Raw genomic sequence first — 115,008 nt, 5'->3', positions numbered from 1 at the left:
TCTCGATGCCGACTGTCGAACCGTCATCACCGCAGACGAAGGCGTGCGCGGCGGCAAGCCGGTGGCACTGAAACAGAATGTCGACAAGGCCCTGGCCAGTTGCCCCAACGTCAGCACCGTGCTGGTAGTGGCGCGCACGGGGGCGGACCTGAACTGGGTGAAAGACCGCGACATCCAGTATCAACAAGCCCTGGATGCCGCCAGCGACAACTGCCCGCCCGAGCCGATGGACGCCGAAGACCCGCTGTTCATCCTCTACACCTCCGGCAGCACCGGCAAACCCAAGGGTGTGTTGCACACCACGGGCGGCTACCTGCTGCAAGCGGCGATGACCTTCAAATACGTGCTCGACTACCGTGAGGGCGAAGTGTTCTGGTGCACCGCCGACGTGGGCTGGGTCACCGGCCACAGTTACATCGTGTACGGCCCGCTGGCCAATGGCGCGACTTCGCTGATGTTCGAAGGCGTGCCGAGCTACCCAGACAGTTCGCGTTTCTGGCAGGTGATCGACAAGCATAAGGTCAACATCTTCTACACCGCGCCCACCGCCTTGCGTGCACTGATGCGCGAAGGCCATGGCCCCCTGGAGAACACCTCCCGCGCCAGCCTGCGCCTGCTGGGCAGCGTCGGCGAACCGATCAACCCGGAAGCCTGGGACTGGTACTTCAATGCGGTAGGTGAACAGCGCTGCCCGATTGTGGATACCTGGTGGCAGACCGAGACCGGCGGCATCATGCTCAGCCCCTTGGTCAGCGCGCAGCGGATCAAGCCTGGCTGCGCCACCCAGCCGATGTTTGGCGTACAGCCCGTGTTGCTGGATGAACACGGCAAGGAGTTCAGCGGCGCCGGCAGTGGCGTGCTGGCGATCAAGGCCAGTTGGCCGGGGCAGATCCGCAGTGTGTACGGCGATCCGCAGCGCATGATCGACACCTACTTCAAACCCTACCCCGGCTACTACTTCACCGGTGACGGCGCACGGCGCGATGAAGACGGCGACTACTGGATCACTGGGCGCATCGACGATGTGATCAACGTGTCCGGTCACCGCATCGGCACCGCCGAGGTAGAAAGCGCCCTGGTGCTGCACGACCAGGTCGCCGAGGCCGCCGTGGTGGGTTATCCCCATGACGTCAAGGGCCAGGGCATCTATGCGTTTGTCACCCCCATGAATGGCGTGGAACCCAGCGACGCACTAAAAAAACACCTGTTGGAGCTGGTCAGCAAGGAAATTGGCAGCTTCGCCAAGCCGGAGCTGATTCAATGGGCACCGGCCTTGCCGAAAACCCGCTCTGGCAAGATCATGCGCCGGATTTTGCGCAAGATCGCCTGCAACGAACTCGACAGCCTCGGTGATACCTCCACCCTGGCCGACCCGAGCGTAGTCGAAGGCTTGATCGACAAACGCCTGAACCGATAGGAAACCCCACGTCGCCATGGAATTTATCCGCAGCCGTATCGAAACCCAGTTGATGAGCCTGACCGGCCTGTCGCTGGGCCAACTGGACCTGGAAAACCCCAAGGGCGACCCAGGCCTGTTCGGTCCCGACTCGGTGAGCTGGCAAGTCCATGGCGACTTCAGCAGCATGCTCATCGGCGGCATCAGCGCCTTGATGCTGCAAGCCTTGCACCCACTGGCCCTGGCAGGCGTGTGGGACCATTCTAATTTTCGCCAGGACATGCTCGGACGCTTGCGGCGCACCTCGCAGTTCATCTCCGGCACCACCTTCGGCTCGCGTAAAGATGCCGAATGGCTGATCGAAAAAGTGCGCACCATTCACCTTCAGGTGGTTGGCCATGCGCCGGACGGTCGGGCTTATGCCGCCAGCGACCCGGAACTGCTGACCTGGGTGCATGTGGCGGAAGTCAGTAACTTCCTGGCCGCGCACTTGCGCTATCGCAACCCACACCTGTCCGGTCGAGACCAGGACCGTTACTACAGTGAAATTGCCTTGGTGGCCGAGCAGCTGGGCGCGCGGCACGTGCCGCGTTCTCGGCAGGAAATTTCGGATTATCTGGCACGCATCCGCCCACAATTGCTGTGCGACGACCGCAGTCGCGAAGTGCTGCGTTTACTTCTGAATGCGCCCTCCCCCAGCCTGCTGGCCAAGCCGTTGGGCGCGTTGATGATGCAGGCCGGCATCGACCTGCTGCCGGATTGGGCCAGCGCCATGCTCGAACAGCACCAGAGCCCACTGCAACGCCAGATGATCCGTGCCGGGGTCAAACGCAGTGCACCGATGCTGCGCTGGGCCATGCGCAACGGTTCGGTACAACGTGCCCATCGGCGGATGGGGTTGATGTAGGCGACGGCGCATAGCTGTTAAACTTCGCGCCCTCAATTCCCCAGCAAGGCGCGCTCCATGTCTTCCTTGAATCAGGCGCTGCGCGCCGCCCTCGATCATCGCCAAGACCTGCTCAGCGAACTGCACGCCCAGGGCACCGACTGCTACCGGCTGTTCCATGGCAGCCAGGAAGGCGCGGGCGGCCTGACCATCGACCGCTACGGCCCGCAACTGCTGGTGCAGAGCTTCCATCAATCCCTGGAAACCGAAGACCTGCTGGCCTTGCATCAACAGGTCAACCAGTCCATGGGACTTGAATTGTTGCTGGTGTACAACGACCGCTCCCGTGGCAATTCGCGCATCGACCGTGAAGACACGGTGTATCGCGCCGAACCCGCAGCACTGGAAGACCTGGTTGGCCACGAGTGGGGCCTCAATTACCGCGTGCGCGGACGCCATGCCGGGCAAGATCCCCTGCTGTTCCTGGATCTGCGCAACACGCGGGGCTGGGTCAAGGCGCACAGTACCGGCAAAAGCGTGCTGAACCTGTTCGCCTACACCTGCGGCGTTGGCCTGAGCGCGGCCGCCGGGGGGGCCCGCGAGGTGTGCAACCTGGACTTCGCCGAGGGCAACCTGGCGGTCGGGCGCGAGAACGGCCTGCTGAACCCGCAGTTGCCGACCATGGAATTCGTGCAGTCCGACTATTTCCCGGCCATTCGCCAACTGGCGGGCCTGCCGATCACCCAGCGGCGTGGGCAAAAGCTGCCAAGTTATCCACGCCTGGAAGCGCGTCAATACGACCTGGTATTGCTGGATCCACCGGCCTGGGCCAAGAGTGCATTCGGCACCGTCGACCTGCTGCGCGACTACCAAAGCCTGCTCAAGCCTGCGCTGCTGGCCACTGCCGACAATGGCGTGCTGATCTGCTGCAACAACCTGGCGAAAGTCAGCATGGATGACTGGCGCGAACAGGTCCTGCGTTGCGCGGAAAAAGCCGGCCGCCCTGTGCGTGACTGGACAATCATGACGCCAGGCGCGGACTTTCCCTCGCAGGATCAACAGCCCCCGCTGAAAACCCTGATACTTCAGTTGTAAGAGGTTTCTCAAAGGGCCCCGCTCTTCGGAACCGAAAACCCGTGCCATACTCCAAGGCACTCCTGTTTGACATAGATGGCGTCACCCCATGCCCAAAGGATTGATTCGCGCCGCTGGCGCCTTGTTGACCGCCCTTGCCCTGTACAGCTTGCTGGGCTTTTTGATCCTTCCCGGTATCGCGCTTCGCATTGCCAACCAGCAACTGGCCCATTACGCCACGGTGCCCGCGCGGATCGAGCGGATCGAGCTCAACCCGTTCAGCCTGGAAGTGACGGCATGGGGACTGAAAATCGGTGAGCCCGGCAAGGAACAGGTAGGTTTCGAGCGCCTCTACGCCAACCTGCAGATCGACAGTCTCTGGACCCGCGCCCTGCACCTCGCCGATGTGCAACTGGACAAGCCCAAGACTGAGTTGTTGTTCGACAAGTCCGGCCAGTTGAACCTGGCGCAGTTGTTCAAGCTGCCCCCCAGCGAGCCAACCCCGACGGATCCGGATGCCAAGCCTTTCCCATTGCGTATCGACAGCATCAAGCTGGCGGGCGGCTATGTACACTTTCAGGACCTACGCCCAAGCGAACCTATCGAATTCCTCTACGACACCCTCGACTTCGAGCTGAAAAACCTCAGCACCTTGCCTGAAGACAATGCCGACATGACTCTCGTGGCGGCCGGACCTGAGGGTGGGCAAATCGACTGGAAAGGCAATTTCAGCCTGGTGCCGATCATTTCCGAAGGCACGCTGAAGGTCACCAATGGCAAGATGAAAGCCTGGTGGCCCTATGTGCGTGACGCGCTGCCACTGGTGCTTGAAGACGGCGTGCTCAACTTCAGCACCGAGTACAAGTTCAGCCTGGCCAAAGAGACCGAACTGAATCTGACCAACACCACCGCCAGCATTGCGCCATTTGCCATCAAGGCACCCGACGGTCGCCCACTGGTGCGCCTGGAGCGCCTGGACGTCAGCGAAACCACGGTGGACCTGGCCAAGCAGCAAGTGGTGGTCGGCAAGATCCGCAGCAACAAACTGGAAACCTGGGCGGCCCTTGAAGCCGACGGGCAACTGGACTGGCAAAAACTGTTCGCCAGCCAACCGAGTAAACCGGCCAAGGCGCCGGAGCCCGCAACGGCACCGGCCACCGCCGACTCGCCAAAACCCGAGCCCGTCGCCCCCAGCAAGCCTTGGCAAGTACTGCTCAAGGACGTGCAACTGCGTAACTATCAGGTACACCTGGCTGACCGCCAGGCCAAGCCCGCGGTCGCGTTGGAAGTGGGCCCGCTGAATGTCGATGTGCAGAACTTCGATAGCCTCAACCAGAGCCCGTTTACCCTGAAAGTCGACTCAGGTGTAGGCAAGCAAGGCAAAATCCAGGCGACCGGCGAGGTCAACCTCAACCCGGTCAGCGCCAAGCTCAAAGTGAACACCCAGGATATCGACCTTCGGGTTGCCCAGTCCTATATCAGCCCTTTCATCCGCCTTGAACTGCGCAGCGGCATGCTCGGCAGCAATCTCGATGTGAACCTGAAAAGCACCGCCCCCCTGAAGTTGCAGGTCACAGGCCGCGCGCAGGTCGACCAATTGCACACGCTGGACACCCTCAAGACCCGCGACTTCCTCAAATGGCAGCGCCTGGTGCTCGAAGGCGTGAACTACCAGCACGGCGATAGCCTGTCGATCGACAAGGTCAACCTGCTACAGCCTTACGCACGCTTCATGATTAACGATGACCGTACCACCAACGTTGATGACCTGTTGATTGCGCAACCGGCCGACAAAAGTCCCAAGCCCGCCAGCAAGGACAAGCCACTGGGCATTCGTATCGGGCAGATTGCGATCAACGACGGTTCGGCGAACTTTGCCGACTTCAGCCTCACGCCCAACTTCGCCACGGCGATTCAACAGCTCAACGGGCAGATCGGCACCATCGACAGCCGCCAGGCCAAACCGGCCAGCGTCGACATCAAGGGCAAGGTGGACCGCTACGCGCCGGTCACGATCAAGGGCAGCGTGAACCCGTTTGATCCAATGGCAGCGCTGGACATCGCCACCAGTTTCAAACGCGTGGAGCTGACCACGCTGACGCCCTATTCCGGCAAGTTCGCCGGGTTCCGTATTCGTAAGGGCCGCCTCAACCTCGATTTGCATTACGTGATCACCAAGGGCCAGTTGAAGGCCGAGAACAAGGTGGTGGTCGAGCAATTGCAACTGGGTGAGAAAGTCGACAGCGCCGATGCCGTGGACTTGCCGATTCGCCTGGCGATCGCGCTGCTCAAGGACAGCGATGGCAAGATCTCCATCGAACTGCCGGTGACCGGCGACCTGAATAACCCGCAATTCAGCGTGATGCCGATTGTGTGGCAGACCCTGCGTAACCTGGTAGTGCGCGCAGCGACAGCGCCCTTCAGGTTCATTGGTGGGTTAGTGGCCGGTGGCGGCTCGGAAGACCTTGGGAATGTGTCGTTCGCCGCAGGTTCCAGCGAGTTGAACAAAGACGCCGAGGGCGCCTTGAACACGCTGGCCAAGGCGCTGAAAGAACGCCCCACCCTGCGCCTGGAAATCGAAGGCACCGCCGCTGCCAGCAGCGATGGGCCGCTCCTCGCCGAGCAGCGTCTGGAACGCGAATACCAGTACAACTACTACAAAATGCTCCAACGTCGTGGTGACAAGGTGCCGGCCCAGGCCTCCTTGCTGGTCGTGCCAGAAAGTGAAAAAGCGCCACTGCTTGAAGGTATCTACCGCACCCGCTTGAAACAGCAACCCCCAGCCGAATGGAAAGACCTGAGCCGCGATGAGCGCACTGCGAAGCTCAAGGACGGTGTGATCAAGTTCTGGAGCACGAGCGATGTGTTGCTGCGCCAACTGGGCCAGGACCGCGCCAGCACTATCAAGGACTACTTGGTGGACAAGGGCCAGCTGGAAGACGACCGGGTGTACTTCATTGATGCCAACCTGGGCCAGGCTGAAAAAGACGGCCGGGTCGTCACGCCCATGCACCTGGATGCCGAATAATCCCTGAACGACACCTGTCCCGATCCACACGCTGGTTTGCCGGCGATAGCATCACCCCGAGTCAACTCCATGACTGAGGTGTTTGCATCGCTGGCAAGCCAGAGCCAGTTCCTTTAGTCGTTGGGCCAAGGACTGCGTTTCGACCCGACATAGAAAAGGCCCCGACACGAATGTCGGGGCCTTTAATGACCACATCCTTGTGGCCGGTCGCATGAACCTGTGGGGTACTTCGAGTGGATAACTAGCTCACTCTTTGCCGCCTAGTTCAGACGAAATCCTCTAGCGTTACTCTGCTTTCAGGCCATCGGCCGATACAGCTTTAACGCCTTTGATTTTCTTGGTGATATTCACCGCGGTAGTTTTCTGGGCTTCAGTGACCGCTACGGTCGAAGACAGGGACACTACGCCTTTGTTGGTTTCGACTTTGATGTCGGTGCCTGGGATGCCTTTCTCGGTGACCAGGTCAGCTTTCACTTTAGTGGTGATCCAGGTGTCCGAGGTGGACTCTTTGGCGCCCGCTGCTGCGCTTTTGGTTTTGTCGACGTTGTCAGCCTTGGTCGCGCCGCCAGCCATCAGGCCGTCAGCCGAAACGGCGGTTACGCCTTTGATTTTCTTGGTGATTGCTACAGCAGTAGCCTTCTGAGCGTCAGAGATGGCAACTGTCGACGACAGGGAAACCACACCTTTGTTGGTTTCAACCTTGATGTCCGAACCCGGAATGCCTTTCTCGGTCAGCAGGTCAGCTTTCACTTTGGTGGTGATCCAGGTATCCGAGGTGGACTCTTTAGCCTTGGTCACTTCACCGGCCGCCAAAGTCATTGGGGCTTGGGAAGTCTGAGCAAAGGCAACATTAGCACCCATGGCCAGGGTCAGAGCGGTAGCAGTAGCGAGAGCGAACTTCTTCATACGAGTAACTCCTGTTTTATTAAAAGTCTGCAGTGTGTGAACCTTGATGCTGCAGCGTTAACAGGGTTATTGCAGGCAGTGTGCCAAGTCCGAATCGCAGAATAAATCCTTACAAAACAATAAGTTATGAAATAGCGTGATTTTCGGAATCGTGCAACTTGCATGAAGCCAGCCATCCCTGCATGCAAGTTGCGGCTTTTGGAGCCTGGTAAGCGTCTGATTATTCGGCCTTTTCCCGCAGGCATAAAAAAAGGACTCCGAAGAGTCCTTTTTTCAGCGTGAGCTTTAAGCGTGATTAAACGCCCGAAGCCTTGGCTGCTGCTACGTCCTTGATGGACAGCTTGATACGGCCGCGGTTGTCCACGTCCAGTACCAGCACTTCCACTTCCTGGCCTTCTTTGAGAATGTCAGTCACTTTCTCAACGCGAGCGTCGCTCAGCATGGAGATGTGAACCAGACCGTCTTTGCCCGGCAGGATGTTGACGAATGCGCCGAAGTCGACGATGCGCTCAACCTTACCGACGTAGATCTTGCCGATCTCGGCTTCTGCGGTGATGCCCAGAACGCGCTGACGCGCGGCTTCTGCAGCTTCCTTGGTTTCGCCGAAGATCTTGATCGAGCCGTCGTCTTCGATGTCAATCGACGCCTTGGTCTCTTCACAGATCGCACGGATGGTCGCGCCGCCTTTACCGATGACATCACGGATTTTGTCGGTGTCGATTTTCATCGCGATCATGGTCGGAGCATTTTCCGACAGCTCGGTACGGGACTGACCAATGATCTGGTTCATCTGGCCGAGGATGTTCAGGCGCGCTTCCAGGGCTTGGCCTAGGGCGATTTCCATGATTTCTTCGGTGATGCCCTTGATCTTTATGTCCATCTGCAGCGCGGTCACACCTTTGGCGGTACCGGCTACTTTGAAGTCCATGTCGCCCAGGTGGTCTTCATCGCCCAGGATGTCGGTCAGGATGGCGAACTTCTCGCCTTCTTTAACCAAGCCCATGGCGATACCGGCAACCGGTGCCTTCATCGGCACACCAGCGTCCATCAGCGCCAGGGAAGCACCGCAAACGGAAGCCATGGAGCTGGAACCGTTGGACTCGGTGATTTCCGACACAACACGAATGGTGTAAGGGAACACGTCAGCAGCCGGCAGCATGGCCTGAACCGAACGACGGGCCAGACGGCCGTGACCGATTTCGCGACGACCAGCACCGCCCATGCGACCACACTCGCCCACCGAGAACGGAGGGAAGTTGTAGTGCAGCATGAAGGGGTCTTTTTTCTCGCCTTCCAGGGTGTCCAGCAGCTGTGCGTCACGTGCAGTACCCAGGGTCGCAACGACCAGGGCCTGGGTTTCACCACGGGTGAACAGGGCCGAACCGTGAGTCTTCGGCAGCACGCCGACTTCGATGTTCAGCGGACGTACGGTGCGGGTGTCACGACCGTCGATACGTGGCTTGCCGTTAACGATGTTTTCGCGAACGGTGCGGTATTCGATTTCACCGAATGCAGCTTTGACGTCGCTGGCAGAAGGCTGGCCTTCTTCACCGGACAGCTTGGCCACGACCTGGTCCTTCAACTCGCCCAGGCGAGCGTAACGGTCGGCCTTGACGGTGATGGTGTAGGCATCGGAGATGGCAGCGCCGAACTCGGAGCGGATAGCACCCAGCAGTTCGGTGGCTTCCGGGGCAGCAGCCCAGGTCCAGGTTGGCTTGGCAGCTTCGGCGGCCAGTTCGGTGACAGCCTTGATGACCGCCTGGAATTCGTCGTGGGCGAACAGCACAGCACCCAGCATCTGGTCTTCGGTCAGCTCTTTGGCTTCCGATTCAACCATCAATACGGCTTCCGAGGTACCGGCAACGACCATGTCCAGGCTCGATGCTTTCAGTTGCTCGTAAGTCGGGTTGAGCAGGTAGCCGGTGCTTTCGTGGAAGGCAACGCGGGCAGCGCCGATCGGACCATCGAAAGGAATACCGGAGATGGCCAGGGCAGCCGAGGTACCGATCATCGCAGCGATGTCCGGATCGGTCTTCTTGCTGGTGGAAACGACGGTGCAGACAACCTGCACTTCGTTCATGAAGCCTTCTGGGAACAGCGGACGGATCGGACGGTCGATCAGTCGGGAAGTCAGGGTTTCTTTCTCGGAAGGACGGCCTTCGCGCTTGAAGAAACCGCCAGGGATCTTACCGGCAGCGTAAGTCTTTTCCTGGTAGTGAACAGAAAGAGGGAAGAAGCCTTTGCTCGGGTCAGCGGTCTTGGCGCCAACAACGGTCACCAGTACGGTAACGTCGTCGTCAACGGTAACCAGCACTGCGCCGGAGGCTTGACGGGCGATACGGCCTGTCTCGAGGGTAACGGTCGACTGACCGAACTGGAATTTTTTGATAACCGGGTTCACGGTGTCCTACCTTCTTTGTGGCTCTTGGGGAACTTGTCTTCTTGCGAAATTCTTGGGCAATGCCGGGAATCGGCCCGACGCTAGTCCAGGGTAAAACGTGTATCCAGATAAAACTTGAGGCTGGGAGCCTGCCATGGGCCAGCAGGAATCCCACTGACACACGGCAGACAACCAACCTCTAGCGCAATCGCTTATTAGCGACGCAGACCCAGGCGACCGATCAGAGTCTGATAACGACCCAGATCCTTGCCTTTCAGGTAGTCCAGCAGCTTACGGCGCTGGTTTACCATGCGGATCAGACCACGACGGGAGTGGTGATCTTTACCGTTGGCCTTGAAGTGACCTTGCAGCTTGTTGATGTTGTGGGTCAGCAGTGCAACTTGCACTTCTGGCGAACCAGTGTCACCAACAGCTTGCTGATAGTCAGCAACGATTTGTGCTTTTTCTTGAACGTCGAGAGCCATGAGGCAATCCTTTTTTCAGGAAACCACCCAAAGGGCAGTTTCAACAGGCCAGGGACAAATCCCTGTATCTAAAAATGAGTGTTGACCGTGCCTGTTAACAGCCACACTCGTTCGGTCATTCTGACCGAATCAGTCGACGTGGCGCGATGCGCCCGTCTTCGCTCACTTCACCGATACCGATAAAGCGACCGTTATGATCCTGTACCCGCACCATGCCGAACTTCGGGGCATCCGGGGCACGTACCGGCTGGCCGTTGAGCCAGTAGAACGCGCTGTGCTCCGAAAAGTGCAGCAATGGCCAATCCAGCAAACCGCTGTCCGATGGCATCAGGAAACGATCGACCGCTTCGTTGCCGCCTTCGGCGTGTACGGCTTCCAACTCTTCCAGCGTGACGGTCTGGGCCAGGCTGAAAGGACCTGCCTGGGTGCGTCGCAGTTCTGCAACGTACGCGCCGCAACCGAGCTTTTCACCGATATCTTCCACCAGGGTACGGATATAGGTGCCTTTGCTGCAGTCCACGGCCAACCGGGCGGTGTCGCCTTCACAGGCGAGCAATTCCAAGCGCGCAATAGTAACAGAACGCGGTTCGCGCTCCACTACTTCGCCCGCACGTGCCAGCTTGTAAAGAGGCTGTCCATCACGCTTGAGCGCCGAGTACATCGGCGGTATCTGACTGATTTCTCCACGAAAACCGGGTAAAACGGCTTCGATATCAGCACGACCAACGGTCACGTCGCGAACCTGCAAAACATCACCTTCGGCATCCGCCGTGGTGGTGGTCTTGCCCAGTTGCATCAGGGTTTCGTAACCCTTGTCGGAATCGAGCAGGTACTGCGAAAACTTGGTGGCCTCGCCAAAGCACAACGGCAGTACACCGGTGGCCAAGGGATCGAGGCTGCCAGTGTGCCCGGCCTTTTCGGCGTTGAGCAGCCAGCGGACCTTCTGCAACGCAGCATTGGAGGTAAAGCCAATGGGCTTGTCGAGCAGAATGATGCCGCTGACATTGCGACGGATACGTTTGACCTGAGCCACCGCTTACTCCTTGGCGTCTTCAGGTGTGGACGGATGCTGGCTGTCTTCAGCCACGGCGCGCTCGATCAGTGCCGACAGGTGCGCACCACGCACGACGCTTTCGTCGTAGTGGAAGTGCAACTGAGGAACACTGCGCAGCTTCATTTCACGGGCCAACTGCATGCGCAGGAAACCTGCAGCCGAGTTGAGCACCTTGATGCTTTGCGCGATCTCTTCGCTGCTGTCCTGCCCCATCACGGTGATGAAGATCTTGGCGTGACCCACGTCACGGCTCACTTCTACGGCGGTGATGGTGACCAGGCCAACGCGAGGGTCTTTGACTTCGCGACGGATCAGTTGGGCCAGCTCGCGCTGCATCTGATCGCCGATACGCTGGGTACGGCTGTATTCTTTTGCCATGTCTTGTTACCTGTTACTGCCACACGGTGAAACCCGTGGGGTCTGAAAGCGGCAAACGCCCGGCCTGACAAAAGCCAGACCGGGCGTTGCGTTTAGAGTCCGTACGCAGCGAGGGGCATTTGCATGCCCACACGCCGCGTGGCTCCGGAAGTGCGCGAGTTAGAGGCTGCGAGCAACCTGAACCTTCTCGAAGACTTCGATCTTGTCGCCCACCTTGACGTCGTTGTAGCTCTTGACGCCGATACCGCATTCCATGCCGGCACGTACTTCAGAAGCGTCATCCTTGAAGCGGCGCAGGGATTCCAGCTCGCCTTCGAAGATAACGATGTCTTCACGCAGTACACGGATTGGACGGTTACGGTACACGGTGCCTTCGACAACCATGCAGCCGGCGATCGCGCCGAATTTCGGCGAGCGGAACACGTCACGTACTTCGGCGATACCCAGGATGTTCTCCCGGACGTCGCTGCCAAGCATGCCGGTGAGGGCTTTCTTGACGTCTTCGATGATGTCGTAGATGACGTTGTAGTAACGCATGTCCAGGCCTTCCTGCTCGACGATCTTGCGAGCGCCAGCATCGGCACGCACGTTGAAGCCGAACAGTACAGCGTTGGAAGCCAGTGCCAGGTTGGCGTCGGATTCGGTGATACCACCGACACCGCCACCGACAACGCGCACTTGCACTTCGTCGTTACCCAGGCCATTCAAGGCGCCGTTCAACGCTTCGAGGGAACCACGTACGTCAGATTTGAGGACGATGTTAAGCGTCTTCTTCTCTTCCTGGCCCATGTTCTCGAAGATGTTTTCCAGCTTGCCGGCGTGAGCACGGGCCAGCTTGACCTCACGGAACTTGCCTTGACGGAACAGAGCCACTTCACGGGCTTTCTTCTCGTCGGCAACTACGCTCATCTCGTCACCAGCGTCCGGGGTACCGTCCAGGCCGAGGATCTCGACCGGGATAGCAGGACCTGCTTCCTTGATTGGCTTGCCGTTCTCGTCGAGCATGGCACGCACACGGCCGTAGTTCGAACCGACCAGCACCATGTCGCCTTGGCGCAGGGTACCGTCTTGAACCAGGACGGTCGCAACCGGGCCACGGCCCTTGTCGAGACGGGATTCAACCACAACGCCACGGCCTGGAGCCGATGGAGTAGCGGTGAGTTCCAGAACTTCGGCTTGCAACAGAACAGCTTCGAGCAGCTCGTCAACGCCGGTACCCATCTTCGCGGAGACCGGTACGAATGGAGTGTCGCCACCCCACTCTTCGGACGTCACGCCGTGAACCGACAGTTCGCTACGGATGCGATCGAGATCGGCGCCCGGCTTGTCGATTTTGTTCACAGCGACAACCAACGGAACGCCAGCTGCCTTGGCATGCTGAACGGCTTCGATGGTTTGTGGCATCACGCCATCGTCCGCTGCAACCACCAGGATCACGATGTCGGTCGCCTTGGCACCACGGGCACGCATTGCGGTAAACGCGGCGTGACCAGGAGTATCGAGGAACGTCACCATGCCACGGTCGGTTTCAACGTGGTAAGCGCCGATGTGCTGGGTGATACCGCCGGCTTCGCCCGCAGCAACCTTGGCACGACGGATGTAGTCGAGCAGGGACGTTTTACCGTGGTCAACGTGGCCCATTACGGTCACGACCGGTGCACGGGAAACCGCCTCACCTTCAAACTTCAGGGACTCGGCCAGGGAATCTTCCAGGGCGGTGTCGCTGACCAGGGTCACTTTGTGGCCCAGCTCTTCAGCAACCAGTTGGGCAGTTTCCTGATCCAGTACCTGGTTGATGGTGGCCGGAGTACCCAGCTTGAACATGAACTTGATGATTTCAGCTGCCTTGACCGACATCTGTTGGGCCAGATCGCCCACAGTGATGGTCTCGCCGATCTTCACTTCACGCACGACAGGGCCGGTTGGGCTCTGGAAACCGTGGGCGTTGCGTTTCTTCAGCTTGGCCTTGCCGCGACCACCACGACGGAAGCCATCGCTTTCTTCGTCGGTAGTGCGTGGAGCAACGCGTGGAGCAGGCGCTTTCTCTTTGACCGAAGCACGATGTGGAGCGTTTTTGCGCTCGCCATCGCCACCACCACCGCGACGATTGTTATCGTCAGCACGTGGCTTGTCCGGACGACGAGGTTCGTCGCGTTTACGGGCGTCAGCAGCAGGTGCCGGTGCAGCGGCAACCGGAGCGGCCTCACGCACAGCTTCTACTGGGGCGCTAGGTGCGGCGACCGCTTCAGTGGCAGCAGGTTGCGCAGCAGCAGGCTGGCGACGCGCTTCTTCTTCGGCGCGACGCTTGGCTTCTTCTTCAGCCTTCTGACGAGCAGCATTTTCTACTGCGCGACGTTCTTCCAGTTCGCGTTTGCGCTCGGCTTCGATTTCTTCCGGGCTGCGCTGTACGAAGACTTTCTTCTTGCGTACTTCAACGCTGATGCTCTTGCTACCAGCAACACGCAGGGTGCTGGTGGTTTTGCGCTGCAATGTAATCTTGCGCGGTTCTTCCACTTTCGCCTTGTGGCTGCTCTTCAAGTGAGTCAGCAAAGACTGCTTCTCACTGTCGCTCACACCTTCGTCGGCGGCGGTGTGCGGCAGACCTGCCTCACGCATCTGCTGCAACAGGCGCTCTACCGGTGTTTTGACCTCATCGGCCAGTTGTTTCACCGTGACTTGCGTCATGCACTTCTCTCCTCAGGCCGCGCCTAGTTACTCGAACCAATGGGCTCGGGCGGCCATGATCAACTTGCCGGCACGATCATCGTCAATGCCGTCGATGTCGAGCAGATCGTCAATAGACTGCTCGGCCAGGTCTTCGCGGGTAATTACGCCGCGCACCGCCAGTTCCATCGCCAAATCCTTGTCCATACCCTCAAGCGAGAGCAGGTCTTCGGCCGGATGGGCGTCTGCCAGCTTTTCCTCAGTAGCGATGGCTTTAGTCAACAAACGATCCTTGGCCCGAGCGCGAAGCTCGTTGACGGTGTCTTCGTCAAAGCCGTCGATGTTGAGCATTTCTTCCAACGGTACGTAGGCAATCTCTTCCAGGCTGGTGAAGCCTTCATCTACCAGCACCTGCGCCAGGTCTTCATCGACTTCCAGCTCTTCGATAAAGTTGCGCAGGATGTCACCGGTTTCAGCTTGCTGCTTAGCCTGGATGTCCGATTCGGTCATCACGTTCAGGGTCCAACCGGTCAGTTGGCTGGCCAGACGCACGTTCTGACCACCACGACCAATGGCCTGAGCCAGATTGTCTGCGCCAACGGCGATGTCCATTGCATGGGCATCCTCGTCAACGATAATTGCCGCCACTTCAGCCGGCGACATGGCGTTGATCACGAACTGCGCCGGGTTATCGTCCCACAGCACGATGTCCACACGCTCACCGCCCAATTCGCCCGACACTGCCTGGACGCGCGAACCGCGCATACCGATGCAAGCGCCTTGCGGGTCGATGCGTTTGTCCTTGGAACGGACCGCGATCTTGGCGCGCGAACCCGGGTCGCGGGACGCAGCCATGACTTCGATCAGGCCTTCGGCGATTTCCGGCACTTCGATACGGAACAGCTCGATCAGCATTTCCGGCGCGGTACGCGACAGGATCAGCTGCGGGCCGCGGTTCTCGGTGCGGATTTCCTTGAGCAGCGCACGCAAGCGCACGCCGACACGGAAGGTTTCGCGAGAAATGATGTCTTCACGGGCCAGCAACGCTTCAGCGTTGTTGCCCAAATCGACGATCACGTTGTCGCGGGTCACTTTTTTCACGGTGCCAGAGATGATTTCACCCAGGCGTTCGCGATAGGCGTCAACGACTTGAGCGCGCTCGGCTTCGCGAACCTTCTGCACAATGACCTGCTTGGCAGTCTGTGCAGCAATACGGCCGAACTCGATCGATTCGATCTTTTCTTCGACGACATCACCGACCTTGGCGCCAGGATGCGTTTCAGCAACCTTGCTTGGCCAGGTTTCGATGGCCGGATCATCAAGATCGGCTTCTTCGACGACCGTCCAGCGACGGAAAGTCTCATAGGCACCGGTGTGGCGGTTAATTTCCACACGCAGATCAACTTCGTCTTCAAAACGCTTTTTGGTAGCAGTGGCCAGAGCCAGCTCCAGCGCCTCAAAAATCACGTTTGCCGGTACGCCCTTTTCATTGGATACCGACTCAACAACCAGCAGTACTTCTTTGCTCATCGTACGCCTCGCCTTTCGCAAGCCATTGGATCCGCGGGATCCGCGTCTCAGTCAAAACTGGGAATAATGTTGGCCTTGTCGATCATATCGATCGGCAACAGGAATTCATGGTCTTCTACCTGCACCACGACATCCTGTTCTTCTACACCGCGCAGAAGGCCCTGAAAGTTGCGTCGCCCTTCAAAAGGAGACCGCAGCTTGATCTTCACTTGTTCACCGGCAAATTTTGCAAACTGATCAATAGTGAACAGTGGGCGTTCCATGCCTGGCGAGGAAACTTCGAGGGTGTATTCAACGGAGATTGGATCTTCAACATCCAGCACACCGCTGATTTGACGGCTGACAATGGCACAATCGTCCACCAGCACGCCGCCCTCTTTATCGATATAAACGCGCAACATTGAGTGGCGACCTTGAGCCGAAAACTCAATACCCCAGCATTCATAGCCTAGGGCCACGACCACCGGGGCCAACAAGGCCTGCAACTCTTCTAGCTTGCTCGACACCTGAACCCCCTCGTGCATGTATGTGCATGCTGTGCAAAATAAAAAAATGGGCGAAACGCCCATCCTTGAAACGCCGTCGAACAGCGGCGTTGAAAGTGTCCAGCTAACAAAAAGCCCCTTAAAAGGGGCTCCGCTAAAACTGGTTGCGGGGGCCGGATTTGAACCGACGACCTTCGGGTTATGAGCCCGACGAGCTACCAGACTGCTCCACCCCGCGACAAAGCTGGGGCGGAAGTATACGACCGATCCCTTACAGGGTCAATGTAACCTTCCACCTACAAGAAAGCCCGCAACAGCGGGCTCTCCTGATAATTGGTACCGAGAAGGGGACTCGAACCCCTACACCCTATGGGCACAACCACCTCAAGGTTGCGTGTCTACCAATTCCACCACCTCGGCAATACAGCGTTTACAACCCTTCTTACTTCTGCTCTTGAGCTGGAGGTACGTCAGTCGCTGGAGTAGCCGACTTTTGCTCTTGAAGCACCGGGACATCATCAGAAGCCGGTTTTGCTTTTGGTACTTCCAACACTGCTGGGTTTGGGAGACCTACTTGAGTCAGCACATGAGCTTTCTCTTTAGCAAAGTAACCTAACCCTAAGCTGGTTATGAAGAAACCGGCGGCAAGTATAGCAGTAAACTTACTAAGAAAGGTAGAGGAACCTTGGCTTCCGAACACAGTATTTGAAGCACCTGCACCGAAAGACGCACCAGCATCCGCACCTTTACCCTGTTGCAACAAAACCAGGGCAACTACGCCCAGGGCAGCCAACAGATGAAAAACGACTACGACTGTTTCCAGCATTTTTTCAGTTTCCCGCGGCGCGACAGATCGCACCGAACTCATCTGCATTCAGGGAAGCTCCACCAATGAGCCCCCCATCGATATCCGGCATGCCGAACAGTTCGACCGCATTGGCCGCCTTCACGCTGCCGCCGTATAGAAGACGCACACCTTGTGCGACTTCAGAATTCTCTGCCGCCAACTGCGCGCGAATGGCTGCATGCACATCCTGCGCCTGTTGCGGTGTAGCAGTCAGCCCGGTGCCAATGGCCCAGACCGGCTCGTAAGCAATGACCGCGTTGGCAAACGCACCAACACCCAGCTCCTCGATGATGCTGCCCAACTGACGCGAGACAACCTCAAGAGTCTTGCCCGATTCGCGCTGCTCCAGGGTCTCCCCTATGCACAACACTGGAATCAAGCCACAAGCCTGTGCCGCTGCGAACTTGCGATTGAGTGTTCCATCACGCTCGCCCATCATCTGACGGCGCTCGGAGTGCCCGACAAGCACATAGGAACAACCCGCATCGACCAGCTGACTCGGCGAAATCTCACCGGTCAACGCACCTTGCATCGGTTCCACCGCAGAGTTCTGCGCGCCGACCTGGATCGACTTGCCTTTCAAGCCATCAACCACTTGGTTGATATGCAGGCAAGGCGGAAAAACCGCTACATCAACACCGCTAGGCAAGGCCAAGTGACGAAGGCCATTGATCAGCTCAGCGACACTGGCGCGGGTACCGTGCATCTTCCAGTTACCAGCTACCATAGTGCGACGCATGCTGTACCTCGTCGGTCAAAGTGGGCGCAGATGTTACCCAACCACATCATCACTGGCAAGCCGAATTCAGGCGCAAACTTCAGTTACCAGTTTTGCCAGGTCCTCGGCATGGGCGCGAACCTGTGTTTCGTCATCACCTTCGACCATGACGCGCACCAGAGGCTCTGTGCCAGACTTGCGCAACAGCACTCGACCACGCCCCGCCATTGCCACGGTGACGCGCTCGCACGCTTCCTTGACAGCCGGGTGCTCGATCGGGTTTTCACCGCCGGCAAAACGCACATTGAGCAGCACTTGCGGACACTTGCGCAGCGCCTGGCGCGCCTGGGCCAGACTCTCTTCGCGACGACGCAACGACAGCAGCACCTGCAGCGCAGCGATGATCGCATCGCCCGTAGTGGTGTGCTGGAAGCAGACAACATGCCCGGAGTTCTCGCCACCTACCTGCCAGTTACGCTCGAGCAGCTCGGCAATCACATATCGGTCACCGACGTTCGCGCGCACGAACGGGATACCCAGGTCTGCCAAGGCCAACTCAAGCCCCAGGTTGCTCATCAGCGTACCGACGACACCCCCTTGCAGCTTGTTGCGCTCATGCAGGTCGCGGGCAATGATGAACAGGAGGTCGTCACCATCAACGATGGCACCCGTGTGATCCACCATCAGCACACGGTCGCCGTCACCATCAAAGGCAATACCCAGGTCGGCATGCTCAGCGAGGACGGCTGCCTGCAATTGCTCCATATGCGTGGAGCCGCAGTTGTCATTGATGTTCAGGCCGTTAGGTTGGGCCGACAGCACCGTCACGTCCGCACCCAATTCCTTGAATACGCTTGGCGCCACTTTGTAGGTCGCACCATGGGCGCAATCGACCACAATCTTCAGGCCGGCAAAATTGGTGCTGCTCGGCACGCTGCTCTTGCAGAATTCAATGTATCGGCCAGAGGCGTCGTTGATACGCGATACCTTGCCCAGCTTGCTGGATTCGACCACGGTCATCGGCGCATCCAGCAGCTCTTCGATCATCAACTCGATCTCGTCCGGCAGCTTGGTGCCCTGGCCCGAGAAGAATTTGATGCCGTTGTCATCATGAGGATTGTGCGAGGCACTGATCACAATACCGGCTTCGGCGTGGAAGGTACGCGTCAGGTAAGCGATTGCCGGCGTCGGCATAGGCCCCAGCAGCATGACATCGGCGCCCGCGGCAGATAGCCCCGCTTCCAGTGCCGACTCAAACATGTAGCCGGAGATACGGGTGTCCTTGCCCACCAGGATGCGGCAGGCGCCCATGCTGCGGAACGCCATACCCGCCGCCCAACCCAGCTTGAGCATGAAATCAGGAGTAATCGGGAATTCGCCGACCCGACCACGGATACCGTCGGTGCCAAAGTATTTTTTAGTCATAAGTGCTCCATCATTCTTATTCGGCTGATTCTACCGCGGCAATCATGCGCACCACATCCACCGTCTCGGCGACATCATGCACACGCAAAATACGCGCGCCTTTGCTTATTGCAAGCGCTGCCAGTGCAAGACCACCGTACAGCCGCTCACCCACCGGACGATTCAGCGCAAGCCCTATCATGCTCTTGCGTGAAACACCGACCAGAAGAGGTCGACCAAGGTCATGCAGGGATTCCATATGCTTGAACAGGCTTAGATTGTGTTGCAGGGTCTTGGCGAAGCCGAAGCCGGGATCGAGGATGATTTTTTGCTCGGCAATCCCCGCCGCAGCGCATTGAGCCATCCGATCGGCGAGAAAACCACTCACTTCGCCAACGAGATCGTCGTAGTGAGGGCTGTCTTGCATGTTCCCGGGCTCCCCCAGCATGTGCATCAGGCACACCGGCAACCCGGTAGCAGCAGCGGCATCCAGGGCACCGTCGCGCTGAAGGGAGCGCACATCGTTGATCAACCCCGCGCCCAGACGCGCCGTTTCGCGCATCACGGCAGGCGTCGAGGTGTCGACCGAGATGATCACATCCAGCTCACGCGCAATGCGCTCGACTATCGGTGCAACCCTCTCCAGCTCCTCCAAGGGAGAAACCAGGCGAGCGCCAGGCCGAGTCGACTCACCCCCCACGTCGATCAGGGTCGCCCCCGCAGCCACCATTGCCTCAGCGTGGCGCAATGCAGCATCCAGCTGGCTGAAGCGGCCGCCGTCAGAAAAGGAATCGGGGGTTACATTAAGAATGCCCATGACATGTGTATGGGCCAAATCAAGAACCCGGTTGCCGCAAGGCAACCGGGTAGAGGACAACGCAGAAGTCATTTCAAACCTTAGTGGTCAGCTGCAGGACCGCCGATCGGGGTTTCAGGGCGCTCGTTCTGAACCACTGGCGGCGTGCCAGAGGTGCCCGAACCACCTTCCCAGTCGCGAGGTTCACGCGGCGTGCGACCAGCCATGATGTCGTCAATCTGGTCGGCATCAATGGTCTCGTACTTCATCAGCGCATCCGCCATGGCATCCAGCTTGTCGCGGTTGTCGGTCAGGATCTGCTTGGCCGTGCCGTAGCACTGGTCAATGATGCTGCGCACTTCGGAGTCGATCAGCTTGGCTGTCTCACCGGAGAAGCTGGCGCTCTGACCGCCACCGCCACGACCCAGGAACACCTCGCCTTCTTCCTCGGCATACATCAACGGACCGAGTTTTTCCGACAAGCCCCACTTGGTCACCATGTTCCGTGCGATCTGGCTGGCACGCATGATGTCGTTGGAAGCACCGGTCGTCACGCCGTCGAAGCCCAGGGTCATCTCTTCAGCAATACGTCCACCGTAGAGCGAGCAGATCTGGCTGATAAGTGCGCGCTTGGAGAGGCTGTAGCGATCCTCTTCCGGCAGGAACATCGTGACACCCAGTGCCCGACCACGAGGAATGATCGACACTTTGTAGACCGGGTCGTGCTCAGGCACAACGCGACCGACAATGGCGTGACCCGCTTCGTGATAGGCAGTGTTCTGCTTCTCTTTTTCAGACATGACCATGGATTTGCGCTCGGCGCCCATCATGATCTTGTCTTTGGCCAATTCGAACTCTTTCATCTCCACGATGCGCTTGCCGGTACGGGCAGCGAACAACGAAGCTTCGTTGACCAGGTTGGCCAGGTCGGCACCGGAGAAGCCTGGGGTGCCGCGCGCAATTACGGCCGGAGCCACGTCGTCACCCATTGGGACTTTGCGCATGTGTACTTTGAGGATCTGCTCGCGACCACGGATATCCGGCAAGCCAACCACGACCTGACGGTCGAAACGGCCTGGACGCAGCAAGGCAGGGTCCAAGACGTCAGGACGGTTGGTTGCAGCGATCACGATGATCCCGTCGTTCATTTCAAAGCCGTCCATCTCAACCAGCAATTGGTTGAGAGTCTGCTCACGCTCATCATGACCACCGCCCATGCCGGCACCACGATGGCGACCAACGGCGTCGATTTCATCGATGAAGATGATGCAAGGCGCATGCTTTTTAGCCTGTTCGAACATATCGCGAACACGGCTGGCACCGACGCCGACGAACATCTCGACGAAGTCAGAACCGGAAATGGTGAAGAAAGGCACCTTGGCTTCGCCGGCAATCGCCTTGGCCAGCAAGGTCTTACCGGTACCCGGAGGACCGACCATCAGTACGCCGCGTGGAATGCGGCCACCCAGGCGCTGGAACTTGCCCGGGTCGCGCAGGAACTCGACCAGCTCGCCCACTTCTTCCTTGGCTTCGTCGCAACCGGCAACGTCAGCCAGGGTGGTTTTCACCTGGTCCTCGGAGAGCAGGCGTGCCTTGCTCTTGCCGAAGCTCATCGGCCCGCCCTTGCCTCCCGCACCGCCTTGCATCTGGCGCATGAAGAACATGAACACGGCGATGATCACCAGGATCGGGAAGCTGGCAACCAGCAACTGGGTCCAGATGCTCTGCTGCTCAGGCTGCTTGCCTTCGACAACGACGTGGTTATCCACCAGGTCGCCGATCAGACCGTTGTCCTGAATTGCCGGACGAATGGTCTTGAAGCTGTCGCCATCGTTGCGTTTGCCGGTGATCACGTAGCCATCAACCGCCACGCGCTCGACCTTGCCATCCTTAACTTGCTGGATGAAGTCGGAATAGTTGAGGGTCTGCGGCTCGTTAGGGCTGGAGAAGTTGTTCATCACCGTCACCAGGACAGCCGCGATGATCAACCACAGGATCAGATTCTTTGCCATATCGTTCAATTAACTACCCTCTGAAGCAAGCTCCGCTACTGGCGCGTGCTTCGCATGATATTCACCGGCCTAACTTACTACATTACCTACAACACTGGCAGGCGCCGTCTGTAACCCTTTGTGAAACTTTGACTACACAATATTCGTAAAGCTTCGTGACGAAAGCGATATAAAAAAACCTATCGACTCCCTTCAAACCTTTAAAGACGCTCATCACTGGCGGCGCCTTCGATGCCGCGGAAGCCCCGCGCCAACAGGTATTGCTCGCGAGACCGGTCACGAGAAGAGTCCGGTTTACGCATCTGAACCTTGTCGAACAGCTTGCGGATGTTCTTGTGGTACTCGTCGAAGCCTTCACCCTGGAAGACCTTGACCAGGAAATCACCCCCCGGACGCAATACCCGACCCGCCAGATCCAGTGCCAACTCGCACAGGAACATGGCGCGCGGCATATCAACAGCCGGTAATCCACTCATATTGGGGGCCATGTCGGAAATCACAAGGTCCACCTGCGAATTTCCTACAGCTTCCAGGATCTCGGCCAGCACAGCGTCCTGGGTAAAGTCACCGTGCACAAAGGTCACGTCCGGGATGCTGTCCATCTCCAGGATGTCAGAAGCGATCAAGCGGCCTTGCCCACCAATCAGACGACTGGCCACCTGGGACCAGCCACCCGGGGCGGCGCCCAGGTCGATCACGCTCATGCCTGGGCGAAACAATTTGTCCTTGTCCTGGAGCTCCAGCAGCTTGTAGCTGGCCCGGGAACGGTAGCCGTCCTTTTGCGCCTTTTTGACGTAAGGATCGTTGAAATGTTCTTGTAGCCACTTAAGGCTGGTTTTGGAACGGGCCACGGGCCACCTCGAAAAATAAAACGGGTCGTGATTAACTGGGCGGTCCCGGACTCGCTCGGGTAAACTGGCCGCCGCTTTTTACAAGATCAGACGCAGGGGTCAGATTATGCCGCTCACTCAAGAGCAGAAGAAACAGTACAAATCCATTGGCCACCATCTGAAACCAGTTCTGATTGTGGCAGATAACGGTTTGACTGAAGGTGTGTTAGCCGAATTCGAACGTGCACTGAACGATCATGAACTGATCAAGATCAAGGTCAACATCCTTGATCGCGAAGCGCGCCTGGCCGCCATTGCAGAGCTGTGCAAGGTGGGCAAAGCGGACCTGGTCCAGGTCATCGGCAAGATGGCGCTGCTGTATCGCAAGAACTTCAGCGTCAACAAGCAACTGTCGAACGTACACCGCTTCAAGTAATCGTTGTCAAACGACAACAAGGGTCAAGGGCGTGCTTCGCGCGCCCCGCCACTCCACCCAGGCGCCGGCTGTATAACCAGCACCAGGCCGGAGAACCCTAGCACAAGATAGCTGAATAGCTGCCAGCGCAACGCTTCCGGCAACCAGACATGCACCACGCAAAACATTGCGCATGCATACAGCGCCATCAACAGCAGTTGCCCGCGAATATCCCGCCACAAACTCCCCAGACCCTCGGCCTTGACCAGCACCAACGCCTGGAGCGTCACGCACGCCGCCGCAAAACTCACCAGCAACGCACTGAGTAATCCATCGATCTCGTCGATCAGTAACGGCGCCAAGCCAATCAGGCCCAGCGCCGGCAGTACACCAATATGCAGCAACCACAGGCCACCCACCCAAAGCATCTGGGAGAGCTGCCAAAGCATGGCGCCTGCACGGAGCGGGCGCCGCCTTTCAGACGTGGCGAACTTCAACGATCTCGTACTCGATCACGCCGCCTGGCGTCTTCACAGCCACCACATCACCTTCTTCCTTGGCAATCAAGGCGCGGGCAAGCGGCGAACCGACAGAGATCTTGCCGAGTTTGAAGTCAGCCTCATCTTCGCCAACGATGTGGTAGACCACGCTTTCATCAGTCTCGACGTTGGCGATTTCCACGGTAGTGCCGAAAATCACCTTGCCGGTCTTCGGAATGGTCGTCACGTCGATAACCACCGAGTTCTGCAGGCGGCCTTCGATATCACGGATCCGCGCCTCGACCATCCCTTGCTGCTCGCGAGCAGCGTGGTATTCGGCGTTTTCCTTCAGGTCACCCAGTTCGCGGGCCGTACCGATGTCCTGGCTCAGCTTTGGACGTACGACCTTGGTCAGATGGGCGTGCTCCTCTTCCAGGGCCTTGAAGCCCTGGACGGTCATTGGGTATTTGGTCATGCCTTCAATCCTGCGTGTAGATCCTGCAAGCGACGTACGGTCTTTTCCGGACCGAACTTGAGCGCTTCGCAGATAGCTTCGCCAGCAGCAATGGTGGTGGTGCAGTAGATCTTGTGCTGCAAGGCGTTACGACGAATGGAGTAGGAGTCCGCGATCGACTGGCGACCTTCGGTCGTGTTGATGATCAAGGTGACTTCGTCATTCTTGATCATGTCGACCACGTGCGGACGGCCTTCCGTCACCTTGTTCACGCGACGCACTTTCAGGCCGGCAGCTTCGATCAGCTTGGCGGTCCCGGCAGTGGCCACGACTTCAAAGCCCAAGTTGATCAGATCACGGGCCACGCCTGCAACCAGTGGCTTGTCATCATCACGCACACTGATGAACGCAGTACCACCGGTCGGCAGCACTTCGCTGGCACCCATCTGGGCCTTGGCGAAGGCTTCACCGAAGGTATCGCCAACACCCATCACTTCACCGGTGGACTTCATCTCTGGGCCCAGGATCGGGTCCACACCAGGGAACTTGGCGAATGGGAACACCGCCTCTTTCACGCTGTAGAAGTTAGGAATGATTTCCTTGGTGAAGCCGATTTCCTTCAGGGTCTTACCGGCCATCACGCGAGCAGCGATCATCGCCAGGGACACACCGATGCACTTGGAAACAAATGGCACGGTACGCGAAGCGCGCGGGTTGACCTCGATGACGTAGATGTCCTCGCCTTGCAGCGCCAACTGTACGTTCATCAGGCCGACCACGCCCAGCTCCAGGGCCATTTTCTTGACCTGTTCGCGCATCTCGTCCTGGATGTGTGCCGGCAGCGAGTACGGCGGCAGCGAGCACGCGGAGTCACCGGAGTGAACGCCCGCCTGTTCGATGTGCTGCATGATCGCGCCGATCACCACGTCGGTACCGTCGCACACCGCGTCCACGTCCATTTCAATGGCGCAGTTGAGGAAGTGGTCCAGTAGCACCGGGCTGTCGTTGGACACTTTCACCGCATCACGCAGGTAACGCTTGAGTTCTTCTTCTTCGTAGACGATTTCCATCGCGCGGCCGCCCAGTACGTAGGACGGACGCACCACCAGCGGGTAGCCGATCTTGCTGGCTGCACGGATGGCTTCATCTTCGCTGCGCACGGTGGCGTTTGGCGGCTGACGCAGGTTCAGGCGCTCAACCATTTGCTGGAAGCGCTCGCGGTCTTCTGCACGGTCGATAGCGTCCGGGCTGGTACCGATGATCGGCACGCCGGCCGCTTCGAGGGCACGTGCCAGTTTCAGCGGGGTTTGGCCGCCGTACTGGACGATCACGCCCTTCGGCTTCTCGACGCGCACGATTTCCAGCACGTCTTCCAGGGTCACTGGCTCGAAGTACAGGCGATCGGAGGTGTCGTAGTCAGTAGAAACAGTTTCCGGGTTGCAGTTGACCATGATGGTCTCGTAGCCGTCTTCGCGCAGCGCGAGAGCAGCATGGACGCAGCAGTAGTCGAACTCGATACCCTGGCCGATACGGTTCGGACCGCCGCCCAGGATCATGATCTTGTCGCGACCCGACGGCGCGGCTTCGCACTCTTCCTCGTAGGTGGAGTACAGGTACGCGGTATCGGTGGAGAACTCGGCCGCGCAGGTGTCAACGCGCTTGTAGACCGGGAAGATCTCCAGCTTGTGGCGATGAGTACGCAGGTTCTTCTCGGTCACGCCCAGCAGCTTGGCCAGACGCTGGTCGGAGAAGCCTTTGCGCTTGAGGCGGAACATCATGTCGCGGTCGATGCTGGCCAGGCCCAGGGTCTTGACCTTCTCTTCTTCCTTGATCAGATCTTCGATCTGTACCAGGAACCACGGGTCGATCATGTTCATGCCGAAGATGTCTTCGACGGTCATGCCGGCGCGGAAGGCGTCAGCCACGTACCAGATACGCTCGGCGCCCGGCACAGTCAGCTCGCGCTTGAGCACGCTCATGCTTTCCGGGTTGCTCAGGTCGAGTTTTTCGTCCAGGCCGCAAACGCCCACTTCCAGGCCGCGCAGGGCTTTCTGCAGGGATTCCTGGAACGTACGACCGATGGCCATGACTTCACCCACAGATTTCATCTGGGTGGTCAGGCGCGCGTCAGCCTTGGCGAACTTCTCGAAGGCAAACCGTGGCAGCTTGGTCACAACGTAGTCGATGGACGGTTCGAAGGACGCCGGGGTCTTGCCGCCGGTAATGTCGTTCGACAGCTCGTCCAAGGTATAGCCCACGGCCAGTTTGGCCGCGACCTTGGCGATCGGGAAGCCGGTGGCTTTCGAAGCCAGGGCCGACGAACGCGATACGCGCGGGTTCATCTCGATCACGACCATACGGCCGGTGTTCGGGCAGATGCCGAACTGGACGTTGGAACCGCCGGTTTCCACGCCGATCTCGCGCAGCACCGCCAGGGAGGCGTTACGCAGGATCTGGTATTCCTTGTCGGTCAGGGTCTGTGCCGGCGCAACGGTGATCGAGTCACCGGTGTGCACGCCCATCGGGTCGAAGTTTTCGATCGAGCAGACGATGATGCAGTTGTCCTTCTTATCGCGGACAACCTCCATCTCATATTCTTTCCAGCCGATCAGGGATTCGTCGATCAGCAGCTCTTTGGTCGGCGACAGGTCCAGGCCACGGGCGCAGATTTCTTCGAACTCTTCACGGTTGTAAGCGATACCGCCACCGGTGCCGCCCATGGTGAAGGACGGACGGATGATGCACGGGAAGCCCAGGGTCTCGAGGACCGCATTGGCTTCTTCCATGCTGTGGGCGATACCGGAACGTGGGCACGCCAGGCCGATGGACTTCATGGCCTTGTCGAAACGCGAACGGTCTTCCGCCTTGTCGATGGTGTCGGCATTGGCGCCGATCATCTCTACGCCAAACTTTTCCAGGACGCCTTCGCGCTCCAGGTCCAGGGCGCAGTTCAACGCGGTTTGGCCGCCCATGGTTGGCAGCAGCGCGTCCGGACGCTCTTTTTCGATGATCTTGGCAACGGTCTGCCACTTGATCGGCTCGATGTAGGTGGCGTCGGCCATGGCCGGGTCGGTCATGATGGTGGCCGGGTTGGAGTTCACCAGGATGACGCGATAGCCCTCTTCGCGCAGGGCTTTACAGGCTTGGGCGCCGGAGTAGTCGAATTCGCAGGCCTGGCCGATCACGATCGGGCCAGCGCCGAGAATCAGGATGCTTTTTATGTCTGTACGTTTTGGCATGGGTTTGTCACTCAAATCCGCAGGTCAGTCGGCAAGCCGTCTTGAACAATCTTTGAAAAGCCCGCGAGGGCCGCCGAAATTCGGGGCCGCCCGCAAGCCGCTCAGTCAGCGTCGCTTGGCCATCTCATTGATGAAACGGTCGAACAGCGGCGCTACGTCGTTCGGGCCCGGGCTGGCTTCAGGGTGGCCCTGGAAGCTGAACGCGCTCTTGTCGGTGCGCTCGATACCCTGCAGGGAACCGTCGAACAGCGACTTGTGGATGGCGCGCACGTTGCTCGGCAAGGTGGCTTCATCTACCGCAAAACCGTGGTTCTGGCTGGTGATCATCACGACGCCGGTGTCCAGGTCTTGTACCGGGTGGTTGGCACCGTGGTGGCCGTGGCCCATTTTCAGGGTCTTGGCGCCCGAGGCCAGGGCCAGCAGTTGGTGACCGAGGCAGATACCGAATACCGGGATCTCGGTTTCCAGCACGTCCTTGATCGCCTGGATGGCGTAGTCGCAAGGCTCAGGGTCACCCGGGCCGTTGGACAGGAACACACCGTCCGGTTGCAGGGCGAGCACGTCGCTGGCCGGGGTTTGCGCCGGCACGACGGTCACGCGGCAACCGCGCTCGACCAGCATGCGCAGGATGTTGTACTTCACGCCGTAGTCGTAGGCGACCACGTGGTAAGGCAACTCGGCAGCATCGATGGTCGCATGGCTGTCAGTCTTCAAGTCCCAGACGGTGGAGCGCCACTCGTACTTCTCTTTGACGCTGACGACTTTCGCCAGGTCCATGCCTTTCAGGCCTGGGAAGCCTTGCGCTGCGGCAATCGCCGCCTCTTCGGAAATATTGTCACCGACCATGATGCAGCCGTTCTGCGAGCCTTTTTCACGCAGGATGCGTGTCAGGCGGCGCGTATCGATACCCGCGATTGCCACCACGTTGTTGGCTTTCAGGTAATCGGACAGCGACATCGTATTACGCCAGTTGCTCGCAACCAGTGGCAGGTCACGAATCACCAGGCCGGCCGACCAGACACGATCAGACTCCACATCTTCCGGTGTAGTGCCGGTGTTGCCGATGTGCGGATAGGTCAGGGTGACGATCTGTTGGGCGTAGGAAGGATCGGTAAGGATTTCCTGATAGCCGGTCATGGCAGTGTTAAACACCACCTCTCCAACGGTTTGACCGTCGGCTCCAATGGCTTCGCCGCGAAAAATGCTGCCATCAGCAAGGGCGAGTATGGCTGGCTTAGTCAAGAAGACCTCCCGTAAATAAAGCCTGAAAGGGCGATCGCAGGTTGTAAAAAAGCGGAGTGACGTATGGACACGTCACCCCGCTTCTTCACTGAATTATTCTGCGCGCTTTTAGTGGACACACTAAAGCTGTAGCTTACAGAAAAAGGCTTTTTTGGTCCACCGCTAATGAGCCTAAAAGGCAGGGGAATGCGACAGGACGTCGCTTAGCGGGTAAAAACGGAGCCCAAGCATAAGCTTGAGCCCTCGTTTTAGCTACTGATTAGTGCAGGTCCAGCACATCGCGCATGTCGTAGAGACCCGGCGCACGACCGTCCAGCCAAAGCGCAGCACGTACCGCCCCCTTGGCAAACGTCATGCGACTGGACGCTTTATGCGTGATTTCCAGGCGCTCACCCTCGGTGGCGAACAACACGGTGTGATCACCCACCACATCGCCACCGCGCACGGTTGCAAAACCAATGGTGTCGCGCGCGCGCGCACCGGTGTGGCCTTCGCGGCCGTACACCGCCACTTTCGACAAGTCTCGACCCAGCGCATCGGCAATTGCTTCGCCCATGCGCAGCGCGGTGCCCGACGGCGCGTCGATCTTGTGGCGGTGATGGGTCTCGATGATTTCGATATCCGCCTCATCCCCCAGCACCCGCGCCGCCAGATCAAGCAGCTTGAGCGACAGGTTCACGCCTACGCTGAAGTTGGCCGCGAAGACGATAGGAATATCCTTGCCCGCCTCCACCAGTAACTGCTTCTGCTCAGCCGTCAACCCGGTGGTGCCGATCACCATCGCCTTGCCCGCCTTGCGGCAGAAAGCCAGGTTTTTCAGCATCACATCCGGCAGGGTGAAATCGATCAGCACGTCGAACTCGTCAGCCACCTGCTCCAGGTTGCCAGACAACGAAACGCCGATACGCCCCAACGAGGCCAACTCACCAGCGTCCGCACCGATCAACGTACTGCCAGGGCGAACGATCGCCGCGGTCAGCCCCGAGGCCGGCGAGCGCTGCTGCACCGCCTCGACCAGCGTCTTGCCCATGCGCCCGGCAGCGCCCATTACGGCTATACGTCGCATACTCAATTCCTTACAGGTCGCCGAAGAAGCGCTTCACGCCATCGAAAAAGCCCGTGGTTTTCGGCGAGTGGGAGTCATCACCTTCCAGCGAACTGCGGAATTCCTCAAGCAGTTCACGCTGACGACGGCCCAGGTTGACGGGGGTTTCCACCGCCACGCGACACATCAGGTCGCCCGCACCACCACCGCGCACCGGCGCAACGCCTTTGCCTCGGATACGGAACTGCTTGCCGGTCTGCGTGCCTTCCGGGATCTTGAGCTTGACGCGACCATCAAGGGTCGGGATCTCCAACTCGCCACCCAGCGCCGCATCCACAAAGCTGATCGGCACTTCACAGAACAGATGCTTGCCGTCGCGCTGGAAGATCGAGTGCTCGCGCACATTGATCACCACGTACAGGTCGCCCGTTGGACCACCCTGGGTACCCGCCTCGCCTTCGCCCGAGAGGCGAATACGGTCTCCGGTATCGACGCCAGCTGGCACTTTCACCGACAGTGTCTTGTACTCTTCCACGCGGCCTTCGCCGTGGCAGGAATCGCACGGGTCGGAAATGATCTTGCCCTGGCCATGGCAACGCGGGCAGGTCTGCTGCACCGAGAAGAAGCCCTGCTGCATGCGGACCTGACCAATACCGCCGCACGTCGGGCAGGTGATCGGCGAAGAGCCTTTCTTGGCACCCGAGCCGTCGCACGGCTTGCAGTTGACCAGCGTTGGCACGCGGATATTGACGCTGGTGCCGCGCACGGCTTCTTCCAGGTTCAATTCCAGGGTGTAGCGCAAGTCGCTGCCACGCTGGGCGCCGCCACGCTGACCACCCCGGCCACCGCCGAAGAAGTCGCTGAATACGTCGCCGAAAATATCGGAGAAGTTCTGACCGCCAAAACCGGCACCGCCGCCACCCATGCTCGGGTCGACGCCGGCGTGGCCATACTGGTCGTAGGCCGCACGCTTGTTGGGATCAGACAGGCATTCGTAGGCCTCGTTGGCCTCTTTGAACATTTCTTCGGATTCTTTGCTATCCGGATTACGGTCCGGGTGATGCTTCATCGCCAGGCGACGGTACGCCTTCTTCAGGTCCGCCTCGCTGGAGCCGCGCTCCACACCCAATACTTCGTAATAGTCACGCTTTGCCATAAGTCTTTGCACTCTTAAGGACGTTCGGCCAGACCCTCCTGAGCCCTGCCAAACTCGTTGAGCCCCAATACAGGCCCGGACCCAACTCACGTCAATTCAACGATCCTGGTCATAACTACTTTTAGCCAGGTAGCCGGCCAAAATGCGGTATTTATCGCTCGGAAAGCAGGAGCATTCCCGATCACACCGCCAGCATCCGAACCCTGTCGCATGCTGTAAAAATTCACATACCCCAGACACGCCAACGCGGGAGCAAGCTCCCGCGCGGCGACATCCTACCAGTCACCGCTTGATAGCGGTCAACCGGGCGACCAACTTACTTCTGGTCTTTTACTTCTTCGAACTCGGCATCGACAACGTCGTCGTGCTTGGCTTCAGGCTCTGCCTGTTGCGCCGCACCGTCAGCTGGCTGGCCTTGTTCGGCATACATTTTCTGCGCGACTGGAGCAGAGACTTTCGACAGCTCTTCGATCTTGGCTTCGATAGCGGCCTTGTCGTCGCCTTTTACGGCGGCTTCCAGGGCAACTACTGCCGCTTCGATGGCAGTCTTCTCTTCAGCAGTCACTTTATCGCCAGCATCAGCGACCATCTTGCGTGTCGAGTGAACCAGTGCATCACCCTGGTTACGAGCGCCAGCCAGCTCAGCAAACTTGGCATCCGCATCGGCGTTGGCTTCAGCGTCACGAATCATCTGTTGAATTTCTTCATCAGACAGACCGGAGTTGGCCTTGATGGTGATCTTCTGCTCTTTGCCAGTCGCCTTGTCTTTCGCGCCGACGTGCAGGATGCCGTTGGCGTCGATGTCGAAGGTCACTTCGATCTGTGGCACACCACGTGGTGCTGGTGGAATCTCGGCCAGGTCGAACTTGCCCAGGGACTTGTTCTGAGCCGCCTGCTTACGCTCACCTTGCAGCACGTGAATGGTCACAGCGCCCTGGTTGTCATCGGCAGTCGAGAACACCTGGGATTTCTTGGTAGGAATCGTGGTGTTTTTCTCGATCAGCGCAGTCATCACGCCACCCATGGTTTCGATACCCAGGGTCAGCGGGCTGACGTCCAGCAGCAGAACGTCTTTCACGTCACCGGCCAATACCGCGCCCTGGATGGCAGCACCCATGGCAACTGCTTCGTCCGGGTTCACGTCTTTACGTGCTTCTTTACCGAAGAACTCGGTGACCTTCTGCTGAACCAGTGGCATACGGGTCTGACCGCCCACCAGGATCACGTCATTGATGGAACCGACGTCGATACCGGCGTCTTTCAATGCAATGCGGCAAGGTTCGATGGTGCGCTGGACCAGGTCTTCAACCAGTGCTTCCAACTTGGCGCGAGAGATCTTCACGTTCAAGTGCTTAGGACCGGTGGCGTCTGCAGTGATGTACGGCAGGTTCACGTCGGTCGACATGCTCGAGGACAGCTCGATCTTCGCCTTCTCAGCAGCTTCTTTCAGGCGCTGCATGGCCAGCGGGTCACCCTTGAGGTTCATGCCGCTTTCTTTCTTGAATTCGTCAACGAGGTAGTCGATCAGACGAATGTCAAAGTCTTCACCACCCAGGAAGGTGTCACCGTTGGTGGCCAACACTTCAAACTGGTGCTCGCCATCAACTTCAGCGATCTCGATGACCGAGACGTCGAACGTACCGCCACCCAGGTCATAAACGATCACAGTGTGGTCGCCCTTGGCCTTGTCCATACCGTAGGCCAGAGCAGCTGCGGTTGGTTCGTTGATGATACGTTTTACGTCCAGGCCCGCGATGCGGCCGGCGTCTTTGGTCGCCTGGCGCTGGCTGTCGTTGAAGTAGGCCGGAACGGTGATCACCGCCTCGGTCACTGTTTCACCCAGGTAATCTTCGGCAGTCTTCTTCATCTTTTTCAAGACTTCAGCCGAAATCTGCGGTGCAGACATCTTGTTGCCATTGACTTCAACCCAGGCGTCACCGTTGTCAGCCTTGGCGATTTTGTAAGGCACCATCTTGATGTCTTTCTGTACGACTTCTTCGTCGAACTTACGACCGATCAGACGCTTTACCGCGTACAGAGTGTTGTGCGGGTTGGTGACAGCCTGACGCTTGGCCGACTGGCCAACGAGGATCTCGCCATCATTTGCGTAAGCAATGATCGACGGCGTGGTACGCGCGCCTTCGGCGTTCTCGATGACTTTGGCTTTGCCGTTTTCCATGACGGAGACACAGGAGTTGGTGGTCCCCAGGTCGATACCGATAATTTTGCCCATGATTTACTCTCCCGAAACTTGAATTTGGATGCCGCAGCAGTGGTGGCTAACTGCGGTAGCACTTAAACGCTTGACTTATAAATGGGGGCCTTGCGGCGTATTTCAAGCCTGCTCATCAATAGAAGGCGAAACGGGTGCAGGAGCCTTGCTCACCACGACCATCGCCGGACGCAGCAAACGACCGTTGAGCTGATATCCCTTCTGGAACACTTTCAACACACTGTTGGGCTCCAGGTCATGGCTTTCCTGCATGGCCATGGCTTGGTGATGCTCAGCGTTGAACGGTTCGCCGCCTGTTGGATCAATGGCTTCCAGCTGATAACGCTTCAGGGTGTCCTGGAACATTTTCAGGGTCAGCTCGATCCCTTCGCGCATCGGGCGGATGTTTTCGTCATCTGGATTGGACAACTCGAGGCCACGCTCCAGGCTGTCGATGATCGGCAGCAAATCACTGGCGAACTTTTCCAGTGCGAATTTATGAGCCTTCTCTACATCCTGCTCGGCACGGCGGCGGACGTTCTGCAGATCGGCGGCAACACGCAAAGACTGGTCCTGCGCTGCGGCCAATTGCTCTTCGAGCACTTGCACACGAGTTGCCAGCTCATCGCCGACAGCCGAATTGGCGTCTGGAGTTTGCGTATCCTGCGTCTGTTCGTCAGCCATAGATTTCTCCTTTCAAAATCATGCGCGAACTCAACTCGCGCTTCTGTTCCGGTATATGGGGCCACAATTTCCAGGTTCAAGGGCGCAGGCGTTACCAAAAGTCTTTCCCATGACCAGGATCAATTCCTGCCCCTCCATTCCTCATTGCGCTAAGAAACGCGCCGATTCAAGCAAATCGAGCTAAGCGCCAGGATTGTCACGCCCGAGCAAAACACTGTATAAATAACCAGACCTAAAGCCTGGGAGCGGCCGTCATGCTCGTGCACCTGTCCGTACATAACTACGCCATCGTTGAACATCTGGATCTCGAACTCGATCGCGGGATGAGCGTAATCACAGGCGAAACCGGCGCCGGCAAGTCGATCATGCTCGACGCCCTGGGCCTTACGCTCGGAGACCGCGCCGACAGCGGCGTGGTACGCCCCGGTGCGGACAAGGCCGATATCCTGGCCACCTTCGACCTGGCGGATATTCCCGAGGCAGAAGCCTGGCTGGCCGAGCGCGACCTTAATAATGAAGGCCCGTGCATCCTGCGCCGAGTCATCACGGCTGAAGGCCGCTCGCGCGGCTACATCAATGGCACACCTTGCCCACTCGGCGACCTTAAAGCCCTGGGCGAGCTGCTGATCGACATCCACAGCCAGCATGAACACCAATCCCTGCTGAAAACCGACACCCACCGCCGCCTGCTCGACGAATACGCGGGCGCAACCGACCTTGCCCGCCAGGTGCAACTTGCTGCTCAGCGCTGGCGCCAGACCCGCCACGAACTGGAGCGCCTCTCCAACTCAGGTGACGAGCAACGTGCCCGTCATCAGTTACTCAGCTACCAACTCGAAGAGCTGGAAAGCCTGGGCCTGGGGGAGACCGAACTGGAGCAGCTTGAGCAGGAACACAAGAACCTCACCAACGCCGAAACCCTGCTGGGTATCTGCCGCCAAGTGGTGGAGCAATGCAGCGAGAGCGACTCTGGCAATGTGCTCAACGCACTGACGGCCAGCCTCAATCGCCTGTCCAGCGTGAACAACGCCTCCGGCTCGCTGAGCGAGGCCACGACCTTGCTCACCAGTGCACAGATCCAGGTAGAAGAAGCCGTCGGCGAATTGAACCGCTTCCTGGATCACTTCGATGCCGACCCGGCACGCCTGCAGGAAATCGAAGAGCGCCTGGACACTATCTATACCCTGGCGCGCAAACATCGAATCCAGCCCACTGAAGTGGCGACGATGCAGCAAAAGCTGCTGGATGAAATCGAGACGCTGAACGCCAACGATGAATCCATCGAGCGCCTGGGTGATGAGCTCGCCTCCTTCGCCCGCCACTATCAGGAGAAAGCACGCGAACTCAGCGACCTGCGCCAACAAGCCGCGACGAGCCTGGCCAGCGCAGTGGAGCTGGAGATCCAGCGCCTAGGCATGCCTGGCGGACGCTTCACCATCGAATTACGCGCCAACGCCAGCAATGAACTGCAACCCCATGGCCTGGAACAGGTTGAACTACTGGTCAGCGCCAACCCTGGCCAACCGCTCAAGGCCCTGGCCAAAGTGGCGTCCGGCGGCGAGCTGTCACGGATCAGCCTGGCGATCCAGGTGATTACCGCGCAAACCTCTCGGGTGCCCACATTGGTATTCGACGAGGTCGACGTGGGCATTGGCGGTCCGACGGCGGAAATTGTAGGTCAACTGTTGCGGCGCCTGGGGGACAGAGGCCAGGTACTGACAGTCACCCACTTGCCGCAAGTGGCCGCCCAGGGCCATCAGCACCTGTTTGTGCACAAGGTCCGCGGCAGTGATGCAACGCACACGGCCGTGTCCAAGCTGAACAAGTCGGAACGCGTGGAAGAGGTGGCGCGGATGCTAGGCGGCATTGATCTGACCAAGGAGTCCTTGGCGCACGCAAAGAAAATGGTCGTGGCGACAAAGGCCTGAGCAAACTATTTTCTCTTTATAGAAAGCACGAAGGCGACCCTGAGGTCGCCTTCGATCGTTTTGCAGAGTCAATCCGCAGCGCTTTTTACTTTTTCTTACGGATGTACAGGACCAGATTATGGTCAACCAAATCGAAGCCATGCTCCTCAGCAATCTTGTGCTGCAGCGCTTCGATTTCCGGGCTGGTGAACTCGATAACCTCATTGGTATCCAGGTCCACCATGTGGTCGTGATGACCACCGTCAGCCAATTCGAACACGGCATGACCGCCGTCGAAATTATGACGAACCACCAGCCCTGCGGCTTCAAACTGGGTCAGCACACGGTAAACCGTGGCCAGGCCAACGTCCTCGTTAGACTCCATCAGCGCCTTGTAGACATCCTCGGCACTCATGTGGCGCTGCTCAGCAGAATCGAGCATTTGTAGAATCTTGACTCGTGGCAGAGTCACTTTAAGACCGGCTTTGCGTAGTTCGCTATTTTCAACCATGGTTAGCTTTCTCGCGGATGCTGCTTCGCAGCTTCTCTTAATACGGGTATGATCGGCGTTTACGTTGTCCCAGCCAAGATAGTGGAAGTCGCCCACCGATGCAAAACACCAAGCTCTTGCTAACCAGTTTCACCTTTGTGGGACTGCTCGCACTCGCCGGTTGTTCATTCCCCGGGGTTTACAAAATCGACATCCAGCAGGGCAATGTCGTCACGCAGGACATGATAGACCAGTTACGCCCCGGAATGACCCGACGGCAAGTACGGTTTATCATGGGTAACCCCCTGCTGACCGACACTTTCCATGCCGATCGCTGGGATTATCTCTACAGCCTGCAACCAGGTGGCGGTGAACGCCAGCAGGAGCGCGTCAGTGTCATTTTCAATGGCAATGACCAGCTCGTCAGCCTGTCGGGTGACTTCATGCCCGGCGTGAGCCGTGACGAAGCACTGCTCGGCAAGGATAACGGTACCAACGTGACTGCCCCTGCGCAGGAAGGTGAAAAACCGAAGTCCGATGTTCCGGCCAAGCCTGGCTCACTGCTCGACAAGATCCAGAAAGACGTCGACGGCGTGGAAACTGTTCCCGTCCCGACGCCGCAGCCTCTGGACACCAGCCCGCAGTAAGTTTGCGGCGCCCAGCAAAAAGCCCGGCATGCCGGGCTTTTTGTTGGGCGCCTTTTGGCTGGCTTATGAGTTCTGCTGTCGAGCCAGTGCCGCCTTGGCAGCGCGCAGTCGGCGCACCTCTTTCGGGTCAGCCAGCAATGGCCGGTAGATCTCAATACGGTCCCCCGCCTGCACGGCACGCACGTCTGCGTCTGGAACGACCTTGCCGAATATCCCCAAAGGACAATCAGCCAGGTTCAACTCGGGAAATTGCCCTGCAATCCCTGACGCCTGCACCGCCGCACGCAAGCTGGCGCCCGCAGGCACCGCCACCGTCAGCAATACCTGACGATCCACGGCGGCATGCACCACTTCAATCTCAACCATGCAATTGCTTGGCTCGCTGGCAAAACGCATCCACCAGTGTATTGGCGGCCTGGTTGAATAACGGGCCCAACGTTGCTCGCACGATAGGCCCGGCGTAATCAAAGGAAAGATCCAGGCTGATTTTGCAGGCCTTGTCCGTCAGCGCCTTGAACACCCATACCCCGTGCAACTGGGTAAACGGCCCCTCCTGCAAATTCATTTCGATGGATTTCCCAGGCACCAGTACATTGCGCGTAACAAAGTGCTGGCTAAGACCGCCTTTCGCGACCCCGACACTGGCGACCATGTGCTCATCGCCGCTTTCCAGCACCTCGGCCGTTGAGCACCACGGCAAGAATTCCGGGTAACGCGCCACGTCGTTGACCAGGTCATAGAGCGCCTGTGCCGGATAGGGCAGCAGCGCTGAACGTTGAATATGCGTCGTCATGTGTGCGTTATTTCCACAGCTGAGCGGCAAACATCGCGAAAGAACAGCCCGATCCGCGAAAGAAAAAAACCAGAGAACTGCCCTCATTGTCCGGGATTCGTCCAACACGCTCAAGCACGCAGGTTGACCGTAGCCGACACGCTCGCAACTCCCTATAATGCCGCCCCTATGGCTAAACAAAAGAAACACCCCACAGGGACCATCGCGCAAAATAAAAAGGCGCGACACGATTACTTCATCGAACATCGGTTCGAGGCTGGTCTGGTCCTGGCCGGCTGGGAAGTAAAGAGTCTGCGTGCCAGCAAGCTGCAACTGGTCGACAGTTATGTGCTGCTCAAGGATGGCGAGGCGTGGCTGCTCGGCAGTCACATCACCCCGCTGACCACCGCGAGCACCCACGTGATTGCCGACCCGGTACGCACGCGAAAGCTGCTGCTCAACGCGCGTGAAATCGACAAGCTTGCCGCTGCTGTACAGCAGAAGGGTTATGCCTGCGTGTGCCTGTCTTGGTACTGGAGCAAGCACCTGGTCAAGTGCGAGATCGCCTTGGGCAAGGGCAAGAAGGAATACGACAAGCGTGACACCGAGCGCGAGCGCGACTCCAATCGCGAACTGCATCGTGCCGTGCGCAACAAGGGCAAGGAAGACTGACCCTTGCTGCGATGTAGCCGCGGAGGCTTCCTCGGCTACATCCCCTTACGGCGCTCCGCACGCGCGACGCGCTGAACTTCCTGACGCACTTCCTCCAGCACTTCCTGCACATACAGCAGGTGGCGTGTTGAAACCTCCCGTGCCTGCTCGGCCCGCCCCTCGATAATCGCCAGGTACAAATCCCTGTGCTGACTGATCAGCATGTCGCGGGTTTCCGTGCGCTGCTGATACATGCCACCGATGTTGGTCACCACGTTCCGTTTCAGCAGGTCGAACAGACCGCGAATGGTGTGCAACAACACCGCGTTGTGGCTGGCCTCGGCGATAGCCAAGTGAAACCGCGCATCCGCCGCGCCCTCTTCCGCTCGACTCACTTCATCGGAGCGCGTGTAGCAATCCTGTAGCGCTTCGAACGCCGCCGTGAGCCGTTCGCGGTCGACCTCGGTGGCGCGCAGCGCGGCGTAGTAGGCACAAGACGCTTCAAGGGTCTGCCGAAACTCCAGCAGATCACGCTGCGCCTCGGGATTGTTCTCCAACAGGTGCAGCAGCGGATCACTGAACGTGGAGCCGAGAGATTCCGCCACGTAGTTACCACCCCCCTGGCGGCTGACGAGCAAACCTTTGGCCGCCAACTTCTGGATCGCCTCACGCAAAGAAGGGCGCGACACACCAAACTGCTCAGCCAAAGCGCGCTCGGCCGGCAAGCGTTCGCCCGACTTCAGCGTGCCCTCGAGGATCATGCCCTCAAGCTGCTCGACGATATCGTCAGACAAACGGCGCTGACGCACCTGATCAAACCCCATAACTCACTCTCCACCATCCCGACCACTCGCCGGGCCCTCTATTCTGGCCTATCGCAGCGAATGCAGCACCTATCAGAACGCCCTCGTTTCAGCCGATCAGCACGCGCTGGCAGCCGACCTGAGACTAAAGTTTCTCGAGCGGCAAATTGACACACCCCTGCCAAGGCTTTTACTCTAGCCAACAGCGATTGTAAATTGGTATTACCAATTATCCAAGCTGACCAAACAACAACAATCAGGGGCCACCCCATATGCAAACCTGGCAACAGCTCTACAGCCCGCTCGGCAGCCTCGGCCTGTCCGCACTGGCGGCCGTCATTCCGATCGTATTCTTCTTCCTGGCCCTGGCCGTATTCCGCCTCAAAGGCCATGTGGCGGGCAGCATCACCCTGGGGCTGTCGATCCTGGTGGCGATCTTGGCCTTCCAGATGCCGGTAGACATGGCACTGGCCGCCGCCGGCTATGGCTTTGCCTACGGTTTGTGGCCGATCGCGTGGATCATTGTCGCCGCGGTATTCCTCTACAAACTCACCGTCAAAAGCGGCCAGTTCGAGATCATTCGCAGCTCGGTGCTGTCGATTACCGACGACCAGCGCCTGCAAGTGCTGCTGATCGGCTTCTGCTTCGGCGCCTTCCTGGAAGGTGCGGCCGGTTTCGGCGCCCCGGTAGCGATTACTGCTGCACTGTTGGTCGGCCTGGGCTTCAACCCCCTTTACGCCGCAGGCCTGTGCCTGATTGCCAACACTGCCCCCGTGGCCTTTGGTGCGCTGGGTATCCCGATCATCGTGGCAGGCCAGGTGACCGGCATCGACGCGTTCAAGATCGGTGCCATGACCGGTCGCCAGCTCCCCCTGCTGTCGCTGTTCGTGCCGTTCTGGCTGGTGTTCATGATGGACGGCCTGCGCGGCGTGCGTGAAACCTGGCCGGCTGCGCTGGTGGCAGGCCTGAGCTTTGCTATCACCCAGTACTTCACGTCCAACTTCATCGGCCCGGAACTGCCGGACATCACGTCGGCACTCGCCAGCCTGATCTCCCTGACCCTGTTCCTGAAAGTGTGGCAACCCAAGCGCACCGCAGGTGCACAGATTGCCGGCGCGACTTCCAGCGCGGCAGTCACCGCCAGTGCAGGCGGTTTCGGCCTGCCACGCAACACGATTGTCTCGCCCTACAGCCTGTTGCAGATCTTCAAGGCCTGGTCGCCGTTCCTGATTCTCACCGTGCTGGTCACTATCTGGACCCTCAAGCCATTCAAGGCAATGTTCGCCGCCGGTGGTTCGATGTACAGCTGGGTGTTCAACTTTGCGATCCCACACCTTGACCAACTGGTGATCAAAGTCGCCCCCATCGTGACCAACCCAACGGCGATACCTGCGGTGTTCAAGCTGGACCCAATCTCGGCGACCGGCACGGCCATTTTCTTCTCTGCGCTGATATCGATGCTGGTACTCAAGATCGATGTCAAAACTGGTCTTACCACTTTAAAAGAGACCTTCTACGAACTCCGCTGGCCGATCCTGTCCATCGGCATGGTGCTGGCCTTCGCATTCGTCACCAACTACTCGGGCATGTCTTCGACCATGGCGTTGGTATTGGCCGGGACCGGTGCAGCCTTCCCGTTCTTCTCGCCTTTCCTGGGTTGGCTGGGGGTTTTCCTGACAGGCTCTGATACCTCGTCCAATGCCCTATTCAGTTCGCTGCAAGCCACCACCGCGCATCAGATCGGCGTCAACGACACCTTACTGGTCGCTGCGAATACCAGCGGTGGCGTTACCGGCAAAATGATCTCGCCACAATCGATTGCGGTGGCCTGTGCCGCAACAGGCCTGGTGGGCAAGGAGTCCGACCTGTTCCGCTTTACCCTCAAGCACAGCCTGTTCTTTGCCACCATCGTGGGGCTGATCACCCTCGCCCAGGCCTACTGGTTCACCGGTATGCTGGTGCACTGAGACCTGCACGCACTAGGGTAAGAATCGACGCCGGACACGATTCCGGCGTCAGCTATTTCTGGAGGACCGATGAGCCTGCCTGCTGCCTTTCTAAGCGACGTCGCACACCTGATCCCGAAAGACCGGCGTTTCGACGACCCGCTTTCCACCCTAGCCTTCGGCACCGACGCCAGTTTTTACCGACTGATCCCACAGCTGGTAGTCCGCGTGGAGTCGGAAGACGAAGTCGTTGCATTGCTGCAACTGGCTCAACGTGACCAGGTACCGGTGACCTTCCGCGCCGCCGGCACCAGCCTGTCCGGGCAAGCCATCAGCGACTCGGTGCTGATCGTGCTGGGCGACAACTGGAACGGCCGCGAGATTCGCGGGCAAGGCACGCAGATCCGCCTGCAACCCGGCGTCATCGGTGCCCAGGCCAATGCGTGGCTGGCGCCGTTCGGGCGCAAGATCGGGCCGGACCCGGCATCGATCAACGCCTGCAAGATCGGCGGTATCGTCGCCAACAATGCCAGCGGCATGTGCTGCGGCACGGCGCAGAACACCTACCACACCCTGGCCGGGATTCGCCTGGTGCTGGCTGACGGTAGCCGCCTGGACACCGAAGACGCAGCCAGCGTGATGGCGTTTCGTGAACAGCACGGGGCGCTGCTTGAGCGTCTGGCGACATTGGGTCGCGAGACTCGGGCAAATGCTGAACTGGCGGCAAAAATCCGCCACAAATACCGTCTGAAAAATACCACTGGGCTGTCACTCAATGCCCTGGTGGATTTCGACGACCCGCTGGATATCCTCAGCCACCTGCTGGTGGGCTCCGAGGGCACCCTTGGGTTTATCAGCGCGGTCACCTATGACACCGTGATCGACCACCCGAACAAAGCGTCGGCGCTGATTGTGTTTCCGGATGTAGAGACCTGCTGCAATGCGGTGACCGTCCTCAAGACCCAACCCGTCTCGGCGGTCGAGCTGCTGGACCGTCGCAGCATGCGCTCGGTACAGGACAAGCCGGGCATGCCCGCTTTCGTTCAGCAACTATCGGAAAATGCCTGCGCCCTGTTGATCGAATCCCGTGCGGCGTCGTCGTCCTTGTTGCACGAGCAACTGGCCTTGATCATGGCTTCCCTGGCTCGATTTCCGGTTGAAAAACAAGTCGATTTCACCGAGGACCCCGTGGAAAACGCCCGCCTGTGGGCGATCCGCAAAGACACCTTCCCCGCCGTCGGCGCTGTGCGCAAGACCGGCACGACAGTGATCATCGAGGACGTGACCTTCCCGGTCGAGCAACTGGCCATCGGCGTCAACCGCTTGATCGAACTGTTCGACAAACATCACTACGACGAAGCGATACTGTTCGGGCACGCGCTGGAAGGCAATCTGCACTTCGTGTTCACCCAAGGATTCAATAGCGCGCAAGAAGTCACACGCTACCAGGCGTTCATGGACGACGTGGCGCAATTGGTGGCGGTGGAGTTTGGTGGGTCGTTGAAAGCCGAACACGGCACCGGGCGCAATATGGCGCCGTTCGTGGAGCTGGAATGGGGCACCGACGCCTATCAATTGATGTGGCAAATCAAGCGCCTGCTCGACCCCAACGGCATCCTCAACCCGGACGTGGTGCTCAGCGAAGACCCGCAAATCCACCTCAAGCACCTCAAACCGTTGCCCGCCGCCGACGAGCTTGTGGATAAGTGCATCGAATGCGGCTTCTGCGAGCCCGTGTGCCCGTCGAAAGGCCTGACCTTGAGTCCGCGCCAACGCATCGTGATCTGGCGCGACATCCAGGCCAAGACACGTGCGGGTGTCGACACCACTGAGCTGGAAGCCGCGTATCACTACCAGGGCATCGACACCTGCGCCGCCACCGGACTTTGCGCCCAGCGCTGCCCTGTAGGAATCAATACCGGCGACCTGGTGAAAAAGCTGCGCAGCCGCGACGCCGACCGTACGAAAACAGCCGAATGGCTCGCCACCCATTTCGCCACTGCGCTGCAAGGCGCGCGCTTTACACTGCATGTGGCCAATGGCGCACGCATGCTGCTCGGCGCGCCTCGCCTGGCGAAGCTGTCGGCCAGCGTGACCAGGCTGTCCAAGGGGCAGATTCCGCAGTGGACCAACGCCATGCCGCAGCCGGAAAAAGCCATCCGCTTCAGCCCGGCCGTGACAGACGCGCGGCCACGGGTGGTCTACCTCGCCGCCTGCGTCTCGCGCGCCATGGGCCCGGCAGCGGGGGACAAGGAACAGATGTCGCTGTACGACAAGACTCGCAGCCTGCTGGAAAAGGCCGGTTACCAAGTCGTTTTCCCCGATAACCAGGACAGCCTGTGCTGCGGCCAGCCCTTCGCCTCCAAAGGCTATGCCGAACAGGCCGAGCACAAGCGCCAGGAACTGATCGGCGCGCTGCTCCACGCCAGCCGTGGCGGGCTTGACCCCATCTACTGTGACACCAGCCCCTGTACCCTGCGCCTGGTTCAGGACCTGGGTGACACGCGCCTGGACCTTTACGACCCTGTGCGTTTTATCCGCACGCACCTGATGGACCGCCTGGACTTCACGCCCCAGGACGCGCCGATTGCCGTGCATGTCACCTGCAGCACCCAACACTTGGGCGAAAGTCAGGCGCTGATCGACCTGGCCCGACGCTGTTCCAACACCGTGGTCATCCCGGAAGGCATTCATTGCTGCGGTTTTGCCGGCGACAAAGGCTTCACCACGCCGGAACTCAACGCCCATTCGCTGCGCACCCTCAAGGACGCGGTGCAATATTGCAGCGAAGGCATCTCCACCAGCCGCACCTGCGAGATCGGCCTGAGCCAGCATGGCGGCATTGATTATCACGGGTTGGTTTACCTGGTGGACCGGGTTACGCAGGCCCGCGCCCACTGATCCTGCAAAAATGAACCTGTAAAAAAACAGAACCCTGGCGCACCAGCGTAGTCATCTGCATAGGCCTCGACAAACGAGGCTCAACAGTGATGTCGCTGGCAGCCGTTCAACGCCAGCAGCGTCGAGCCCTTTTGCGCAAGGAGATACCCTATGAAGCGTTCCGCTCTTGCTGGCTTGTTCGTTACCGCTGCGATGCTGGCCTCCCCTGTGTTCGCCGCGGGCGAGCCTGATCTGTGCAAAATCAATCTGGACAAAATCAACAACGGTAAAGCGCTGCTCGCCACTGACACCAGCGGTAAAAGCGGCGAGATAGACACTGCCGTCTCCCAAGCCAAGGCGGCGCACGCCGCGGGCGATGACAAAAAGTGCATCGAGATCACCTCGAAGGCGCTGCAAGACCTGCAGAACAGCGAAAAAGGCGGCCAATAGGCGGCTCAGTCATGGAAGACGAACCTTCGGGTTGGCCTTCCGTGACCGTTTGGCGTACACTGCACAGGCTTCTCACTCACTAAGAAACAACGAGTTACAAGCACGGGGCCGTTTAGGATTCGACGCCGGTCGCGAAACTTTAGGTGCATGCCGAGTTGGTAACAGAACTCGTAAATCCACTGTTGCAACTTCTTATAGTTGCCAATGACGAAAACTACGGCCAGGAATTCGCTCTCGCTGCGTAAGCAGCCTTAGCCCTGAGCTTCTGGTACCTTCGGGTCCAGCAATCACCAGGGGATGTCTGTAAACCCAAAGTGATTGTCATATAGAACAGAATCGCCGTGCAGTACGTTGTGGACGAAGCGGCTAAAACTTACACAACTCGCCCAAAGCACCCTGCCCTTCGGGTCGCTGAGGGTTAACTTAATAGAAACGGCTACGCATGTAGTACCGACAGCGGAGTACTGGCGGACGGGGGTTCAAATCCCCCCGGCTCCACCAAATAAGCTATAAAAATCAGGCACTTAGCGTTTATCGCAAGTGCCTTTTTTGTGTCTAAATGGGTGGTTTTGGCTCGGTTATGCCAGCTTTACGACAGCATGCACGGCCTTGAACAGCTTAGGAGGTTGGATGCCTCCCCAGTCGCCACCTAGAAAATGCATGCAATTGAAGGGATTCCGAGAATTACGAAAGGCACTGCCGCACCATTTACTGCGACCCTTCATCTGTGCGACTTTTGTGAGAAGGAACCACCAAGGCACCAGCTGTTCAAAATTCACAGCGGCGTCCTGAGTGCCGTGCTCTAATCGGCTGCTATGCAGTCAGGATGGCACCGGCCCTGCAGCAGAGAGATAGCTCGGCTTGAAAATGTGACGTGCGACCTTAAATAGCGTCTCAACACCGCCAGACTCCAGCGTAGCGGCCACCATAATTTAGGAAGAATCATGGCAATTTTCTTGGTCTTACCGACAGACCAGTCCGATCCAATATTGCGGGCGCTCAAAGATAATCAATCCCTTGGAACCGTCGACTTTACGGATCTTCCAAAAAACGGATTTGTAGTGAATTTCTCTGGCACCACCCAAGAACTTTCTAACCTGCTGGGAATAACCGACGGCTCGTCCGCATCGGGGGTAGTTGTGGCGATTAGTTCCTACTATGGGCGAGCCCCTACCACGCTCTGGGAATGGATTAAAAGCAGGTGGAACTCATAAATGTCCAGCAAAAACCGCAGGTTTGGCGGCCCTGAGAACACGAACCCTATGGTTCCTGAGACGACACCTACCCCGGGCCCAGCTGAGTGGCAGATGAAGTCACTGAATGATCTTCATGTCGTTGTCGGAAAAATCGAGACTTCTCTTGATCACCTCGCGGAAAAGCTGGGAGAGCTCAAGGAAGACAACAAACAAGTCATGGATCGCGTCAATAAGGTTGAGACAAAATTGGTAGTGGCCAGCGCTGTATTGAGCGTCGTCTTAGGTGTGGCAGCTATCGTAGGCACCATTGCGGCAACTGTTGCAAACAAGGCAATCGACTTCGGTATGGAAATGGCTAAGGAAAAAATGAAAGCGGAGACTCCGTCGCTTCCTGCAAAGTCTTCCAAGTAACCTAGCTACACGCTGCGGCTGCTTCTCATATCCAACCTGCTGTCCAGCCTTACCGATAGCGCCGTACCCTTCACATCCGAGACGTCATTTTTCCGTAGAACAGTAACTGCCCAAGGCGGTGCCAAGGCCTACAGCGCACGACATGGCACTTCACCCCACACAGTACGCATGTCCGGATCCGTGCCCGCGCACCCCGCCGCCGCGTGGCTTTGACATTTGAAAGGAAAATCATGAAAGCATTTTTGCTAATTCCGGCGCTGTTTTCACTTGCGGTATCAGCAGCTGAAATACCTACGCCGCCGGGGCCAAATCCCATGCAGTTTACCGGTCGTTTTTTTACGTTTGCAGCAGACGACCCGCTGGGACAGATTAAATCTCCTGCAAAAATTGGATACACCGCATTAGTTCTTGATAAGCAGATCACCGTTAGAACCGATATCGGGAATTTTGTCAGCGCAGATCGTGTGCAGTTCGCGTTAGATGACGGAGATAGTTTGCCGAATGGAGTCAGGGTGAAGCTCGAGTGTGGCTTCGTTATGGGGGCAGAGACTCGGCACCACTTCGAGCCACTGTTTTGTGGTCAAAGCAAATGGACTGTCTTGCGATAGAAGCAGCTATCCCGGCCTCCCCCTCATTCATACGCTGACTGAAATGATCCGCTCCAGGGGGAGCGCTCGGCGAAAACCCCGGGCATATCAAGTCGGCTTCACTAGGTTGAAGCCCTCGGACTCAGGCTTATGCTCCTCCCGGTCGCGCCTGTAGCTCACTGCTGGGCGGGTTTGTTGTTTCCGGTGTTCCCCTGCTCTGCTACCGTGGCGCCCTCTGATCGCAATGGAAGCAACGACGAATGGACTCATGGAAGATCCTGGCGGCCGCCTTGCTGCTGTCAGTTAGCACTCAGGCCGTATCAGGTGATGGGGCCAACCCTATCGCTGCCGCGATATTTCTCACAATCTCCGCGCCAACCATTTTAATTGGCGCGACCACATCTCTCACGACCGAGCCGCCTAAGATTTTCAAGTCGGCCAAGACTGACGCACTGACGTTCATCGGTTCGGACGGCGAGATTCGCGGCGCGGAGTTTGAGCAGGCGTCCAGGTACTACCACACCAATTACAGCTCTCCACTGATGTCAGATATGCAGCTGGCCCAGGCGATAGCAACTTCCCGGTGAAAGCGACTTCCTAGTCGTGCCCAGCGCCGGGCTTCTTGTATCTATCACCCTACCGGTATGAAGCCGACAATGGAAAAGCTTCCCATCATTTTATAAATAAACCAGCACGCCAACGCATAGAGTCCGTACGAAGAGACAACCAATGTCAGTGATATGTACCTCAAAATGTCTCCGGCACGATCTTCTTTGCAATCATGTGGCTTGCCCAAGCCGTCGTGATAGAGCCCCTGAGACAGGTATGTTGCGCCGCTAGCAAGCACCACCAAAAGCACACCGATACCTAATACAAAAATAGTCAGCCCCAGTAGCTCAAGCCCTTCAGGCTTTAGCGACCTCCAGGCAGAACTGGCGAATGCGAGGAGTGCCGCTGCTGCCCCTCCCCCCACAAGCAGGCTGGCTTTAAGCGCTGCCTGACCAGAGTCAATAACGGTTCTGAACATCGCCTGCCGGTCGTGAAAAGCATGATCGTTAGCCTGCCTCTGGAACTCGTTATTCGCTTCAGTAAGCGGAGAGAGCTTTTCGACGCGCTCACGCAGCGCGACCATGTACATCTCAAGGCTTTCGATGGAGACGTCTTTGAGACCTCGGCTTTTCGCGGATTCGACTTGAATGGCAAGCGCGTCAATAACCTCGTTAGGTTCCATCTCTCATACTCTGGATAAAAAGGCATTCTACCGCCTTGAGGCCCAGCCAATGGTAGCTGTACGCCACGAATGGTAAAGTGCGGGCTCAATTACGGGAGGGGTCGAATGAAGGGCTTTCTGCTTTTGCGACATCCTTTTCACCTGACATTTACACGACAGGGAGCAAGGTGGCCCTACTCCTTTGAAGAATTCCCATTAGGCCCGCACATAAGCGGGCCATTTTTTTGCCCGCGGCTATGCTTTCCATTCCCTCTACCGGAGACCAAGCAATGCCATCCCCCGAATACTCACTCCCTGACATCTTGGAACGGATCTACGAGAACCAGCTCGCCCTGGAGGCCGCCATTATGGAGTTGACTCTCTGGGCAGAAGACAGCGAAACCTCAAACGTAGGTGAGAACGTGCGTGGCGCCCTTGAGGTGATTGGCGAGAACGCTGGGCATATCAAGCAGGGCCTAGCTCGTATTAAACGGTCCGGGCAGGCATAACCCTTACGTAGATGATCAAAAGAGGATGAAGATGTTCCTGACCAAAGACGAAGTGGTTGACCTAACTGGTTACGAGCGGCCAGCAATTCAAGCGCGTTGGCTTAGAACTAATTCCATAGCGTTCATTCATGGTGGTGACGGTCACCCCAAAGTGCCAAAGCAATCGCTGCTAGAAAAAATCTATAGCGGAACCTCACTGGATCGAACGATAGAAACACCGCTCAGTGGCCTAAACGATATAAAAGAAACCTGGGACAAGGTGTCTGAGTCCGTGATGGCCGACATCCTGGGTACAACCAGGCGTGCCTTACAAGGGAAGCGAGCCAGAGGTGTATTGCCGGAAGGCGTATGGGCAAAAGTCGACGGATCAATCCTGTATAGCATAAAAAGATTTGACGAGTTTTTAGACGCTCATTGGCCCGCTTACACACCTGTTGCGGACACGTCAAACCTGAACGCGACCAACCTAAGACGCAAGCGGAACGCAAGGACGACCAATACAAAACCCATCATGTTGCTCGTCTGAACGTCTTTTTAAAAAAACTAATGACATCTGGAAAGAAGCTCAGTCGGAAATGATTGACGAGGTAGATTATGTTTTTGAGCAAAGAGGAAGTGGCAGCACTCACTGGCTATCAAAAGCCGAGCGCTCAAATCAGATGGTTACAGGAGCAACAATTCGGATTTGTCGTGGGAGGTGACGGCATCCCAAAAGTGCTAAGCCAAGTCGTAATCAGTCGCCTGGGAGGCCAGACGGCTCAGAAAAAAAGCCCTGAGCTCCGACTAAAATAACGGCCGACATTAGCCTATGGCAGGTGAAATCATGACCAAATTGACTCTCGCAGAATGGGCTGCTGACCACTTTAAAACGCCGCCCAGCCCGAATACCCTACGCAAATGGGCCCGCGAAGGCCGCATTACACCTAGACCTGTCAAGCACGGGCGTAATTACTACGTAGAAGCGAATTCGCACTACCTAGAACCCGAGAAGCTTGTCAGAAGAACTCCCGGCGGTACTCTCATAGAAAGAGTCGAAGCCGCTCGGAGAGTTGTCGGATTATGAAAATTTTGTCCCAGATAACAGTAAGGCTGCCAAGGCTCATGGAGGTCGGCGAGTATCGAAAGCTGCGCTATGTCGGGAACAAGCCCAGCCTGCAGCAACTGAAGAAATGGATTGAAGAGGGCGAGATCATCGGCGAGATCACAGGAGGGATGTACTTCGTAGACGTTCAGGCAGCGATAATGGGATCGAACGACCCGCTACTCGCAAAGATGCTCAAAATTGACTGACTGCTTTCCAAACCTCTGAGTCATATCGGAGGGAGCTTTCGTTTTCCGAGTGAATGCTACCAGCTGGACTAGAGTCTCTTGTGCGGTCCGCTAATCTTAAACAGGAGAGCGTTATGTCGAAGTCGTCAGGCAGTAAGAGCAGCTCTGGATCATCAAGCAAGGGCAGTGGTAGCGCAGGCGGTGGTTCCAAAACTCCCGCAGTGCCTAATCTTCCAAGTACTACGGGTAATCCTTCTGGTGGCGGCAGAGGGAATGCTCCGCCGAAAGGAAAATAATGTTCAGCGGCCATCCACACTCCATGGCTGGCCTTTTTACTTTGACTGGTCAAAATCCGCACTTGTGTGGACAAAGCCCGTAGCTTGATCAACCCAGCAGTGACTTCCTATGCCAACACCTTTTTAGCCTTGTCCCAAAGCTGAAGGCGATCTTCGAGACCATTGATTCCGCCATTGATTCGACGAGTGATTTTCACGAACTCGCCCTGGTCCGCCAGAGTGTTCAAGCCTTCCGTAGACCAGAACCAGGCGGCCGACATCGCGGCGTGCTGCGGTAGCTCCAGAAGCTCGGGCTTATTGATCAGATCCAAGCCAAGGGCCTCACCGCACGCGGCATTGTTCGCCCTGCCGGTGATCTGGATCAGTCCACGCCCACGGTACTTATAGCCGTCACCCTTGACCGTGTTGCCAAGATCGGCGCGGCCTTCGTAGCCCGCCTGTTGCGCGGTGGGCCCCCAGATCTCCCGCACGTACCGCAGCTGGCCCGACTCATGCCCGACCTGAGCGATGAATGCGGCGACGCGAGGAGTGCCGACGATGCCGTAACGGTTCATTGCGGCGTTCAGCGCTGGAACAAAAACGCCGGCTTGGCGGCCGGCGTTCGGAAGGATCCGCAGCAATTGCTGCTCAGTGATTGACATAGCTTTCTCCAGGCCAGCCCTCATCGACCATACCAGCTGTAAACGATCCATTAGCCAATGCTGCAAGCAAAGCCAACTCTCTATCAAAGCACGCCTGTACATGGGAGCGGATCGCGCTAGCAATGGCTATCAAATCGTTTGCATTTAATGCAACGGCCCCACTGACGGCCTTCCAGGTACATACGTAGTTCGGATCAAGCATTGCCGAGAGGGCGGCGCCTGTGATCAGCGCCTGGCTGTCGCGTCCTGTATCTATAACGATTCCATCAACGCTGATCCCCCCGGTCTCATGCTTGAAGCGAGCATTCGCTATCATCTGAGGTAGGTCTATCGGCACCGCCTGCTTCGATATAACTCCATTAGCGGAGCGGGACCAAATAACGTCAGGCGCCTGGAGCATCGCCTGCCACTGAACTTCATCCAGCTCGACAGCGGATTTAGGAATGTCATGCACACCCTCAATTAGGAGGTGAACAAGCTCGCCGTCAGAAGAAAACTTAGCGTATTTTTTTGACATATTAGCGCCCCAGAGCGAACCAGAAAAAGTTGTATGTGCCGCCCGCCGTCCAGCTAAGAATCATTGATTGTTGATTCAATGACTGGACGTTGGCGGCTACGGTGCTTGGGCTTCCGCCCACAATCGAGTTGGGCAGCGCCCAAACAATAAGCGCTTCATTCGGAAATGGAGTCGTAAATGCCGAAGTGCTGCCAGATGTGAATGCGCGATTGCCCCACTGCCAGACTAAGCCGCCCATCCAGCTCGGGAAATAGATGTATCCATTGACTGAAAGCTGGATCTGAAAACCCGCCCGCAGCTTTTTCGGGGTGACTATGCTGCTGTCATCAACACCTGCGTTGACCTCAGACTGCGTTGCAAATCGGGCAAGCCCTTTAATTACCTCAGTCGCCGAAACAAGTAACCGGTTGAATGCAAGATAAACAAAGTTGGTGTTTGCGAGCCTGCTACTGTTGTCTCCTGCCGGCGGTGTTGAGTTCGTTGCCGGCTCACCAGTAAATACCGGGCTATTTAAATCAGCTTTATCGAGCAACCGAGCTGCAAGCTTTTTCGGTGTTACTGCCACGGAGTCATTGGTACCCGTGGTTACCTGCGCCTGGGTTGCAATCTTGAGCCATCCAAATGCGGTCTCAGTGGCCTGCGTTACCACCTTGGCGATCGCCTGGAATACTCGAAGCGGGCTCATCGCCTTGGTGGTTGACTCGCCGGCCTCGGCCTCGGCCTGGCTCGCAAACGAAACCGAAGAGCCTGCGATCTTCTGATCGATAGCCGCATTCAATTGGGTGTTGTCGTCTTCGTCCGGCTCGAGCCCGGCTTCCTGAATTACGTTCAGGATTTCCTGGGTTACAGCATTGCCCCAGGCGGATGGGATGAGCGAGCCGGGTGTGCCAGCGACTGCATCCTCATCAATAAATTTGCCATCTACCAACCCAACGCTGGGTACACTTTTCGGAAAATCCACGGTTTTACCCCTCAGTCGTAATTGATATGCACAACGGTGTGTGCAGGCGCTGGTCGCCGGATAAGGCATTCCAGTGCGTTGCCCGGGTTGGTGCCGAAACGCTCACCCCAATAGCTGACACCGAAGCGGCGACCCTGCCGCTGCCGGCCTCCGGTGTTAAGCGTCCACATGAATTGGGCGTTCCAGGTACCGAAATGCGCGGACCCAAAACGAGAACGCCCCATACGGGGCGCTCTGTGCTCAGTGATGTTGGCGTTTGGATATCCCTGGCTTACCGCGATTTCTATGAAGTAGCCGCGGCTCTGCCCGCCTACCTCCACCAGTCTCCGGCGAACAGCCAGGCGTCGATCATCAAACGCTGGATTTGGTCCAAGGCAGCTGTCCGGGAGGCCCATGATCGACTCCCAATCGGGAACGAGCTCACTCACCCCTGCCGGATCCATTTCATTCAACAGCGCCACGGCCCGCGCATCCACGCGGGAGAACTCCAGTGCCACGCCGGATAGCACTAGTGCCACCTCCGGGACGAGCTCAGGATCCCAGGCGGGTCCAGGCGGAAGCAGCCCCTGAAGCTGCACTCGATACTCTTCCGCCGTTCTAATCACAGCCATGTGATACCCCCGAAGGTAAGAAGCTGGTTGGCAGCGGGCACAACGTTTGCCGCCGGCGCGATGAGCTGGTGATCAGTCTCGCCGGCAGACCCGCTGATAGCCTCGGCTATATGGGTGAGCAGAAGCGTTTCGCCGAGCCCTGCTTCCCGCTCGTGAAGGTCCACAAGCTGAGCCTGGATAGCGGCGCGTACTGCTGACGTGTCGGGTACGGCGTGGATCTGGTAGACCACCGGCACCTCAACCGGGGCCAGCACATAAAGCTCAGCAGTAACTGGCCGTAATGGCTCGATATAGGCCTTCACCTCAGCCAGTTGCGTGGGATTTGGAACTGGCTCGGCGTCGCCATCACGCATCACGAACAAACCAACAGTGCCTGGCCCAAGGTAATTGCCACGGCACCATGCTCGCGTGACGCCGGGCACCTCAAGCGCCCAGGTTTCGTAGTCATCTTTTGAGCCGCCGTGAGGGATCACTCGGTAGGACCGAACAACGCGCGCGCGTAGGGATTCGACGCTCTCTTGAGCAATCCCCCCGGTGAGCCCTGGAGCGAGCACGGTGAAGGTGTTCACCACACCCTCCACTGGCTGGATCAACTTCAACGTCAGGCCTGCGTCGGCATTACCGAGAACGCCCGCATCAACGGCAGCAATCGTGGTGGTGTTTACCCCGGCCGCAGTCGTTAACCCGGCAGTGACCTTGTAGGTTCGGCCGTCATCGGCCTGGAGCACCACGTCGACATCGAGCACCGCCAGCGCGGCAGCAGTGAATCCGACCGAGCCTTCGGCGGGCTGCGCCGGATTGCGAGGCTGGCTCAATCGAAGGATCGCTATGCGCTCGAGTGTTTCCTCGTCAGCGCGGTCTGGCAGTATCTGGTCAACGATCCAGTCAAGGTAGCCGTACAACCCGTACGCGGTGCCGCTGAGGGTCCTTGCCAGCACCTGGGCGTCCGATCGGCGTAGCACATCACTGGCAAGGTCGCTTTGGGTGCGGCTGATGAGTACCGGCAGAGACGGCGTGTCAAACGGCATAGATCACCTGCCATGAAGAAGAGGGTTTGATTTCGAGCCGAGCGCCGCCAAGAATCGTCAGGATCACAACCAGGTTCAGGCGGTTGATTCCAACTTTCTCACTGCCGATTTCGATACCCACCACGCGCTCATCGGTGAGCAACCAGCGCAGCGCCTCATCGGCGTAAAACTCGGCATCGCGCTGAGTGGCCTCGGTGAGCTTTACCCGGCGCAGCAGCCACAGGCGGGAGCCGATCTTGTCGTCGGCGGTCGCTGGATAGCTGTCACCCCACCAGCCATAGCGCTCCTCGTCATCGACCGGGTCATCCGTCGCAGCGCGGCGCCAGGTGAAAAGGCTGATCATCACCGCGCGCGTGAGACCGGCCTCCACTGTGTTTGAAATAATCATTCCGCCTCCGGCACAGCTGGACCACTCTGTCCGTTGCCGGGCATCACCCCGCTATGGGGGTGGTTGATTTGACTGACACCGCCTGCCACCTGGTCGCCCTCAGAAACGATCCTGCCGGTCTGGGTGATCAGCGGGGTGTCAAAATTCACTGACGTACCGGCCTTGATGTTCAGCGTTTGGGTTTCGATGTCGATGACCCGCCCACGCTTGAAGTGGACCTTGTCCCCCTCGTCCGTAAAAATGACCACCTCGCCAGGCTCGATCTCCCTGACGCGGTAGCGGCGGTCAGAAGCGACCAGAACTACCGCGTGGGAGCGATCACCACCCAGGAACGCTGCCAACAATTCGGCGCCTGGAAGTGGATTGCTAGTGAATCCGTAGGGCTCGAAATGCTCGATGCCGTCTTTCAGTTCCTTTGCCGTCAGGCGAATTTGCAGCGATTGCATCTTCCTCCCGGCGTTTGCGAGCACGACGGTGCCGCGGGCCAACATGCTTTTCAGGCTCATTGTTTTGGCTCGTAGTCTGCTGGGATGAGGTATTCGAAGTTGTCGCCCTTCCCGCCCTTTTTCAGCTTGCGGTTTTTCAGCGAGTCATTCGGTTCCGGCTCATAACTGTCGGGTGGGCCGACTTCCATTTTTGTGACCATGCCGCCCTCGCCCAGGATGTATGTCACCCGAGCTATGAGCATCCAACGGTCGTATCCGATGATCGGGTCGTCGATCATGCTCAGCACACAACGGATGGCGGGCCAGGAACCCCTTGCTCGCCTGCTGCCACTTGTAGCCATAACCTCGCTGACTACTGCTCTCACGCTTCTTGTCAGCCAGCTTGGCAGCTGCTGCCTTCGCAAGATCGGCATGCTCATCGCAATATCGAGGGTTGCGGGTGAGTGCCCTGCAACCCTGGGCAGTACAAGGCTTCTGCGGTCGTAGTGGCATCAGTGGTCACTTGCTCTGGCTGCGTTTGATCTGGGCATCAACCTGGTCGGCGCACGTGTCGAGCAGGTTGATTGCCCTATCCTTCAGTTCCCACACATCGCCATTCAGGCGAAGGTCGGCCGCATCCTCATCCACACGCTCGCAGGGGATCAGTTCAGGGGCTTCCAGCCTTACGGCCTGGGTCTTTGTCGCTACCACCGGCTTTGCCGCGCAGGCCGTCAGGCAGAGGCTGAGCAGCCCAGTCACGAACAGGCTTGCTGTTGCGCTTGAGGTCTTCAAAGTTCTTCTCCGCCTTTTTCGCTTTGTCTTGGCTGGCCTTGAGGCGCTTTGCCAAGTCGGCCTGGTATTCGGCATTGCGCTTTGCTTCAGCGCGCAGCGTGGTGATAGTGGCCTGGCTCTCTTTATTGGCCTCGACGGCATCGTCCTTTGCCTGGGTCTCAACGCGCTTCTCTTCGCGAAGCTCCTCAACCCGAAGCTGTTGAATGCCGACCAACAGAAGGCCCACCAGCGCGATGATGATTGCCGCAGCGATCGCCTTCATGCCGAGTCCACCTTCTTGCCCAGGAAGCGGATGATCATGTCCCTGATCGCAGTAACGCCGATGAAGCCAATTGCACCACCAGCAGCAACGGACAAACTAGGCGGCCAGGTCATCCACTCGATAATGCTGCTGGCGGACAGGCTAAGAGCACCGCAAATCAGCGCCTCCAAGATGATCCGCCACTTGTTTGGCTCTTTCGCTTCGTACAACACCCGAAGAAGAGTAATCGTGACGGCCATGATTGCGCCCTGCCATAGCGGGTTCGAGAGGGCCAGCCAGATCTGGGCCCACGTGTCTGGCTTGTCTGGCATGGGTGGCATCCGGATTTCCTCCCTCTCGGGGAGTGTTAAAGAAAAACCCCGGCATTACCCGGGGCGATTTTGGTCTGTGGCGGAGTACCTACTCAGCCAGCGTGAAATCAACGTAGTAAGCCTTTCCCGGCTCAAGCTTGTCGGCGACGGACTTCACGATCTTGGCCTTGTACTCGGCGACAGGAGTGAACTTGCCGAACACAGCGTTTTCACCAGGCGGATCTTTAGGAAGAGCGCATACCGCGCCAAACCGGACGTCACACAGTGGATCGTCTCGGTCTTGGTTGGCGTGACGAACATGGGCGACTTCGTGGCATACCATTTTGCAGCGCATTACTGGAGACATGAGGTTTCCTCGGGTTGTGAGCAGGAGGGCCTATCAGTCTTTCGCCTGCGGATTTGAATCAGCCCCATCAGCACTCCCGGCCATAGCAACGGGTGTGGTGGAGCCGAAAACGAAAAAGCCCCGGCGAATGCCGAGGCTCAATTTACGTTGAGAAGCCCACCGTCCTAGTAAGGGACTCGGTCTTCAAGGTCTCATTTACAGTGTGGGAATGAGGTCATGGCCTTTCCATGTCAGCTGGTAAAAGCCCGATACCTCTGACTTAACTTTGGTCAAATAACCACCGCTCACAAGGATTTCCATGTGGTAACTGAATACAGGCAAATCAGCGTTCGCTCCGAGCGCTCCCTCTCGGATCACTATCTCTTGTGACCCGAAAGCTGGAGTATTTGCCTCCATCCATAAAAGAATCTGTTTTGCGATTGCTTTGTCACGATACATAAAATCAATCCTTGATAATCAAACAAAGAAAAGCCCGACTCATGAGATCGGGCTTTGCTCGCGGAAAAACCGCGAAGTAACAAGAAACCTATATGCGGAGGCCGGGGCTGTCAAGCAGCCTAGCCATCCGCATGACAGAAAACAACAAGCCCCATACTGGGCAGGGCTATGAAGCGCCAAACCTAAAGGCATTTAATCAATCGGATAGGCGTCATCATGGCAGTCATCACAAACCGGAGTACCATCTACGTGTGCTGTCGCAGGGCGATCTGGATGATATTCGCAGGTTTGACCATCACTCGGTGGTGCAACCTCTTCACAGGACTCACAGAGTCCGCGCTTGCTCAATTTTAGCGTCGGCTCAAAGTACCGATCACCTTGGCAATCAGAGCCGCTGTCACATTCCACGGCGCACTCTCTGCAGTACCTTGCCCCATCCCATGCTTGGATAAGGTCCGACTCACTGCCAAACGTTTTATCGCACTCTCGACAGGTGCGCTTGCACTTAATGCACTCTTTCTGGTTTTGCTCACTTAACGGTTCATCACAGACATTGCACTTATTCGACATGAGCACCACTCCATTGACGGAGCGCGATTATCATCCCAACGCTGGCGAGGCTCAACGTTACAACATTCCATTAACCCAAATAAAAATTTAAGCAACAAAAAGCCCAGCGATTGGCTGGGCTTTCTATGGGGTGTCGCGCTTGAAAAGCTAAACACGTTGCCATGAAAACAGGTGTTTATCCGCGTGGAAAGGATTTTCTACGCAGCTTCGCGAAAGACTTCAATAGCGCAGTCGACCCAAGCCACGCCGGCCTTGATCAACTCACGAGCCTTTGCTTCACCCATGTCATTTTCTCGAGCAATCCGAAGTGCTGGCCACTTAGCGCCGAAGTACAGCCATATGAAGTTTCCCATCTGCGAATCTCGTGTGGCGAGCTTGGCCACAGCCCGATCCACGACCAGGGCAACGTCATCCGTGACGCAGTAATTCTTGATGCCGCCCTCCGTGACGTTGTTGTCTCGGATGAGCGCATAGAGTGGTGAAACGTACCGAGGCACACCCATCCCATCCATCCGCCACCAGCCCCATTGCTCCAGCAGATATTCAGTATCGCCCAAGGGCTTGTCGACATAAGTGCGCTTCTTCATGCGGCTTTCCTCGGATCTGGATCACTCAGGCCAAACAGGTCACGCAGCAACCGGTCAGCAGGTTTATTTTTGGCGTTTCCCTCGATCAGCCAACGTTGGCCGAAATCGTGGAACCCGATCTGCACACGACTGCCGTGCCAGCTAGCAACCATGTCCAGCAGGTAAGCCAGCGCATTAGGGCCACCGACTTTGACCTTGGCCAGCTCCTCACCGGCGATCTTTAGAAAGCGCCGCTCCAGGTCGCTCATGCTTTTGCGCGGCAATGCCGCTGTGACGTTACTCATTGCCGTCTCCTGGCTGTTGGTTTGGTGTGGGCTGGGTGCCGCCTTGAACTAAAAACCTCCTCCTCGGAAGTGGATACTGATTCACGCTGGAAGCCTCGTTGTTCATGGTCTCGGCGTGTAATGCCTCGCCTTCCTGTCTCGCAAATGTCCCACCGTGCAACTCCTCGAAACCTCGTTGATCGAGGTAGGCGTGCCACGTGTCCAAGGCCTGCCTCTTGAGCTGCTCGGCCGCCGTATGGATATAGGCCTGGTCGAGATCCTTCATGGCATGGTTCAGCAGCAGCTCCCCGACCATGTAGTCGACACCCAGGTCAGTCCAGGCCGTACGGGCCACCTTGCGCAAGTCGTGACTCGACCATTCGCCGTGGGCAAGGTCCGTGAACATCGTGCTGGCCTTGGTCGCGCTGAGGGCTTGGCCGGAGCTTCCCGGGAACAGGAACTGCCCGGTATAGCCCCTGCCCTGCTGTACAAGCCGGTACCGCTCGATCAGCGACTTGGCTTGGCCGGTCAGTGGCAGGGTGTGCGCCGCCTTGGTTTTGGTGTCCGCTGCCGGGATGAACCACTTCCCGGTGCTGGTGTTCACGTTCTTCCAGCGGGCCAGCCGGGTTTCGGGCAGATCTACGCAATGTCGGCGTCGTGCGGTATCGACGCGCGCCGGGTGCTGGCTGACCACTTCCGCGGGAGTTCAAGCGATGGGTAAGTGGGATGTCGCGACACGGTTCGCGAATAACGAAAACGTGTCGCGACACGCGGAACGGTGAAGGTTATGCGCTATGTGACCGTCAGGAAATTTGCCAGCGAGTCTGGCTACACAGAAGACGCGATCCGCTCAAAGATCCGTGACGGCATCTGGCGGCTCGGTGAGATATGGATCAAGGCGCCGGATGGCCGGACGCTTCTCGATGTAGAGGGATATGAGTCATGGGTAGAGGCGGGAGGGGAGTTCGGGCAGTCTCCGATTCGAGTATCGAAATCACGTTCATGTATCGGGGCGTCAGGTGCCGCGAGCGCATCACGCTCAAGCCCACCGCCACTAACCTGAAGAAGGCTGAGCAGCACAAGGCCGCGATCGAGCACGCTATATCGATCGGCACCTTCGACTATTCGGTGACCTTTCCGGGATCGCCCAGGGCGTCGAAGTTTGCGCCCGAAGCATCCCGAGAGACGATGAACGGTTTCTTGACCAGGTGGCTCGCAGCGAAGGAAAAGCACGTTGCGAGCAGCACCTTCGACGGGTACCGGAAGCTGGTCACGCTGCGCCTGATCCCGGCCCTCGGCGATACCATGCTCGTGGACCTGAAAAGAAAGGCAGTACGCGACTGGCTCGACACCCTAGAGGTGAGCAACAAGACGCTCAGCAATATCCAGAGCTGCCTACGGTCAGCGCTCAACGATGCAACTGAGGAAGAGTTGATCGAATTGAATCCGCTCGCCGGCTGGACCTACTCACGCAAGGCAGCTCCGCCAAAAGAGGATGACGTCGACCCCTTCGGCCCTGAGGAACAACAGGCCGTGCTGTCCGCCCTCTCCGGCCAGGCGCGCAATATGATGCAGTTCGCCTTGTGGACAGGGCTGCGTACCAGTGAGTTGGTTGCACTGGATTGGGGTGATATTGATTGGTTGCGCGAAGAGGTGATGGTCAGCCGTGCAATGACTCAGGCCAGCAAGGGGAAGGCAGAGACAACGAAGACCGCCGCTGGGCGCCGAAGCGTGAAGCTGCTCCGGCCTGCACTGGAGGCATTGAAAGCACAGAAGGCACACACTTTCCTGGCTGACGCCGAGGTCTTTCAGAACCCGCGAACGCTTGAGAGATGGACGGGCGACGGTCCGATCCGAAAAACCATGTGGGTGCCGGCGATGAAGAAGGCAGGCGTCAGGTACCGGCGGCCGTATCAGACGCGGCACACCTACGCATCGATGATGCTATCTGCCGGGGAGCACCCTATGTGGGTTGCCAAACAGATGGGCCACACTGACTGGACGATGATTGCCAGGGTGTATGGACGATGGATGCCAAATTCATCGGAGGACGTAGGCTCCAAGGCGGTAGCACTTTGGGGCAGCAAAGTAAGTGGAGAGCACGCCGATTTACATCGAAGGGTCCAAAATGCCATCATCGAACCTTAATTCCGCAGAAGCAAGGAAGAATAAAATGGCTTGGGTTACACCACTTTATAGCAAGGAGCGCGTAAAAAAGGCGGGGATAACCCTATTTAATGACAACGCCACAGACGATGAATATGAAGAAGCGTTGCAAATTCTCAATAATTGGCGCTCCAGCCATAGCTACCCGGTCAATACATTCCAAGCTGGGCTCCGAACCAAGCTGAATGCCATGGGGATTAATGGAATTGTCGCTCAGCGGTTAAAGCGCATTCCATCAATCATGGCAAAACTTGAAAGATTCAAAAATATGAGTCTTTCAAGAATGCAGGATATCGGAGGTCTTAGGGCTGTTGTAGCAACAGCAAAGCAGGTATATGAACTACGTGACTCATATGTTAAAAAAAGCAAATTCGAACACGTTCTAGTATCAGAAAATGATTATATAAAGGCTCCTAAAGAATCTGGATACAGAGGCATTCATCTGATATATAAATATAATAACCGGAAAGGCGGAGCAAAGGCATATGAAGGGCTTCAAGTCGAATTGCAGATCCGCAATGAACTTCAGCATGCTTGGGCAACCGCTGTGGAAACCGCCGGTGTATTTCTAAATCAGGCTCTGAAGTCCAGCCTTGGCAATGGCCGATGGCTTGAGTTTTTTCGTTATGCTTCCTCTAGTTTTGCGCTGCTAGAAGAGTGCCAAGTTATGGACGCACATCGCCATTTAACGCCTAAAGAGATTTTCGACCTAATGCTGTCGATGGAGACAGAGCTAGATGTTTTGAATAATTTAGGAATGTACAAAACACTAGTCGAGCATCTGAAAGATACCGCTGGCGAGAAAACACACTATTACCTTTTGGAACTTAACGCAACAGCAATGAATGTGAGTGTTAGTGGATACGCCAGGGAAGCATTGCCTCTAGCTACAAATGACTATCTGGATCGCGAGAAGTGGGCGAAAGGCAAAGACGGTATTCAAGTGGTGCTAGTAGCAGCACAGTCGCTGACAGCCCTACGAAAGGCCTATCCAAACTACTTCCTTGATACGGGAAAATTTGTAAGTCAAATTAACCGAATCAAGACGGCCGTTGAAAATTGGGACGATTCGTTGTCATTGATTTCGTTGAGGAACATCCGAAAAAGAGTTCGCCGCCCCATCACCAGCCTCGAATAAAAAGAAATGACAGCAAAATGGCAGCTTGAGCGCTGAAAGCCCCGCAGTAATGGGAATGGACGCGGGTTCAAATCCCCCCGGCATCAACAGAACCCGCCCAGTACGGGCTTCGTTGTTTCTGGGATTCGGAAACCCCGACAGGATGGGAGCTTCAGAATTTTCCTTCAAGATGTCGCGCCGTTGATGAACTGGTGCAACGCCTCCCACACAGATAGCCTCCCCCAGTCGCTGCAAAATCAGCGACCGGGTTTAGCAGCTCGTTTACTATCAAGGCCTGCAAAGCCACCATCCGTCCTAGCGATGCTGTCAGCATCCGCTGGTGCGTATTATGGCGGCTGTGCGTGGGGCACTTTCGGGTGCGCCGGGTTCCTTGATTCCTGGTCTGCTAACCCGCGCACAGTCGCCACCCTTTTCGTTTAGCAGCGATGTCTGGCGACTCCATCAATCAAGGAGTTTCAGCCATGAAAAAGATCACCCCCAATCCCCCCTCCGCAACCCTCTTCACTATCGCTCCGGACGTCACCTCCGAAGCCCTACTAATCCAAGCCAGCGAAACCCTCGCCTCGCTCAACGCCATGACCACCGACCTGGCTTTCGAACTCGAGGGCGCCCACCGTCACAAGCTGCTGGCCACCCAACAACTGGTCGTGCTGGGCGAACTGCTGGTCGAGCGCGTGCTGGTCCTCACCCAAGACACACAAACATTCCAGTAACAAAAAGGCCGAGACGCGTTCAGCGACTCGGCCTTTGGTTGTGCGTCTGGAATCCCGCCACACTTGCGATTACCCTGCTCTCCTCTATCAGACAACCGGAAGTCCGATACCCGTGCTCAAGCCCCTCGCCGTTCTCACCCTCGCCTGCGCCCCTGTGCTCGCAACCGCCGCCGACTTGGCCGGTGTCTGGACGGGTACCCTGGGTAAATCCGCGATCACCGCGTGTTTCAACGGTGCCCACGGTGCGAATGGAAGTTACTACTACCAACGTATTCTCACGCCCATTCAGCTGACCCAGGCCAATGCCAGTGAGCCGTGGGTGGAAGACGGACAAACGGGTTTCTGGCAGTTGGACGATCCGCAGGGCGACACGTTGACGGGCACCTGGAGCAAAGCCTTGGGCGGTAAAAGCCTGGCGTTGGTGCTCAACCGTGCAGACTCCGATGGGTGCGCCAGCGACACCTACAACAACCCGCTTGAAGCCGTGCCGCCTGCGGTAAAGGTCGAGAGGAAAACCTTCGCCGAGCACGCCTATCAAGTGAAGACCCAAGGTGGGCAGGTCATCCTGAAACTGGAAGGCGACGGGGCGGCCCTCGACAAGATCAATCGCGACCTCGCACGCCTGGCCATCAACCCGCAAGGCCAGGCCGAGTTCTACCGAGAACGGCGCAACTCACTGGACCAGAGCGGCGGCACCGCGACCAGCGAGATCACAGTGGAGCCGTTCTACTGGTCATCGCACTGGATCACGGTGCGTTTCTATCGCTGGTCGGCGGGGTATGGACGCGGGGGCATCAGTTGGGGCCTGCACAGTTGGAACCTGCAAACGGGTGAAAAGGTCGACCCCTGGACGTGGCTGGGCGGCCATGAGCAATGGGACACGCCCTATTCGGGCCAGGTCAAACTGCCGGCCGCTTTCAGCACCTGGTTAGCCAAGCAGACCACCACGGACGAAGGATGCCCAGCCGTGACCAGCTATTCCTCGTTCGACTTGAGCTTCAACACCCAAGGGCTGCAACTGTCGACACCCGCTCAGGGCGATGGCTGCGATAACGAGCTGAGCTTCACTTGGGAGCAACTGCAGCCCGTGCTGAGCCCGCAAGGTCAAGCCGCACTGCCTAGCTTGATGGCTCCCTGACCGACCTTAAAAAAATCCAACATTCATTCACGAAATATTCAGAAACACCAACGGATACTAGCCCATTGCAATGACCGTTCCCCCGGACGGTCCTCCTGCCTTGGTAGCCCCATTCATGACGCGTCCCGCCCCCCTGCTGCTCCTGCTTGCTGGTCTGTTGTTCTTCTTTGCCCTGGGTAACCATGAGCTGCAAGGCTCCACCGAAGCCCGCGTCGCCGGGATCGCCATGGCCATGCACCTGGACAATAACTGGGTGGTGCCCCAGTTGTTTCGGGAGCCCTTCCTGGAAAAGCCGCCCCTGAGCCTGTGGATCGACGCCGGGGCGATTCGCCTCTTCGGCGGCACCACCTGGGCTGTGCGCCTGGCGTCGGCGTTTGCCGGGCTGTTCAGCGTGATGCTGCTCTACGCCATGCTGCGAAGGTTTGGGCGGCCGCAAACACTGGCGTTCAGCGCGGCCTTGATCCTGGCAACCATGGCCAGCTATTGGAGCAATGTACGCGGCGTGGGTGAGGACTCACTGCTCACCCTCGGCGTGACCGCTGCGCTGATGGCGTTCTATCAGGCCGTGCGGCCGGATCGTCAAGGCTCCAGCGCAGGCGCATGGGCACTGTTTACGGCGGGGATGGTGATCGCCACCCTCAGTAAAGGCGTGCTGGGGTTGGCGATGCCGGGCATTGTGATTTTTGTGTACCTGGCCAGCACCAGCCTGATGGACAAGCGCCTGCACATTGGCGACTGGCTCAAGCCGGCACTGTTGACCCTGTTGGCGTTGGTGCCGCTGATCATCTGGCTGGGCTTCCTGTACCAACGCGGCGGGATGCAGGCGGTGGCCGAAGTGCTGTTGACCAACAGCGTCGGGCGGTTCAGCGGCTCATTTGTCGAGGCGGGGCATTACGAGCCGTTCTACTACTACATCGCCAAGTTGCCGGAAGCCTTCCTGCCCTGGAATATCCTGGTGTACCTGGGCCTGTGGCATTTCCGTAAAAGCCTGGTGCGCAACCGCTACCACCTGTTCTTCAGCGTCTGGCTGGTGGCGCAGTTCACCCTGCTCACCCTGGCGTCGAGCAAACGCACCGTGTACCTGATGGCACTCACGCCCGCCGCTGCCGTGCTGGCCGCGGAATATGCACGGGCACTGCTGGACTGGCTGAAGACCCACAAACCCGCATTGCACAAACACCACAGACCCGTGGTGGGCGGTGTGTTCACCCTGGCCGTGGGTTGCTACCTGATCGCGGCCTTCTGGTTTGCGCCCAAGGCCGACGTGCGCCACTCGTTCGTACCGGTGATCAGCCAAGTCCAGGCATTGAAAGATGAAGGCAGGGAAGTGGTGCTGTTCCGGCCCAACGAACGCATCGCCGGGGCCAGCGTGTTCTACCTGCAGGCCTACTTGCCGATCCTGCAAACGGAAGCGCAGCTGCACAGTTACCTCAGTGCAAAGCCCGGCAACGTTGCGTTGCTGGACCCTACCGACGATCTGGTCACCCCGGTGAAGGTGTTCAAGCAGATGTCGATCAATCGCCAGCCTTACGCCTTCGTGGAGCAGTAAGGCTGGCGCAGGGCATCAGTGCTTGGTGACCTTGTCCAGGTAACCCATGGCAAACGCCGAGACCACGAAGGTCATGTGGATGATCACGTACCACATCAAGTGCTGCGGATCGACGTTCTTGGCGTCCATGAAGATGCGCAGCAAGTGGATGGACGAAATCGCCACGATGGAGGCCGCCACTTTCATCTTCAACGACGAAGAGTCCATGGTACCCAGCCAGTTGAGCTTCTCTTTGTTGTCATCGATATCCAGCTGCGAGACGAAGTTCTCGTAGCCGGAGATCATCACCATCACCAGCAAGCCACCGACCAGGGCCATGTCGATCAACGACAGCAGCACCAGGATCAGCTCGGACTCGGCCATCGAGAACACGCTCGGCAGCAGGTGAATCACTTCCTGGAAGAATTTCAGCGCCAGCGCCAGCAACCCCAGGGACAAGCCGAAATAGATCGGCGCCAGCAGCCAGCGCGAGGCGTACATAGCATTTTCGATAAAGCGTTCCATTGGATCTCACACAGCTTGGCTAGAAATGGCGGCGAGTATACCAGCCGCTACAAGTCACCTGTAACCACGAGAAAACTGACGTGGGCGGCATCTGTAAGGGAATTTTTCTGCTAGTGTCGAGCCCAATAAATCGGCTCGATGACGTCGAACAGGAAAAACTCAGATGATGGATGTGCGATCCCCCTTGGCCAGTATCGGCCTGTGCGCGGCATTGCTGCTGGCCGGCGGCTGCTCCCCCAGCGACGAGCAGAAGCAGACCACCCTCGAAGAGAAAAGCGCCAAGTTCGAACAGTCCCTCGACAGCATCCAGGACCCCAAGCTGCGCGACGCCGTCGCCGACCTGGGCGGTTCGCTGCTATTACTGGAGCGGGCGCGGGTCAAGCTCGCCACCAAGCCCATCGAAGCCGAATACGGCGAGGACACCCTGGCCTTGCTCAAGCATTACCCCACGCCCCAAGCGCTGGTGGACACCTACATCAATGGCCTGTTCGTGCTGCGCAAGACCTCCCATTCCGACTACCTGACCGACTTGCAGCCGGTGTTCCCGTTCAATTTCAACGTCCCGGACCAGTTCCCCTTCCCCCACGGCCTGGAATGGCAGTCGGTGACCCTGAGCAACAACAAGGTCATCCCCTTCCAGCCAGAATGGTCGGAAACCGATCCCGGCATTCAGCTGAGCCCCAGCAGTTCCAACCTCACCAACCCCGACGACCTGACGGTGACCTACCCGTTCTTCGATGGCATCGAGACGGAAAACAAGAGCCAGCCACAGCCCGTCAGCCTCAAGGGCACGGTCGAAGTGATCGCGCCGGGCAAGGTGTTGACGTTTGACCTGTCGAAAAAGGACGTCGGCCACACGCGCACCGAAGGCAGTATCAGCCTCAAGCTGCTGCTCCTGGAGAAAAATTACGCCGAGATCGAGCTGACCAACAGCCAACCGCTGGCACCCGAAGTCGGCGACGAGTCGCCCAACCCGCTATTAGTGCAAGCGCGGGACACCACCGGGCAATTCCTTACGCGCTCGGGCTCGATCAATGAAAGCAGCGCACAGGTGGCGTTCTACGAGAAACAACTGGCCGAGATGCAAAAGCAGAAGGCCTGGTCGGAGGCGTTCGAGAAACAGCTGACCGATGAGCAAAAAGCCTTCGAACACAAGCAGAGCAGCCATTACGCCAAGGTGTATTTCAATGGCTTGATCGACAACCTGCAGGTCAACGTACTGGATTTCTCCACCGCAACCCTCACCCGCAAAGACCTCGACCTGCCGGTACTGCGCTTCGACAAGAACAGCCTGCAGAAGACCGTACAAGCGCTGCCCATGCCGGTCACCGTGTATGACGACGGCGCCGCCAGCTGGCTCAAAGACGCGAGCATGACCGAGGACCAACTGAAAAACAGCGTCACCATCAGCCAGTCGGTCGAAGATGCCAGCGCCGCGCACATCGCGTTCGATCACCCCTTCACCTTCAATGACGACCTGGTGGGCAGCGAGCGCAACAGCAGCGAATCCCCCGTGACCTTCTTCACTGCCGATGAAAAAGGCCAGCGCGGCGAGCCGATCGAATTGCCGACCGAGGCCTTTGAACTGAACCCGGCGCGCGGCACCCTTACCTACGACCTGAACCTGTTCCCGGAAAACCCGGCCTATGTCGTGGGCTCGATTCCACTGTTCCTGGCGACCATCGAGAAAGCCGAGATAGACGTGACCCAGCTGCCCAAAGGGCTGACCCTCAAGGACAACGCGCTGATCGTCGACCAGAAGGAATTCCCCGCTGACGGCTGGCGCTTCTACGCCAAGGACGCCAGCGGCAACTACCTCAAGGAAATCCTCGGCGTGAGCCACCGCGCCGAGGAGTACGGCACGGCGATGTTTGACGTGCATTACTTCTACGGCCAGCCGACGACCCTGGAAAGCTACCAGCGCACCGACCTGACCACCGTGCAATACGGTTTCGAGGTCAAGCTGGACAAACCCGAGAACAAATAACCGGCGCCTACAGGGCCAACCGGTCATGCCCGCCGTTGAGCTGCCGCAGATGGGCCTGCATGTGCAGGCACCAGATCTGCGGGTCGCCCGCCAGCTCATAGCCGTGCAGGGTCAGGCTGTCCACGATGGATTCCAGAATATTTTCCGCGGCGAATGGCCCTGGAAACGGGCCTTGGGACTTGATGGTGGATGGCTGTTCGCCGGTCATTCCGGCGGCAAACAACAAGGTCCACATCCCGTTATCCCCCGCTAGAGGGCGAATGGAACATTCGATACGGGTGACCAGGCCAAAGCACTGGCGGGTAAGGCAGAGGTTGCGCGGCATGGCGGCGACCCTCGGTAGATCGGTGTTCAACCTGCGCCTGGGCGAGGCTGTTTCTATCCAGCGACTCCTGTGGATATCCCTTGATCACAGAATAGAATAAAACCAAGACAAACCAAGGTTGTAGGGACCAACGGGCATTGGCCCCCGATTTACCAGTCAATTTAATGACATCCCCCCTGTAGGAGCCGGTTTGCCGGCTCCAGAGGGTGTGTCAGGTCGGCTTGGCTTCCGCCAGCGCCTGCTGTGCCAGTTCCTTCTCGGCCTCCTTCAAGTCTTCTTCGCTGATCATCTCGGCAATCGCGCGCAACCGCTCGACCACCCGCGCATTCACCGAGCCCTCAGGAAATTGCCCCTCGGCGTCCGGCTCACCAGCAGGCTCGCCCACCAGCAGGCTCAACGCCTCATCCGCCTGGCGCACGGCATAGATATGGAACTGCCCGGCGCGTACGGCCTGCAAGACCTTCTCATCGAGCATCAACGTGGCAACGTTGGCTTGTGGAATGATCGCGCCCTGCTCGCCGGTCAGACCGCGGGCTTCACAGAGGCGGAAGAAACCTTCGATCTTCTCGTTGACCCCACCCACCGCCTGCACTTCACCAAACTGGTTGATCGAGCCGGTGATGGCAAAGCACTGCTTGAGCGGTGTTTTCGACAAGGCCGAGATCAAGGTGCACGCCTCGCCCAGGGAGGCACTGTCGCCGTCCACGTAGCCGTAGGACTGCTCCAACGCGATGCTCGCGGAGATCGCCAGCGGGAATTCCTGGGCATAACGGCTGCCCAGGTAACCGGTGAGGATCATCACGCCCTTGGAGTGGATCGGCTGGCCAAGGTTGACCTCACGCTCGATGTCGACAATACCGCTGCCGCCGGGGTACACCGTGGCGGAAATCCGCGCCGGCACGCCGAAGGCGGAGTCGCCCACTTCCAGTACCGTCAGGCCGTTGCACTTGCCCACCGCTGCACCGGCCGTGTCGATCAGGATGACACCGGCAAGCATGTCATCGAGAATCCGCGCGGACACCCGCCCGGTGCGCGTGGCCTTGGCCTTGAGTGCGCGCTCGATGTGACCGGCGTCGGTCATCTCGTCACCCGCCAGGTGACGAATGAAGTCCGCCTCGCTGACCAGTTGGAACAAGTCCCCAATGCGCGCCGACAAGCGCCCCTGGTGCTCGGCCAGGCGTGCGCTGTAAGTGGCCAACCGCGCCACCGCGTCCGAGGTCAGCGGCGCCATGCCTTCTTCCGACGTGCGGGTTTTGAGCAACTGCGCGAACTGCTCCAGGCTTTCGTCGACCATCGGGATGTCTTCATCGAAGTCCACCAGCACCCGGAACATTTCCTGGAAGTCCGGATCGGCGTCCTGCAACGCGTAGTACAGCTGACGCGAACCGATGATGATCACCTTGACCTGCAGCGGGATCATCTGCGGGTTGAGGGTCACGGTCGCCAAGCGGCCCAGCTCGCCCAGCGGCGATTCCATTTTCAGCTTGCGCGATTGCAGGGAACGCTTGAGGGCGTCCCATACGAACGGCTCGCTGAGCATTTTCTCGGCTTCCAGAATCAGGAAACCACCGTTGGCACGGTGCAGGGCGCCCGGGCGCAACTGGCGATAGGTGGTGTAGAGCGCGCCCTGGTCGGTGCTGTATTCGATCCGTCCGAACAGGTTGTCGTAGGTCGGGTGCGGTTCAAACACTACCGGTGCGCCACCGTTGACCGCATGGCCCACCACCAGGCTTGGGCAATATTGCTCCTCGAGCAGCTTGCGCGCCTGGGCGTCGGTCTTGGCGTCGTCGACCAGTTGCTCGACCACCGTCTTGAGCAAGTACACCTGCATGGCCTGCAGGTAACCGCAGACGGCGGCATTTTCCGCGTACTTTTCCGACAGCGGTGCAAGCAACGGCTGCAGCGCCAGGGTGATGGTTTCTTCGTTGAACTGACGCAGTTGGTTGTTGGACTCGCGCTTCCACTGCGGCAGGCTCGCCAGCTCTTCATTGAGGCGTTCTTCGAGCTCGGAAATATCCGAGTGGAAGCGCTCGCGGTCAACGTCCGGCAACTGCGAGAACTCGGCCTCGTCCAGCGCCTTGCCGTCGAGCATCGGCGTGAACGCGATGTTGGAGCTGTCACGGTAAAGCGCCACATCCTTTTCCAGGGCCAGGCGTTCGATCACGTCCAGGGCCTTGTCGTAGCGCTGGTTGAACGCCCGGTCGATGGCGCTTTTGCGCTGTTGATACGTCGGGTGCTCGAAGACTGCCGGGAAGGTGGCCACCAGGTTGTCGACCAACCCGTTGATATCGGCAATGAACGCCGCCGCCGCACCGCCCGGCAATTCCAGGGCACGGGGTTCGCGAGGCTCATCGAAATTGTTCACGTAGACCCAGTCTGCCGGGGTCTGCAGGCGCTTGCCTTCGGCCTTCAGGTAGCGTTTGACGAACGAAAAGCGGCCGGTCCCCGGCTCGCCCATCACAAATACGTTGTAACCGGGGCGTGGCATGGCCACACCGAACTGCAAGGCTTCAACCGCACGTTCCTGGCCAAGCACACCGCGAAAGGGCTCCAAATCATTGGTGGTCGAGAAGCTGAACTGTTCAGCGGAGAAAGGGCGAGTCAGCGCTTCGGGCGCTAGACGCAAGCTGGCAGCAACAGGATCAGGCATCGGGCTTCCTTACATCAGGCGGGGCAGATGACGGCATTCTGGCTCCCGGTTATGCACCCTGGCAAGGCGCGCATGTGGGAAAGCTTAGACAGGAGAGGCGTCCTACAAAAAAATCGCGATAACGCTGATTGTTTTATAAAAACACACGGAACCCTTGGAACATGCCTAAACTCCAAACTGCGCGGGTTGGACTAATAACCGATCCCTAGGGCGCTATGAAGTGCCTGAACCCTTGTCCATTGGTTTGCACACAAAGAGAACAAAGCTATGAAACGGATCCTTCTCGGTACTCTCTTCACCGTCGTCTCCCTCAATGCAATGGCAGAAGCACCAGGTGGCCCGAACTGTGGTTGGGGCAACATGTTGTTCGAAGGCCAGCGCGGTACTCCAGCTCACTTCCTGGCCTCCACCACCAACGGTACCTCGGGTAACGCCACCTTCGGCATGACCTCGGGCACCAACGGTTGCAGCACCAACAGCGCCCTGACCTACGGCGGCAAGTCTTGGATTGCCATGAATGGCATGATGAACGAGCTGTCCGAAGACATGGCCAAGGGTAACGGCGAAGCGCTGACTACCTACGCCGTGGTACTGGGTGTTGCACCAGAAGATCGTGAGCACTTCGCTGCCGTGACCCACGAGCACTTCCAGCAGATCTTCAGCAAGGCTGACGTGACCGCTGATGACGTGCACAACAACACCATTGCTGTACTGAAAAGTGATGCCCGTCTGGCGAAATACGCTACCCAGGCTTAAGCTCGACCAGCCCGCGCCTTCCAAGGCGCGGGTTTTATTTTTGGACCCGCCTCCTCCTTGGGTCTTTATTATTTCCGACTTAAGTTGCCCCTATGCTCAAACGCTTTGCCTGGATGGCACTCTTTGCCTGCGCCCCGCTGTACGCGGCCCCGCATCTTGATGATCAACGTTTGCAGCAACTGGCCAACGATCCGTTCTGGCTGTCCCTCGGCCATTACGAAGCCGGCAAGATCAGTGGCTGGCGCAGTTACGTCAGCGACAAGAAGTTCTTCCTCGCAGCCGACGGTGCCCACCACCCGGATGCCGAACTCAAGGCCACCGTTGACGCACTCTATGCGCCGGCCAGCCTGGGTGAAAAACACGCCCAATGCGTTTACCCCGCACGTACCCGCTGGCTCAAGGATCAGTTGCACCTCACTGACCTGCCCACCGTGGACTGCACAGAATTCAAGCAATGGTTCAAGGACGTCGCCCCCCACAGCGCGGTGATGATCTTCCCGGCGGCTTACCTCAACAGCCCGTCCTCGATGTTCGGCCACACCCTGCTGCGTATCGACCAGGCCGACGTGCAAAGCAACAACACCGCCCTGCTCAGCTACGCGATCAACTTCGGCGCCTACATCGAAGGCTCCGACAACAGCATCCTCTACGCCTGGAAAGGCCTGATGGGCGGTTATCCCGGCCTGTTCGCCCTGGTGCCTTACCAGGAGAAGCTGTCGGAATACCGCAGCCTCGAGAACCGTGACCTGTGGGAATACCGGCTCAACCTCACGCAAGTCGAGACCGAACGCATGGTCGAGCACGTGTGGGAGCTCAAGCAGATCCAGTTCGACTACTTCTTCTTTGACGAAAACTGCTCGTATCGCCTGCTGGAACTGCTGCAAGTGGCACGTCCTGGCCTGCGCCTGACCGAGCAATTTCCCCTCACAGCCATCCCGACCGACACGGTCAAGGCCGTGAAAGACGCCGGCTTGGTGGAGAAAATCGACTACCGGCCCTCCCGTGAACGCGAGTTGCTGGAGCGCGCCAAGCCGCTGGACAGCGACGAGCAGCAATGGGTATTGAAGGTCAGCGACGACCAGAAGCAATTGCAGGAGCCGGCCTTCAAAGCCCTGCCCCGCGAACGCCAGGCCCTGATCATCGACGCCGCCTACCGCCTCGGCCGCTACCGCGCCAACGGCCTGGAACGCGACACCGCACGCTCCCAGCGCAGCTTCGAATTGCTGCGCGCAATCAACCAGAACCCAGCGCCCGACCTCAAGATCACGCCCCCTGGCCTACCGGAAAACGGCCATGAATCGCGCACCTGGCAAGCCGGCATCGGCACCCGGGGCGACAAGGCCTTCGGTGAGTACGGCCTGCGCATGGCCTACCACGACCTCAACGACAACGCCGAAGGCTTCCCCCTGGGCGCGCAGATCGAAATCCTGCAGATGAAACTGCGCCAGTACGAGGGCAACCATTGGCAACTGCAGCAACTGGACCTGGCCACCATCCGCTCCCTGACCCCACGCAACGCTCTGTTGCAGCCGTGGTCCTGGCAAGTCACCGGCGGCCTTGAGCGGGTACCCGGCAAACACGACGATGAAACCCTGGTCGCCCACGTCAACGGCGGCGCCGGCGGCACCTGGCAACTGCGCGACGACATGCTCGGCTTCGCCCTCGGCACCGTGCGCGTGGAACACAACAACGACTTCAATGAAGCCATTTCCCCGGCGGCAGGGTTCAATACGGGCGTGCTGTGGAAAAACCCACTGGGTAATCTGAGCCTGGAAGCCAAGGGTGACTTCTTCACCAACGGCGAAGTGCGCCGCAGCATCAGCCTGAACCAGCAGTGGGAATTGTCCCGCAACCTGGGCCTGCGCCTGAGTGCACAGCGCGAGTACAGCCATTTGTCGACGCCGGTGAATGAAGTGATGCTCGAAGTGAAGTGGTATCACTACTGATCTGTAGGACCTGGCGAACATCCAATGTGGGAGCGGGCTTGCTCGCGAATGCGCAGTATCAGTCACTGGACATGTGGCTGATATACCGCTTTCGCGGGCAAGCCCGCTCCCACATTGGGTTATGTGGCTAGCCAAAGTACGTACAACACCTTTCTCACCTCCCTTTCACATCCCTCCAACGAATCCCCTTCTAGACTCTCCGTATCAGCCGTGAAACGGCCAGGGAGTACGCCATGTGGCGGTATGCGCTAATGCTGTGTGCAGTGGTGGGGTTGGCGGGTTGCCAATCGACTCATCAGGAGTTGCTGGCCAAAGGTTACCCTCCGGCGTTTGCCGACGGTTTTGACGATGGCTGTAGCAGTGGTCGCCAGGCGGCGGGGGTGATTACCGGGGAGTTTCGCAAGAACGTGCCGCGTTACCTGAAGGACCGGCCATACGCCGAAGGCTGGGAAGATGGCTTTCGCCAGTGCAAGGCGATGCGCGAGAACGAGGAACTGCGGGACTATAAGCAGCGCCACTGGGATGACCGGGATCGCGAATGGCAACAGGAGAAAGACCGTGACGCCGCCCGGGCCTATCGCTCGCAATAGGTCGCTTTCAGACATCCATCGAAACTAAAGCACGGCGAACATGGCCCAAACTCCATAGAGGGAGAATGTCATGAGCCGAGCTTTTGTTAACGAAGACAACGCCGCCGCCCAGGCCGACCAGCCGGTAGAGCGTCAGGTCAGCGAGCAACCCAATCGCCTCACCGCGCAAGGCTTGGCGCAGTTGCAGGCCAAGGTTGCGCAGCTACAGAGCGAGTACAGTGCCGAATCCGCCAGGGGCGAACAGGCCGATAAACAACGCCAGGCCGATCTTGAACGGGATTTGCGTTACTTCAATCAGCGGGTGCAAAGCGCCCAAGTCGTGGCGCCGGCTACCTCCACCGACAAGGTGCAGATCGGCAGTTGGGTGACCTTCGCCAATGAGCAGGACGAGCAGCAGCGCATTCAATTGGTCGGTGAAGACCAGGCCGATGCCGGCGCCGGCTTGATCAACTGGGGCTCTCCCCTGGGCCGTGCCTTGTTGGGCGCCCAAGTCGGCGACGAGGTCCTGTGGCAACGCCCCGTCGGCGATCAGTTGATCGAAGTGCTGCGCATCGAAGCCGAGGCTTAGACGATGCCTTGGGCCAGCATCGCGTCGGCGACTTTCACAAAGCCTGCGATGTTGGCGCCTTTGACGTAGTTGACCCGGCCGTTTTCTTCGCCGTAATGCACGCAGGCATGGTGGATCGATTGCATGATGTGGTGCAGCTTGCTGTCCACTTCACCCGCCGTCCACAGCAGGCGCATGGCGTTCTGCGACATTTCCAGGCCACTCACCGCGACGCCACCGGCATTGGACGCCTTGCCCGGCGCGAACAGAATGCCCGCCTCGATAAAGATATCCACCGCCTCAAGGGTGGTCGGCATGTTGGCGCCCTCGGCCACGCAGACGCAGCCATTGCGCAACAGCGTGCGGGCGGCTTCGGCGTCGAGTTCGTTCTGGGTCGCGCAAGGCAGCGCGATGTCGCAGGCCAGTTCCCACGGGCTTTTGCCCTTGCGGAATTCCAGGCCGAAGCGCTCGGCCAGTTCGCTGATACGGCCGCGCTGCACGTTCTTCAGCTCCAGCAGCGCCGACCATTGCGCTTCGGTCAAGCCGCTTTCGGCGTACAGGGTGCCTTCGGAGTCGGACAGGGAAATGACCTTGCCGCCCAGGTCCATCACTTTGCGTGCGGCGTATTGCGCCACGTTACCGGAGCCGGACACCGCGACACGCTTGCCTTCAACCCGCTGGTGGTTGCGCTTGAGCATTTCTTCGGCGAAGTACACACAACCGAAACCGGTGGCTTCCGGACGGATCAGGCTGCCGCCATAGGTCATGCCCTTGCCGGTCAACACCGAGGTGAACTGGTTGCTCAGGCGTTTGTACTGGCCGAACAGGAAGCCAATCTCACGGGCGCCCACGCCGATATCGCCGGCCGGCACGTCGACGTCTGCGCCAATGTGGCGGTACAGCTCACTCATGAAGGCCTGGCAGAAGCGCATGACTTCAGCGTCGCTCTTGCCCTTGGGGTCGAAGTCCGAACCGCCTTTGCCGCCGCCCATGGGCAGCGAGGTCAGGGAATTCTTGAAGGTCTGCTCGAAGGCGAGGAATTTCAGCACGCCCAGGTTCACCGACGGGTGGAAACGCAGGCCGCCCTTGTAGGGGCCGATGGCGCTGTTCATCTGGATACGGAAACCGCGATTGACCTGGACCTTGCCGTGATCATCCACCCACGAGACCCGGAATGTAATCGCGCGTTCCGGCTCGCAGATGCGCTCCAGGATGCCCGAGTTCAGGTAGTGGGGATTGGCTTCAAGGAACGGCCAGAGGCTGCGCAGGACTTCTTCCACGGCCTGGTGGAATTCTGGCTGGTCGGGGTCGCGTTTCTTGAGGCGGGCAAGGAAGGATTCGACGGATTCGATCATGAAATGTCTCGGCAAATTGATTGTTTTTAAATGAGATTGAGCCGGACTTTAGCAATTCATGTCGCACCGCGACAGGGCAAAATGTCGCCTTTGTGAATTTAAATGGTGCATTAGATATAAATAGCACTGTTTTTTTGCCCCTTAACAGGGATTTCAACCCGAGACGTGCACCACCCGTGAAACCGCTACCGCAGGCAAGCCAGCTCCCACATTTGACAGCGTGCGCCGCTGCACATCGGTCGAATGTGGGAGCTGGCCTGCCTGCGATGAAGTCACTTGGGCGCACCTGAATTGCACCCACAAAAAACGGAGCCCGAAGGCTCCGTTCTTTCACGCCACCAACCTGAATCAGGCCAGTTTTTTGTGCCGTACACGGTGCGGCTGGGCTGCTGCATCGCCCAGGCGCTTTTTACGGTCCGCTTCGTACTCGGTGTAGTTACCTTCGAAGAACACCGCTTGCGAGTCGTCCTCGTACGCCAGGATGTGCGTCGCGACGCGGTCAAGGAACCACCGATCGTGAGAGATCACAATGGCAGCGCCCGGGAAGTCCAGCAGGGCTTCTTCCAGGGAGCGCAGGGTTTCAACGTCGAGGTCGTTGGAAGGTTCGTCGAGCAGCAGGACGTTGCCACCCTCCTTCAGGGTCAAGGCCAGGTGCAAGCGACCGCGCTCACCGCCGGAGAGGTCCTTGACGAATTTCTGCTGGTCGCCGCCCTTGAAGTTGAAACGCCCCACGTAGGTGCGTGACGGGATTTCATAGTTGCCGATGCGGATCTGGTCGGAACCGTCGGAGATCTGCTGGAACACCGTCTTGCTGCCGTCGAGGTCGTCGCGGCTCTGGTCCACACAGGCCAGTTGCACGGTTTCGCCGATCTCGATGCTGCCGGAGTCCGGGGTTTCCTTGCCCATCAGCATGCGGAACAGGGTGGATTTACCCGCACCGTTACCACCGATAACGCCGACGATCGCGCCTTTTGGCATGGAGAACGACAGGTTGTCGATCAGCACGCGGTCGCCATAGCCTTTGGAAACGTTCTTGAACTCGATGACCTTGTCACCCAGGCGCGGGCCGGCCGGGATGTAGATCTCGTTGGTCTCGCTGCGCTTCTGGAATTCCTGCGACTGCATTTCTTCAAAGCGTTGCAGACGTGCCTTGGACTTGGACTGGCGGGCCTTGGCGCCTTTGCGCACCCATTCCAGTTCTTCCTTCATGGCTTTTTCGTGGGCCGATTGCTGCTTGGATTCGGCCGCCAGACGGTCGGACTTGGCTTCCAGCCAACCGGAGTAGTTGCCCTCGTAAGGGATACCGGCGCCACGGTCGAGCTCGAGGATCCAACCCGCAACGTTGTCCAGGAAGTAACGGTCGTGCGTGATCGCAACCACAGTGCCCGGGAAGTCGTGGAGGAAATGTTCCAGCCAGGCGACGGAATCGGCGTCCAAGTGGTTGGTGGGTTCGTCGAGCAGCAGCATGTCGGGGGCCGACAGCAGCAGGCGGCACAGGGCCACACGACGCTTCTCACCACCGGACAGGTGTTCGACCTTGGCATCCCAGGCCGGCAGGCGCAGCGCGTCGGCGGCGACTTCCAGCTGGCGCTCCAGGTTGTGACCGTCGCCGGCCTGCAGGATCGCTTCGAGCTTGGCCTGTTCGGCGGCAAGCTTGTCGAAGTCGGCATCTGGCTCGGCGTAAGCGGCGTAGACCTCATCCAGGCGCGCCTGGGCGTCCTTGATCACGCTGACGGCTTCCTCGACCACTTCACGCACGGTCTTGGCCGGGTCCAATTGAGGCTCTTGCGGCAGGTAGCCGATGTTCAGCTCAGGCATCGGGCGGGCTTCGCCTTCGAACTCGGTGTCGACGCCGGCCATGATTTTCAGCAACGTGGACTTACCCGAACCGTTGAGGCCGAGCACGCCGATCTTGGCGCCAGGGAAGAAGGACAGCGAAATGTTTTTCAGGATTTCCCGCTTCGGAGGGACAACTTTACCCAGCCGATGCATGGTGAAGACGTATTGAGCCAAAATGTGGACCTCATGAAAAAGTGAGAACAGGCCTACGTAGCGTCATGGCGCTGTACATAGCATTGCGAATCCTCAAGGTTAACCTAAGTGGCCGAGCGTATCGAAATCTATCTGTTAGATTAGCCGGCCATCCCCCCCCAGCGGCTTCAGGAAACACCCTTCATGCTCAGCGTCATGTCTGCTCTCGGGTTGCTGCTGTTAATGTCGGGCCCCACCAACACGCTGCTGTTGCGCTCGGGCTTGCTCACCGGGTTCAGGCGCGCCTGGCCACTGAGCCTGCTGGAGTGCCTGGCGTACCTGCTGCAGATATCCTTCTGGGGCTACCTGCTCAGCCATCTGGGCGACAGCGCGCCCTGGGGGCTGAAGCTCGTGCAGTTCGCTTCGGTGTGTTATTTGATCAGGACTTCGTACCTGCTGTGGTGCAATCCCGACGAAACACTCAAATCCGCGCCTGAAGCCCGCGTATCCCGGCTCCACTTCTTTTTACTGACGTTGATCAACCCCAAGGGCTTGCTGATCGTCTCGTTTATCGTCCCGATGCAGACATTTGCCGACTTGAGCCTTTATATGCAGTTTGTCGCGCAATTCACGCTGGTGGTGATACCGGTGGGGTGCACCTGGGTGTTGTTCGGTGCTCGCATCAAAAGGGGCGAATACACCTGGTTGACGCCGCACACGATCAACCGCACGGCCTCTGTGGTTATATGCGTATTTACGCTGGCGATCCTGTCGCGGCTGGCGGGCAGCCTGATCAGCACCGGCGGCGTGCTTTAGTCCCGCCAGGCGGGGCTGGCACTTTGCCACAAGTCAAGGCATGCTAGCCGCCCTCCGGGCGTCCGGCTTATAGTGCACGTCGCGCGCCAGTCCAGCCAAACCGCAGGATCACAGCTTGTCCAAAGTCACGCCGCCAACTCCCCTGCGCGCCGCTCATATAGCGCCGGGAGCGCCCCTGCACGGCACCTTCAAAGGCGCGTTGGCGACGCTTGTCCTCATGCTGCTCGCCTTATTGTTCTGGCAACTGCTCGACCAGCTGCAGCAAAACCAGAAGAATCAACAGCAATACACCATCGACTACAGCGCCGACCTGGCGGAACAAATCAGCCTGAACATGGCCCTGAGCGCAAAAATCGCGCTGAACCTGCTGCCGATGGTCGAGCCGCCGCGCGACAGCGAACAACAGCTGGCATTGATGCGCACCTTGCAACGCTCGCTGCCGGAACTGCGCAGCGTCGCCCTGCTCGCCCCCAGCGGCGCGATGATCAGTGACAGCGCCACTGACAGCCAGGACAGCGCCTTGCTGGAAGAGCTGGCACAGCGCAGCCACGCCCAATCCTATTACCTGAGCAACAGCAACGACGGCACCATCATCTATCTGTTGCTGCACCAGCCCAGCGGCGGCTCGCGCATGTACTGGGTGCTGCGCCTGGCGCCCACTTACCTGGCCAACCTCACCCGCCAGGACGGCCAGGGCCACCGCCCGATGTGGGTCATCGAGAATCGCGTCAACCACCGCGTGATCAGCCGCGACAGCGGCATGCCCGCCCAATGGGCCGGCGCCCTCACCCCGGACGAGCTGAATAAAAGCGTACTGGTCACCCCCCTGAGCAAAAGCGACTGGCAATTGCGCGGGCTGTTCGACCGTACTGCGGTGCTGGAGGAACTGCTGCCAGCGTTTATCGGCAAGTGCCTATTGGGCCTGGCGTTCTCGCTGATCCCAGTGATCGTGCTACTGAACATGCGCCGCCGCCAGCGCCAAGTGCATGAAGGGCGGCGGCGCTACCAGGACATTTTCGAAGGCACCGGCGTGGCCTTGTGCGTGCTTGACCTGTCGGGCCTGAACGCGTTCTTCGACAGGACTCAACTGGAGACCCGCGAGCAACTGCACGCCTGGCTGCAGGACAACCCCGACGAACGCCAGCAACTGCTCAAGGAGTTGCGCATCACCGAGGTCAACCAGGTGGCGGTGCGTCTATTGAACGTGGGCTCCTGCGAAGAGGCATGGGAACGCCTGATCGATGACTGCCCGCGCAACGCCACGTCCATCGGCTACCAGATCCTCGAAGCCGTCCTGACCCAACAGCACCAGTTGGAGCTGGAGATCCAGCTCAAGGACGTGGCCGGCAACGAGCAATACCTGTGGCTGGTGATGCGTTTGCCGGAGCAGCAGGACGATTTCAAGGCCGTGATCCTCAGCATCAGCGATATCACCAGCCGCAAGCTGATCGAACTGTCGCTGGTGGAGCGTGAGAGCTTCTGGTCGGACGTGGTGCGCACCGTGCCCGACCACCTGTACGTGCAGGACGTGATCAGCCAGCGGATGATTTTCAGCAACCACCATTTGGGCCACACCCTCGGCTATAACAAGGCCGAACTGCAGCAAATGGGCGAGTACTTCTGGGAAATCCTGCTACATCCCGAGGATGGCGAGCATTACCACGACCTGCGCCAGCAGCAACGCCAGGTTGGCTACACCACCCAACTGCAATGCCAGCTGCGTTTCCGCCACCGCAACAACCAATGGCGGCGCTTTGATATCCGCGAGCAAGCCCTGGCCCGCGACAAGACCGCGCAAATCACCCGCATCATCGGCGTGGCCAAGGACATCACCGACCAGATCGAAGCCAGCGAATCCCTGCGCGACAGCGAGCAGCGCTACCGCATGCTCGCTGAAAGCATCAGCGACGTGATCTGCTCCACCGACAGCCAGTTGGTGCTCAACTATATAAGCCCCTCGGTCAACGCCGTGCTGGGCTATGACGTGGACTGGGTGTTCAAGAACGGCTGGCAGTCGATCATCGCCAACCCGCAGCAACTGACCGGCATTTATAGCCTGGTGGAACAAGTCAGCCGCGCATTGGGCGATATCGACGCACTGAACAAACTGCGCGATGAGATTCAAACCCAGCTGTTCCTGTTCGACTGCCTGCGCGCAGACGGACGCAAGGTGCCGATCGAGCTGCGCATGGTGCTGGTGTGGGACGAACACGGCGCCTTCGAAGGCATCCTTGGCGTGGGCCGCGACATCAGCCAGCAACGCCGCGCCGAGAAAGACCTGCGCATGGCCGCTACGGTATTCGAGCACTCCACTTCGGCGATCCTGATCACCGACCCCGCAGGCTATATCGTGCAGGCCAACGAGGCGTTCAGCCGGGTCAGTGGCTATGCCGTAAGCGATGTACTCGACCAGTTACCGAACATGCTCACCGTCGACGAACAGCAGGAAGCCCATCTGCGCTACGTGCTCAAGCAGTTGCACCAGCACAGCACCTGGGAGGGCGAGGTGTGGCTCAAGCGTCGCAACGGCGAGCATTACCCCGCGTGGGTCGGCATTACCGCCGTGTTCGACGATGAAGGCGACCTGGCCAGCTATGTGTGTTTCTTCAGCGACATCAGCGAGCGCAAGGCCAGCGAGCAACGCATCCACCGCCTGGCCTACTACGACGCCCTGACCCACCTGCCCAACCGCACGCTGTTCCAGGACCGCCTGCACACCGCGCTGCAGTCCGCCGAACGGCAGAAGTCGTGGGTGGTGTTGATGTTCCTCGACCTCGACCGTTTCAAACCGATCAACGACTCCCTGGGCCACGCCGCCGGCGACCGCATGCTCAAGGAAATGGCCACGCGCCTGCTGGGTTGCGTCGCCGAGGACGACACCGTGGCGCGCATGGGGGGCGACGAGTTCACCTTGCTCCTGCAACCCCGGGTCAGCCGCGAAATGGCGCTGAACCGTGCGATTCACGTGGCCGAGCAGATCCTCGCGAGCCTGGTGAAGCCTTTCGTGCTAGAGGGCCGCGAGTTCTTTGTGACCGCCAGTATCGGCATCGCCCTCAGCCCGCAGGACGGCAACGAGCTGAGCCAACTGATGAAAAACGCCGACACCGCGATGTACCACGCCAAGGAACGCGGCAAGAACAACTTCCAGTTCTACCAGGCGGACATGAACGCCAGTGCCCTGGAACGGCTCGAGCTGGAAAGCGATTTGCGCCATGCCCTGGACCAGAACGAATTCGTGCTCTATTACCAACCGCAGTTCAGCGGCGACGGCAAACGCCTGACGGGCGCCGAAGCCTTGCTGCGCTGGCGTCACCCACGCCGCGGCCTGGTGCCACCGGGCGACTTCATTCCGGTGCTGGAAGAGTTGGGCCTGGTCGTGGACGTGGGCGACTGGGTGATCAGCGAAGCGTGTCGCCAGCTCAAGACCTGGCACCAGAACAAGGTGCGCGTGCCGAAAGTCTCGGTGAACATCTCCGCACGGCAGTTCTCCGACGGCCAGTTGGGCACGCGCATCGCCACCATTCTCAAGGACACCGGCCTGCCGCCGGCGTGCCTGGAGCTGGAGCTGACCGAAAGTATCCTGATGCGCGAAGTGAACGAGGCCATGCAGATCCTCGACAGCCTGAAAAACCTGGGCCTGAGCATTGCGGTCGACGACTTTGGCACGGGTTATTCATCGCTCAACTACCTCAAGCAATTCCCCATCGACGTGTTGAAGATCGACCGCACGTTCGTGGATGGCCTGCCCTCCGGCGAACAGGATGCGCAGATCGCCCGCGCCATTATTGCCATGGCCCACAGCCTCAACCTGGCGGTAATCGCCGAGGGTGTGGAAACCCATGACCAGTTGGACTTCCTGCGCGAACATGGCTGCGATGAAGTGCAGGGCTACCTGTTCGGGCGGCCGATGCCGGCGAATCGGTTCGAAGCGCAGTTCAGTAATGACGCGCTGTTCATGTTCGACTGAAACCCTGCAGTGGAGCCACCGGCCTCATCGCGGGCAAGCCCGGTTCCCACAGGGGAATGCCTTGCCGATGTGGGCGCTGGCTTGCCTGCGATGGCGCCAGCGCAGGCACCGCTTATCCCCAGATGAGCCCCACTTGTCCGCGACATGATGTCCTTTCATATGCCATCTAAAACCCATTGGGTTAGAATGCCCTCCTTTTCTGCCCCCGATCCTTGAGGACCGCCATGTTCAGCCGTGATTTGACTATTGCCAAGTACGACGCCGATCTCTTCGCCGCCATGGAGCAAGAAGCCGTGCGCCAGGAAGAGCACATTGAGCTGATCGCTTCGGAAAACTACACCAGCCCTGCGGTGATGGAGGCTCAAGGTTCGGTTCTGACCAACAAGTACGCCGAAGGCTACCCAGGCAAGCGCTACTACGGTGGTTGCGAGTACGTCGACGTGGTTGAGCAACTGGCCATCGACCGTGCAAAAGAACTGTTCGGTGCCGATTACGCCAACGTCCAGCCACACGCCGGCTCCCAAGCCAACAGCGCCGTGTACCTGGCCCTGCTGCAAGGCGGCGACACCATCCTGGGCATGAGCCTGGCCCACGGCGGTCACCTGACCCACGGCGCCAGCGTTTCCTCCTCCGGCAAGCTGTACAACGCCGTTCAATACGGTATCGATGCCAACGGCCTGATCGACTACGACGAAGTCGAGCGCCTGGCGGTCGAGCACAAGCCAAAAATGATCGTGGCCGGTTTCTCTGCCTACTCGCAGATCCTGGACTTCCCACGCTTTCGCGCTATCGCCGACAAGGTTGGCGCCTACCTGTTCGTCGACATGGCTCACGTAGCAGGCCTGGTCGCTGCTGGCGTCTACCCGAACCCGGTGCCTTACGCTGACGTGGTGACCACCACCACCCACAAGACCCTGCGCGGTCCGCGTGGCGGCCTGATCCTGGCGCGCGCCAACGCCGAGATCGAGAAAAAGCTGAACTCCGCTGTATTCCCGGGCGCCCAAGGTGGCCCGCTGGAGCACGTGATCGCCGCCAAGGCGATCTGCTTCAAGGAAGCGCTGCAGCCTGAGTTCAAGACTTACCAGCAACAAGTGGTGAAAAACGCCCAGACCATGGCCAGCGTGTTTATCGAACGCGGCTTCGACGTGGTATCCGGCGGTACTGAGAACCACCTGTTCCTGCTGTCGCTGATCAAGCAGGACATTTCCGGTAAGGATGCTGACGCTGCCTTGGGCAAAGCCTTCATCACCGTGAACAAGAACTCCGTGCCGAACGACCCACGTTCGCCGTTCGTCACCTCCGGCCTGCGCTTCGGCACCCCGGCTGTGACCACCCGTGGTTTCAAGGAAGCGGAGTGCAAGGAACTGGCTGGCTGGATCTGCGACATCCTGGCAGACCTGAACAACGAAGCCGTGATCGACGCGGTACGTGAGAAGGTCAAGGCCATCTGCAAAAAGCTGCCGGTATACGGCGCTTGATAGCAGTTGCTTGAACAAGAAGCCCGGCGCTAGAGCCGGGCTTTTTTATGCCTGAAAATACTGCGCTTCCACTCTGAAATGAGTGCTGGCTTGCCTGCGAGAGCGGCCTGTCAGCTGGCACATCAGGGGCTGCCCCACCGCAATCGCTGGCAAGCCAGCTCCCACAGTGGGCCGTGTCTCAAGTCAGGGCTGGTAAACCTTGGCAAAGCCTTCGCGAATCTTTTGCTCCGGCAACTCATCGGCAATAAACACGATCACGCTTTCGCGCACCTCGCCTTCGGCCCACTCGGTATCCCAATCGAAGCCGTACAACTTCAGCACGCCCTGGAACACCATGCGCCGGTCTTCCCCGGCAATGTTCAACACGCCCTTATAGCGCAGCAATTGTTTGCCGTGGTCTTCCAGCAGTTCGTTCATGAACGCGCTGAGCCGGTCTATGTCCAACGGCTCTTCGGTACGCAGCACCAGGCTGGAAATACGGTCGATGGACGGCGCGGCACTCACCGGGCGCAGGCTCATGCCAGCGTTGAGGTTGAAGCCGCGCACATCGAGCAATTGCGCCAGGTCGATGTTGCCATGGTCCACCACATGAATCGGTGCACGGCGATTGATGCGGGTGAGGCGTTCGCTGAGCGCGTCAAAGGTGGCGTCATCGACCAGGTCGCGTTTGCTCACCAGCAGGCGGTCGGCAAAGCCGATCTGGGCCTGGGCGATGGTCTGGGTCAGGTGGTGCTCGGCGTGGGCCGCATCCACCAGGGTAATGATGCCGTCGAGGATGTAGCGTTCGCGCAGTTCTTCGTCGATGAAAAAGGTCTGGGCCACCGGCGCCGGGTCAGCCAGGCCAGTGCACTCGATCACCAGGCGGTCGAAGCCGATCTCGCCGCTGTCCAGGCGCTCAAGCAGCAGGTACAGGGCTTTGGTCAGGTCGGTGTGGATGGTGCAGCACACGCAACCGTTGGACAGCGTCATGACTTGCACCGGCTCTGTGCCCAACAGCTGGGTGTCGATACCGGCGTCACTGAATTCGTTTTCGATCACGGCGATTTTAAGGCCGTGCTCGGTCTTGAGCAGGTGGCGCAGCAAGGTGGTCTTGCCGGCGCCGAGGAAGCCGCTGAGGACGGTGACCGGAATGGGAGCGGACAAAAACAGTTCTCCTTATAACGCAAGGAACACAAGACAAATGTGGGAGCGGGCTTGCTCGCGAACACGGTGTCTGCGTCAGCACCTACAACTACTGACACACCGCCTTCGCGAGCAAGCCCGCTCCCACCATGGATCACCGCAAGCCCGAGTGCCGGGTTAGCAGCACTTAGGCCCACCCTTGCCGCCGTAACGGGCTTCCTGGCGTTCCCGGAAGAACGCCTTGTAGTCCATCACCGGCTTGTCCGGGTGTTTGGTTTGCATATGCTCGACGTAGGTGTCGTAGTCGGGCATGCCGACCATCAGGCGCGCGGCCTGACCGAGGTATTTACCGAGGCGACTGATGTCATTGAACATGGTTGCAATCCTCGATCACGCGTCCGGAACAGCCTGGAATGGGGCTTCTTTATCCGTACGCTCTTTGTTGCCCCAGGCGGCGACGCCAACCTTGAGCGCATAGAACAGGATGCTGAATACCACGAACAGGAACAGCGCCGTCAGCGTTGCGTTGGTATAGGCGTTCCAGATCACGTGCTGCATCTGGTCAATGCTCTTGGCCGGGGCCAGGATCTGACCGTTGGCCAGCGCGTCGCTGTACTTCTTGGCCAGCGACAGGAAGCCGATCGCGGGGTTAGCGTCGAACAGCTTGATGAAGCCCGCCGTGGTGGTGCAGATCAGCAGCCAGACGGCTGGCAGCATGGTCACCCAGATGTAGCGTTGGCGTTTCATTTTGATCAGCACAACGGTAGCGAGCATCAGCGCGATACCGGCCAGCATCTGGTTGGAGATACCGAACAGCGGCCACAAGGTGTTGATACCGCCCAGTGGGTCGATCACGCCCTGGTACAGCAGGTAACCCCACATGGCCACGCAACCGGCAGTCGCGATCAGGTTGGCGGTCCACGACTCGGTGCGTTTCAACGCCGGAACGAAGGAGCCCAGCAGGTCCTGCAGCATGAAGCGACCGGCACGGGTACCGGCGTCGACTGCCGTCAGGATGAACAGCGCTTCGAACAGGATTGCAAAGTGGTACCAGAACGCCATGGTGTTTTCACCCGGCAGTACGCTGTGCAGGATCTGCGCGATCCCCACCGCCAGTGTCGGTGCACCGCCGGCACGCGCCAGGATAGTGGTTTCACCGATGTCATGGGCCACCGCAGACAGCGCCTCAGGCGTGATCGCAAAGCCCCAGCTGCTGACGGTCTGTGCCACGGTGACGACGTCGGTGCCGACAATCGCGGCCGGGCTGTTCATGGCGAAGTACACACCCGGCTCGATCACCGACGCAGCAACCATCGCCATGATGGCCACGAAGGACTCCATCAACATGCCGCCATAACCGATGTAGCGGGCATGGCTTTCATTAGCCAGCAACTTCGGCGTGGTGCCGGAAGAGATCAGCGCGTGGAACCCCGAGACCGCGCCACAGGCGATGGTGATGAACAGGAACGGGAACAGTCCGCCCTTCCACACCGGGCCAGTGCCGTCGATGAACTGGGTCAGTGCCGGCATTTTAAGGTCGGGCATGGTCACCAGGATGCCGATTGCCAGCGCAATGATGGTGCCGATTTTCAGGAACGTGGAGAGGTAGTCACGCGGTGCCAGGATCAGCCACACCGGCAGTACCGCGGCCACGAAGCCGTAGCCGATCAGCATCCAGGTGATCTGGATCCCGGTGAAGGTGAACGCCTTGGCCCAGACCGGGTCAGCAGCGATCTGCCCGCCCAGCCAGATCGAGCCCAGCAGCAACAGCACCCCGATGATCGAGATTTCGCCAATGCGGCCAGGGCGGATGTAGCGCATGTAGATGCCCATGAACATCGCGATCGGGATGGTCGCCATCACCGTGAAGATGCCCCACGGGCTCTCGGCCAACGCTTTGACCACGATCAGCGCCAGCACCGCGAGGATGATGATCATGATCAGGAAGCAGCCGAACAGCGCGATGGTGCCTGGGATACGGCCCATCTCTTCGCGAACCATGTCCCCCAGGGAACGGCCGTTACGACGTGTGGACAGGAACAGGATCATGAAGTCCTGAACCGCACCGGCCAGTACCACGCCGGCAATCAGCCAGAGCGTTCCAGGCAGGTAGCCCATTTGCGCCGCCAGCACCGGGCCGACCAACGGGCCTGCACCGGCAATCGCCGCAAAGTGGTGACCGAAAAGGATGTGTTTGTTGGTCGGCACATAGTCCAGACCGTCATTGTTGAGCACTGCGGGGGTGGCCCGCCGTGGATCGAGTTGCATCACGTTGTTAGCGATGAACAGACTGTAGTAGCGGTACGCAACCAGATAGATGGCCACAGCAGCGACCACAATCCACAAGGCGTTGATTGCCTCGCCGCGGCGCAAGGCCACTACGCCAAGGGCGCACGCTCCTACGATTGCCAGCACCAGCCAGGGTAGGTGGCGTAGCAGGCTATTATTATTTTTCATTTTTATATTCCAGCCAGGGTGGACAGAAAGGACAGCCATCCGGAGTTTAGCGCTACTGGCCTTAAAGGCCACCCCCCTACGTTGGTCTAGAGCCTTGCGGCGGCAAAAAAAACAGAAAAACAGGCCCGATGATGGCTCGGGGCTACAATCCTCCTACCCACAGAGGATTTGACCATGAGCGAGCAGCACTCGGATCGCCGTCGTTTTCGCCGTATTGCCTTCGATGCGCGCACGACTATTGCACAAGACGACTGGAATTGGCCGGTGCAGCTGGTGGATTTATCGCTCAAGGGCCTACTGGTGCAACGACCCGACGACTGGCGCGGCAATCGCGCGGCGCCCTTCGACGTGGAGATCCGCCTCGACCCAGACGCCCATATAAAGATGCAGGTAAAGCTCGCCCACGACGATCATGGCCAGTTGGGCTTTGTGTGCGTGCATATCGACGTGGACTCGATCAGTCATTTGCGGCGTCTGATCGAGTTGAACCTGGGTGACGAGGAGGAACTGCACCGGGAGATGGCGGCATTGTTAGAGGCCTAACGACCAACGCCTATCAACATAGGGGAGCTGGCACATTGAGCAGTGTGCCAGCGGGATCGTTGATTATTCGAAGAGTGCATCCAGGGCCTGTTCCAGGCGCGTCACCCCAATGATCCGAATGCCCGGTGGCGATTCCTTGGGCGCATTGCCCTTAGGCACGATCGCCCGCTTGAAACCATGCTTGGCCGCTTCCTTCAGGCGCTCCTGGCCACTGGGCACCGGGCGGACTTCACCCGACAAGCCGACTTCACCGAACACCAGCAGATCATGGGGCAGCGGCCGGTTACGCAGGCTCGACATCACCGCAGCCATCAACGCCAGGTCGGACGCGGTCTCCAGCACCTTGACCCCGCCGACCACGTTGAGAAACACGTCCTGGTCGTGGGTCGGGATGCCGCCGTGACGGTGCAATACCGCCAGCAGCATCGCCAGGCGGTTCTGATCCAGGCCCAGGGTCACGCGGCGCGGGTTGGCCAAATGGCTGTCATCCACCAATGCCTGCACCTCCACCAGCATCGGCCGGGTGCCTTCCCACGTTGCCATCACGACGCTGCCCGGGACTTCCTCCTGGGCGCGGGTCAGAAAGATCGCCGATGGGTTGGAGACTTCTTTCAACCCGCGGTCAGTCATGGCGAACACACCCAACTCGTTCACGGCGCCGAAGCGGTTCTTCACCGCCCGTAGCAGGCGCAGGCGTCCGTCGGACTCACCCTCGAAATACAGCACGGTGTCGACCATGTGCTCCAGCACCCGTGGCCCGGCCAGCGCGCCTTCTTTGGTCACATGGCCGACCAGGAAGATCGCCGTGCCGCTCTGCTTGGCATAACGCACCAGCAGCGCCGCACTCTCGCGCACTTGGGAGACACCGCCCGGCGCGGACTGCAATTGCTCGGTGAAAATCGTCTGGATCGAGTCGATCACCATCACCTTGGGTTTTTCGATACGGGCCGTGGCAATGATGCTTTCGATGCAGGTTTCGGTCATGACCCGCAACTGGTCCTGGGGCAAACCCAGGCGACGGGCGCGCATGGCGACTTGTTGCTGGGACTCTTCACCGGTGACGTACAGCGCCGGCATGCGGCTGGCGATGCTACAGAGGGTCTGCAACAGGATGGTCGACTTGCCGATACCGGGGTCGCCACCGATCAGGACGACCGAGCCGTCCACCAAGCCGCCGCCCAGCACGCGGTCCAACTCGCCGGAGGCTGTGGAAAAGCGCGGGATTTCTTCGACGCTGACTTCGGCCAGGGTCTTGATCTGCGCCTGCTGCCCCGTCCAACCGGCACGCCCGGTGGGGGCCGCAGCACCGCCACTCTCGATCATGGTTTCAGTCAGGGTGTTCCATGCGCCGCACTCGGTGCACTGGCCAGCCCACTTGGGAAAGGTCGCGCCGCACTCCGTGCAGCCGTACATGCGCTTGGCCTTTGCCATTTGAGAACCTCCAACCGAAAAACCGCGATGATAGCTCAGCGCGACGCCGGGGTCCGGATTTCACCGCTGGCCAAACGTGAAGCACTGTTACCGACCGGGTCTTCGGCATTGAGATCGGCGCCTTTGGCTTTCAACGCATCGAGCAGTTCGATGCGCTTGAACAGCCCGGCGTACATGGCCGCCGTCTGCCCGGCACCGTTGCGCTGGTCGGGGTTGCAGTCGGTCGCCAGCAAGCGTTGGGCGATTTTCAGCTCGCCCTTGAAGATCGCACCCATCAACGCGGTGTTGCCGCGTTTGTCCTGCACGCAGGCGTCGGCCCCGGCACTGAGCAGGCGCTCCACGAACGCGCCCTGCCCGTGGTAGGCGGCGAGGATCAGCGCGGTGTAGCCCTTGTCGTCTTGGGTGTTGAGGCTGTAACCGGAGTCGACGAAGGTGTTGAGCATGTCGACGTCGCCACGGCGGGCGGCGTCGAAATAGTAATCCTGCAGCTGGGCCTTGAGCGCGGCCGGGTCATTGGGGGCGGGCTGCCCGGCCAATGCATTCAGCGACCAGCAGGCCAGAACAGCCAATATGAAGGTACGCATCATCCAGATCCTCTGCATAGCCCCCTGCAGGAGCTGGCAAGCGGCTCCTGCAGGGGGCGACGTGGTTAGTCGGTGAGTTTTTCCGCCAGCGCCTTCACACGCGCCAGGTCACCCTTGGCAACCTTGGCCACGCCGGTGCCGTACTCCGGGTCGGCTTTGTAGAGGAACGACAGGATGATGTGCTTGCTCTCGTCATCGGTGGTCGCCAGCGAGCCACCGAAGTTGTCGATCAGGTCCTGACGCTCTTTCTTATTGAAGGAGCGATACAGATCACCGGCCTGCTTGAAGTTCTGCTCGCGCTGGATCTTCGCCTGCTGGGTGCTACCTGACAGGGCCGACTGGCTGTAGCGCGCGGTTTGCGGCTCGTCCCGTGGCAGCAGGCGGCTTGGCTGGTAGTTCACGCCGGTGGTGGTCTTGCCGACGTTCATCGCGCCGTCCTGGTTGCCGTTGTTGACGGCCACCCGTGGGGCATTGATCGGCAGTTGCAGGGCATTGGCGCCCAGGCGGTACATCTGGGTGTCCGCGTAGGAGAACACGCGACCTTGCAGCAGGCGGTCTTCCGACGGTTCGATACCCGGTACCAGGTTGGCCGGGGCCATGGCGACCTGCTCGGTTTCCTGGAACACGTTGGCCGGGTTGCGGTTCAGCACCATCTGCCCGACTTTACGCTCGGGCACATTCGGCCAGATCTTGGTGGCGTCCAGCGGATCGAAGTCGAACTTGGCCAGGTCTTCAGGCTTGAGCACCTGCACGTACAGGTCCCACTTGGGGAAGTCGCCCTTGTTGATATGGGTGACCAGGTCGTTGGTCATGTGGCTGTAGTCACGCCCCTGCACGTCGGTGACCTGCTTGGGATCGAGGTTCTTGATGCCTTGCAGGCTCTTCCAGTGGAACTTGACGTAGTGCACCTCGCCCTTGGCGTTGATCAGCTTGTAGGCATGCACGCCATTGCCGTCCATCTCCCGGTAGCTGGCCGGGGTGCCGGAGTCGGAGTACAGCTCGGTCAGCGTACGCGTGGCCTCGGGTACATGGGAGAAGAAGTCGAAGCGACGGGAATCGTCATCCAGGTTGGTGCGCGGGTCCGGCTTGAACGCGTGGACCATGTCCGGGAACTTGATGGCATCACGGATGAAAAACGTCGGGAAGTTGTTGCCTACCAGGTCCCAGTTGCCATCGGCGGTGTAGAACTTGGTGGCGAAACCGCGTGGGTCGCGCAGGGTTTCCGGGGAGTGGTTGCCATGGACGACGGCGGAGAAGCGCACGAACACCGGCGTGGATTCGCCTGCCGCGAACACCTTGGCCTTGGTCAGGTCGCTGAGGTTGTCGGTGACGGTGAAGGTGCCGTGGGCCCCGGTACCACGCGCGTGTACCACGCGCTCAGGAATGCGCTCGCGGTCGAAGCGTTGCAGCTTCTGGATCAGTTGCACGTCTTGCAACAACACCGGGCCACTAGCGCCGGCGGTCTGCGAGTTCTGGTTGTCGCCCACCGCAGCGCCATTATCGCGGGTCAGGTTGGCGGCTTGCACCGACAGGGAAAGCAGGCTGGCAGTCACCAGCACCAGCGCGGATCGCGCTGAAACAGGCCTGCGGCTCATTGGATTGTTCATCGAGGTTTCCTCTGGTTTTTTTAGTGCACATTCAGTTGTGCTTGCCAGAGGCTAGTGACCCGGGAGTCAGAAGATAAATAGAAAAGCCGTACCAACCCGATTAATAAATTAATGTGGTAAACCACTGATATCACGGGTATTTCGCGCGCGATTGGTGGCACTTTGCAAACTATTTGCGATTTGATGTGTCGATAAAAACTAACAGTGTTAACAGTTGTGTCAGGCAAGCCTGCTATGAGTGATTTACACTGGGCTCCACCCTTCTCATCTGTAACAAGGAATAACCTATGGGCGTGATCAGTGAGTTCAAGGCCTTCGCGGTCAAAGGTAATGTGGTCGACATGGCCGTCGGTATTATCATCGGCGCAGCCTTCGGCAAAATTGTTTCCTCGTTTGTAGGCGACGTGGTGATGCCGCCGCTCGGCCTGTTGATCGGGGGTGTGGACTTCGGCGACTTGGCGATAACGCTCAAGGCCGCGCAAGGCGATCTGCCCGCGGTTGTGCTGGCGTACGGCAAGTTCATCCAGAGCGTCATCGACTTTGTGATCATCGCGTTCGCGATCTTCATGGGTGTGAAGGCAATCAACCGCTTGAAGCGTGAAGAGGCCGTGGCGCCAAGCCTGCCACCGACGCCGAGCAAGGAAGAAGTGTTGCTGGGTGAGATCCGTGATCTGCTCAAGGCACAGAACGACAAGCCGCTTCAGTAACTGTCGGCTTGAAAAAAAGGCGCCTGCTTGAGGCGCCTTTTTTATTACCAGTAGTTTTCTACTGCAACCTGGCCAGGGCGACGACTCAAGCTCAGATTCATATCGCGCTGCTTGAGCAACTGACGCGTGTCATCGACCATCTGCGGGTTGCCGCAGATCAACACGCGGGAATGTTCCGGGGTCAGTTCAACGCCGGCTGCGCGCTCCAACTCGCCATTTTCGATCAGCGTGGTAATGCGCCCATTCAGCGCGCCGGGATGCTGTTCACGGGTGACGGTAGGGACATAGGTCAGTTTGTGCGCGTACTCGGCCAGGTACTCGCGCTCGCCCAACGCCTTGATCAATGCCTGATAAGCCAACTCCTTGGCTTCACGTGCGCTGTACACCAGGATGATGCGCTCGAATTTCTCCCAGACCTCGAAGTCCTGCAGGATCGACAAGAACGGCGCCACCCCGGTGCCGGTGCCCAGCATCCACAAGTCACGGCCATCTACGAACCGGTTCAACGTCAGGAATCCGGTGGCCTGGCGTTCCACCATCAGGGTATCGCCCACCCGCAGACGACTCAGCTCACTGGTGAACTCACCGTCCGGGACGACGATCGAGAAGAAGTCCAAGTGCTCGTCAAACGGGGAAGACACCAATGAATAGGCACGCCATACGGTGCTGCCATCCGCCTTGGTCACCCCCAGGCGTACAAACTGGCCCGCGGTAAAACGAAAGCCCGGGTCGCGGGTGGTGCGCAAGGTAAACAGGCTGGGGGTCAGCGATTGCACGTCGAGCAGGGTCTGGCGGGTAAATTTCTCAGCACTGGCCGTCATGGGGGGCTCCGTTCTACAGGTGCCCTAGTGTCCCTCAAAGTCGCGCGCGGAAACACCTATGGTTGGTAGTGGCATCGCGCAGCACGCAATGATGGCAACTTAATTGCACCGCTAATCAATTCGCTATTAGCCTTCAATGCACGCTCATATCCGCACTGTTAGTTGGTCGTTACAGGTTTCCTCAAGCCCCTAATAAAGCTGGATTTTCACAACTAACCCTTTCAATAGCCCAACTAACCCTGTGGCAAAACATTCTTAAACCCAGCCACGCAAGAGCGAAAATTTCCTGTCGTGATGTAGGCATTATCCTACACTCATTTTCGTGCAGCATTGGGAGCCAGGATGTCCCCAAGTCTCATGACCCCACGGAGAGTGACCGATGGTTAACTGGCGAAATACAAGGCTCCCCAAGCTGGAAAGCGAGAGCGAGATTACCCATGTATTCGAGATGGTTATCAACAAAACCCATGAACTTGGTTTCCAGTATTGTTCCTTCAAGATGAGCGCTCAATTACCCAGGCAGCCGACCCAGCCGATTGAACTCACCAACTATCCAAAAGAGTGGACAACCGTCTATGAACAAGCGCGCTTCTTCGACGTAGACCCCGTTGTAAAACACTGCAAAGCGTCCGTATTACCCATTGTCTGGGAGGAAAAAACGTTTGAAGGCTCGCCCAGTTTATGGTCTTTGGCGCAAACGCTAGATGTCAGCGTGGCCTGGACCCAAGCGGTACATGACTTCCGCGGGGTATTCAGTATGCTGACCCTGGCACGCAGCGAGCCGGAGGTTCTTCCGGAGGAACTGTACGAGAAAGCCGGCCAAGTGTTGTGGCTATGCCATGCGATGCATTTGGTCGTCGCGCAGAAATATGCCGAGAACACCGACGCCAGCCCGGTCAGCAAGTTGACTGCGCGAGAAAAGGAAATCCTCATGTGGTCCGGCAAAGGCAAGACCGCAGCAGACATCGCCACCATCCTGTGCCTGTCCGAGCGCACTGTCGGCTTTCATATCTGCAGTTGCTTCAAAAAACTGGGCGTCAATAACAAGATCGCCGCGGTGCTCTGTGCAGCGCAAGCGGGGTGGATTTAAGCGATTCAGAAACAGCGCATGTAATCCCCTCGAAAAAAACGTAACATTTAGGGTCAATTCTGAGTGCTGAGCAGCCCCCTGGGGTGCGGCCCGATGTTCACTCAGACGGTTCGGCTAGCGACCGCCGGACACCCATCGTTTACCCAGAGCCTCCCCCGCCATGCCCCTGCTCGAAAGCCCCTTCGCCCAGCTCGATCTGATCCGCCAGCCAGAGCAACATAACGATCCGCTGCAAGCCTTCGATGCCGCCGATGAGTACCTGCTCAGCCATTTGGCCGAACAGCAGCCGACTGCCGATACCCGTGTGCTGGTACTCAATGACAGCTTCGGCGCGCTGGCCGCCAGCCTTCAGGGCCGGGTGCAGGTCACCTCCAGCGGCGATTCGTTCCTGGCGGCCCAGGGGCTGGAAAAAAACCTGGTGCGCAACGGCAAGGCCTTTGATGCGGTGACCTTCATTCCCGCCAGCCAGGCCCCGGTCGGGCCTTTTGATCGCGTGCTGGTCCGCGTGCCGAAAACCCTGGCCTTGCTGGAAGAGCAATTGATCCGCTTGCAGGGCCAACTGGCGCCGGGTGCCGAAGTGATCGCCGGGGCGATGGTCAAGCACTTGCCACGGGCAGCGGGCGAGTTGCTGGAACGGTATGTCGGCCCGATGCACGCGTCGCTCGCGGTAAAAAAGGCCCGCCTGCTGATCGCCACCGTTGAAGACCGCCCCGTTGCCGTCTCGCCCTACCCCACCCGCTACACGCTGGACGCGCCGGCCATCGAGTTACTGAACCACGCCAATGTGTTCTGCCGCGAGAGCCTGGACATCGGCACCCGCGCATTCCTGCCCCACCTGCCGAAGAACCTCGGCAGCGCCCGTGTGGCAGACCTGGGGTGCGGCAACGGCGTACTGGCGATCGCCAGCGCCCTGCAAAACCCCGAGGCGCAATACACCCTGGTAGACGAGTCCTACATGGCGGTGCAATCGGCAACCGAAAACTGGCACGCTGCACTCGGTGAGCGCGATGCCGTCGTGCGTGCCGCCGACGGCCTGGCCGGGCAAGAACCGCAATCGCTGGACGTGGTGCTGTGCAACCCGCCGTTCCATCAGCAACAGGTGGTCGGTGATTTCCTCGCCTGGCGCATGTTCCAACAGGCACGTGAAGCGCTGGTAGTGGGCGGAGCCCTCTATATAGTCGGCAACCGCCACCTGGGCTATCACACCAAGCTGGCGCGCTTGTTCCGGGGTGTCGAGCAAGTCGCCACCACGCCTAAGTTCGTGATCCTCAAGGCGCGCAAATAAAAAAACCCTGCTTCTCTCGCGAAAGGCAGGGTTGAAAAGCCGGGCCGCGAAGCCCGGATCGGGATGTCAGTGGGTGGTCAGGCCGGCGGCATTCATGAACATGCGCATCAGGCTGGCCACGACGAACAGGGCCAGCACGCTACCGGTCCAGATCATCGCCAGCCACCCCAGGCGCCGCCACAACGGCTGCTTCTCGGCCTGTTCAATCTCGTGCAACGAAGGTTTGCCGGACATGGAACGACCCTCCTAGTGATAACCGTCTTCGTGGGTGACCTTGCCCCGGAACACGTAGTAGCTCCAGAAGGTGTAGCCCAGGATAAACGGGATGATGAATAGCGTGCCCACCAGCATGAAGCCCTGGCTTTGCGGCGGCGCGGCAGCATCCCAGATCGACACCGATGGCGGGATGATGTTCGGCCACAGGCTGATCCCAAGTCCGCTGTAGCCGAGGAAGATCAGCACCAGCGTCAGCAGGAACGGCGTGTAGTGCGCATTACGGGCCACCGCGCGGATCAGTCCATACATGGTGACCAGCACCAGGATCGGCACTGGCAGGAACCAGAGCAGATTCGGCAGCGTAAACCAGCGCGAGGCGATTTCCGGGTGCGTCAGCGGCGTCCAGACACTCACGATGCCAATCACCGCCAGTACCACGAAGGCCAACGGCCGTGCCAGGTTGTGCATTTTCTCCTGCAACGGGCCTTCGGTCTTCATGATCAGCCAGGTGCAGCCAAGCAACGCATAGGCCACGATCAGCGCCACCCCGCAGAACATCGTGAACGGCGTGAGCCAGTCCAGCGAACCGCCGGCGAACTGGCGGTTCACCACCGGGATGCCATCGATAAACGCGCCTAGCGCCACGCCCTGGAAGAATGTCGCCGCCAGCGAGCCGCCGATGAAGGCCTTGTCCCACAGGTGACGCTTGTGGTCCTTGGCCTTGAAGCGGAACTCGAAGGCAACGCCACGGAAGATCAAGCCGATCAGCATCAGGATCAGCGGCAGGTACAACGCCGACAACACCACCGAGTAGGCCAGTGGGAACGCGCCAAACAATGCCGCGCCCCCCAATACCAGCCAGGTTTCGTTACCGTCCCAGACCGGGGCCACGGTGTTCATCATCACGTCACGGTCGGTCTTGCCCGGGATAAACGGAAACAGGATGCCGATACCCAGGTCGAAGCCGTCCATGACCACGTACATCATGATGCCGAAGATGATGATCACGGCCCAGATCAGCGGAAGATCAATACCCATCTCAATTCCCCTTGTGCTGGATGTGCGCGTGGTCGTCGTCGCTGCCGTCATCGGCGGCAGACAACGGACGAGCCGGCGTGCGTTTCTGGCCAGGGCCACCGTGGGTAGGCTCGCTGCCTTCGTGAGTCTGGGGCCCTTTGCGCACCAGGCGCATCATGTAGCCCAGGCCCGCACCGAAGAGCGCGAAGTACACCACCACGAACAACACCAGGGTGATCGTCATCTGCGCCAGGCTATGCCCGGAAGAAGCGTCCGCCGTGCGCATCAAGCCGTAGACCACCCACGGCTGGCGGCCGATCTCGGTGGTGAACCAGCCGGCGAGAATCGCGATCAAGCCGGACGGGCCCATCCACAACGCCAGGTACAGGAACGGTTTGGACGTGTACATCTTGTCGCCCCGGCGCAGCCAGAGGCTGAACAGGCCGGTGAAGATCATCAGGAACCCCAGGCCGACCATGACCCGGAACGACCAGAACACGATGGTCGAGTTGGGGCGGTCCTCGGGTGGGAAATCCTTGAGGGCCGGCACCTGCTTATCCAGGGAGTGGGTAAGGATCAGGCTGCCCAGGTAAGGGATCTCCACCGCGTACTTGGTTTTCTCGGCCTTCATGTCGGGCCAGCCGAAGAGGATGAGCGGCGTCGGTTCGTTGCCGATGTTTTCCCAGTGGCCTTCAATGGCAGCGATTTTGGCCGGCTGGTGCTTCAAGGTATTGAGGCCATGGAAGTCGCCGATCACCGCCTGGATAGGCGCGACGATCAGGGCCATCCACATGGCCATCGACAACATTTTACGGATCGCCGGGTTGTCCTTGCCGCGCAACAAGTGCCAAGCCGCCGAGGAACCGACGAAGAACGCGGTGGCCACGAAGGCCGCCGTGGCCATGTGCGCCAGGCGATAGGGGAACGACGGGTTGAAGACGACGGCGAACCAATCGGTCGGAATCACGCGGCCATCGATGATTTCAAAGCCCTGGGGCGTCTGCATCCAGCTGTTGGACGAGAGGATCCAGAACGTGGAAATCAGCGTACCGACGGCCACCATCACGGTGGAGAAGAAGTGCAGGTTACGCCCGACCTTGTTCCAGCCGAACAGCATCACGCCGAGGAATCCGGCTTCGAGGAAGAAGGCGGTGAGCACTTCGTAGGTCAGAAGCGGTCCGGTGACGGCGCCGGCGAAGTCCGAGAAACGGCTCCAGTTGGTGCCGAACTGGTAGGCCATGACCAGGCCGGAGACCACGCCCATGCCGAAGTTGACGGCAAAGATCTTCGACCAGAAGTGGTAGAGGTCTCGGTAGGTGTCGTTGTGGGTCTTGAGCCACAACCCTTCCAGTACCGCAAGGTAACTGGCCAGGCCGATGGTGATCGCCGGGAACAGGATGTGGAAAGAGATGGTGAACGCAAATTGAATTCGGGCGAGATCTAGCGCCTCCAAACCGAACATAAGTCTTCCTCTGTCAGGTAATACCGGCTGCTGGCGGAAGCCTGCACCCACTGCCCCCACGGATATGGAGTCTGGCGAATTTCAATTCGTTTCTTTTTTTAACCAACCACGCAGGGAATCTGGCCCTGAGGCCGCCAGAGCGATGTCCGGGCGAACATTGATCTGGATCAAGCATTACTGAAAGAGTAGTCCCATTTTCAGGATTGAACTGTGTGGTCTTTTGCCGCGTGACAGACTGCCTCAGCTCAGTTGTTGCAACTATCTGTTACAACTTAGTGATAATCTCGGCGCTTCTTCCGGCCCTGACCTGAATCCTCGATGCCTAGCGAACCCGCGTTGCTGTTGCGCCACCACCGCCCTTTCATTGCGTTCTGGCTGGCGCGTATCTTCACCGCCAGCGGCTTCCAAATGCTCACCGTGGCCATCGGCTGGAACCTCTACCAATTGACCGGCAATGTGCTGGACCTCGGCTTGGTCGGCCTGGTGGAGTTCGTGCCGCGCGTGCTGTTCATGTTGCACACCGGGCACGTGGCCGACCGCTATGAGCGGCGCAAGGTCGCCGCCATCTGCCAGACCGTGCAGGCATTGATCGCCCTGTCCCTGGCCATTGGCGGCCTGACCGGCAACGTGACCCGCGAGATGATCTTCATCCTCGCCTTCCTGCTCGGCGCGGCACGCTCGTTCGAAATGCCCACCACCCAGGCCATGCTGCCGAGCATCGTACCCAGCACACTGTTCCCGCGGGCCGTGGCCTCGTCGCAGTCGGCCCAGCAACTGGCGACCATTGTCGCGCCGGCGCTCGGCGGTTTGCTCTATGCCTTTGGCAGCGTGTGGGTGTATGGCCCCACTGTCGCGCTGTACCTCATCGCCTGCGTGCTGACCCTCAACCTGCCCGCACGCCAGACCCCACTCAACAAAGGCAAGGCCACCCTGGATTCGCTGCTGGCCGGGATCCGTTTTATCCGCAGTCGCCCGGACATCCTCGGCGCCATCTCCCTCGACCTGTTCGCCGTGTTGCTGGGCGGCGCCACCGCGTTGCTGCCGGTGTTCGCCAAGGACATCCTGCTGACCGGCGCCTGGGGCCTGGGCTTGCTGCGGTCGGCGCCGGCGGTGGGTGCGTTGTTGATGTCGCTGTGGCTGGCGCGATTCTCCGTGGATCGCCATGTCGGCCGCGTCATGTTCACCGCCGTCGGTGTGTTCGGAGTGGCGACCATTGCTTTTGGCCTGTCCACTTCGTTCTGGTTCTCCCTGGCGGTGCTGGTGGTGCTGGGAGCGGCGGACATGATCAGCATGGTGATTCGCGCATCGTTCGTGCAGCTGGAAACCCCAGATGAAATGCGCGGGCGCGTCAGTGCCGTCAACGGCCTGTTTATTGGCGCGTCCAACCAATTGGGCGAGTTCGAGTCCGGCATTACCGCCCACTGGTTCGGTACCGTGCCCGCCGTGGTCATGGGCGGAATCGGTACGCTGGTGGTGACCGGGGTGTGGATCAAGTTGTTCCCGACCCTGGCCAATCGCGACCGTATGCATGTGCCGGTGCAAGGCACCAACGCCTGAGGTGTGCCTGAGTACCTGTGGGAGCCGGGCTTGCCCGCGATAGCGGTGTATCAGGCAACGCGCCAGTGGCTGATACACCGCCATCGCAGGCAAGCCAACTCCCACAGTTGATCTTCAGTGGATCATGGGTCGGGGTTAGAGGACCTTATCCAGGGTGATCGGAAACTCCCGAACCCGTTTGCCGGTGGCGTGATAAATCGCATTTGCCACTGCCGCCGCGACCCCGACAATGCCGATCTCACCCACGCCCTTGGACCCCAGAGCATTGACGATCTCGTCATGTTCCTCGACGAACACCACATCAATCTCGCCGATGTCAGCGTTTACCGGGATGTGGTATTCGGCCAGGCTGTGGTTCATGTAGCGCCCCAGTTGATGGTCGGTCTGGGTTTCTTCGTGCAGGGCCATGCCGATGCCCCACACCACGCCGCCAAGGATCTGGCTGCGGGCCATCTTCGGGTTAACCACCCGCCCGGCGGCAATCGCACTGACCACCCGGCTGACCTTGATGGTGCCCAGGTCTTCATCCACCTGCACCTCGACAAAGACCGCCGAGTGGGTGGCGGTGCTGTAGCCCTCGCGTTTTTTGTCGGGCTCACTGTCGACCTGTACTTCCAGCGCGTCTTCGCCACTGTCCTTGACCAGCTGTGCCAGCGACACACTCACGTCGCCGGTATGCAACTGACCGTCTTCAAAGCTTACGGACTCGGCATCCTTGAACACCGGATACGTCTGCCGGGCAATGGCCAGCAGTTTGCCGGTCAACGCTTGGCAGGCTTGCTGCACGGCCGTGCCCACGGAGGACACGGTAAACGAGCCGCCCTGCAGCGGTGCGGTGGGCAATGATGAGTCGCCCAACAGAAAGGCGACATCCTCGACCGCCACGCCACTGGCTTGCGCCGCGATCTGGGTCATCACCGTGTAGGTGCCGGTGCCGATATCGGTGGTGGCGCTGCTGACCGTCAGCTTGCCCTGGGCGTCGATCCGCGCCTTGGCGCTGGCCTTCATCTGCATGGCTTCCCACACCCCGCCGGCCATGCCCCAGCCGATCAACTGGCGGCCGTCGCGCATGCTGCGCGGTTCCGGGTTGCGCTGGCGCCAGCCGAACCGCTCGGCGCCTTCGCTGTAACACTCGCGCAGGGCCTTGCTCGACCAGGGTTTGTCTTCGTTCTGGTTACGCTCGGCGTAGTTGATCAGGCGCAGTTGCACCGGGTCGATGCCCAGTTCGCAGGCCAGTTCATCCATCGCGCACTCCAGGCCGATCACCCCAAGGGCCGCGCCAGGTGCGCGCATATCCAGCGGGGTGAACACGTCCAGTGGCACCAGTTTGTAGGTCAGTTGCACGTTATCGCAGTGGTAAAGCATGCCGCTCCACTCCACTACATGTTCGCTGAAATCCTCAAAGCGCGATGTCTGGCCGATGGCGGTGTGCCCCAGTGCCAGCAGGCGTCCATTGGCGGCGGCGCCCATTTGCAAACGCTGCAAGGTGCGCGGGCGGTAGCCGAAGGTGAACATCTGTTGGCGGGTCAAGGTGACGCGCACCGAGCGCTTGAGCGCCAGGGACGCCATCACCGCCAGGGGTAACTGGTACTGCGGGCGCAAGCCGGAGCCAAAGGCGCCGCCAACGAAGGCGGCGAAGACGCGCACCTGGCTTTTATCCAGGCCGAAGATGTCTTGCACATAGGCCTGGCAATTCTGCGGGCCCTGGGTCTTGTCATGGATATGCAGGGTGCCGTCCGGCTGATACAGCACGGTGCTGGCGTGGGGCTCCATCGGATTGTGGTGCTCGATGGGCGTGCTGTAGTGCACATCCAGGCTGACAGCGGCGCCGGCCCACTCGGCCTGGAAGTTGCCGCGCGGCGCCGGCGGGGTTTGCGGCGAGGCATACGCCTGTTCCTGCAAGGCTACCAGGTCGGTTTCGAAGGCTTCGGTTTCGTACTCGATGTCCACCAGGGAACCGGCATGCCGCGCCAACTCAAGGTTATCGGCGATCACCAACGCCAGGGGCTGGCCGCTGTACAACACGCGGTCGTTGTACAGCGGGCGAAACGGCGAGCCGTCAGCGGCGTCGTCGTCCTGGAACGCCTCGTCGTAGCTGGCGATTGCTGGCCGATTGAGGTGATGGATCACCTCTACCACACCCGGCAGCGCCAGCGCCCTGGAAGCGTCGATGCGCAACACGCGGCCCTTGGCGACGGTGCTGGACACCACGCTGCCATGCAGCAGGCCGTCCTCGGGAAACTCACCGGCATAACGGGCCTGGCCGGTGACCTTGAGCAGACCGTCAACCCGGTCCAACGGTTTGCCGATAGCGGTCATGGGCGTTCTCCTGCGACAGCGGCGTCACTCAGGGCACGAATGATCCCCCGGCGTGCCAGCTTGATCTTGAAGCCGTTGTGCGCCAGTGGCTCGGCGTCTTGCAGCAGGGCGTCGGCGGCGTGGCTGAAGGTTTCGCGGCTGACGACCCGGCCGATCAGCCCGGCTTCCACGGCGCGGTCGCGCCAAGGCTTGTGGGCCACGCCGCCCAGGGCCAGGCGTGCATCGACGATGACGTCGCCGTCCAGCTCAAGCGCTGCGGCAACGGACACCAGGGCGAAGGCATAAGACGCACGGTCGCGGATTTTCAGATAGTTGCTGTGGCTCGCCAGGTTATCGGCGGGCAGCTCGATAGCGGTGATCAGCTCATCGTCAGCCAGCAGGTTGTCACGTTGTGGTGTGTCACCGGGCAGGCGGTGGAAATCGGCAAACTCGATGATCCGCGCACCGGCACGCCCTTCGACATGCACCCGCGCTTGCAACGCGGCCAAGGCAACGCACATGTCCGACGGATGGGTTGCCACGCACTGTTCACTGGCGCCAAGGATCGCGTGGATGCGGTTCAAGCCGGTTCGCGCCGGGCAACCACTGCCGGGCTGGCGCTTGTTGCACGGCACGGTGGCGTCATAGAAGTAGTAGCAACGGGTGCGCTGCAACAGGTTGCCGCCGGTGCTGGCCATGTTGCGCAGCTGCGGCGAGGCACCGGCCAGGATGGCCTGGGACAGCAGTGGGTAACGCTGTTCGATCAGCGGGTGCCAAGCCAGGTCGGCATTGCTCACCAGGGCGCCAATCAACAGCCCGCCCTCGGCCGTTTCCTGAATGTCATGCAACGGCAGGCCGGTGATATCAATGAGATGCTCGGGGCGGCTGATGTTTTCTTTCATCAGGTCCAGCAGGTTGGTACCACCGGCAATAAAGCGCGAGACGCCACTGCTCAGGTGCACGGCCTCCTGAACGTCGGCCGGCTTGCTGTAATGGAAGGGGTTCATTGCTCACCTCCCACGACTTCCTCGATGGCATCGCGGATATTGCTGTAGGCGCCACAGCGGCACAGGTTGCCGCTCATCAGCTCTTTGATTTGCGCGGTGTCGTGGGCGCGACCTTCATTGGCCAGGCCCACGGCGGAACAGATTTGGCCGGGTGTGCAGTAACCGCACTGGAAGGCATCGTGCTTGATAAAGGCTTGCTGCATGGGGTGCAGCTGGTCGCCGTCGGCCAGGCCCTCGATGGTGGTCAGCTCGGCACCGTCGCACATCACCGCCAGGGTCAGGCAGGCGTTGATTCGCTTGCCGTCGCGCAACACCGTGCAGGCGCCGCATTGGCCGTGGTCGCACCCTTTTTTGCTGCCGACCAGGTCGAGCTGCTCGCGCAACAGGTCGAGGAGCGTGGTCCAGGGCAACACATCCAGTTGGCGGTCCTGGCCGTTGAGGCTCAGGCGTATCGAGTGGCTGGCGAACGGTTGGGCCGCCGCGCCATTGGGGGTCGCGCTCATAAACACCTCACGGGTCGGTATACATCCGCGGCGTTCAGGAAAGTCGCCGTCTCAGGGGTACGACTTCCTCGGGTATTGAGCGTTCAAGGTGATTGATCAGCGGATATTAAGCAGCGTCGTCAGCGTACTTTGCGGCGGGTTGATGGAAGAGTTGCTGTATTGGAACCAGCCCTGGGCTTCGACATTCAGGTCAAATACATAGATGTAGCCCATTAACGTGCCTTGACCATTACAGGCCTCGCTGACGTTACCCACCTGGCAGACCGGCGTGCGCTGCCCGTTCAGTTCCGCGCCATCAAAGCGGCCCATGGGGTTGTTGCCCAGGCCCACTTCCATGACAGAAACCTTGGTAGGCCCGCGGTGCGTGCACATCTGCGTGCTCTGAGCGCGTTCGGGAATGGTTTCGGTGCAACGCGCCGACTCAACCTTGAACACGCGCACTTCGCTCAAGGGCGGTGCAGTCGCGCCCCAGGCCGGTGCTGCGCCGAGCAACAGGCTGATACAGGGGATCAGGGCTAGACTCCACGGGCTGGCGTTTTTCATGCTGCGGGTGACCTTCGTTTAAACGTCGGCGCAGTATGCCTCAAGGCCTCGGCTGCTGGTATGATGCGCCGCTTTTTCCGATCCTCTCTGAAACCACAGGCGCTTGGCGCAGTTTGTGCTTTGACTTAGAGGTCAACAAATCACGACGCAACATAGCGTCACAGGGAGCAGGCATGCTGGAAAAGCTGTTTCAACTCAAGGCACACAACACCAACGTGCGCACCGAGATACTCGCGGGCATCACGACATTCCTGGCCATGGCCTACATTCTGTTCGTGAACCCGAGCATCCTCGGCGAGACCGGCATGGACAAGGGCGCAGTCTTCGTCGCGACCTGCCTGGCAGCCGCGATCGGTTCGACCGTAATGGGCCTGATCGCCAACTACCCGATCGCACTCGCGCCGGGCATGGGCCTCAATGCCTTCTTTACCTACACCGTGGTCCTGCACATGGGCCACACCTGGCAGGTGGCGCTGGGTGCGGTATTTATCTCGGCGGTGCTGTTCTTCCTGCTGTCGATCTTCCGCATTCGTGAATGGATCATCAACGCGATCCCCTTGCCCCTGCGCTCGGCGATTGCTGCCGGTATCGGCCTGTTCCTGGCGCTGATCGCCTTGCATAACGCCGGTATCGTGGTGAGCAACCCGGCTACCATGGTGGGCCTGGGCGATCTGAAACAACCGGCGCCGATCCTGGCCACCCTGGGTTTCGTGCTGATCGTCGCGCTGGAAGCCCTGGCCGTTCGCGGTGCGGTGCTGATCGGCATCCTGGCGGTGACCATCGCGTCCATCGTGTTGGGCTTTACCCCATTCATCGGTGTCACCTCGGTACCACCGTCCCTGGCCCCGACCTTCCTGCAACTGGATATCAAAGGCGCGCTGGACATCGGCCTGGTCAGCGTGATCTTCGCCTTCCTGTTCGTCGACCTGTTCGATAACTCCGGCACCTTGATCGGCGTGGCCAAGCGCGCCGGCCTGATGGGCAAGGACGGCCACATGCCGAAAATGGGCCGTGCGCTGATCGCCGACAGTACCGCTGCCATGGCCGGTTCCCTGCTGGGCACTTCGACCACCACCAGCTACATCGAGTCGGCTGCAGGCGTGAGCGCCGGCGGCCGCACCGGTCTGACCGCCATTGTGGTCGCCCTCCTGTTCCTGCTGGCGTTGTTCTTCTCGCCACTGGCCGCCAGCGTGCCGGCCTACGCCACAGCGCCTGCACTGCTGTTCGTGGCGGTGCTGATGACCCAGGGCCTGGCCGAAATCGACTGGGACGACATCACTGTTGCAGCGCCGGTGGTGGTCACCGCCCTGGCGATGCCCTTCACTTACTCCATCGCCAACGGCATCGCCTTCGGTTTCATCGCCTGGACCGCCATCAAGCTGCTTTCGGGCCGCTACCGTGAGCTGAACCCGGCCCTGGTGATTCTGTCGATTCTGTTCGTGATCAAGCTGGGCTGGTTCAACGCATGACTTTTGACGCCACAAGCTACACCGCTCAACTGCAAGACAAGGTCACGCGCTTGCGTGACCTGCTGGCCCCGTTCGACGCGCCAGAGCCGCAGGTCTTCGACTCGCCGCTGCAGAACTTCCGCCTGCGCGCGGAGTTCCGTCTGTGGCGCGAAGGCGGTGAGCGCCACTACGCGATGTTCTCCCAGGACGACAAGCGCACGCCGATCCTGATCGAAGCGTTCCCCATCGCCAGCCAGCGCATCAACCAGTTGATGCCGCAACTCAAGGCTGCCTGGCAAGCGAGCGCCGCCCTGAGCCACAAGCTGTTCCAGGTGGAGTTCCTCACCACCCTGGCCGGCGATGCGATGATCACCCTGTGTTATCACCGCCCGCTGGATGAACACTGGCACACCGCCGCACGCCAGCTGGCGGCCGACTTGAATGTCAGCATCATCGGCCGCTCCAAGGGCAAGCGTGATGTGATCGGCCATGACTACGTGGTGGAAAAACTCGACGTCGGCGGCCGTACCTTCAGCTACCGCCAACCTGAGGGGGCCTTCACACAGCCCAACGGTACGGTGAACCAGAAGATGCTCAACTGGGCCTATGAGGCCCTGGGCGATCGCCCGGATGATTTGCTCGAGCTCTACTGCGGCAACGGCAACTTCACCCTGCCTTTGGCAACGCGCGTGCGTAACGTGCTGGCGACCGAAATCAGCAAGACCTCGGTGAATGCCGCCCTGAGCAACCTCGATGAAAACGCGGTGGGTAACGTCACCCTGGTGCGCCTCTCCGCCGAAGAACTCACCGAAGCGCTCAACGAAGTGCGCCCGTTCCGCCGCCTGCACGGCATCGATTTGAAGCGCTACGAATTCGGCAGCGTCTTCGTCGACCCGCCGCGCGCCGGCATGGACCCGGACACCTGCGAACTGACCCGGCGCTTCGACAACATCCTGTACATCTCCTGCAACCCGGAAACGCTGGCGGCGAACATTGCGCAACTGCATGACACGCACCGCATTACCCAGTGTGCAATGTTTGACCAGTTCCCGTGGACGCACCACATGGAATCCGGGGTGTTATTGACCCGGCGGTAACTCAACGTCTTGCGGTTCCTCCTTGCGCGGCCGCCCGCCCTTCTTGCCATTGGCGCGGGCGGCGGCGACCTTGGCGGCGCTCTTGTGCGACCGTTGCACGAGGCAGCCAGGCGGGTGGCCAAGTCCATCAGGGGGTTGTTTGTGGCAACCACCCCTCATGCCGAGGGCCGGAAATACCCCGCCAACGCGCGCAAATCCTGTTCGCTCAGCACCCCCGCGTAATACTTCAACTGAATCCTCGCCAGCAGGTACGCATGCCGCGCATTCGCCAGGTCGCGGCGTGCGGTGAAAAGTTGCTGTTCGGCGTCGAGCACGTCGAGGTTGACCCGTTCGCCGCCGGTGACACTTTTCTGGGTCGCCGTGACCAAGGCGGTGGCCGAGCTGACCGCCATTTCATAGGCGCGCACCTTCGCCGCGCCGCTGGTGTTGAGGTTGAACTGCTTGCGCAACTCCACCAGCGTGGTGGAGGTTTGCGCGTCCAGCTCATATTGGGCCTGGGACAGCTGGTTCGCCGCCTGGCGGGTGGAGGCCGATACCCCGCCGCCGGCAAACAGCGGTAGGCTGACCTGGATGCCAACACTGTTGGTGTCGTACTTCTGGTTGTAGCTGCTTTCCGAGTCGGAGCGGGTCTGGCGGCTGGTGGCGTACAGGCTGACCTTGGGCAGGTGACCAGCGCGTTTGCGCTCCACTTCATAGGAGGCCACCTCCAGAGCATGGTGCTGGGATTTAAGCTCCGGGTTATTGGCCATGGCCATTTCGCGCCAGGTTTCGAAACGGTTGGGCTGCAGGGGCGGGATGTCGAATTGAGGCGTCAGCGGCGCCAGCTCTTCGATCTGCAGCGGATGGCCGACAATGGCTTCCAGTTCGCGCAGGGCGCTGTCCTGGGCATCCTGGGATTCGATCTCTTCGGCCTGGGCCAGGCTCAGGCGCGCCTGGGTTTCCAGCACATCGGTGCGCGTGCCTTCACCGCCCTTGAGCAGGCGATCATTGAGTTGCAGGCACTCGGCATACGCGCGTTTCTGTGCACGACTCAGCTCGATACGTTCCTGGGCCAGCAAGGCCTGGCTGTAGGCATTGAGCACCCGCACCGCCAGTTCCTGGCTCTTGCCGCGAAAACGCTCGTCGGCCATCAAGGCCTGGGCGGTGCCCTGGCGAAACCGCGCGTAGGCCTCGTAATCCAGCAGCGGTTGCTGCAAGGTCAGGGTCGACGCATAACTGCGGTAGTCGCGTTCGCTGGTGGCATCAGCCGCCGTCACTTCGGATTCGTTGCGCGAGTTGTTATAGCTCCATGACAAATTCGGCAACAACGCCGCACGCCCGATCGCGCGATTTTCCTCACCGGCTTCACGCGCCTGGATAGCCGCCTGAAAGGTCGGGTCGTTGCGCAGGGCCAAGTCGTAGGCATCCAGCAAAGCCAGGGCATGCGCCGCCGAGGTACAACCGAAACACAAGGTAAACAACAGCGCCTTCATTCTTCCACCAGGGCCATGTGGGTGCGATCCAAGAGCGGTTTGAACAAGTAGTTGAGCATCGAGCGCTCACCGGTCTTGACGAAGGTTTCCACCGGCATGCCCGGCCTGATCCGTACGCCGTCCAGTTGTTGCATTCCGGCCGCGCTGACTTGGGCGCGCAGCGTGTAGTAAGGCTCGTCGGTCCGTTCATCGACCTGGCGGTCCGCCGAAACCAGGGTGACTTCACCGGCCACCCGTGGCGTGGTGGCCTGGTTGAACGCCGAGAACAGCAACTCCACCGGCAAGCCCGGGTGGACCTTGTCGACCATCTGCACCGGCACGCGGGCCTCCACCAGCAAGGGTTCGCCCTGGGGCACGATGTCCATCAACGCCTGGCCGGGTTTGATCACCCCGCCTTCGGTGTATACATCCAGTCCCACCACCACGCCGGAGGCCGGCGCGCGTACCAGGCTGTTGGCCAGTTCGAACTCGGCAGAGGCGAGGCGATTGCGCAGGTCGTCGGTGCGGGTGCGGGTGTCGGCCAACTGGCTGCGCAGGTCTTTCTGGAAGTCTTCGCCCAACTGGCGGATCCGCAGGCGCAGCTCCAGCACCTGGCGTTGCAACTGGCCGATACGGCCGTAGTCCTCGGCGATGGCGCCGTCGACCTGGGCGTACAAGCGCTCGCTGTCGAGCAGGCGATTGCGCGGGATATAACCGTCACGCGCCAACTCGCGCAGGCCCTGCAGTTGCTCATTCAATGCCGCGCGTTGCTGGACTTTGCTGGCTTGCGAGTCCCGCGTCCCGCGCAACTGCGCCTCGGCGCCAGCGATGGTTTCACGCAGGCCTTGTTGCTCGATGGCCAAGGCCTGGGCGCGGCTATTGAACAGCTGTCGTTGCAGGTTCAGGGTGCCCGCCGCCTCCGGATCATTGAGCAATTCGGCGCCGAAGGTGATCGCGGTCGACCCCTCGCTTTCGGCACTCAAGCGCGCTTCGCTGGCCAGGGAACCCAGGTACTGGCTGCGCAGGGACTGCATCTGCCCGCGCAACGGGGTTTCCTTGAGGCGTAGCAGCACCTGGCCGGCGCTGACCACCTCACCATCGCGCACTTCGATACGCTCGACGATGCCCCCGGCCGGGTGTTGCACGGTCTTGCGATGGCCCGAGACCATGACCTTGCCCGACACCGCGACGCCCTTGTCCAAGGGCGCCAGCGCCGCCCAGCCGAGAAAACCGGCAAAGCCACCGAGCACCAACAGCCACCCCAGGCGCGAATACTGTTTGTCGTCCAGCGCCAGCACATTGTTCGGCGCATCGCTGATCAACACTGGTTTGCCCTGGCTCATGCCTGCTTTCCTTCACCGAGGCGGTAGCTCATGCTCAGGGTCGATACGGGCTTGTTCGCGGCGGGCTTGTGCCGCGCCTCCAACACGCGCGCGGTCGGGCCGAACGCCTGCAATTGGCCGTCCTTGAGGATCAGCAGTTGGTCCGTCAGGGACAGCACGTTGGGTTTGTGGGTGATCAGGATCACAGTACGGCGTTGTTGCTTGAGCTGGGCGATGGCCTGTAGCAGGGCCTGTTCGCCCACTTCATCAAGGTTGGCGTTGGGTTCGTCCAGCACGATCAGCGCAGGCAAGCCGTACAGCGCACGGGCCAGCGCAACGCGTTGTTTCTGGCCACCGGACAGGCCGGCACCGCCCTCCCCCAACGGGGTGTCGTAGCCCTGGGGCAGTTGCAGGATCAGCTCATGCACACCGGCCATTTGCGCGGCCGCGAGGACCTTATCCGCGTCGACCTCAGCCAAGCGTGCGATGTTTTGCGCGATGCTGCCGGCGAACAATTGAATGTCTTGCGGCAGGTAGCCGATGTGCGGACCCAGCTGTTGTTTGTCCCACAGGGCCAGGTCGGCACCGTCCAGCCGAACCTTGCCGGCCAGGGGCGCCCAGGCGCCCACCAGTAGCCGGGCCAGGGTGGACTTGCCGCAGCCCGACGGCCCGATCACGCCGAGCACATCGCCCGCGGCCAGGTTGAAACCCAGGTTGGCCAACGCTGGCCGACGGCTGCCAGGGGCACAGGCACTGACTTGCTCGACGCTCAATTGGCCCTTGGGCACCGGCAGGCTCATACGGGCTGGCCGCGCCGGGTTGGCCTCCAGCATCTGCGACAAGCGTTGGTACGCCAGCCGCGCCGAGCCCCATTGTTTCCATACGCCGATCAGTTGGTCGATGGGGGTCAACACCCGGCCCATGAGGATCGAGCCGGCAATCATCATCCCCGGCGTGATCTCGCCCTGCACCGCCAGCAACGCGCCCAAGCCCAGTACCAGGGATTGCAACGCCAGGCGCACGCCCTTGGACCAGGCGCTGACGGCCGCGGTCTTTTCGCTGGCCAGGTTTTGCTGGGCCAGGAAGGCTTGATGCTGGCCGAACCAACGCGCGCGCAACGTGCCGAGCATGCCCATGGCTTCGATGGTGTCGGCATTGCGCAGGTTGGCCGTGGCCTGCTGGCTCGCGCTGATGGACAACTGGCTGGCCAGGGTCATCGGCGCCTGGCTGACGTAATGGTTGACCCACGCCAGCGCGATCAATAGCACCGCACCGACCAGTGCGAGCAGGCCGAGCCAGGGGTGGAACAGAAAGATCACCAACAGGTACACCGGAAACCAAGGTGCATCGAAAAACGCGAACAACGCCTGGCCGGTGGCGAACTGGCGCAGGGTGGTCAGGTCATGCAGCGCCTGGCCGGCCGCCTGGGTGCCGCCCTTGAGTTGTGCTTCGAACGCGGCGTCGTACACCCGCTGGTTCAAGCGCATGTCCATCTGCGTGCCGAGGCGGATCACGACCTGGCTGCGCACCCACTCCAACGCGCCCATCAGGCCGAACAGGCCGAGGATCATCAGCGTCAGCATCAACAGGGTCATCTGGTTGCCCGAGGCCAGCACCCGGTCGTACACCTGCAGCATGTACAGCGCCGGGGCGAGCATCAACAGGTTGATCACTGCCGAGAACAGGCCGATGTTGAAGAAGCCACTTCTATAGGCCATGAGGGCGGCCAGGGTTTCGTTGCCGGCGTGGCGCATCTGGGAATTCTCGAAAGGGTGAGCGGGCAGCGTCGCCGCGTTGACAGGCCATGCGACGATGCGCAGAATTCGGCACCGCCGTCGCTGAAGAAGTAGAAGGCTTGGGCGACGGCGGTGTGTCATGCGGCGAATGGGAGAGCGATCTTCCATTCGCTTTTTTCATGCAGCCAGGGCTCTAGGCCGCGAGTGCCCAGTCCTGTGCCACGTCTTGCACACCCACCAGAGCAACTTCGGTGGTGGCAGCGGTGGCCGAGTGGCTGGCGACGGCAGCGGCGATGTCGTCGAAGGTGCTGTCGAGGCCCTCGCCGATCGACCCCAGCAGATCAGTGAGGACGGTTTCCAGGGCGGACGTGTTGCCCTGCATCAGGCCATAGATCACGCTCTGCACTTCGTTGCCCACGCGACCGGCATCCGAAGCAGCGCTCAGGTCGAGGCCGTTGAACGCAACCTTGAAGTCGGTGAGGCTGAAATCACTGCCGCCGCCGCCACCCAGGCCGGTGCCCAGTTGCACGTTATCCAGCTCGCCCCACAGGAAGTGGTTCTGGTTGCTGCTGGCAGGCAGCGCAGGGTTGAACACATAGTGCAGGCCATTGCTGGTGTCGCTGTCGGCGATAAAGGCGTAATCCGAGCTATTGGCGCCGTGGGTCGCGTACTGGTCACCGCTGAGGGAGCCATTGCTGAAACCACCGGTATTGCTACTGCCGTGACCCGCCGTGGCGAAGCCCAGGGCCCAGGCGCTCAGGTACTCGCCAACCGTGAAAGAACCCAAGCCAGAATCGTAGCTAACAGAAATAGTCATCACTAAACCTCGTTAAACAACGCTATTGATGAGCACGCACAAGGGGCGCACTTTTTTACCCACCGTTGGGTAAAACCATTGATCCAGTGCAAGGCTGCTACTGATCAGAATTTGTATTCCAACATTCCGCTCAGGGTCCGACCGCGGGCCAGGCTGAGGTTGTTGGCATCGCCCATGGCGACGAAATAGGCCTCATCGGTGGCGTTCTCCAACGCCAGCGCAATGTTCAAGTGGTCGGTCATCCAGTAACTGGCGTACAGGTCATACAGGGTGTACTGGGGCCAGAGTGCCTGGTCGATCAGGTCGTAACCCTGCTGATTCAGGTTCTCCCCGTTGCCCGCGCTGTAGCGCACACGCACGCCGGTATCCAGGCGTTTGTCCAGGAAGCGCGCGCCCAGGGTCAGGGAGCCGCGGTCGGCAGGCATGTACGTGGCATTGCCCATGATCCGGCCACAACTTTCCTTGTTGTTGGCGACCTCATCGTCCAGCACTTCATAGCGGGTCACGAAGCGGATGCGTGAAACGCCGTTTGCGTCCACATAGCGCTCGATACGCGAAGTGCTCGGCCCGTTTTTCTTCGCACCGCCCAGGTAGTAGTTTTTAGAACAGAACTCGTTGCTGCCGATCATGTGGGTGTAGCTGAAGTTGGCGTACGCCCGGCCCATGTCGTAGTTGAGCTGGTACTCCATGCCGCGAAAGCGCGTGGGGTTGGTGTTGTTGACGTAGGCCATGGTGCCGAGAAAGCCGCCGACGGTGGTTTCCGGCAGGCTGACGCTGGTGTTCAGGAACGAGAAATTCTCGATCTTGGTATCGAAGTACGCCACCTTCATGCCCAGGCGATCGTCACTGAACAACAGCCCTTCCTTGAACACGTTCATGCCCACTTCCCAATCCTTGGATTCCTCGGGCTTGAGATAAGGGTTTGGAAACACCCGCTCACCCGACCCGCCGCCATGGGGGCGACCTGTCATGAAGGTTTCGGTCACCCCTGGCGGGCGCCAGCCCTTGCCCCAGCGGGTGTAGAGCTGCAGCCAATCCACTCCGGGTTTGACGGCGATACCGAAGGTCGGCGAAAACTGGCCCTCCTCACGGTCGATATCAATCACTTCGGAGACCCGCTTGGGCCCCACCAGGCTGCTGTAGAAGCGATCGCGCCGGTACAGCGTCATGCCGGTCTCGCCTTCCAGCCGATAGCGGTCGTAACGCAGGCCGCCATCGACGGTCAGCCAATCGCCGTATTCGTACTGCAGGTTATTGAACAGGCTGGCGATGGTCCGTTTACCGCCTGGCGTGCCGCCTTCGGCGTAGGGCAGCAGGCCGAGCTGGTTGACGGCCTCGACCTTGTTGGTCCGCGGCTTGAACTCGTCCTGGTACAGCTCCATGCCGTAGTTCCAGCTCACATGACCCCGCTCGCCGAAATCGAAACGCGAGGTGTTGTCGCCCTGCAAACCCCAGGTGTCGGTCTGGAAGTGATCGGTGTACGCCCCCACGTAGTTGCCGGTGCCTACCGACGACATGTTCGGTGTGTTGCCGCGGTCCAGTTGGGTGGTCACGTAGTAAACCTTGGCCTTCAGGTCGACCATTGGGTTGTCTGGCGTGTAGCTGTAGTCCAGCGCGAAGTTCTTGGCGTTGAGGTTGTTCTTGCTGACACGCTGATAGAACACGCTTTGATTGTCATCGGAGGTATAGGCCCAAGCATCGTTGCTGTCGCTGTCACTCTCCAGGTAGCTCAGTTGCACGCGCTGGTCATTGGGCAGGTTGAGGCCGAGCTTGATGATCTGTGAGCGGGTCACGCTGCCCATGTCGCCGACTTCACTGTTCAGCCAATCATCGAACGCGGCGGGCATGACCTTGCGCGCACGCAGGTTGGTGCCCAGCTTCTGGTCGTTGTGCGTGCCGGCGCGGTAGTTGCCGAAATGTCGCTCGCTGTAGCCGAGCAGCACATCACCGCGCTCATCACCAAAGGCAAACACGCCACTGCCATTGAAGTAGGTACCGTTGCCCAACTCACCGAGACCACTGCCCGCGCGAAAACGTCCGCCAAGTTCCTTACCGTCCTTGAGGAACTCGCTGGCCTCCAGCGTCTTGAACGAGGCTATCCCGCCGAGTACGGCCGCCCCGCCCTGCCCCGACTGGCTGCCCTTGTCGATCTCGACGCTGGAGAGGAACTCCGGGTCGATCACCATGGTGCCGTTGCGCTGCTGGTGGCCGTTGACGTTGAAGTTCTGCCGCATGCCGTCGATGTTCATGTTCACGCGGCCGTAATCCTGCACGCCACGAATGTTCACCGACAGACCGGGGTCACGCTGGTTGACGGCGGTGTAGACGCCCGCGGTTTCTTCAAGCATGTCGGCAGCGTGACGGGGCGGGCGTTTGTCGATCATGTCACGGCTGATGACGGCCACGGACTTTGGGGTCTGGTACACCCAATCGCTCGCCTGGCCATTTGTGTTGCCCGTGATGGTGGTGGTGCCTACGGTCATGGCGCCGGCGTGGTCGTCGCTGACACGGCTGAGGGTGACCTGGCGCTCACTGGTAAACCGATACTCCACCGGCGCGGCACCGAGCAAACGGCCCAGGCCCTCCTGCACGCTGAAACTGCCCTTGATCGCGGTGCTGCTCAACCCTTGCAAGCGCTGGCTGTCGAACAGCACCTGCAAGCCAGCCTGGTCGGCGAAGGCCAGCACGGCACTGCCAAGAGATTGCGCGGGAACATCGAACGCCAGCACGGCAGGCTGGGTAGCACCCGATTGAGGCTGCGCGGCATACACCGGCGTGCCAGCAGCGAACACGCCCAGGTGAATGGCCAGGGCTAACCGGCTACCGGTAATACGCCCCTTGTTGTGTGCTGACATTTTCGGTTGTTCCCTGCACTAAGCGTTTTTGTTTATGCGAATGCTTCTCACCTAGCAAGACGTACGACGCGCAGGAAGTCAGTAAGGTTTTTTCAAAAGTTTTTTAACAAAGGGATTTCAGCCCGGAAAACGGCAGGCGCCGACTTGCCGGCAATAGCGATAGCTACCGACACAACGCTGTAACAACAGGTACCCACGATGCGAAGCGAGCCGCTGTTGCTGTTGCTGTTGCTCTTGATCTTGATCTCAGGCGCCCCATCAAACACGCTGGCCGGAATTCGACAGGGATTTGGGGGGTAAACCGGCAGGGATGCCGGTTTAGCCGCCCCGCGCCATGGAGGGCGCGTGGCGGCGGCCCCCCAAATCCCTGTCGGATTACGGGCACACCGAGCGTGAGCGAGGTGCCGAGTGTTGGGGCAAGAGCCTTTTGGTTACTTTGGGGCTCTTTTCCAAAGTGACCCGCTGTAAGAGCG

105 protein-coding genes, 2 tRNA genes, 1 other RNA gene and 2 pseudogenes (1 of these 110 only partly in view) are annotated in these 115,008 nt (G+C 59.4%); 41 read left to right on the top strand and 69 right to left on the bottom strand.

Going from position 1 to position 115,008, the window contains the following annotated elements:
* The 4 genes from acs to CQ002_RS22150 form a co-directional block, all read left to right on the top strand.
* On the top strand, window positions 1-1,417 hold the 3' portion of the coding sequence (acs, locus tag CQ002_RS22165; RefSeq protein WP_105162866.1) for an acetate--CoA ligase. 521 nt of this gene lie to the left of the window's left edge; only the last 1,417 of its 1,938 coding nucleotides appear in the window; its start codon lies beyond the left edge, outside the window; its stop codon occupies window positions 1,415-1,417.
* A gap of 16 nt (window positions 1,418-1,433) precedes the next feature.
* The gene (locus CQ002_RS22160) at window positions 1,434-2,303 is read left to right on the top strand and encodes an oxygenase MpaB family protein (protein WP_105162867.1); all 870 of its coding nucleotides are present in this window, start codon (window positions 1,434-1,436) and stop codon (window positions 2,301-2,303) included.
* Between the two features lie 57 nt (window positions 2,304-2,360).
* Entirely contained in the window at window positions 2,361-3,377 is a 1,017-nt protein-coding gene (locus tag CQ002_RS22155) for a class I SAM-dependent rRNA methyltransferase (protein WP_105162868.1), read from the top strand.
* 88 nt (window positions 3,378-3,465) lie between these two features.
* Window positions 3,466-6,384, top strand: a complete 2,919-nt coding sequence (locus CQ002_RS22150; protein WP_105162869.1) for a DUF748 domain-containing protein — start codon at window positions 3,466-3,468, stop codon at window positions 6,382-6,384.
* Between the two features lie 285 nt (window positions 6,385-6,669).
* On the opposite strand, the gene CQ002_RS22145 is transcribed toward CQ002_RS22150, so the two are convergent.
* From CQ002_RS22145 to rlmE, 16 genes are all read right to left on the bottom strand, one after another.
* Complete coding sequence (locus CQ002_RS22145) at window positions 6,670-7,290, bottom strand: BON domain-containing protein (protein ID WP_003212178.1); 621 nt, start codon at window positions 7,288-7,290, stop codon at window positions 6,670-6,672.
* A gap of 295 nt (window positions 7,291-7,585) precedes the next feature.
* Window positions 7,586-9,691: a polyribonucleotide nucleotidyltransferase gene (gene pnp / locus CQ002_RS22140; protein WP_017528788.1), complete on the bottom strand. Its 2,106-nt coding sequence runs from the start codon at window positions 9,689-9,691 to the stop codon at window positions 7,586-7,588.
* 194 nt (window positions 9,692-9,885) lie between these two features.
* The gene (gene rpsO / locus CQ002_RS22135; RefSeq protein ID WP_003177875.1) at window positions 9,886-10,155 is read right to left on the bottom strand and encodes a 30S ribosomal protein S15; all 270 of its coding nucleotides are present in this window, start codon (window positions 10,153-10,155) and stop codon (window positions 9,886-9,888) included.
* A gap of 115 nt (window positions 10,156-10,270) precedes the next feature.
* On the bottom strand, window positions 10,271-11,188 hold the full coding sequence (gene truB, locus CQ002_RS22130; protein WP_010206595.1) for a tRNA pseudouridine(55) synthase TruB: 918 nt from the start codon (window positions 11,186-11,188) through the stop codon (window positions 10,271-10,273).
* Between the two features lie 3 nt (window positions 11,189-11,191).
* Window positions 11,192-11,587, bottom strand: a complete 396-nt coding sequence (gene rbfA / locus CQ002_RS22125; RefSeq protein ID WP_016973761.1) for a 30S ribosome-binding factor RbfA — start codon at window positions 11,585-11,587, stop codon at window positions 11,192-11,194.
* A 159-nt stretch (window positions 11,588-11,746) separates the two neighbouring features.
* Window positions 11,747-14,272: a translation initiation factor IF-2 gene (gene infB, locus CQ002_RS22120; RefSeq protein WP_025857113.1), complete on the bottom strand. Its 2,526-nt coding sequence runs from the start codon at window positions 14,270-14,272 to the stop codon at window positions 11,747-11,749.
* A 27-nt stretch (window positions 14,273-14,299) separates the two neighbouring features.
* The gene (gene nusA / locus CQ002_RS22115) at window positions 14,300-15,781 is read right to left on the bottom strand and encodes a transcription termination factor NusA (RefSeq protein ID WP_025857112.1); all 1,482 of its coding nucleotides are present in this window, start codon (window positions 15,779-15,781) and stop codon (window positions 14,300-14,302) included.
* Window positions 15,782-15,828: 47 nt separating this feature from the next.
* Entirely contained in the window at window positions 15,829-16,287 is a 459-nt protein-coding gene (gene rimP, locus CQ002_RS22110) for a ribosome maturation factor RimP (protein WP_003235029.1), read from the bottom strand.
* Window positions 16,288-16,427: 140 nt separating this feature from the next.
* Window positions 16,428-16,504 (bottom strand) — tRNA-Met (locus CQ002_RS22105).
* Between the two features lie 96 nt (window positions 16,505-16,600).
* Window positions 16,601-16,686: transfer RNA gene (locus CQ002_RS22100), tRNA-Leu, on the bottom strand.
* Between the two features lie 22 nt (window positions 16,687-16,708).
* Entirely contained in the window at window positions 16,709-17,092 is a 384-nt protein-coding gene (gene secG, locus CQ002_RS22095; RefSeq protein ID WP_010206600.1) for a preprotein translocase subunit SecG, read from the bottom strand.
* Between the two features lie 4 nt (window positions 17,093-17,096).
* Window positions 17,097-17,852 (bottom strand): triose-phosphate isomerase, encoded by a 756-nt coding sequence (gene tpiA, locus CQ002_RS22090; protein ID WP_034107068.1) that lies wholly within the window; start codon window positions 17,850-17,852, stop codon window positions 17,097-17,099.
* Window positions 17,853-17,918: 66 nt separating this feature from the next.
* The gene (gene glmM, locus CQ002_RS22085) at window positions 17,919-19,256 is read right to left on the bottom strand and encodes a phosphoglucosamine mutase (protein ID WP_034107070.1); all 1,338 of its coding nucleotides are present in this window, start codon (window positions 19,254-19,256) and stop codon (window positions 17,919-17,921) included.
* Window positions 19,257-19,272: 16 nt separating this feature from the next.
* Entirely contained in the window at window positions 19,273-20,124 is an 852-nt protein-coding gene (folP, locus tag CQ002_RS22080) for a dihydropteroate synthase (protein ID WP_069078287.1), read from the bottom strand.
* An 8-nt stretch (window positions 20,125-20,132) separates the two neighbouring features.
* On the bottom strand, window positions 20,133-22,043 hold the full coding sequence (gene ftsH / locus CQ002_RS22075; RefSeq protein ID WP_032803717.1) for an ATP-dependent zinc metalloprotease FtsH: 1,911 nt from the start codon (window positions 22,041-22,043) through the stop codon (window positions 20,133-20,135).
* A gap of 200 nt (window positions 22,044-22,243) precedes the next feature.
* Window positions 22,244-22,894 (bottom strand): 23S rRNA (uridine(2552)-2'-O)-methyltransferase RlmE, encoded by a 651-nt coding sequence (rlmE, locus tag CQ002_RS22070; protein WP_010206606.1) that lies wholly within the window; start codon window positions 22,892-22,894, stop codon window positions 22,244-22,246.
* A 106-nt stretch (window positions 22,895-23,000) separates the two neighbouring features.
* On the opposite strand from rlmE, the gene CQ002_RS22065 reads away from it, so the two are divergent.
* On the top strand, window positions 23,001-23,309 hold the full coding sequence (locus CQ002_RS22065; RefSeq protein WP_010206607.1) for a YhbY family RNA-binding protein: 309 nt from the start codon (window positions 23,001-23,003) through the stop codon (window positions 23,307-23,309).
* A gap of 23 nt (window positions 23,310-23,332) precedes the next feature.
* On the opposite strand, the gene CQ002_RS22060 is transcribed toward CQ002_RS22065, so the two are convergent.
* The 8 genes from CQ002_RS22060 to grpE form a co-directional block, all read right to left on the bottom strand.
* Window positions 23,333-23,737, bottom strand: a complete 405-nt coding sequence (locus CQ002_RS22060; RefSeq protein ID WP_069078288.1) for an MFS transporter — start codon at window positions 23,735-23,737, stop codon at window positions 23,333-23,335.
* Window positions 23,738-23,765: 28 nt separating this feature from the next.
* Window positions 23,766-24,242: a transcription elongation factor GreA gene (greA, locus tag CQ002_RS22055; RefSeq protein ID WP_003235048.1), complete on the bottom strand. Its 477-nt coding sequence runs from the start codon at window positions 24,240-24,242 to the stop codon at window positions 23,766-23,768.
* Entirely contained in the window at window positions 24,239-27,460 is a 3,222-nt protein-coding gene (gene carB / locus CQ002_RS22050; protein ID WP_010206612.1) for a carbamoyl-phosphate synthase large subunit, read from the bottom strand. The genes greA and carB overlap by 4 nt, the downstream gene beginning before the upstream one ends.
* Window positions 27,461-27,565: 105 nt before the next feature.
* Window positions 27,566-28,702, bottom strand: coding sequence for a glutamine-hydrolyzing carbamoyl-phosphate synthase small subunit (gene carA, locus CQ002_RS22045; RefSeq protein ID WP_025857106.1), 1,137 nt, complete (start codon window positions 28,700-28,702; stop codon window positions 27,566-27,568).
* Window positions 28,703-28,961: 259 nt separating this feature from the next.
* Window positions 28,962-29,768 carry a 4-hydroxy-tetrahydrodipicolinate reductase gene (dapB, locus tag CQ002_RS22040; RefSeq protein WP_034107079.1) on the bottom strand — a complete coding sequence of 269 codons (807 nt, stop codon included), beginning with the start codon at window positions 29,766-29,768 and terminating at the stop codon, window positions 28,962-28,964.
* 10 nt (window positions 29,769-29,778) lie between these two features.
* Window positions 29,779-30,903, bottom strand: coding sequence for a molecular chaperone DnaJ (dnaJ, locus tag CQ002_RS22035; RefSeq protein WP_015885930.1), 1,125 nt, complete (start codon window positions 30,901-30,903; stop codon window positions 29,779-29,781).
* A gap of 316 nt (window positions 30,904-31,219) precedes the next feature.
* Window positions 31,220-33,136 carry a molecular chaperone DnaK gene (gene dnaK / locus CQ002_RS22030; RefSeq protein ID WP_025857104.1) on the bottom strand — a complete coding sequence of 639 codons (1,917 nt, stop codon included), beginning with the start codon at window positions 33,134-33,136 and terminating at the stop codon, window positions 31,220-31,222.
* 102 nt (window positions 33,137-33,238) lie between these two features.
* Complete coding sequence (grpE, locus tag CQ002_RS22025) at window positions 33,239-33,799, bottom strand: nucleotide exchange factor GrpE (RefSeq protein WP_025857103.1); 561 nt, start codon at window positions 33,797-33,799, stop codon at window positions 33,239-33,241.
* Between the two features lie 254 nt (window positions 33,800-34,053).
* Here grpE and recN point away from each other — a divergent pair, with 254 nt between their 5' ends.
* Entirely contained in the window at window positions 34,054-35,727 is a 1,674-nt protein-coding gene (gene recN, locus CQ002_RS22020) for a DNA repair protein RecN (protein WP_034107082.1), read from the top strand.
* An 85-nt stretch (window positions 35,728-35,812) separates the two neighbouring features.
* On the opposite strand, the gene fur is transcribed toward recN, so the two are convergent.
* Window positions 35,813-36,217, bottom strand: a complete 405-nt coding sequence (fur, locus tag CQ002_RS22015; protein ID WP_003194220.1) for a ferric iron uptake transcriptional regulator — start codon at window positions 36,215-36,217, stop codon at window positions 35,813-35,815.
* A gap of 98 nt (window positions 36,218-36,315) precedes the next feature.
* On the opposite strand from fur, the gene CQ002_RS22010 reads away from it, so the two are divergent.
* The gene (locus tag CQ002_RS22010) at window positions 36,316-36,843 is read left to right on the top strand and encodes an outer membrane protein assembly factor BamE (RefSeq protein ID WP_025857101.1); all 528 of its coding nucleotides are present in this window, start codon (window positions 36,316-36,318) and stop codon (window positions 36,841-36,843) included.
* A gap of 63 nt (window positions 36,844-36,906) precedes the next feature.
* On the opposite strand, the gene CQ002_RS22005 is transcribed toward CQ002_RS22010, so the two are convergent.
* Window positions 36,907-37,209: an RnfH family protein gene (locus tag CQ002_RS22005; RefSeq protein WP_034107084.1), complete on the bottom strand. Its 303-nt coding sequence runs from the start codon at window positions 37,207-37,209 to the stop codon at window positions 36,907-36,909.
* Window positions 37,202-37,636, bottom strand: coding sequence for a type II toxin-antitoxin system RatA family toxin (locus CQ002_RS22000; RefSeq protein WP_025857099.1), 435 nt, complete (start codon window positions 37,634-37,636; stop codon window positions 37,202-37,204). Before CQ002_RS22000 ends, CQ002_RS22005 begins: the two co-directional genes overlap by 8 nt.
* 168 nt (window positions 37,637-37,804) lie before the next feature.
* Between CQ002_RS22000 and smpB the strand changes: the two genes are divergently transcribed.
* Entirely contained in the window at window positions 37,805-38,287 is a 483-nt protein-coding gene (gene smpB / locus CQ002_RS21995; protein ID WP_025857098.1) for an SsrA-binding protein SmpB, read from the top strand.
* Between the two features lie 35 nt (window positions 38,288-38,322).
* Here smpB and CQ002_RS21990 read toward each other — a convergent pair whose 3' ends face one another.
* Complete coding sequence (locus CQ002_RS21990) at window positions 38,323-39,090, bottom strand: GntR family transcriptional regulator (RefSeq protein ID WP_034107087.1); 768 nt, start codon at window positions 39,088-39,090, stop codon at window positions 38,323-38,325.
* A gap of 251 nt (window positions 39,091-39,341) precedes the next feature.
* Between CQ002_RS21990 and CQ002_RS21985 the strand changes: the two genes are divergently transcribed.
* From CQ002_RS21985 to CQ002_RS21950, 8 genes are all read left to right on the top strand, one after another.
* Entirely contained in the window at window positions 39,342-41,036 is a 1,695-nt protein-coding gene (locus CQ002_RS21985) for a lactate permease LctP family transporter (protein WP_105162870.1), read from the top strand.
* Window positions 41,037-41,105: 69 nt separating this feature from the next.
* On the top strand, window positions 41,106-43,916 hold the full coding sequence (locus CQ002_RS21980) for an FAD-binding and (Fe-S)-binding domain-containing protein (RefSeq protein ID WP_105162871.1): 2,811 nt from the start codon (window positions 41,106-41,108) through the stop codon (window positions 43,914-43,916).
* Between the two features lie 150 nt (window positions 43,917-44,066).
* Window positions 44,067-44,345, top strand: coding sequence for a hypothetical protein (locus CQ002_RS21975; protein WP_034107093.1), 279 nt, complete (start codon window positions 44,067-44,069; stop codon window positions 44,343-44,345).
* A 104-nt stretch (window positions 44,346-44,449) separates the two neighbouring features.
* Window positions 44,450-44,846, top strand: a transfer-messenger RNA (tmRNA) gene (ssrA, locus tag CQ002_RS21970).
* A gap of 443 nt (window positions 44,847-45,289) precedes the next feature.
* The gene (locus CQ002_RS21965; protein WP_105162872.1) at window positions 45,290-45,559 is read left to right on the top strand and encodes a hypothetical protein; all 270 of its coding nucleotides are present in this window, start codon (window positions 45,290-45,292) and stop codon (window positions 45,557-45,559) included.
* A complete protein-coding gene (locus tag CQ002_RS21960) occupies window positions 45,560-45,952 on the top strand; it encodes a hypothetical protein (protein ID WP_105162873.1) in 393 nt (130 codons plus the stop codon).
* A 230-nt stretch (window positions 45,953-46,182) separates the two neighbouring features.
* A complete protein-coding gene (locus CQ002_RS21955; RefSeq protein WP_105162874.1) occupies window positions 46,183-46,560 on the top strand; it encodes a hypothetical protein in 378 nt (125 codons plus the stop codon).
* Window positions 46,561-46,799: 239 nt separating this feature from the next.
* Window positions 46,800-47,126: a DUF2388 domain-containing protein gene (locus CQ002_RS21950; RefSeq protein WP_105162875.1), complete on the top strand. Its 327-nt coding sequence runs from the start codon at window positions 46,800-46,802 to the stop codon at window positions 47,124-47,126.
* A 44-nt stretch (window positions 47,127-47,170) separates the two neighbouring features.
* Here the strand turns inward: CQ002_RS21950 and CQ002_RS21945 are convergent, their stop codons facing one another.
* A complete protein-coding gene (locus CQ002_RS21945) occupies window positions 47,171-47,770 on the bottom strand; it encodes a hypothetical protein (RefSeq protein ID WP_105162876.1) in 600 nt (199 codons plus the stop codon).
* Between the two features lie 269 nt (window positions 47,771-48,039).
* Here CQ002_RS21945 and CQ002_RS21940 point away from each other — a divergent pair, with 269 nt between their 5' ends.
* From CQ002_RS21940 to CQ002_RS21920, 5 genes are all read left to right on the top strand, one after another.
* Window positions 48,040-48,258, top strand: a complete 219-nt coding sequence (locus CQ002_RS21940; RefSeq protein WP_105162877.1) for a hypothetical protein — start codon at window positions 48,040-48,042, stop codon at window positions 48,256-48,258.
* Window positions 48,259-48,289: 31 nt separating this feature from the next.
* A complete protein-coding gene (locus CQ002_RS28650; RefSeq protein WP_234010361.1) occupies window positions 48,290-48,784 on the top strand; it encodes a DUF4224 domain-containing protein in 495 nt (164 codons plus the stop codon).
* A 68-nt stretch (window positions 48,785-48,852) separates the two neighbouring features.
* Window positions 48,853-49,050 (top strand): DUF4224 domain-containing protein, encoded by a 198-nt coding sequence (locus tag CQ002_RS21930; protein ID WP_105162878.1) that lies wholly within the window; start codon window positions 48,853-48,855, stop codon window positions 49,048-49,050.
* Window positions 49,051-49,066: 16 nt separating this feature from the next.
* Window positions 49,067-49,321, top strand: coding sequence for an excisionase (locus tag CQ002_RS21925; protein WP_342352990.1), 255 nt, complete (start codon window positions 49,067-49,069; stop codon window positions 49,319-49,321).
* Window positions 49,318-49,548: a hypothetical protein gene (locus CQ002_RS21920; RefSeq protein ID WP_222944368.1), complete on the top strand. Its 231-nt coding sequence runs from the start codon at window positions 49,318-49,320 to the stop codon at window positions 49,546-49,548. Before CQ002_RS21925 ends, CQ002_RS21920 begins: the two co-directional genes overlap by 4 nt.
* A 382-nt stretch (window positions 49,549-49,930) precedes the next feature.
* On the opposite strand, the gene CQ002_RS21915 is transcribed toward CQ002_RS21920, so the two are convergent.
* The 15 genes and pseudogenes from CQ002_RS21915 to CQ002_RS21835 form a co-directional block, all read right to left on the bottom strand.
* Window positions 49,931-50,464, bottom strand: a complete 534-nt coding sequence (locus CQ002_RS21915) for a glycoside hydrolase family 19 protein (RefSeq protein WP_105162881.1) — start codon at window positions 50,462-50,464, stop codon at window positions 49,931-49,933.
* Window positions 50,451-50,981: a DUF4376 domain-containing protein gene (locus tag CQ002_RS21910; RefSeq protein ID WP_105162882.1), complete on the bottom strand. Its 531-nt coding sequence runs from the start codon at window positions 50,979-50,981 to the stop codon at window positions 50,451-50,453. The genes CQ002_RS21915 and CQ002_RS21910 overlap by 14 nt, the downstream gene beginning before the upstream one ends.
* A 763-nt stretch (window positions 50,982-51,744) precedes the next feature.
* Window positions 51,745-51,942 (bottom strand): annotated as a pseudogene (locus CQ002_RS28965) (phage tail protein); the annotation flags it as partial.
* Between the two features lie 11 nt (window positions 51,943-51,953).
* Complete coding sequence (locus CQ002_RS21900) at window positions 51,954-52,553, bottom strand: YmfQ family protein (protein ID WP_105162883.1); 600 nt, start codon at window positions 52,551-52,553, stop codon at window positions 51,954-51,956.
* A complete protein-coding gene (locus CQ002_RS21895; RefSeq protein ID WP_105162884.1) occupies window positions 52,544-53,581 on the bottom strand; it encodes a baseplate J/gp47 family protein in 1,038 nt (345 codons plus the stop codon). The genes CQ002_RS21900 and CQ002_RS21895 overlap by 10 nt, the downstream gene beginning before the upstream one ends.
* Complete coding sequence (locus CQ002_RS21890; RefSeq protein ID WP_105162885.1) at window positions 53,571-53,969, bottom strand: phage GP46 family protein; 399 nt, start codon at window positions 53,967-53,969, stop codon at window positions 53,571-53,573. Before CQ002_RS21890 ends, CQ002_RS21895 begins: the two co-directional genes overlap by 11 nt.
* Window positions 53,966-54,475 carry a phage baseplate assembly protein V gene (locus tag CQ002_RS21885; protein ID WP_105162886.1) on the bottom strand — a complete coding sequence of 170 codons (510 nt, stop codon included), beginning with the start codon at window positions 54,473-54,475 and terminating at the stop codon, window positions 53,966-53,968. Before CQ002_RS21885 ends, CQ002_RS21890 begins: the two co-directional genes overlap by 4 nt.
* Window positions 54,472-54,693: a hypothetical protein gene (locus tag CQ002_RS21880; RefSeq protein WP_177431178.1), complete on the bottom strand. Its 222-nt coding sequence runs from the start codon at window positions 54,691-54,693 to the stop codon at window positions 54,472-54,474. Before CQ002_RS21880 ends, CQ002_RS21885 begins: the two co-directional genes overlap by 4 nt.
* A gap of 368 nt (window positions 54,694-55,061) precedes the next feature.
* Window positions 55,062-55,448 carry a hypothetical protein gene (locus CQ002_RS21865; RefSeq protein WP_105162887.1) on the bottom strand — a complete coding sequence of 129 codons (387 nt, stop codon included), beginning with the start codon at window positions 55,446-55,448 and terminating at the stop codon, window positions 55,062-55,064.
* On the bottom strand, window positions 55,445-55,768 hold the full coding sequence (locus tag CQ002_RS21860) for a phage holin, lambda family (protein WP_033901767.1): 324 nt from the start codon (window positions 55,766-55,768) through the stop codon (window positions 55,445-55,447). The genes CQ002_RS21865 and CQ002_RS21860 overlap by 4 nt, the downstream gene beginning before the upstream one ends.
* Before the next feature lie 79 nt (window positions 55,769-55,847).
* Window positions 55,848-56,105, bottom strand: a complete 258-nt coding sequence (locus tag CQ002_RS28195) for a hypothetical protein (RefSeq protein WP_146117478.1) — start codon at window positions 56,103-56,105, stop codon at window positions 55,848-55,850.
* A gap of 195 nt (window positions 56,106-56,300) precedes the next feature.
* Window positions 56,301-56,543, bottom strand: coding sequence for a hypothetical protein (locus CQ002_RS21850; protein WP_105162889.1), 243 nt, complete (start codon window positions 56,541-56,543; stop codon window positions 56,301-56,303).
* 767 nt (window positions 56,544-57,310) lie between these two features.
* Window positions 57,311-57,700, bottom strand: coding sequence for an antiterminator Q family protein (locus CQ002_RS21845; protein ID WP_105162890.1), 390 nt, complete (start codon window positions 57,698-57,700; stop codon window positions 57,311-57,313).
* Entirely contained in the window at window positions 57,697-57,984 is a 288-nt protein-coding gene (locus tag CQ002_RS21840; protein ID WP_105162891.1) for a hypothetical protein, read from the bottom strand. Before CQ002_RS21840 ends, CQ002_RS21845 begins: the two co-directional genes overlap by 4 nt.
* The gene (locus CQ002_RS21835; RefSeq protein WP_371919467.1) at window positions 57,977-58,567 is read right to left on the bottom strand and encodes a tyrosine-type recombinase/integrase; all 591 of its coding nucleotides are present in this window, start codon (window positions 58,565-58,567) and stop codon (window positions 57,977-57,979) included. Before CQ002_RS21835 ends, CQ002_RS21840 begins: the two co-directional genes overlap by 8 nt.
* Window positions 58,568-58,905: 338 nt before the next feature.
* On the opposite strand from CQ002_RS21835, the gene CQ002_RS21830 reads away from it, so the two are divergent.
* The 5 genes from CQ002_RS21830 to CQ002_RS21810 all read left to right on the top strand — a co-directional run bounded on the left by CQ002_RS21830 (window position 58,906) and on the right by CQ002_RS21810 (window position 64,667).
* Entirely contained in the window at window positions 58,906-60,111 is a 1,206-nt protein-coding gene (locus tag CQ002_RS21830) for an Arm DNA-binding domain-containing protein (protein ID WP_105162893.1), read from the top strand.
* 25 nt (window positions 60,112-60,136) lie between these two features.
* Window positions 60,137-61,267 (top strand): RelA/SpoT domain-containing protein, encoded by a 1,131-nt coding sequence (locus CQ002_RS21825; RefSeq protein ID WP_158260145.1) that lies wholly within the window; start codon window positions 60,137-60,139, stop codon window positions 61,265-61,267.
* Window positions 61,268-61,728: 461 nt separating this feature from the next.
* Window positions 61,729-61,980 carry a DUF6124 family protein gene (locus CQ002_RS21820; RefSeq protein ID WP_098467401.1) on the top strand — a complete coding sequence of 84 codons (252 nt, stop codon included), beginning with the start codon at window positions 61,729-61,731 and terminating at the stop codon, window positions 61,978-61,980.
* A 112-nt stretch (window positions 61,981-62,092) separates the two neighbouring features.
* Window positions 62,093-63,118 carry a hypothetical protein gene (locus CQ002_RS21815; RefSeq protein ID WP_105162895.1) on the top strand — a complete coding sequence of 342 codons (1,026 nt, stop codon included), beginning with the start codon at window positions 62,093-62,095 and terminating at the stop codon, window positions 63,116-63,118.
* 115 nt (window positions 63,119-63,233) lie between these two features.
* Window positions 63,234-64,667, top strand: a complete 1,434-nt coding sequence (locus tag CQ002_RS21810) for a glycosyltransferase family 39 protein (protein WP_105162896.1) — start codon at window positions 63,234-63,236, stop codon at window positions 64,665-64,667.
* A 15-nt stretch (window positions 64,668-64,682) separates the two neighbouring features.
* Here the strand turns inward: CQ002_RS21810 and CQ002_RS21805 are convergent, their stop codons facing one another.
* Window positions 64,683-65,171, bottom strand: coding sequence for a TIGR00645 family protein (locus tag CQ002_RS21805; RefSeq protein WP_010206662.1), 489 nt, complete (start codon window positions 65,169-65,171; stop codon window positions 64,683-64,685).
* Window positions 65,172-65,334: 163 nt separating this feature from the next.
* Between CQ002_RS21805 and CQ002_RS21800 the strand changes: the two genes are divergently transcribed.
* On the top strand, window positions 65,335-67,158 hold the full coding sequence (locus CQ002_RS21800) for a hypothetical protein (protein ID WP_105162897.1): 1,824 nt from the start codon (window positions 65,335-65,337) through the stop codon (window positions 67,156-67,158).
* Between the two features lie 7 nt (window positions 67,159-67,165).
* On the opposite strand, the gene CQ002_RS21795 is transcribed toward CQ002_RS21800, so the two are convergent.
* The gene (locus CQ002_RS21795) at window positions 67,166-67,483 is read right to left on the bottom strand and encodes a hypothetical protein (RefSeq protein WP_034107109.1); all 318 of its coding nucleotides are present in this window, start codon (window positions 67,481-67,483) and stop codon (window positions 67,166-67,168) included.
* Window positions 67,484-67,694: 211 nt separating this feature from the next.
* Window positions 67,695-70,133 (bottom strand): Lon protease family protein, encoded by a 2,439-nt coding sequence (locus CQ002_RS21790; RefSeq protein WP_034107111.1) that lies wholly within the window; start codon window positions 70,131-70,133, stop codon window positions 67,695-67,697.
* A 267-nt stretch (window positions 70,134-70,400) separates the two neighbouring features.
* Between CQ002_RS21790 and CQ002_RS21785 the strand changes: the two genes are divergently transcribed.
* The 4 genes from CQ002_RS21785 to CQ002_RS21770 all read left to right on the top strand — a co-directional run bounded on the left by CQ002_RS21785 (window position 70,401) and on the right by CQ002_RS21770 (window position 73,993).
* Window positions 70,401-70,889 carry a DUF3015 domain-containing protein gene (locus CQ002_RS21785; RefSeq protein ID WP_015885974.1) on the top strand — a complete coding sequence of 163 codons (489 nt, stop codon included), beginning with the start codon at window positions 70,401-70,403 and terminating at the stop codon, window positions 70,887-70,889.
* 92 nt (window positions 70,890-70,981) lie between these two features.
* Window positions 70,982-72,835, top strand: coding sequence for a DUF4105 domain-containing protein (locus CQ002_RS21780; RefSeq protein WP_034107113.1), 1,854 nt, complete (start codon window positions 70,982-70,984; stop codon window positions 72,833-72,835).
* A gap of 233 nt (window positions 72,836-73,068) precedes the next feature.
* Complete coding sequence (locus CQ002_RS21775) at window positions 73,069-73,425, top strand: hypothetical protein (RefSeq protein ID WP_034107115.1); 357 nt, start codon at window positions 73,069-73,071, stop codon at window positions 73,423-73,425.
* A gap of 70 nt (window positions 73,426-73,495) precedes the next feature.
* Window positions 73,496-73,993, top strand: a complete 498-nt coding sequence (locus CQ002_RS21770) for a GreA/GreB family elongation factor (RefSeq protein WP_098467407.1) — start codon at window positions 73,496-73,498, stop codon at window positions 73,991-73,993.
* On the opposite strand, the gene gdhA is transcribed toward CQ002_RS21770, so the two are convergent.
* Together gdhA and ettA are read right to left on the bottom strand one after the other, a co-directional pair.
* Window positions 73,990-75,327 (bottom strand): NADP-specific glutamate dehydrogenase, encoded by a 1,338-nt coding sequence (gene gdhA, locus CQ002_RS21765; RefSeq protein WP_034107120.1) that lies wholly within the window; start codon window positions 75,325-75,327, stop codon window positions 73,990-73,992. The two genes, CQ002_RS21770 and gdhA, sit on opposite strands and share 4 nt — an antisense overlap.
* A 348-nt stretch (window positions 75,328-75,675) precedes the next feature.
* Window positions 75,676-77,340 (bottom strand): energy-dependent translational throttle protein EttA, encoded by a 1,665-nt coding sequence (ettA, locus tag CQ002_RS21760; RefSeq protein ID WP_025859215.1) that lies wholly within the window; start codon window positions 77,338-77,340, stop codon window positions 75,676-75,678.
* Between the two features lie 162 nt (window positions 77,341-77,502).
* On the opposite strand from ettA, the gene CQ002_RS21755 reads away from it, so the two are divergent.
* The 3 genes from CQ002_RS21755 (at window position 77,503) to glyA (ending at window position 83,559) form a co-directional block, all read left to right on the top strand.
* On the top strand, window positions 77,503-78,114 hold the full coding sequence (locus tag CQ002_RS21755; protein WP_105162898.1) for a LysE family translocator: 612 nt from the start codon (window positions 77,503-77,505) through the stop codon (window positions 78,112-78,114).
* Between the two features lie 115 nt (window positions 78,115-78,229).
* Window positions 78,230-82,081, top strand: coding sequence for a bifunctional diguanylate cyclase/phosphodiesterase (locus CQ002_RS21750; protein WP_105162899.1), 3,852 nt, complete (start codon window positions 78,230-78,232; stop codon window positions 82,079-82,081).
* A 224-nt stretch (window positions 82,082-82,305) separates the two neighbouring features.
* Window positions 82,306-83,559, top strand: a complete 1,254-nt coding sequence (gene glyA, locus CQ002_RS21745; RefSeq protein ID WP_015885982.1) for a serine hydroxymethyltransferase — start codon at window positions 82,306-82,308, stop codon at window positions 83,557-83,559.
* A gap of 183 nt (window positions 83,560-83,742) precedes the next feature.
* Here glyA and yjiA read toward each other — a convergent pair whose 3' ends face one another.
* The 3 genes from yjiA to CQ002_RS21730 all read right to left on the bottom strand — a co-directional run bounded on the left by yjiA (window position 83,743) and on the right by CQ002_RS21730 (window position 87,138).
* On the bottom strand, window positions 83,743-84,702 hold the full coding sequence (gene yjiA / locus CQ002_RS21740) for a GTPase (RefSeq protein WP_105162900.1): 960 nt from the start codon (window positions 84,700-84,702) through the stop codon (window positions 83,743-83,745).
* 156 nt (window positions 84,703-84,858) lie between these two features.
* On the bottom strand, window positions 84,859-85,056 hold the full coding sequence (locus CQ002_RS21735; RefSeq protein ID WP_003194308.1) for a YbdD/YjiX family protein: 198 nt from the start codon (window positions 85,054-85,056) through the stop codon (window positions 84,859-84,861).
* A 15-nt stretch (window positions 85,057-85,071) separates the two neighbouring features.
* A complete protein-coding gene (locus tag CQ002_RS21730; RefSeq protein WP_034107129.1) occupies window positions 85,072-87,138 on the bottom strand; it encodes a carbon starvation CstA family protein in 2,067 nt (688 codons plus the stop codon).
* A 174-nt stretch (window positions 87,139-87,312) separates the two neighbouring features.
* Between CQ002_RS21730 and CQ002_RS21725 the strand changes: the two genes are divergently transcribed.
* Window positions 87,313-87,681, top strand: a complete 369-nt coding sequence (locus CQ002_RS21725) for a PilZ domain-containing protein (RefSeq protein ID WP_034107132.1) — start codon at window positions 87,313-87,315, stop codon at window positions 87,679-87,681.
* Between the two features lie 63 nt (window positions 87,682-87,744).
* Here the strand turns inward: CQ002_RS21725 and radA are convergent, their stop codons facing one another.
* From radA to katB, 3 genes are all read right to left on the bottom strand, one after another.
* Complete coding sequence (gene radA / locus CQ002_RS21720) at window positions 87,745-89,112, bottom strand: DNA repair protein RadA (protein ID WP_034107134.1); 1,368 nt, start codon at window positions 89,110-89,112, stop codon at window positions 87,745-87,747.
* A gap of 35 nt (window positions 89,113-89,147) precedes the next feature.
* On the bottom strand, window positions 89,148-89,696 hold the full coding sequence (locus CQ002_RS21715) for an ankyrin repeat domain-containing protein (protein WP_034107136.1): 549 nt from the start codon (window positions 89,694-89,696) through the stop codon (window positions 89,148-89,150).
* Between the two features lie 65 nt (window positions 89,697-89,761).
* A complete protein-coding gene (gene katB / locus CQ002_RS21710) occupies window positions 89,762-91,303 on the bottom strand; it encodes a catalase KatB (RefSeq protein WP_105162901.1) in 1,542 nt (513 codons plus the stop codon).
* A 287-nt stretch (window positions 91,304-91,590) separates the two neighbouring features.
* On the opposite strand from katB, the gene mscL reads away from it, so the two are divergent.
* The gene (gene mscL, locus CQ002_RS21705) at window positions 91,591-92,010 is read left to right on the top strand and encodes a large-conductance mechanosensitive channel protein MscL (protein ID WP_034107141.1); all 420 of its coding nucleotides are present in this window, start codon (window positions 91,591-91,593) and stop codon (window positions 92,008-92,010) included.
* A 44-nt stretch (window positions 92,011-92,054) separates the two neighbouring features.
* On the opposite strand, the gene CQ002_RS21700 is transcribed toward mscL, so the two are convergent.
* Window positions 92,055-92,831 (bottom strand): ferredoxin--NADP reductase, encoded by a 777-nt coding sequence (locus CQ002_RS21700; protein ID WP_105162902.1) that lies wholly within the window; start codon window positions 92,829-92,831, stop codon window positions 92,055-92,057.
* Window positions 92,832-93,210: 379 nt separating this feature from the next.
* Between CQ002_RS21700 and CQ002_RS21695 the strand changes: the two genes are divergently transcribed.
* Window positions 93,211-93,921, top strand: coding sequence for a LuxR family transcriptional regulator (locus tag CQ002_RS21695; protein WP_034107145.1), 711 nt, complete (start codon window positions 93,211-93,213; stop codon window positions 93,919-93,921).
* Between the two features lie 160 nt (window positions 93,922-94,081).
* Window positions 94,082-95,206: a class I SAM-dependent methyltransferase gene (locus tag CQ002_RS21690; protein ID WP_105162903.1), complete on the top strand. Its 1,125-nt coding sequence runs from the start codon at window positions 94,082-94,084 to the stop codon at window positions 95,204-95,206.
* 66 nt (window positions 95,207-95,272) lie between these two features.
* Here CQ002_RS21690 and CQ002_RS21685 read toward each other — a convergent pair whose 3' ends face one another.
* From CQ002_RS21685 to CQ002_RS21675, 3 genes are read right to left on the bottom strand one after another with little or no spacing between them, the layout of a single operon-like run.
* A complete protein-coding gene (locus tag CQ002_RS21685) occupies window positions 95,273-95,440 on the bottom strand; it encodes a DUF2474 domain-containing protein (RefSeq protein ID WP_010206690.1) in 168 nt (55 codons plus the stop codon).
* Window positions 95,441-95,452: 12 nt separating this feature from the next.
* Window positions 95,453-96,460, bottom strand: coding sequence for a cytochrome d ubiquinol oxidase subunit II (cydB, locus tag CQ002_RS21680; RefSeq protein WP_034107149.1), 1,008 nt, complete (start codon window positions 96,458-96,460; stop codon window positions 95,453-95,455).
* A gap of 1 nt (window position 96,461) precedes the next feature.
* Window positions 96,462-97,901 (bottom strand): cytochrome ubiquinol oxidase subunit I, encoded by a 1,440-nt coding sequence (locus CQ002_RS21675; protein ID WP_034107151.1) that lies wholly within the window; start codon window positions 97,899-97,901, stop codon window positions 96,462-96,464.
* A 318-nt stretch (window positions 97,902-98,219) separates the two neighbouring features.
* Between CQ002_RS21675 and CQ002_RS21670 the strand changes: the two genes are divergently transcribed.
* A complete protein-coding gene (locus CQ002_RS21670; protein WP_105162904.1) occupies window positions 98,220-99,458 on the top strand; it encodes an MFS transporter in 1,239 nt (412 codons plus the stop codon).
* Between the two features lie 135 nt (window positions 99,459-99,593).
* On the opposite strand, the gene CQ002_RS21665 is transcribed toward CQ002_RS21670, so the two are convergent.
* The 4 genes from CQ002_RS21665 to CQ002_RS21650 form a co-directional block, all read right to left on the bottom strand.
* The gene (locus CQ002_RS21665; protein WP_105162905.1) at window positions 99,594-101,777 is read right to left on the bottom strand and encodes a xanthine dehydrogenase family protein molybdopterin-binding subunit; all 2,184 of its coding nucleotides are present in this window, start codon (window positions 101,775-101,777) and stop codon (window positions 99,594-99,596) included.
* On the bottom strand, window positions 101,774-102,763 hold the full coding sequence (locus tag CQ002_RS21660) for a xanthine dehydrogenase family protein subunit M (protein WP_069078317.1): 990 nt from the start codon (window positions 102,761-102,763) through the stop codon (window positions 101,774-101,776). Before CQ002_RS21660 ends, CQ002_RS21665 begins: the two co-directional genes overlap by 4 nt.
* Window positions 102,760-103,266: a (2Fe-2S)-binding protein gene (locus CQ002_RS21655; protein WP_034107158.1), complete on the bottom strand. Its 507-nt coding sequence runs from the start codon at window positions 103,264-103,266 to the stop codon at window positions 102,760-102,762. The genes CQ002_RS21660 and CQ002_RS21655 overlap by 4 nt, the downstream gene beginning before the upstream one ends.
* Window positions 103,267-103,362: 96 nt before the next feature.
* A complete protein-coding gene (locus CQ002_RS21650; RefSeq protein WP_034107160.1) occupies window positions 103,363-103,809 on the bottom strand; it encodes a DUF4879 domain-containing protein in 447 nt (148 codons plus the stop codon).
* Between the two features lie 173 nt (window positions 103,810-103,982).
* Here CQ002_RS21650 and CQ002_RS21645 point away from each other — a divergent pair, with 173 nt between their 5' ends.
* Both CQ002_RS21645 and trmA read left to right on the top strand, forming a co-directional pair.
* The gene (locus CQ002_RS21645) at window positions 103,983-105,278 is read left to right on the top strand and encodes an NCS2 family permease (RefSeq protein WP_034107162.1); all 1,296 of its coding nucleotides are present in this window, start codon (window positions 103,983-103,985) and stop codon (window positions 105,276-105,278) included.
* A complete protein-coding gene (gene trmA / locus CQ002_RS21640; RefSeq protein WP_034107164.1) occupies window positions 105,275-106,354 on the top strand; it encodes a tRNA (uridine(54)-C5)-methyltransferase TrmA in 1,080 nt (359 codons plus the stop codon). Before CQ002_RS21645 ends, trmA begins: the two co-directional genes overlap by 4 nt.
* Here trmA and CQ002_RS28635 read toward each other — a convergent pair.
* The 6 genes and pseudogenes from CQ002_RS28635 to CQ002_RS21610 all read right to left on the bottom strand — a co-directional run.
* Window positions 106,337-106,509: pseudogene (locus CQ002_RS28635) on the bottom strand (DUF2442 domain-containing protein); the annotation flags it as partial. The gene trmA and the pseudogene CQ002_RS28635 sit on opposite strands and share 18 nt — an antisense overlap.
* A complete protein-coding gene (locus tag CQ002_RS21630; RefSeq protein WP_105162906.1) occupies window positions 106,510-107,826 on the bottom strand; it encodes a TolC family outer membrane protein in 1,317 nt (438 codons plus the stop codon).
* Entirely contained in the window at window positions 107,823-109,148 is a 1,326-nt protein-coding gene (locus CQ002_RS21625; RefSeq protein ID WP_105162907.1) for an HlyD family type I secretion periplasmic adaptor subunit, read from the bottom strand. The genes CQ002_RS21630 and CQ002_RS21625 overlap by 4 nt, the downstream gene beginning before the upstream one ends.
* The gene (locus CQ002_RS21620; RefSeq protein WP_034107173.1) at window positions 109,145-110,881 is read right to left on the bottom strand and encodes a type I secretion system permease/ATPase; all 1,737 of its coding nucleotides are present in this window, start codon (window positions 110,879-110,881) and stop codon (window positions 109,145-109,147) included. The genes CQ002_RS21625 and CQ002_RS21620 overlap by 4 nt, the downstream gene beginning before the upstream one ends.
* 175 nt (window positions 110,882-111,056) lie before the next feature.
* Window positions 111,057-111,680 (bottom strand): heme acquisition protein HasA, encoded by a 624-nt coding sequence (locus CQ002_RS21615; RefSeq protein WP_105162908.1) that lies wholly within the window; start codon window positions 111,678-111,680, stop codon window positions 111,057-111,059.
* A 104-nt stretch (window positions 111,681-111,784) separates the two neighbouring features.
* Window positions 111,785-114,535 (bottom strand): TonB-dependent receptor, encoded by a 2,751-nt coding sequence (locus CQ002_RS21610; protein WP_105162909.1) that lies wholly within the window; start codon window positions 114,533-114,535, stop codon window positions 111,785-111,787.
* Window positions 114,536-115,008 lie beyond the last annotated feature (473 nt).

Origin of the sequence: Pseudomonas sp. MYb13 (assembly GCF_002980075.1) — a bacterium.
Taxonomy (GTDB): domain Bacteria; phylum Pseudomonadota; class Gammaproteobacteria; order Pseudomonadales; family Pseudomonadaceae; genus Aquipseudomonas; species Aquipseudomonas lurida.
The sequence above is the reverse complement of the archived record's forward strand: the minus strand, read 5'-3'. Positions and strand labels throughout refer to the sequence as shown.

Coding starts and splice junctions, on each gene's coding strand:
- CQ002_RS21820 (WP_098467401.1), top strand. CDS start 61,729: ATGAAAAAGATCACCCCCAATCCCCCCTCCGCAACCCTCTTCACTATC.
- dnaK (WP_025857104.1), bottom strand. CDS start 33,136: ATGGGCAAAATTATCGGTATCGACCTGGGGACCACCAACTCCTGTGTC.
- CQ002_RS21910 (WP_105162882.1), bottom strand. CDS start 50,981: ATGTCAAAAAAATACGCTAAGTTTTCTTCTGACGGCGAGCTTGTTCAC.
- CQ002_RS21900 (WP_105162883.1), bottom strand. CDS start 52,553: ATGGCTGTGATTAGAACGGCGGAAGAGTATCGAGTGCAGCTTCAGGGG.
- CQ002_RS21615 (WP_105162908.1), bottom strand. CDS start 111,680: ATGACTATTTCTGTTAGCTACGATTCTGGCTTGGGTTCTTTCACGGTT.
- mscL (WP_034107141.1), top strand. CDS start 91,591: ATGGGCGTGATCAGTGAGTTCAAGGCCTTCGCGGTCAAAGGTAATGTG.
- CQ002_RS21880 (WP_177431178.1), bottom strand. CDS start 54,693: ATGATCGACGACCCGATCATCGGATACGACCGTTGGATGCTCATAGCT.
- tpiA (WP_034107068.1), bottom strand. CDS start 17,852: ATGCGTCGCACTATGGTAGCTGGTAACTGGAAGATGCACGGTACCCGC.
- recN (WP_034107082.1), top strand. CDS start 34,054: ATGCTCGTGCACCTGTCCGTACATAACTACGCCATCGTTGAACATCTG.
- dapB (WP_034107079.1), bottom strand. CDS start 29,768: ATGCGACGTATAGCCGTAATGGGCGCTGCCGGGCGCATGGGCAAGACG.
- CQ002_RS21700 (WP_105162902.1), bottom strand. CDS start 92,831: ATGACGGCCAGTGCTGAGAAATTTACCCGCCAGACCCTGCTCGACGTG.
- CQ002_RS28650 (WP_234010361.1), top strand. CDS start 48,290: ATGTTCCTGACCAAAGACGAAGTGGTTGACCTAACTGGTTACGAGCGG.
- CQ002_RS21940 (WP_105162877.1), top strand. CDS start 48,040: ATGCCATCCCCCGAATACTCACTCCCTGACATCTTGGAACGGATCTAC.
- CQ002_RS21655 (WP_034107158.1), bottom strand. CDS start 103,266: ATGAGCGCGACCCCCAATGGCGCGGCGGCCCAACCGTTCGCCAGCCAC.
- katB (WP_105162901.1), bottom strand. CDS start 91,303: ATGAACAATCCAATGAGCCGCAGGCCTGTTTCAGCGCGATCCGCGCTG.
- CQ002_RS21685 (WP_010206690.1), bottom strand. CDS start 95,440: ATGTCCGGCAAACCTTCGTTGCACGAGATTGAACAGGCCGAGAAGCAG.
- CQ002_RS21790 (WP_034107111.1), bottom strand. CDS start 70,133: ATGCCTGATCCTGTTGCTGCCAGCTTGCGTCTAGCGCCCGAAGCGCTG.
- CQ002_RS21830 (WP_105162893.1), top strand. CDS start 58,906: ATGGGTAGAGGCGGGAGGGGAGTTCGGGCAGTCTCCGATTCGAGTATC.
- secG (WP_010206600.1), bottom strand. CDS start 17,092: ATGCTGGAAACAGTCGTAGTCGTTTTTCATCTGTTGGCTGCCCTGGGC.
- CQ002_RS21990 (WP_034107087.1), bottom strand. CDS start 39,090: ATGGGGTTTGATCAGGTGCGTCAGCGCCGTTTGTCTGACGATATCGTC.
- CQ002_RS21850 (WP_105162889.1), bottom strand. CDS start 56,543: ATGTATCGTGACAAAGCAATCGCAAAACAGATTCTTTTATGGATGGAG.
- CQ002_RS21690 (WP_105162903.1), top strand. CDS start 94,082: ATGCCCCTGCTCGAAAGCCCCTTCGCCCAGCTCGATCTGATCCGCCAG.
- CQ002_RS21695 (WP_034107145.1), top strand. CDS start 93,211: ATGGTTAACTGGCGAAATACAAGGCTCCCCAAGCTGGAAAGCGAGAGC.
- CQ002_RS21660 (WP_069078317.1), bottom strand. CDS start 102,763: ATGAACCCCTTCCATTACAGCAAGCCGGCCGACGTTCAGGAGGCCGTG.
- CQ002_RS22010 (WP_025857101.1), top strand. CDS start 36,316: ATGCAAAACACCAAGCTCTTGCTAACCAGTTTCACCTTTGTGGGACTG.
- CQ002_RS21895 (WP_105162884.1), bottom strand. CDS start 53,581: ATGCCGTTTGACACGCCGTCTCTGCCGGTACTCATCAGCCGCACCCAA.
- CQ002_RS21920 (WP_222944368.1), top strand. CDS start 49,318: ATGAAAATTTTGTCCCAGATAACAGTAAGGCTGCCAAGGCTCATGGAG.
- cydB (WP_034107149.1), bottom strand. CDS start 96,460: ATGGGTATTGATCTTCCGCTGATCTGGGCCGTGATCATCATCTTCGGC.
- CQ002_RS21885 (WP_105162886.1), bottom strand. CDS start 54,475: ATGAGCCTGAAAAGCATGTTGGCCCGCGGCACCGTCGTGCTCGCAAAC.
- CQ002_RS21965 (WP_105162872.1), top strand. CDS start 45,290: ATGGCAATTTTCTTGGTCTTACCGACAGACCAGTCCGATCCAATATTG.
- glyA (WP_015885982.1), top strand. CDS start 82,306: ATGTTCAGCCGTGATTTGACTATTGCCAAGTACGACGCCGATCTCTTC.
- infB (WP_025857113.1), bottom strand. CDS start 14,272: ATGACGCAAGTCACGGTGAAACAACTGGCCGATGAGGTCAAAACACCG.
- CQ002_RS21665 (WP_105162905.1), bottom strand. CDS start 101,777: ATGACCGCTATCGGCAAACCGTTGGACCGGGTTGACGGTCTGCTCAAG.
- CQ002_RS21780 (WP_034107113.1), top strand. CDS start 70,982: ATGCTCAAACGCTTTGCCTGGATGGCACTCTTTGCCTGCGCCCCGCTG.
- CQ002_RS21840 (WP_105162891.1), bottom strand. CDS start 57,984: ATGAGTAACGTCACAGCGGCATTGCCGCGCAAAAGCATGAGCGACCTG.
- CQ002_RS21810 (WP_105162896.1), top strand. CDS start 63,234: ATGACGCGTCCCGCCCCCCTGCTGCTCCTGCTTGCTGGTCTGTTGTTC.
- CQ002_RS21625 (WP_105162907.1), bottom strand. CDS start 109,148: ATGAGCCAGGGCAAACCAGTGTTGATCAGCGATGCGCCGAACAATGTG.
- CQ002_RS21805 (WP_010206662.1), bottom strand. CDS start 65,171: ATGGAACGCTTTATCGAAAATGCTATGTACGCCTCGCGCTGGCTGCTG.
- gdhA (WP_034107120.1), bottom strand. CDS start 75,327: ATGATCGAATCCGTCGAATCCTTCCTTGCCCGCCTCAAGAAACGCGAC.
- CQ002_RS21845 (WP_105162890.1), bottom strand. CDS start 57,700: ATGAAGAAGCGCACTTATGTCGACAAGCCCTTGGGCGATACTGAATAT.
- radA (WP_034107134.1), bottom strand. CDS start 89,112: ATGGCAAAGGCCAAGCGCATGTACGGCTGCACGGAGTGCGGCGCGACC.
- dnaJ (WP_015885930.1), bottom strand. CDS start 30,903: ATGGCAAAGCGTGACTATTACGAAGTATTGGGTGTGGAGCGCGGCTCC.
- CQ002_RS21735 (WP_003194308.1), bottom strand. CDS start 85,056: ATGTTCAATGACATCAGTCGCCTCGGTAAATACCTCGGTCAGGCCGCG.
- rbfA (WP_016973761.1), bottom strand. CDS start 11,587: ATGGCAAAAGAATACAGCCGTACCCAGCGTATCGGCGATCAGATGCAG.
- CQ002_RS21785 (WP_015885974.1), top strand. CDS start 70,401: ATGAAACGGATCCTTCTCGGTACTCTCTTCACCGTCGTCTCCCTCAAT.
- CQ002_RS21975 (WP_034107093.1), top strand. CDS start 44,067: ATGAAGCGTTCCGCTCTTGCTGGCTTGTTCGTTACCGCTGCGATGCTG.
- nusA (WP_025857112.1), bottom strand. CDS start 15,781: ATGAGCAAAGAAGTACTGCTGGTTGTTGAGTCGGTATCCAATGAAAAG.
- CQ002_RS21730 (WP_034107129.1), bottom strand. CDS start 87,138: ATGAAAAATAATAATAGCCTGCTACGCCACCTACCCTGGCTGGTGCTG.
- CQ002_RS21775 (WP_034107115.1), top strand. CDS start 73,069: ATGTGGCGGTATGCGCTAATGCTGTGTGCAGTGGTGGGGTTGGCGGGT.
- CQ002_RS21960 (WP_105162873.1), top strand. CDS start 45,560: ATGTCCAGCAAAAACCGCAGGTTTGGCGGCCCTGAGAACACGAACCCT.
- ftsH (WP_032803717.1), bottom strand. CDS start 22,043: ATGGCAAAGAATCTGATCCTGTGGTTGATCATCGCGGCTGTCCTGGTG.
- CQ002_RS21755 (WP_105162898.1), top strand. CDS start 77,503: ATGCTCAGCGTCATGTCTGCTCTCGGGTTGCTGCTGTTAATGTCGGGC.
- CQ002_RS21930 (WP_105162878.1), top strand. CDS start 48,853: ATGTTTTTGAGCAAAGAGGAAGTGGCAGCACTCACTGGCTATCAAAAG.
- trmA (WP_034107164.1), top strand. CDS start 105,275: ATGACTTTTGACGCCACAAGCTACACCGCTCAACTGCAAGACAAGGTC.
- CQ002_RS21860 (WP_033901767.1), bottom strand. CDS start 55,768: ATGCCACCCATGCCAGACAAGCCAGACACGTGGGCCCAGATCTGGCTG.
- greA (WP_003235048.1), bottom strand. CDS start 24,242: ATGACCAAATACCCAATGACCGTCCAGGGCTTCAAGGCCCTGGAAGAG.
- CQ002_RS21980 (WP_105162871.1), top strand. CDS start 41,106: ATGAGCCTGCCTGCTGCCTTTCTAAGCGACGTCGCACACCTGATCCCG.
- CQ002_RS22150 (WP_105162869.1), top strand. CDS start 3,466: ATGCCCAAAGGATTGATTCGCGCCGCTGGCGCCTTGTTGACCGCCCTT.
- rpsO (WP_003177875.1), bottom strand. CDS start 10,155: ATGGCTCTCGACGTTCAAGAAAAAGCACAAATCGTTGCTGACTATCAG.
- CQ002_RS21650 (WP_034107160.1), bottom strand. CDS start 103,809: ATGAAAAACGCCAGCCCGTGGAGTCTAGCCCTGATCCCCTGTATCAGC.
- CQ002_RS21800 (WP_105162897.1), top strand. CDS start 65,335: ATGATGGATGTGCGATCCCCCTTGGCCAGTATCGGCCTGTGCGCGGCA.
- CQ002_RS22160 (WP_105162867.1), top strand. CDS start 1,434: ATGGAATTTATCCGCAGCCGTATCGAAACCCAGTTGATGAGCCTGACC.
- fur (WP_003194220.1), bottom strand. CDS start 36,217: ATGGTTGAAAATAGCGAACTACGCAAAGCCGGTCTTAAAGTGACTCTG.
- CQ002_RS21825 (WP_158260145.1), top strand. CDS start 60,137: ATGGCTTGGGTTACACCACTTTATAGCAAGGAGCGCGTAAAAAAGGCG.
- CQ002_RS21925 (WP_342352990.1), top strand. CDS start 49,067: ATGGCAGGTGAAATCATGACCAAATTGACTCTCGCAGAATGGGCTGCT.
- CQ002_RS21985 (WP_105162870.1), top strand. CDS start 39,342: ATGCAAACCTGGCAACAGCTCTACAGCCCGCTCGGCAGCCTCGGCCTG.
- CQ002_RS21670 (WP_105162904.1), top strand. CDS start 98,220: ATGCCTAGCGAACCCGCGTTGCTGTTGCGCCACCACCGCCCTTTCATT.
- CQ002_RS21945 (WP_105162876.1), bottom strand. CDS start 47,770: ATGGAACCTAACGAGGTTATTGACGCGCTTGCCATTCAAGTCGAATCC.
- carB (WP_010206612.1), bottom strand. CDS start 27,460: ATGCCAAAACGTACAGACATAAAAAGCATCCTGATTCTCGGCGCTGGC.
- CQ002_RS21630 (WP_105162906.1), bottom strand. CDS start 107,826: ATGAAGGCGCTGTTGTTTACCTTGTGTTTCGGTTGTACCTCGGCGGCG.
- CQ002_RS22065 (WP_010206607.1), top strand. CDS start 23,001: ATGCCGCTCACTCAAGAGCAGAAGAAACAGTACAAATCCATTGGCCAC.
- CQ002_RS21725 (WP_034107132.1), top strand. CDS start 87,313: ATGAGCGAGCAGCACTCGGATCGCCGTCGTTTTCGCCGTATTGCCTTC.
- CQ002_RS22005 (WP_034107084.1), bottom strand. CDS start 37,209: ATGGTTGAGATTGAAGTGGTGCATGCCGCCGTGGATCGTCAGGTATTG.
- CQ002_RS21865 (WP_105162887.1), bottom strand. CDS start 55,448: ATGAAGGCGATCGCTGCGGCAATCATCATCGCGCTGGTGGGCCTTCTG.
- folP (WP_069078287.1), bottom strand. CDS start 20,124: ATGACTTCTGCGTTGTCCTCTACCCGGTTGCCTTGCGGCAACCGGGTT.
- glmM (WP_034107070.1), bottom strand. CDS start 19,256: ATGACTAAAAAATACTTTGGCACCGACGGTATCCGTGGTCGGGTCGGC.
- CQ002_RS21915 (WP_105162881.1), bottom strand. CDS start 50,464: ATGTCAATCACTGAGCAGCAATTGCTGCGGATCCTTCCGAACGCCGGC.
- CQ002_RS21890 (WP_105162885.1), bottom strand. CDS start 53,969: ATGATTATTTCAAACACAGTGGAGGCCGGTCTCACGCGCGCGGTGATG.
- CQ002_RS21950 (WP_105162875.1), top strand. CDS start 46,800: ATGGACTCATGGAAGATCCTGGCGGCCGCCTTGCTGCTGTCAGTTAGC.
- CQ002_RS22145 (WP_003212178.1), bottom strand. CDS start 7,290: ATGAAGAAGTTCGCTCTCGCTACTGCTACCGCTCTGACCCTGGCCATG.
- CQ002_RS21715 (WP_034107136.1), bottom strand. CDS start 89,696: ATGCGTACCTTCATATTGGCTGTTCTGGCCTGCTGGTCGCTGAATGCA.
- CQ002_RS22155 (WP_105162868.1), top strand. CDS start 2,361: ATGTCTTCCTTGAATCAGGCGCTGCGCGCCGCCCTCGATCATCGCCAA.
- CQ002_RS21955 (WP_105162874.1), top strand. CDS start 46,183: ATGAAAGCATTTTTGCTAATTCCGGCGCTGTTTTCACTTGCGGTATCA.
- CQ002_RS21645 (WP_034107162.1), top strand. CDS start 103,983: ATGCTGGAAAAGCTGTTTCAACTCAAGGCACACAACACCAACGTGCGC.
- CQ002_RS21610 (WP_105162909.1), bottom strand. CDS start 114,535: ATGTCAGCACACAACAAGGGGCGTATTACCGGTAGCCGGTTAGCCCTG.
- CQ002_RS22000 (WP_025857099.1), bottom strand. CDS start 37,636: ATGACGACGCATATTCAACGTTCAGCGCTGCTGCCCTATCCGGCACAG.
- CQ002_RS21620 (WP_034107173.1), bottom strand. CDS start 110,881: ATGCGCCACGCCGGCAACGAAACCCTGGCCGCCCTCATGGCCTATAGA.
- CQ002_RS22060 (WP_069078288.1), bottom strand. CDS start 23,737: ATGCTTTGGCAGCTCTCCCAGATGCTTTGGGTGGGTGGCCTGTGGTTG.
- CQ002_RS21795 (WP_034107109.1), bottom strand. CDS start 67,483: ATGCCGCGCAACCTCTGCCTTACCCGCCAGTGCTTTGGCCTGGTCACC.
- grpE (WP_025857103.1), bottom strand. CDS start 33,799: ATGGCTGACGAACAGACGCAGGATACGCAAACTCCAGACGCCAATTCG.
- CQ002_RS21770 (WP_098467407.1), top strand. CDS start 73,496: ATGAGCCGAGCTTTTGTTAACGAAGACAACGCCGCCGCCCAGGCCGAC.
- smpB (WP_025857098.1), top strand. CDS start 37,805: ATGGCTAAACAAAAGAAACACCCCACAGGGACCATCGCGCAAAATAAA.
- CQ002_RS28195 (WP_146117478.1), bottom strand. CDS start 56,105: ATGTCTCCAGTAATGCGCTGCAAAATGGTATGCCACGAAGTCGCCCAT.
- CQ002_RS21675 (WP_034107151.1), bottom strand. CDS start 97,901: ATGTTCGGTTTGGAGGCGCTAGATCTCGCCCGAATTCAATTTGCGTTC.